This is a genomic window from Halorussus ruber, assembly GCF_004765785.1.
Lineage (GTDB): Archaea > Halobacteriota > Halobacteria > Halobacteriales > Haladaptataceae > Halorussus > Halorussus ruber.
This window is the reverse complement of sequence record NZ_SBIT01000017.1, coordinates 1-91,632: the sequence shown is the minus strand read 5'-3', so window position 1 is coordinate 91,632 and position 91,632 is coordinate 1. Positions and strand designations below refer to the sequence as shown.

Annotated in this window: 89 protein-coding genes, 3 tRNA genes and 1 pseudogene; 38 read left to right on the top strand and 55 right to left on the bottom strand. The window is 65.0% G+C overall.

What is annotated here, in order from left to right; translation table 11 throughout:
• Nucleotides 1-216 precede the first annotated feature (216 nt).
• Together EPL01_RS19755 and EPL01_RS19750 are read left to right on the top strand one after the other, a co-directional pair.
• Nucleotides 217-729, top strand: a complete 513-nt coding sequence (locus EPL01_RS19755) for a hypothetical protein (RefSeq protein WP_135827003.1) — start codon at nucleotides 217-219, stop codon at nucleotides 727-729.
• 507 nt (nucleotides 730-1,236) lie between these two features.
• Nucleotides 1,237-1,710: a hypothetical protein gene (locus EPL01_RS19750; protein ID WP_135827002.1), complete on the top strand. Its 474-nt coding sequence runs from the start codon at nucleotides 1,237-1,239 to the stop codon at nucleotides 1,708-1,710.
• A 277-nt stretch (nucleotides 1,711-1,987) separates the two neighbouring features.
• On the opposite strand, the pseudogene EPL01_RS19745 reads toward EPL01_RS19750, so the two are convergent.
• Nucleotides 1,988-2,728, bottom strand: a pseudogene (locus tag EPL01_RS19745) (sodium:calcium antiporter); the annotation flags it as partial.
• Nucleotides 2,729-2,844: 116 nt separating this feature from the next.
• Between EPL01_RS19745 and EPL01_RS19740 the strand changes: the two are divergent.
• Together EPL01_RS19740 and EPL01_RS19735 are read left to right on the top strand one after the other, a co-directional pair.
• Nucleotides 2,845-3,552: a class I SAM-dependent methyltransferase gene (locus tag EPL01_RS19740; protein WP_135827001.1), complete on the top strand. Its 708-nt coding sequence runs from the start codon at nucleotides 2,845-2,847 to the stop codon at nucleotides 3,550-3,552.
• Between the two features lie 51 nt (nucleotides 3,553-3,603).
• Nucleotides 3,604-4,374 carry an MBL fold metallo-hydrolase gene (locus EPL01_RS19735; protein WP_135827000.1) on the top strand — a complete coding sequence of 257 codons (771 nt, stop codon included), beginning with the start codon at nucleotides 3,604-3,606 and terminating at the stop codon, nucleotides 4,372-4,374.
• 10 nt (nucleotides 4,375-4,384) lie between these two features.
• Here the strand turns inward: EPL01_RS19735 and EPL01_RS19730 are convergent, their stop codons facing one another.
• A complete protein-coding gene (locus EPL01_RS19730; RefSeq protein WP_135826999.1) occupies nucleotides 4,385-5,611 on the bottom strand; it encodes a cation:proton antiporter in 1,227 nt (408 codons plus the stop codon).
• A gap of 117 nt (nucleotides 5,612-5,728) precedes the next feature.
• On the opposite strand from EPL01_RS19730, the gene EPL01_RS19725 reads away from it, so the two are divergent.
• The 4 genes from EPL01_RS19725 (at nucleotide 5,729) to EPL01_RS19710 (ending at nucleotide 7,586) form a co-directional block, all read left to right on the top strand.
• Nucleotides 5,729-6,103: a DUF8070 family membrane protein gene (locus tag EPL01_RS19725; protein ID WP_135826998.1), complete on the top strand. Its 375-nt coding sequence runs from the start codon at nucleotides 5,729-5,731 to the stop codon at nucleotides 6,101-6,103.
• Between the two features lie 45 nt (nucleotides 6,104-6,148).
• Nucleotides 6,149-6,637: an alpha/beta fold hydrolase gene (locus EPL01_RS19720; protein ID WP_135826997.1), complete on the top strand. Its 489-nt coding sequence runs from the start codon at nucleotides 6,149-6,151 to the stop codon at nucleotides 6,635-6,637.
• Entirely contained in the window at nucleotides 6,634-6,969 is a 336-nt protein-coding gene (locus EPL01_RS19715; protein WP_168215963.1) for an alpha/beta fold hydrolase, read from the top strand. The genes EPL01_RS19720 and EPL01_RS19715 overlap by 4 nt, the downstream gene beginning before the upstream one ends.
• A 152-nt stretch (nucleotides 6,970-7,121) precedes the next feature.
• A complete protein-coding gene (locus tag EPL01_RS19710; RefSeq protein ID WP_135826995.1) occupies nucleotides 7,122-7,586 on the top strand; it encodes a hypothetical protein in 465 nt (154 codons plus the stop codon).
• Here EPL01_RS19710 and EPL01_RS19705 read toward each other — a convergent pair whose 3' ends face one another.
• Nucleotides 7,587-7,796 (bottom strand): TOBE domain-containing protein, encoded by a 210-nt coding sequence (locus tag EPL01_RS19705; protein WP_135826994.1) that lies wholly within the window; start codon nucleotides 7,794-7,796, stop codon nucleotides 7,587-7,589.
• 289 nt (nucleotides 7,797-8,085) lie between these two features.
• Between EPL01_RS19705 and EPL01_RS19700 the strand changes: the two genes are divergently transcribed.
• The gene (locus tag EPL01_RS19700; protein WP_135826993.1) at nucleotides 8,086-8,973 is read left to right on the top strand and encodes a zinc ribbon domain-containing protein; all 888 of its coding nucleotides are present in this window, start codon (nucleotides 8,086-8,088) and stop codon (nucleotides 8,971-8,973) included.
• On the opposite strand, the gene EPL01_RS19695 is transcribed toward EPL01_RS19700, so the two are convergent.
• The gene (locus EPL01_RS19695) at nucleotides 8,974-10,065 is read right to left on the bottom strand and encodes a DNA topoisomerase IV subunit A (protein ID WP_135826992.1); all 1,092 of its coding nucleotides are present in this window, start codon (nucleotides 10,063-10,065) and stop codon (nucleotides 8,974-8,976) included.
• Nucleotides 10,062-12,455, bottom strand: a complete 2,394-nt coding sequence (locus EPL01_RS19690) for a DNA topoisomerase VI subunit B (RefSeq protein WP_135826991.1) — start codon at nucleotides 12,453-12,455, stop codon at nucleotides 10,062-10,064. Before EPL01_RS19690 ends, EPL01_RS19695 begins: the two co-directional genes overlap by 4 nt.
• 73 nt (nucleotides 12,456-12,528) lie before the next feature.
• Here EPL01_RS19690 and EPL01_RS19685 point away from each other — a divergent pair, with 73 nt between their 5' ends.
• The 4 genes from EPL01_RS19685 (at nucleotide 12,529) to EPL01_RS19670 (ending at nucleotide 16,313) form a co-directional block, all read left to right on the top strand.
• Complete coding sequence (locus tag EPL01_RS19685; protein ID WP_368279637.1) at nucleotides 12,529-13,974, top strand: MFS transporter; 1,446 nt, start codon at nucleotides 12,529-12,531, stop codon at nucleotides 13,972-13,974.
• Nucleotides 13,974-14,849 (top strand): DUF8173 domain-containing protein, encoded by an 876-nt coding sequence (locus EPL01_RS19680; RefSeq protein WP_135826989.1) that lies wholly within the window; start codon nucleotides 13,974-13,976, stop codon nucleotides 14,847-14,849. Before EPL01_RS19685 ends, EPL01_RS19680 begins: the two co-directional genes overlap by 1 nt.
• Nucleotides 14,850-15,347: 498 nt before the next feature.
• Nucleotides 15,348-15,566 carry a hypothetical protein gene (locus EPL01_RS19675; protein ID WP_135826988.1) on the top strand — a complete coding sequence of 73 codons (219 nt, stop codon included), beginning with the start codon at nucleotides 15,348-15,350 and terminating at the stop codon, nucleotides 15,564-15,566.
• Between the two features lie 6 nt (nucleotides 15,567-15,572).
• Nucleotides 15,573-16,313: a YqjF family protein gene (locus EPL01_RS19670; RefSeq protein WP_210424199.1), complete on the top strand. Its 741-nt coding sequence runs from the start codon at nucleotides 15,573-15,575 to the stop codon at nucleotides 16,311-16,313.
• A gap of 27 nt (nucleotides 16,314-16,340) precedes the next feature.
• On the opposite strand, the gene EPL01_RS19665 is transcribed toward EPL01_RS19670, so the two are convergent.
• Complete coding sequence (locus tag EPL01_RS19665; protein ID WP_135826987.1) at nucleotides 16,341-17,039, bottom strand: type 1 glutamine amidotransferase domain-containing protein; 699 nt, start codon at nucleotides 17,037-17,039, stop codon at nucleotides 16,341-16,343.
• A gap of 123 nt (nucleotides 17,040-17,162) precedes the next feature.
• Between EPL01_RS19665 and EPL01_RS19660 the strand changes: the two genes are divergently transcribed.
• The 4 genes from EPL01_RS19660 to EPL01_RS19645 all read left to right on the top strand — a co-directional run bounded on the left by EPL01_RS19660 (nucleotide 17,163) and on the right by EPL01_RS19645 (nucleotide 20,014).
• Nucleotides 17,163-17,762 (top strand): phosphoesterase, encoded by a 600-nt coding sequence (locus EPL01_RS19660; protein ID WP_135826986.1) that lies wholly within the window; start codon nucleotides 17,163-17,165, stop codon nucleotides 17,760-17,762.
• 90 nt (nucleotides 17,763-17,852) lie between these two features.
• On the top strand, nucleotides 17,853-18,755 hold the full coding sequence (locus EPL01_RS19655) for an ABC transporter ATP-binding protein (protein WP_135826985.1): 903 nt from the start codon (nucleotides 17,853-17,855) through the stop codon (nucleotides 18,753-18,755).
• A gap of 19 nt (nucleotides 18,756-18,774) precedes the next feature.
• Complete coding sequence (locus EPL01_RS19650) at nucleotides 18,775-19,527, top strand: ABC transporter permease (protein ID WP_135826984.1); 753 nt, start codon at nucleotides 18,775-18,777, stop codon at nucleotides 19,525-19,527.
• Between the two features lie 40 nt (nucleotides 19,528-19,567).
• Entirely contained in the window at nucleotides 19,568-20,014 is a 447-nt protein-coding gene (locus EPL01_RS19645) for a pyridoxamine 5'-phosphate oxidase family protein (RefSeq protein ID WP_135826983.1), read from the top strand.
• Between the two features lie 9 nt (nucleotides 20,015-20,023).
• On the opposite strand, the gene EPL01_RS19640 is transcribed toward EPL01_RS19645, so the two are convergent.
• The 3 genes from EPL01_RS19640 to EPL01_RS19630 all read right to left on the bottom strand — a co-directional run bounded on the left by EPL01_RS19640 (nucleotide 20,024) and on the right by EPL01_RS19630 (nucleotide 22,611).
• Entirely contained in the window at nucleotides 20,024-20,818 is a 795-nt protein-coding gene (locus tag EPL01_RS19640; protein ID WP_135826982.1) for an ABC transporter permease, read from the bottom strand.
• Entirely contained in the window at nucleotides 20,818-21,951 is a 1,134-nt protein-coding gene (locus EPL01_RS19635) for an ABC transporter substrate-binding protein (RefSeq protein ID WP_135826981.1), read from the bottom strand. Before EPL01_RS19635 ends, EPL01_RS19640 begins: the two co-directional genes overlap by 1 nt.
• 330 nt (nucleotides 21,952-22,281) lie before the next feature.
• Nucleotides 22,282-22,611: a hypothetical protein gene (locus tag EPL01_RS19630; RefSeq protein ID WP_135826980.1), complete on the bottom strand. Its 330-nt coding sequence runs from the start codon at nucleotides 22,609-22,611 to the stop codon at nucleotides 22,282-22,284.
• Between EPL01_RS19630 and EPL01_RS19625 the strand changes: the two genes are divergently transcribed.
• The 3 genes from EPL01_RS19625 to gyrA all read left to right on the top strand — a co-directional run bounded on the left by EPL01_RS19625 (nucleotide 22,600) and on the right by gyrA (nucleotide 27,561).
• Nucleotides 22,600-22,893 carry a hypothetical protein gene (locus tag EPL01_RS19625; RefSeq protein ID WP_135826979.1) on the top strand — a complete coding sequence of 98 codons (294 nt, stop codon included), beginning with the start codon at nucleotides 22,600-22,602 and terminating at the stop codon, nucleotides 22,891-22,893. The two genes, EPL01_RS19630 and EPL01_RS19625, sit on opposite strands and share 12 nt — an antisense overlap.
• A gap of 145 nt (nucleotides 22,894-23,038) precedes the next feature.
• Nucleotides 23,039-24,955, top strand: a complete 1,917-nt coding sequence (gene gyrB / locus EPL01_RS19620; RefSeq protein ID WP_135826978.1) for a DNA topoisomerase (ATP-hydrolyzing) subunit B — start codon at nucleotides 23,039-23,041, stop codon at nucleotides 24,953-24,955.
• Nucleotides 24,956-24,990: 35 nt separating this feature from the next.
• Nucleotides 24,991-27,561: a DNA gyrase subunit A gene (gene gyrA, locus EPL01_RS19615; RefSeq protein ID WP_135826977.1), complete on the top strand. Its 2,571-nt coding sequence runs from the start codon at nucleotides 24,991-24,993 to the stop codon at nucleotides 27,559-27,561.
• On the opposite strand, the gene EPL01_RS19610 is transcribed toward gyrA, so the two are convergent.
• The 3 genes from EPL01_RS19610 to EPL01_RS19600 form a co-directional block, all read right to left on the bottom strand.
• Nucleotides 27,562-28,221, bottom strand: coding sequence for an HAD family hydrolase (locus EPL01_RS19610; protein WP_135826976.1), 660 nt, complete (start codon nucleotides 28,219-28,221; stop codon nucleotides 27,562-27,564).
• 286 nt (nucleotides 28,222-28,507) lie between these two features.
• Nucleotides 28,508-29,428, bottom strand: a complete 921-nt coding sequence (rocF, locus tag EPL01_RS19605) for an arginase (RefSeq protein WP_135826975.1) — start codon at nucleotides 29,426-29,428, stop codon at nucleotides 28,508-28,510.
• 324 nt (nucleotides 29,429-29,752) lie between these two features.
• On the bottom strand, nucleotides 29,753-30,673 hold the full coding sequence (locus EPL01_RS19600; protein WP_135826974.1) for an NAD-dependent epimerase/dehydratase family protein: 921 nt from the start codon (nucleotides 30,671-30,673) through the stop codon (nucleotides 29,753-29,755).
• Between the two features lie 186 nt (nucleotides 30,674-30,859).
• Between EPL01_RS19600 and EPL01_RS19595 the strand changes: the two genes are divergently transcribed.
• From EPL01_RS19595 to EPL01_RS19585, 3 genes are all read left to right on the top strand, one after another.
• Nucleotides 30,860-31,393 (top strand): Rrf2 family transcriptional regulator, encoded by a 534-nt coding sequence (locus tag EPL01_RS19595; protein WP_135826973.1) that lies wholly within the window; start codon nucleotides 30,860-30,862, stop codon nucleotides 31,391-31,393.
• 126 nt (nucleotides 31,394-31,519) lie between these two features.
• Nucleotides 31,520-32,689 (top strand): NAD(P)/FAD-dependent oxidoreductase, encoded by a 1,170-nt coding sequence (locus EPL01_RS19590; protein WP_135826972.1) that lies wholly within the window; start codon nucleotides 31,520-31,522, stop codon nucleotides 32,687-32,689.
• Nucleotides 32,690-32,739: 50 nt separating this feature from the next.
• The gene (locus tag EPL01_RS19585; RefSeq protein WP_135826971.1) at nucleotides 32,740-33,252 is read left to right on the top strand and encodes a hypothetical protein; all 513 of its coding nucleotides are present in this window, start codon (nucleotides 32,740-32,742) and stop codon (nucleotides 33,250-33,252) included.
• Nucleotides 33,253-33,268: 16 nt separating this feature from the next.
• On the opposite strand, the gene EPL01_RS19580 is transcribed toward EPL01_RS19585, so the two are convergent.
• On the bottom strand, nucleotides 33,269-33,697 hold the full coding sequence (locus tag EPL01_RS19580) for an FAD synthase family protein (protein ID WP_135826970.1): 429 nt from the start codon (nucleotides 33,695-33,697) through the stop codon (nucleotides 33,269-33,271).
• Nucleotides 33,694-34,218, bottom strand: coding sequence for a Mov34/MPN/PAD-1 family protein (locus EPL01_RS19575; RefSeq protein WP_135826969.1), 525 nt, complete (start codon nucleotides 34,216-34,218; stop codon nucleotides 33,694-33,696). Before EPL01_RS19575 ends, EPL01_RS19580 begins: the two co-directional genes overlap by 4 nt.
• A 126-nt stretch (nucleotides 34,219-34,344) precedes the next feature.
• Between EPL01_RS19575 and EPL01_RS19570 the strand changes: the two genes are divergently transcribed.
• The 3 genes from EPL01_RS19570 (at nucleotide 34,345) to EPL01_RS19560 (ending at nucleotide 37,957) form a co-directional block, all read left to right on the top strand.
• Nucleotides 34,345-34,785 (top strand): hypothetical protein, encoded by a 441-nt coding sequence (locus tag EPL01_RS19570; protein WP_135826968.1) that lies wholly within the window; start codon nucleotides 34,345-34,347, stop codon nucleotides 34,783-34,785.
• A 217-nt stretch (nucleotides 34,786-35,002) separates the two neighbouring features.
• Nucleotides 35,003-35,848, top strand: coding sequence for a hypothetical protein (locus EPL01_RS19565; protein ID WP_135826967.1), 846 nt, complete (start codon nucleotides 35,003-35,005; stop codon nucleotides 35,846-35,848).
• Between the two features lie 210 nt (nucleotides 35,849-36,058).
• A complete protein-coding gene (locus tag EPL01_RS19560) occupies nucleotides 36,059-37,957 on the top strand; it encodes a Hef-associated nuclease (RefSeq protein ID WP_135826966.1) in 1,899 nt (632 codons plus the stop codon).
• A 1-nt stretch (nucleotide 37,958) separates the two neighbouring features.
• Here EPL01_RS19560 and EPL01_RS19555 read toward each other — a convergent pair whose 3' ends face one another.
• Complete coding sequence (locus EPL01_RS19555) at nucleotides 37,959-39,680, bottom strand: phospholipase D-like domain-containing protein (RefSeq protein ID WP_246045773.1); 1,722 nt, start codon at nucleotides 39,678-39,680, stop codon at nucleotides 37,959-37,961.
• A 79-nt stretch (nucleotides 39,681-39,759) separates the two neighbouring features.
• Here EPL01_RS19555 and EPL01_RS19550 point away from each other — a divergent pair, with 79 nt between their 5' ends.
• Nucleotides 39,760-40,002, top strand: a complete 243-nt coding sequence (locus EPL01_RS19550) for a hypothetical protein (protein ID WP_135826965.1) — start codon at nucleotides 39,760-39,762, stop codon at nucleotides 40,000-40,002.
• Here EPL01_RS19550 and EPL01_RS21880 read toward each other — a convergent pair.
• The 3 genes from EPL01_RS21880 to EPL01_RS19540 form a co-directional block, all read right to left on the bottom strand.
• A complete protein-coding gene (locus EPL01_RS21880) occupies nucleotides 39,991-40,143 on the bottom strand; it encodes a DUF7837 family putative zinc-binding protein (RefSeq protein ID WP_168215962.1) in 153 nt (50 codons plus the stop codon). The genes EPL01_RS19550 and EPL01_RS21880 overlap by 12 nt on opposite strands.
• Before the next feature lie 96 nt (nucleotides 40,144-40,239).
• Nucleotides 40,240-41,550: a HEAT repeat domain-containing protein gene (locus EPL01_RS19545; protein WP_135826964.1), complete on the bottom strand. Its 1,311-nt coding sequence runs from the start codon at nucleotides 41,548-41,550 to the stop codon at nucleotides 40,240-40,242.
• Between the two features lie 57 nt (nucleotides 41,551-41,607).
• Entirely contained in the window at nucleotides 41,608-42,366 is a 759-nt protein-coding gene (locus EPL01_RS19540; protein WP_135826963.1) for a protein sorting system archaetidylserine synthase, read from the bottom strand.
• A gap of 102 nt (nucleotides 42,367-42,468) precedes the next feature.
• Here EPL01_RS19540 and EPL01_RS19535 point away from each other — a divergent pair, with 102 nt between their 5' ends.
• The gene (locus EPL01_RS19535) at nucleotides 42,469-42,903 is read left to right on the top strand and encodes a plastocyanin/azurin family copper-binding protein (protein WP_135826962.1); all 435 of its coding nucleotides are present in this window, start codon (nucleotides 42,469-42,471) and stop codon (nucleotides 42,901-42,903) included.
• A gap of 57 nt (nucleotides 42,904-42,960) precedes the next feature.
• On the opposite strand, the gene EPL01_RS19530 is transcribed toward EPL01_RS19535, so the two are convergent.
• From EPL01_RS19530 to EPL01_RS19515, 4 genes are read right to left on the bottom strand one after another with little or no spacing between them, the layout of a single operon-like run.
• Nucleotides 42,961-43,596 (bottom strand): 30S ribosomal protein S3ae, encoded by a 636-nt coding sequence (locus EPL01_RS19530; RefSeq protein ID WP_135826961.1) that lies wholly within the window; start codon nucleotides 43,594-43,596, stop codon nucleotides 42,961-42,963.
• On the bottom strand, nucleotides 43,593-43,847 hold the full coding sequence (locus EPL01_RS19525) for a KEOPS complex subunit Pcc1 (RefSeq protein ID WP_135826960.1): 255 nt from the start codon (nucleotides 43,845-43,847) through the stop codon (nucleotides 43,593-43,595). The genes EPL01_RS19530 and EPL01_RS19525 overlap by 4 nt, the downstream gene beginning before the upstream one ends.
• Entirely contained in the window at nucleotides 43,844-45,040 is a 1,197-nt protein-coding gene (locus EPL01_RS19520; protein ID WP_135826959.1) for an exonuclease RecJ, read from the bottom strand. The genes EPL01_RS19525 and EPL01_RS19520 overlap by 4 nt, the downstream gene beginning before the upstream one ends.
• Nucleotides 45,041-45,505, bottom strand: a complete 465-nt coding sequence (locus EPL01_RS19515) for a 30S ribosomal protein S15 (protein ID WP_135826958.1) — start codon at nucleotides 45,503-45,505, stop codon at nucleotides 45,041-45,043.
• A 946-nt stretch (nucleotides 45,506-46,451) separates the two neighbouring features.
• On the opposite strand from EPL01_RS19515, the gene EPL01_RS19510 reads away from it, so the two are divergent.
• Nucleotides 46,452-46,523: transfer RNA gene (locus EPL01_RS19510), tRNA-Ala, on the top strand.
• Nucleotides 46,524-46,759: 236 nt separating this feature from the next.
• On the opposite strand, the gene EPL01_RS19505 is transcribed toward EPL01_RS19510, so the two are convergent.
• Nucleotides 46,760-47,524 carry a helix-turn-helix transcriptional regulator gene (locus EPL01_RS19505; RefSeq protein WP_135826957.1) on the bottom strand — a complete coding sequence of 255 codons (765 nt, stop codon included), beginning with the start codon at nucleotides 47,522-47,524 and terminating at the stop codon, nucleotides 46,760-46,762.
• 270 nt (nucleotides 47,525-47,794) lie between these two features.
• Here EPL01_RS19505 and EPL01_RS19500 point away from each other — a divergent pair, with 270 nt between their 5' ends.
• Genes EPL01_RS19500 through EPL01_RS19490 form a run of 3 tightly spaced genes read left to right on the top strand, consistent with a single transcriptional unit; the run spans nucleotide 47,795 to nucleotide 51,292 of the window.
• On the top strand, nucleotides 47,795-48,769 hold the full coding sequence (locus tag EPL01_RS19500) for a hypothetical protein (RefSeq protein ID WP_135826956.1): 975 nt from the start codon (nucleotides 47,795-47,797) through the stop codon (nucleotides 48,767-48,769).
• A gap of 13 nt (nucleotides 48,770-48,782) precedes the next feature.
• Nucleotides 48,783-50,042: a twin-arginine translocation signal domain-containing protein gene (locus EPL01_RS19495; RefSeq protein ID WP_135826955.1), complete on the top strand. Its 1,260-nt coding sequence runs from the start codon at nucleotides 48,783-48,785 to the stop codon at nucleotides 50,040-50,042.
• 59 nt (nucleotides 50,043-50,101) lie between these two features.
• On the top strand, nucleotides 50,102-51,292 hold the full coding sequence (locus EPL01_RS19490) for a PQQ-binding-like beta-propeller repeat protein (RefSeq protein ID WP_135826954.1): 1,191 nt from the start codon (nucleotides 50,102-50,104) through the stop codon (nucleotides 51,290-51,292).
• A 571-nt stretch (nucleotides 51,293-51,863) separates the two neighbouring features.
• On the opposite strand, the gene eif1A is transcribed toward EPL01_RS19490, so the two are convergent.
• The 5 genes from eif1A to EPL01_RS22535 all read right to left on the bottom strand — a co-directional run bounded on the left by eif1A (nucleotide 51,864) and on the right by EPL01_RS22535 (nucleotide 53,498).
• Nucleotides 51,864-52,151 (bottom strand): translation initiation factor eIF-1A, encoded by a 288-nt coding sequence (eif1A, locus tag EPL01_RS19485; protein ID WP_135826953.1) that lies wholly within the window; start codon nucleotides 52,149-52,151, stop codon nucleotides 51,864-51,866.
• An 86-nt stretch (nucleotides 52,152-52,237) separates the two neighbouring features.
• Nucleotides 52,238-52,441, bottom strand: a complete 204-nt coding sequence (locus EPL01_RS19480) for a hypothetical protein (RefSeq protein WP_246045771.1) — start codon at nucleotides 52,439-52,441, stop codon at nucleotides 52,238-52,240.
• Between the two features lie 141 nt (nucleotides 52,442-52,582).
• Nucleotides 52,583-52,792 carry a hypothetical protein gene (locus EPL01_RS19475; protein ID WP_135826952.1) on the bottom strand — a complete coding sequence of 70 codons (210 nt, stop codon included), beginning with the start codon at nucleotides 52,790-52,792 and terminating at the stop codon, nucleotides 52,583-52,585.
• Between the two features lie 85 nt (nucleotides 52,793-52,877).
• On the bottom strand, nucleotides 52,878-53,207 hold the full coding sequence (locus EPL01_RS19470) for a HalOD1 output domain-containing protein (RefSeq protein ID WP_246045769.1): 330 nt from the start codon (nucleotides 53,205-53,207) through the stop codon (nucleotides 52,878-52,880).
• 159 nt (nucleotides 53,208-53,366) lie between these two features.
• On the bottom strand, nucleotides 53,367-53,498 hold the full coding sequence (locus EPL01_RS22535) for a hypothetical protein (RefSeq protein ID WP_281275392.1): 132 nt from the start codon (nucleotides 53,496-53,498) through the stop codon (nucleotides 53,367-53,369).
• 151 nt (nucleotides 53,499-53,649) lie between these two features.
• On the opposite strand from EPL01_RS22535, the gene EPL01_RS19465 reads away from it, so the two are divergent.
• Nucleotides 53,650-55,152 carry a DUF7289 family protein gene (locus EPL01_RS19465; protein ID WP_168215961.1) on the top strand — a complete coding sequence of 501 codons (1,503 nt, stop codon included), beginning with the start codon at nucleotides 53,650-53,652 and terminating at the stop codon, nucleotides 55,150-55,152.
• Nucleotide 55,153: 1 nt separating this feature from the next.
• On the opposite strand, the gene EPL01_RS19460 is transcribed toward EPL01_RS19465, so the two are convergent.
• The 7 genes from EPL01_RS19460 to EPL01_RS22660 all read right to left on the bottom strand — a co-directional run bounded on the left by EPL01_RS19460 (nucleotide 55,154) and on the right by EPL01_RS22660 (nucleotide 65,400).
• The gene (locus tag EPL01_RS19460; RefSeq protein WP_135826949.1) at nucleotides 55,154-56,017 is read right to left on the bottom strand and encodes a DUF7289 family protein; all 864 of its coding nucleotides are present in this window, start codon (nucleotides 56,015-56,017) and stop codon (nucleotides 55,154-55,156) included.
• Entirely contained in the window at nucleotides 56,010-56,510 is a 501-nt protein-coding gene (locus EPL01_RS19455; RefSeq protein WP_135826948.1) for a DUF7266 family protein, read from the bottom strand. The genes EPL01_RS19460 and EPL01_RS19455 overlap by 8 nt, the downstream gene beginning before the upstream one ends.
• Nucleotides 56,507-57,892 carry a DUF7261 family protein gene (locus tag EPL01_RS19450; RefSeq protein WP_135826947.1) on the bottom strand — a complete coding sequence of 462 codons (1,386 nt, stop codon included), beginning with the start codon at nucleotides 57,890-57,892 and terminating at the stop codon, nucleotides 56,507-56,509. Before EPL01_RS19450 ends, EPL01_RS19455 begins: the two co-directional genes overlap by 4 nt.
• A 62-nt stretch (nucleotides 57,893-57,954) precedes the next feature.
• Nucleotides 57,955-58,563: a DUF7288 family protein gene (locus EPL01_RS19445; protein ID WP_135826946.1), complete on the bottom strand. Its 609-nt coding sequence runs from the start codon at nucleotides 58,561-58,563 to the stop codon at nucleotides 57,955-57,957.
• Nucleotides 58,564-58,565: 2 nt separating this feature from the next.
• A complete protein-coding gene (locus EPL01_RS19440; RefSeq protein WP_135826945.1) occupies nucleotides 58,566-59,126 on the bottom strand; it encodes a DUF7287 family protein in 561 nt (186 codons plus the stop codon).
• A 2-nt stretch (nucleotides 59,127-59,128) separates the two neighbouring features.
• A complete protein-coding gene (locus EPL01_RS19435) occupies nucleotides 59,129-61,153 on the bottom strand; it encodes a type II secretion system F family protein (RefSeq protein ID WP_135826944.1) in 2,025 nt (674 codons plus the stop codon).
• Nucleotides 61,150-65,400: a type II/IV secretion system ATPase subunit gene (locus tag EPL01_RS22660; RefSeq protein WP_368279636.1), complete on the bottom strand. Its 4,251-nt coding sequence runs from the start codon at nucleotides 65,398-65,400 to the stop codon at nucleotides 61,150-61,152. Before EPL01_RS22660 ends, EPL01_RS19435 begins: the two co-directional genes overlap by 4 nt.
• A gap of 335 nt (nucleotides 65,401-65,735) precedes the next feature.
• On the opposite strand from EPL01_RS22660, the gene EPL01_RS19425 reads away from it, so the two are divergent.
• Genes EPL01_RS19425 through EPL01_RS19410 form a run of 4 tightly spaced genes read left to right on the top strand, consistent with a single transcriptional unit; the run spans nucleotide 65,736 to nucleotide 67,220 of the window.
• On the top strand, nucleotides 65,736-66,170 hold the full coding sequence (locus tag EPL01_RS19425; RefSeq protein WP_135826943.1) for a hypothetical protein: 435 nt from the start codon (nucleotides 65,736-65,738) through the stop codon (nucleotides 66,168-66,170).
• Nucleotides 66,171-66,211: 41 nt separating this feature from the next.
• On the top strand, nucleotides 66,212-66,463 hold the full coding sequence (locus EPL01_RS19420; RefSeq protein WP_135826942.1) for a hypothetical protein: 252 nt from the start codon (nucleotides 66,212-66,214) through the stop codon (nucleotides 66,461-66,463).
• 2 nt (nucleotides 66,464-66,465) lie between these two features.
• Nucleotides 66,466-66,999: a hypothetical protein gene (locus EPL01_RS19415; RefSeq protein ID WP_135826941.1), complete on the top strand. Its 534-nt coding sequence runs from the start codon at nucleotides 66,466-66,468 to the stop codon at nucleotides 66,997-66,999.
• An 8-nt stretch (nucleotides 67,000-67,007) separates the two neighbouring features.
• Nucleotides 67,008-67,220 carry a hypothetical protein gene (locus EPL01_RS19410; RefSeq protein ID WP_135826940.1) on the top strand — a complete coding sequence of 71 codons (213 nt, stop codon included), beginning with the start codon at nucleotides 67,008-67,010 and terminating at the stop codon, nucleotides 67,218-67,220.
• Nucleotides 67,221-67,352: 132 nt separating this feature from the next.
• Here EPL01_RS19410 and EPL01_RS19405 read toward each other — a convergent pair whose 3' ends face one another.
• From EPL01_RS19405 to EPL01_RS19355, 11 genes are all read right to left on the bottom strand, one after another.
• Entirely contained in the window at nucleotides 67,353-67,613 is a 261-nt protein-coding gene (locus tag EPL01_RS19405; protein WP_135826939.1) for a hypothetical protein, read from the bottom strand.
• Nucleotides 67,614-67,687: 74 nt separating this feature from the next.
• On the bottom strand, nucleotides 67,688-68,134 hold the full coding sequence (locus EPL01_RS19400; RefSeq protein WP_135826938.1) for a hypothetical protein: 447 nt from the start codon (nucleotides 68,132-68,134) through the stop codon (nucleotides 67,688-67,690).
• On the bottom strand, nucleotides 68,127-68,606 hold the full coding sequence (locus EPL01_RS19395) for a hypothetical protein (protein WP_135826937.1): 480 nt from the start codon (nucleotides 68,604-68,606) through the stop codon (nucleotides 68,127-68,129). Before EPL01_RS19395 ends, EPL01_RS19400 begins: the two co-directional genes overlap by 8 nt.
• A gap of 141 nt (nucleotides 68,607-68,747) precedes the next feature.
• On the bottom strand, nucleotides 68,748-70,112 hold the full coding sequence (locus tag EPL01_RS19390; protein WP_135826936.1) for an ABC transporter ATP-binding protein: 1,365 nt from the start codon (nucleotides 70,110-70,112) through the stop codon (nucleotides 68,748-68,750).
• Complete coding sequence (locus tag EPL01_RS19385) at nucleotides 70,088-71,233, bottom strand: ABC transporter ATP-binding protein (protein ID WP_135826935.1); 1,146 nt, start codon at nucleotides 71,231-71,233, stop codon at nucleotides 70,088-70,090. Before EPL01_RS19385 ends, EPL01_RS19390 begins: the two co-directional genes overlap by 25 nt.
• Nucleotide 71,234: 1 nt before the next feature.
• On the bottom strand, nucleotides 71,235-72,194 hold the full coding sequence (locus EPL01_RS19380; RefSeq protein WP_135826934.1) for an ABC transporter permease: 960 nt from the start codon (nucleotides 72,192-72,194) through the stop codon (nucleotides 71,235-71,237).
• Nucleotides 72,194-73,183 carry an ABC transporter permease gene (locus EPL01_RS19375; protein ID WP_246045767.1) on the bottom strand — a complete coding sequence of 330 codons (990 nt, stop codon included), beginning with the start codon at nucleotides 73,181-73,183 and terminating at the stop codon, nucleotides 72,194-72,196. The genes EPL01_RS19380 and EPL01_RS19375 overlap by 1 nt, the downstream gene beginning before the upstream one ends.
• 190 nt (nucleotides 73,184-73,373) lie before the next feature.
• Complete coding sequence (locus EPL01_RS19370) at nucleotides 73,374-75,437, bottom strand: ABC transporter substrate-binding protein (RefSeq protein ID WP_246045765.1); 2,064 nt, start codon at nucleotides 75,435-75,437, stop codon at nucleotides 73,374-73,376.
• Nucleotides 75,438-75,583: 146 nt separating this feature from the next.
• Nucleotides 75,584-75,862 carry a hypothetical protein gene (locus EPL01_RS19365; protein WP_135826932.1) on the bottom strand — a complete coding sequence of 93 codons (279 nt, stop codon included), beginning with the start codon at nucleotides 75,860-75,862 and terminating at the stop codon, nucleotides 75,584-75,586.
• 53 nt (nucleotides 75,863-75,915) lie between these two features.
• Nucleotides 75,916-76,611, bottom strand: a complete 696-nt coding sequence (locus EPL01_RS19360) for a type 1 glutamine amidotransferase domain-containing protein (RefSeq protein WP_135826931.1) — start codon at nucleotides 76,609-76,611, stop codon at nucleotides 75,916-75,918.
• A 612-nt stretch (nucleotides 76,612-77,223) separates the two neighbouring features.
• Nucleotides 77,224-77,298 (bottom strand) — tRNA-Met (locus EPL01_RS19355).
• Nucleotides 77,299-77,491: 193 nt separating this feature from the next.
• Between EPL01_RS19355 and EPL01_RS19350 the strand changes: the two genes are divergently transcribed.
• The gene (locus EPL01_RS19350) at nucleotides 77,492-79,891 is read left to right on the top strand and encodes a DUF2298 domain-containing protein (RefSeq protein WP_135826930.1); all 2,400 of its coding nucleotides are present in this window, start codon (nucleotides 77,492-77,494) and stop codon (nucleotides 79,889-79,891) included.
• Between the two features lie 552 nt (nucleotides 79,892-80,443).
• Here the strand turns inward: EPL01_RS19350 and EPL01_RS19345 are convergent.
• From EPL01_RS19345 to EPL01_RS19310, 9 genes are all read right to left on the bottom strand, one after another.
• The gene (locus EPL01_RS19345) at nucleotides 80,444-80,599 is read right to left on the bottom strand and encodes a DUF7576 family protein (protein ID WP_210424198.1); all 156 of its coding nucleotides are present in this window, start codon (nucleotides 80,597-80,599) and stop codon (nucleotides 80,444-80,446) included.
• Nucleotides 80,600-80,702: 103 nt separating this feature from the next.
• On the bottom strand, nucleotides 80,703-81,029 hold the full coding sequence (locus EPL01_RS19340) for a DdfA family disk-determining factor (protein WP_168215960.1): 327 nt from the start codon (nucleotides 81,027-81,029) through the stop codon (nucleotides 80,703-80,705).
• 119 nt (nucleotides 81,030-81,148) lie between these two features.
• Entirely contained in the window at nucleotides 81,149-84,511 is a 3,363-nt protein-coding gene (locus EPL01_RS19335; RefSeq protein ID WP_135826928.1) for a PAS domain S-box protein, read from the bottom strand.
• A 196-nt stretch (nucleotides 84,512-84,707) separates the two neighbouring features.
• Nucleotides 84,708-85,256 (bottom strand): iron transporter, encoded by a 549-nt coding sequence (locus EPL01_RS19330; protein WP_135826927.1) that lies wholly within the window; start codon nucleotides 85,254-85,256, stop codon nucleotides 84,708-84,710.
• A gap of 92 nt (nucleotides 85,257-85,348) precedes the next feature.
• Nucleotides 85,349-85,519 (bottom strand): hypothetical protein, encoded by a 171-nt coding sequence (locus tag EPL01_RS21875; protein WP_168215959.1) that lies wholly within the window; start codon nucleotides 85,517-85,519, stop codon nucleotides 85,349-85,351.
• Between the two features lie 302 nt (nucleotides 85,520-85,821).
• Nucleotides 85,822-85,892, bottom strand: a tRNA-Gly gene (locus EPL01_RS19325).
• Between the two features lie 108 nt (nucleotides 85,893-86,000).
• Nucleotides 86,001-86,753, bottom strand: a complete 753-nt coding sequence (locus EPL01_RS19320) for a class I SAM-dependent methyltransferase (RefSeq protein ID WP_135826926.1) — start codon at nucleotides 86,751-86,753, stop codon at nucleotides 86,001-86,003.
• 399 nt (nucleotides 86,754-87,152) lie between these two features.
• Nucleotides 87,153-89,339: a type II secretion system F family protein gene (locus EPL01_RS22260; protein WP_135826925.1), complete on the bottom strand. Its 2,187-nt coding sequence runs from the start codon at nucleotides 89,337-89,339 to the stop codon at nucleotides 87,153-87,155.
• 16 nt (nucleotides 89,340-89,355) lie between these two features.
• Nucleotides 89,356-91,050 (bottom strand): type II/IV secretion system ATPase subunit, encoded by a 1,695-nt coding sequence (locus EPL01_RS19310; RefSeq protein ID WP_135826924.1) that lies wholly within the window; start codon nucleotides 91,048-91,050, stop codon nucleotides 89,356-89,358.
• Nucleotides 91,051-91,632: the final 582 nt, after the last annotated feature.

Here is a 91,632-nt window from a genome sequence, read left to right as displayed (position 1 = left end):
CGTCCGCTCCCGCTGCCAACATTCAAGAGTCGCGGTGTCTAACGTCCTTTTGAGCAGGTTTGCGGCTTGCATGGACACAACCGCTACAACCTGCTCACTTCTTAAACCGCGCTAACTAGACAGTGCCCTCAAAACACACCTCCAAACGAGAGACAGTCGCGTCGTAGAATCCCAGTCAGCGATACACTTTCCACCCTCGGAGTTGACAGAACCACCGTGGAAACCTTCCGCACCAAGCGCGGGCGGTGCGTGCTGACCGACGAGGAGATCCGCATCGAGGAGGGACTGGTCAGCCACGCCCGGCGCTACTGGGAGGGCAACCGACTCCTGCTGGTCGTCTACCTCGGGGTCTACGCCGCGCTCCTCGCGGCGAGCGCCTCGATTCTGGCCGACGGCGATAGCTGGGACGCGCTCGCGGTCGCGGTCGGCGCGGTCGCGGTCGTGCTGGTTGTCGGGCGCGTTCTCAACCGCCGCCGGGACGTGACCGGCGACGACCGCATCGCGCTCCTCGACGTCGAGCGCGTCGAGGCCGTCGAGGGCGACGACTGGCTGACTCGCCCCCGGCTTGTCGTCCACTACTGGCGCGGCGGCGGGGTGAAACACCGCCACGTGATGATGCCCTCCGGCTTGCTCTCCTACGGCGGTTCGGAGTTCGAGCGCGCGAAAGACCTGCTGCGCGAACGCGGGATTTCGGTGGAGACGATTCGGCCTGATGAATCGTCTGTTTGAACAACCTAATTATATACCTTAACTATATTTTATGGTTTTAGAAACATCTAGATATTGTTTAGAAGTAGAACCGCAACGGCAGCAGTTGGAGAGAACATCTCTGAAGCCCCCGCCCGGTCGCGGTCGCTGAGTGACATATCGGCGCTCTCAGCACCGGAAGACAAACCACGTCTTCCGAGCCATCATCGTCCGAAAATCGGAGATTTTCGTGATCACGAAAGGCTTCGCCTTTCGAACGACCTCACTTCGTTCGGTGAGACACCGCCCGCGCCGATAGAGGCCACTCAGCCGACCACGGGTCTTCGACCCGCCGGGAGACAATCCGCGTCTCCCGAGGTCACGCTCGGTTCCCTCGCGTGACCGCGACCGGGCGGCCCCTTCATCCCACCCGCGGCGGTTGTTCGGTCGAGCGTTTGCTGATAGATTGGTCGAGCGCGTCCTCGTGGTCTGTTCCGCCGAGCGTTCGCCACCGAAGATATTTCCGGCGAGCGCGAGACTATTTCTGACATGACAGAACCGGCGACGGTCGCCGAGCCGTCGGGGAACCCCGCAAAATCCTCGTCCTCGCGCCTGCGGTACCTCGTCCTCCTGCCCGCGCTCCAGTCGCTCGCGGTCCCGCTGGCGATGCTCTCGGGGCGATTTCTCGGACCCGGCCACCCCGTGACGGCCGCGCTGGCGCTCGGCCTGCTCTACGGCGCACTGCTCACCGGCCCGCTGTCGCTGGTCGGCCTGTGGCTCGACGGCCGCCAGCGGAGTCAGCGCCGAGGAGCGCACGAGACCGACTCCGGCGGGCCTCGCTGGCGGCGCTACGCCCTCGCGGCGGTCGGACTGGCGGCGGTGCTGGCCTACCACGGCACCTACGACGGCGCGCTGTTCGGCCTGCTGGAACCGGCGGTGGCGCTCGCGGTGGCGATGGTGCCGGTCGGACTGGCGTATCACTACCGTCGGTGGGCCGCTCGCTCGGCCCGGCAACTCGCGTAGCGCGGAGTCGGCCGCGCCGACTCCGCGTCCGCTCGGCGTCAGAGCGCGTAGTTCGCCACCCAGTAGCCCGCGTAGACCGCGAGAAGCACCCCGCCCTCGATTCGGCCGACTTTGCCCCGGCAGAGGAACGCCAGCACGAGCGCCAGCGACCCGAGGAGAAAGGGCCAGTGGACCGCGCCGACCGCCCCCGAGAGTTCCAGCGGGTGGACCAGCGCGATGCCCCCGCGTTGGCGGTGACGAAGAACAGCACGCTTCCGACGACGTTGCCGATACCGACCTCCGGGCGGCCGTCGCGGACCGGTTCGACCGTGAGCAGAATCTCCTCCAGACTGGCGATGAAGCTCATCGCAGTCGCGCCGAACGCCAACCCGACGAACCCGAAGGCGTCGAGAATCTCGCGGACGCCCGACACCGCCAGTTCCGACCCCGCGGTCATGCCGACGACGGCCAGCAGGACGATGCCGAGTTCGACCCACTCGCGGTCGTCCTCGTCGTAATTTTCGGGGGCGTCCCCCGCTCCCTCGTCCTCGATTTCGTCGGCCTCCTCGGTCTCCAGAAACCGGGTCGGTTGCTTGGACTCCAAGCGGTAGACCGCCCACAGGAGCGGGGCGAACGCGACCAGCAAAATTGCTCCGTCGAGCCGCGACAGCCTGCCGTCGGCCCCCAGAAGCGCCAGCAGCGCGGGCGAAATCGCGGTCAGCGCCAGATACTCGCGGGGCGTCGACTCCTCGAAGGGAACCACCACGCCAGCGAGGCCGACCGCCGCGCCGAGGACGAACAGCGCCTCGCCGAAGACGGTCCCGAGCGCCACGTCCGGCAGGTCTCCCGCCGCGGCCGCGATGCCGAGGACCGCGTTTTCGAGGTCGATGCCCGCCAGCAACACCGTGAGCAGGAAGGTCGAGACGCCGAGGTCCACCGCGGCCTCCGCGACGTGTTCGACGAACTCCTCGACGCTCCAGACGACCACCCCGATGCCGACGAGGAAGGCGAGAATCGGAACGACCGGCGAGGAGACCATGTGGCCCGGAACTGGGTCGGCGAGGCGGATAAAGTCGCGGGGCGAAAGCGTGGGCCAGTCATCGCCGCCGTCCCGAGGCCGGTGGGGTTTTACGGCCGGAGTTCGTCTCGCCATTAGTGAATTCTGACGAAGTCCGACAGCGATGGGCAGAGCGTTCGGGGGAGTACTCGCCGACCTACTACGCCCACCGCGGCCCGGACGAGACCAGCGACGACATTCTCGACCTCCTCGACGCCTACGTCGGGGCCGACGCGGCCGTCCTCGAACTGGGGTGCAGTTCGGGCCGCCACCTCGCGCACCTCCACGACCACGGCTACCGCGACCTCCACGGCGTCGAAATCAACGACGAGGCCTTCGACGTGATGGCCGACGCCTACCCCGACCTCGCCGACGCTGGCACCTTCTACCACGACGCCATCGAGAGCGCCGTCGAGGAGTTCGAGGACGACCGCTTCGACGCAGTCTTCTCGGTCGAGACGCTCCAGCACATCCACCCCGACGACGAGGAGGTCTTCGGCGAACTGGCCCGGGTTACCGGGGACCTGCTGGTGACAGTCGAGAACGAGGACCGGGATGGAGACGGTAACGACAACGGGGACAGGGACAGCGAGTCCCTCGACACCGACGACGCGGACGAGTCCGAGAGCGCCGAAGCGGAAAGCATCGAGGCCGCGGCCCGCCGAGGGGTCAACTACGTCCGCGAGGAGTTCCCGCTGTACTACCGCAACTGGAACCGCATCTTCACCGAACTCGGCTTCGAGGAGGTCGAGCGCCGACCGACCAAGCGCGACACGCTCCGGGCGTTTCGCCGCCGAGACGACTGACGACCGGCCAGCGGTCGAACCGTTTAAGTCATCCGGTTCCAACCCCCGGACATGACGATTCGACACGACGGACTCCGCGCGACGTGGCTGGGCTACGCCGGTCTGCGCCTCGAAGCGTCGGAGGGCACCGTGGTCTACATCGACCCCGGACGGTACGGCACGCTCACCGGCGAGTGGCGGCCCGACACCCCCGACGTGGGCCACCCCGAGGCGCGCGACTACCGCCCGGAGGACGGCGATTTGGTTCTGGTCACGCACGACCACCACTACGACTCCGACGCCATCCGGCGCGTGGCGGGCGGCGACGCGACGGTCGCGGTCTACGAGGCGGTCTACCCGCCGAAAATCGACCGCGACGTGGAGGACCTCGACGACCTTCCATACGAGACGCTCCGGCTCGGCGACGCCGAGGACGAGCTGTTCGGCGAGGCCATCGTGCGCTCGGTGGCGGGGTACAACCAGCCTGACGGCCCGCGAACCGACGCCAGCGGCGACCCCTACCACCCCGAGGGGTTCGGCGTCGGCTACCACGTCACGCTCCCCGGCAAGGGCGGTCAGGACGTGTCGGTGTTCTACCCCGGCGACTCGGACGCCCTGCCGGGCCACGCCGAACTCGACGTGTCGCTGTTCTGCCCGCCGATCGGCGGGGCGTTCACCATGGACCGCCGCGAGGCCGCCGACCTCGCCGAGGAGATGGACCCCGACCTCGTCCTGCCGGTCCACTACAACACCTTCGAAGCCATCGAGACCGACTCGGGGGCGTTCGCCGCCGACGTGGCCGAGCGCGGCGTCCCGGTCGTGCTGGACGAGCGCGGCGAGTAGTCTGGGCCAGTCACGTCACTCCCGTTCTTTCGAGGACGAAAGGCATCAACAGCCCCTGCACCACCGTTCCGAGGACTGCGATGCCGAACACCATCACCCGGAGGTCGCTCCGGAAGGGGACGTCTGCGGGCAGGCTCAGGACGAGCGCGACCGGGACGACGGTGTGGAGGCCGCCCCAGACCATCACGTGCTGGTAGGAAGTCGGCACGCCCTCCGAGACGGTCGCGTTCAGCGCGCCGACGACGCCGTAGACCACGACCCCGCGGACGAGGACCACCAGCACCGCCGCGAGGACGACGATGTCGAGCGACCCGACGAGCGCGTCGGGTCTGACCTGCGCGCCGACGAGGACGTAGACCAGCGTCGAGACGAGAAAGCCCGTGGCGTCCCAGACCGACCTGACGAACTCGGCGTGTTCCGACTGGGCGGTGAACGCCTCGCCCGCCATCCCCATCGAGAGCCCGGTGCCGACCGTGGCGAGGATGCCGCTGACGCCCAGCACGTGGTCGGCCAGCAGGAAGCTCCCGTAGGCCAGAATCACGGTCAGCAGGACCGTCGCCATCTCGTCGTGGACGTACTCGGTCGCCCGGTGACCCAGATACCCCGCGACGACGCCGACCGCGAGACCCCCGATTCCGATGACGACGAAATCGGCCCCGAGTTCGACCAGCGTCCCGGGACTCAGGAGTTGGGCCGCGCGGTCGTCGGGCTTGGGAGCGGCGCGCAGTAACTCGAAGAGGACGCCGAACACCACGACCGCCACCCCGTCGTTGAGCAGACTCTCGCTGTCCACGATGACCGAGAGGCGGTCGGGCGCGCCCAACTCCTCGAACAGCGAGACGACCGCCGCCGGGTCGGTCGGCACGACCATGACCGCGAACAGGAAGGCCACGACCGGCGGGAAGCCGAACGCCGGAATCCCGGCCGCGCCGAGCAGGCCGACCGCCAGCGGGACCCCGAGGACGACGAGAGCGACGGGTACGACGAGGTTCTGACGGAGCTGTTGGTGGTCCAACTCGACGGCCCCGCGAAAGAGGAGCGTCGGCAGGAGGACCGCCACGATAACGTCGTGGGAGAGGACCAGCGCCGGTTGGACGCCCGCCAGCGAGACGCCGAACCCGACGAGGACGAGGAGGACCGAGTAGGAGACGTCGGTCACGCCGGAAACCAGCAGTCGGACGACGAACGCGAGGGCGAAGACGCCCAGCAAGGTGGCGAGTTGCGCCGTGAGGCTCACAGTCGAGACACGTCGCTCTGGCGGAAATAGCTGATTGGCGTTCGTCGCCCGCTGTCGAAACTCCTCGGGACCAGAACCCACCGCGGTTTTATGTTCCTGCTGACTGATTTGTCTGGCATGGACTGGAACGCCCTCGTTGTCCCCGTCGTCCGGTACACTCTCCTCGCCGCGCTCGTGACCGTCGGCGCGGCGTATCTGGCCTTCAGTTCGGGTCCCACGCTCCTGCTGCTCGCGGGAGCGGGGGTCATCTTGGTGGTCCTCGGCGCGGCGGAGGCCGGTCCCGCGCCCGCCTCGGGGGTCGAAGGTGCCGAGTCCGGTGACGTGGGAAGCCTCGATTCCGGCGGCATGGGGGCCGTCGAGGAGGGGATGCAACTGGTCCCCGGAGTCGGTCCCGACCCGGGGGCACACTACTCGCTCCGCGCCAAACTGCTGTTCTACGGCCTCGGACTGCTGGTCTGGGCGATTGCCGGGTTAGCGGTTCTCCTCCGGTAACGCGACCACCCGAACCATTTTTCGCCCGACTGTCGTGACACCCGTATGGGACGCGAACAAGGCCTCCTCCGCGGTCCCGCTGGCCGCTACCCCTACGTCAAATTCGGCTCCGGTCCCCGCACGCTCGTCATCTTCGCGGGGCTGAGCGACGCCTTCCAACCCGAGCGCCCGGCGCGCTACCTCGCGCTCCTGCTGGAACGCTACTACTATCGGCTGTTCACCGACGAGTTCACGATTTACGTCGTGAGTCGCCGCCGGAACCTGCCCGCGGGGACGACCACCCGCGAGATGGCCGCCGAGTACGCCGACCTGCTGTCGGAGTACGACATCGGTCCCGCAGACGTGCTTGGGGTCTCGCTCGGCGGACTTATCGCCCAGCACCTCGCGGCCGACCGCCCGGACCTCGTCCGGCGACTGGTCCTCGGCGTCTCGGGAGTCCGAGTCGGCGAGGAGGCCCGGCGCACCCTCCGGCGGTGGGCCGAGTGGGCCGACCGCGGGTGGTGGTTCGACGCCTATCTCGACTCGATTCCGTGACCGACACCGGCTACCGGCGGTGGCTCTACCCGCCGCTGATTCGGACGGTCGGGAGGCTGTTGCTCTCGGAGCCAGCGGCGGTCTCGGACGTGGCGGTGTCCTGCCGGGTGTGCCTCTCCCACGACGCGACCGACCGGCGGTCGGAAATCGAGGTCCCGACGCTCGTCGTCGGCGGGACCGAGGACTACTTCTTCCCCGAGGGAATCCTGCGGACGACCGCCGACGGAATCGCCGACGCGCGCCTCGAACTCATCGAAGGGACGGGCCACGGCGCGTTCGAGGAGCGAAAGCGCGCGTTCGACAAGACGGTGAAAGCGTTTCTGACGGACTGAACGAGGAGCAGCAGGGAAATAAAATTATTGCCTAAAGAAATATAGGTATTCTCTTAGTAATCAATTCTATTTCTTTTCCTAACAGAAATTTCTTGCCAGTCCACCAGACTAGATACCAGAGTTATATGTTTCCCCACCCTCACCTTCGGAGTATGGACTCATCGCCGGACGACTGGCCCTACGCCGACGAACCGACCGTCTGCGCGGCCTGCGGGAGCGACGACGACCGCCACGTCACGGTCGAGTCGCTCGGCCTCGTCTGGGGCGGCGCGATGGTCGGGGGCGTCCCGCCGACCGAGGTCGGCGACTACTCCGGCGCGCTCGAATTTCGGGTCTGTCACGACTGCTGGACCGAGGAGGGCATCGACGCCCTCGACGAGGCCCGGACGCTCGTCGACCGGGACGCCAGAGCCGAGACGGGCCGCCCGTTCGCGCTGGACGACGAGAAAGTCGCGGCGGCCGCGAAACTCCGCGCCGAGCGAGTCGCCGTCGCCACGCTCCGACCGCTCGACTTCCGGAGCGACCCGGAGCGCGAACACGTCCGCTCGCAGGACGAGGCGGTCGAAGCGATGCTGGACAACTGGTTCGAGGAGCGAACGGTGAAAGCGGACTCGTAGCTACTCGCCGTCTATCATCACTTCGGTCGCCTTGATGACCGCGTTGACCTCCTCGCCCTCCGCCAGTCCCAGTCGCTCCGCGGAGTTGCTGGTGATGACCGCCGTGATTTCCTGCCCGCCGTCGGTCTCCACGACGACCTCGGCCATCAGGCCCTGCTTGTCGAGCGATTGCACCGTCCCCGCGAGTCGGTTGCGTGCGCTGAGTGTCATCGCGCGGGGTACGACGTTCTCTCGCAAATCTCTATCGCCGGTCAAATTCGATAGTACAGAGATAACCCCAGGACCAACTGTGAGGGCCTCGAAAGCCCTCGCGCGGTTCGCGCTCGCCCTTTCAGTCCGCCAGGACGGTGGGTGCCCCACCGAGTGAGTGTGTGGTCGCCAGCACTACTCCACGTCTAATTAGCGTGCTGGCCCTCGCGCCCGCCGCCAATTCCGTTCCCCGCTTGACCCTCGGAAATCCAACCAAATCTACTTGTTATCCCGCCGAAAACTTGTGAACGTGAGTTCTCGAACCGCTCCGAACTTCTGTTCGCAGTGCGGGGAGTCGCTGTCGCCCGGCGACGCCTTCTGCTCGGCGTGCGGGGCCGCCGTCGGGGACGGCGCGACGAGTGCCCGAAGCAGGGCGGCCAGTCGTCCCGGAGGGACCGCTACCAGCAGTCGTGCCGAGACGGCCACTTCCTCCGGGCGAACCGGTTTCCGCCGCCGCGTCGAGGACCTCGCGGTCGAGGGGTGGGACGTGAAACGCGACTACGGGAACCGAGTCGTGATGGTGAACCGCGGAATCGGCTCCATCGGGATACACGTCCTCCTGTTCGTGACCACTAGCGGGGTCGGCAACCTGCTCTACGCCTGGTACAGTTACTCGCTCGGTGCCGACCGCGTCGAACTCCGCGACGACGGCACGGAGCGCTACTCGGACGACCGCAACGCTGCCACCGGCGGGTGGGACCTCAAGTCCGCGGTCGGGGTCGCCGCCGGTCTCTTGCTGGCGGCCACCTTCGCGCTCGTCGGCCTGCTACTGCTGTGGGTCACGTCGTCGCTCGTCACGACCGGCCTCTCGCTCGCCTTCTTACTGGCGGCTCTCGTCTCGGTCCCGCTGGGCACCCAGTTCGCCCCCGGATTCGAGTCGCCGACCACCTTCGGTCGGCGTCGCACGACCGACTCGACCGTCGCAAACGCGCCGAACAAGCCCTGCACGGCCTGCTCGCGCCCGGTCGGCACCGGCGTCCGGCGGACCTTCGCCGAGCGACGATACGTCGCCGGAATCCCGGTCCGGACGTTCGAGGAGGGCGAGAACTGCTACTGTCGGTCCTGCGCGAATGGCGACCCCTTCGAGGAGCCGCTCGAAGGCCGAGAGAACCGCGAGAAGAGCGCCGAGTTCGCCTGATTACAGCACGCCCATCTCGGTCAATCGCTCTGGCAGATAGGTTTCCGTCACGAAATCCAGTCCGTGAGACGCCAGCGACTGCTGTTCGGACTTTTTCTCGATGTCCAATTGAATCTCGATTTGCTCCTCCCAGTAGTCGGTCTGGAAGCGCGGGTCCTCCAACTCGCTTTCGAGGGCGTTGATGTCGGAGTCGCTCAGGGGGTCGGTCGGCAGGTCGTACTCCACGATGTCCTCGGGCTGGATGCCGATGAACTGGGCCTCGGGCGTGGCCAGATACTCGCTGAGGTGGGCCGACTTGATGGACCCGTAGGCCACCGAACTGAAGATACGGTACGACCACGGGTCACCGTCGGCGAACACCGTGACCGGCAGGTCGAGTTCGTCGTGGAGGCGCTTGGTGATGCGCCGGGTCGCCCGCGCCGGTTGCCCCTTGAGGTGGACGATGATGGTGTTGTACTCCTCGTCGAACCCGTTCTCGACCAGTCGGTCGCGCATGCCACCGGTCTCCACGCAGAGGACGAAGTCGGCGTCGTTGTCGAGGAACTCGATGGTGTCGGGGTTGTTCGGAATCTGATAACCGCCCTCGCCGACGTCCTCCTGACAGTGAATCTCGCGCTCGCCCCGGCGGGTCTGTTCGCGGAGGTGGAGCGGCCCCATGATGGTCGCACCGGACTCCTCGGGGCGCATGTGGAAGTCCTCGCGGGTGACCTCCGAGACGATTTCTAAATCCTCGACCAACTGGTTCGACTCGTCCTGCGAGGAGAACTGCGCCTCGTCGACGTCCCAGCTCTCGCTGAGGTAGTAGAGTTCACGTAGCGTGGACGAGCGGTCCTCCTCCAACTGCTCGGAGAGGAAGTCGATAGTGTATATCGCCTTAAGCAGTTTACGAGCGCCCCGGACGCTGTTGGCGCTCCGGGTACTCTCTCGGTCGCCGTAGACCCAGACCTCCTCGTCCTCGTCGAAGACGATGTTGCTCTTGGTCCGGGTCGGGACCGACATCTCGGGGATTTCGCCCCGGTCGAACTGGTCGTAGAACTCCGCGGCGAGGTCGATGAGTTTCTCTTGGGCTTTGGCTTCGTTGTCTGCGCTCATTGGTTGACGGTGAGTTTGGGGTCCTCGATTCCTTCGACGCTAACGTCGAACGATGCGTCGCCTTCGACTTCGTACTCCAGCGCGACTTCGTCGCCGCTCTCGACGGTCGGCGACCACTTGACGAACCACTCGCCGTCCATGTCCACGGCGGTCGCGCCGTCCGAGAGATTCCGCGGCTCTGCGCTCACGATGTCGGTAATCTCCAAGTCTTCGTTTGTACCGGAGTTGTTCTCCACGACGAGTCGCACCGTCCCGTCCTCGACTTCCCGCTCCACGAGGACGTTGTTCATGATGCGGGCCAGCGCGTCCTCGTACCGGGGTTTCTCCTGTCCGGTCACGTCGGCCAACTTCTCGGCCATCTCCGGCAGGATGGAGGCGATGACGTTCTGTTTCTTCTTGCGCTTCTCTAAGGACTTGCGCTTGTTGAGGTAGGACTTCAACTCGCGGGCGGCCTCCCGAATCGCCAACTCGATTTCGTCCTCGATTTCGGGGACGTTGGCCACCGCGTCCTTCGATTCGCTGGTGAACGGGACGTTGGTCGAGGCCACGTGGACCATGATGACCGCGGGGCCGTTCGGGATGCCCGAACCCCCGGGTTGGCTGAGGTTGTAGTTGCGCCAGCCGATGGATTTCACCACGTCGGTCGTCGCGCAGGCCCCGCGCTGGTAGACCAGCGGGACCCGGTTGGCGAACCGAAGCACGTCGGCTTGGCCGTCGGCCTCTAACTCGCCGCCGTAGGCGATACCGGCCTCCACGATGAAGGGGTCGCCGCCGTGAACGTCGGCGTCGCGTGTCGAGGCGGCGTAGAAGTCGGCGTCGAACTCCTTCTTGAGTCCGGCCTCCACGAGGTCGTCGGTGATGGGCGACAGGCAGTTGGTGGGCGGGGAGATGATGTCGGTCTGCTTCATCGCCTCCAGCAGGTCGCTGGCCATGTCGCGGTCGTCCACGAACTCCCGCACCTTCGGCACCGCGTCGGGGACCGTCGTCATCGTGTTCCAGACCTCCATCACGACGTTCTCGCGGGCCGTGTCGCCGATTGTGGCGTCGTCGTACTCCTCGGTCTGGTCGGCCGCGCGGTCCACGTACTCTCGGAGTTCGTCGTGGGTCGCTCGGTCGCGTTCCCGGCCCTTCTCGAATCGCTTGGCGAGGCGCTCGGCCAGTCCCCGGACGGTCTTGTCGTCCTTCCGGGTGCTGGTCGCCTTGTCCACGAGTTGGTAGAGGTCGCCCACCCTGTCGTCGGTGAGTTGTTCCCACGCGGCCTCGACCGCGTTCTCTTGGACCGTGTCGCCGAACGTCTCGCCGTGGTCGTCGCCGACCGATTTGGCAGTCTCGGCGACCAATTCGACCAGTTCGTGGTGGGCGAGTCGATTCCGGCCGACGATTGCCTCGGCCACCTCGTCGCCGAACGCGGCGGTCGCATCTTTGCTCTTGTTCGAGACCGCCTCGGCGACTGCGCGGGCGAGGTCGGACTTCTCGTGCTTCTGGGGCGGTTTCCACGCGGCCTCCCGGCCGAAGTGGCGGTCGCGGAAGTTATCGAGGATGGAGTCGGCGGTCTTGCGACCGACACGGGTGAACTCCTCCTGTACGAACCCCGAGACGCTGTGCGAATCGGTCGCCGCCAGCATCTTCAGGACCGTGCCGAGTTCGACTCCGTGGGGGTGCGGGCGAATCTCCTCGGTCTCTGCCGGGAGTTCGTCGGTCGCCCGCTCGTACTGTCGGGGTTCGTCCATGCTCGGCTCCTTGAACGTCAGGCGAGCGTGGGGGTTGACGACAGCGGTGTGCTGCATGTACTTGAGCAACTGGGAGCGAGCCCGCATGTTGGCCTCCATCTCCAACTCGATTCGGGTGCCGTGGGTCCGGTCCCACGAGGTCGTCCCCGAGTTCTTGATTTCGGGCTCGTTCTCGTCGGTGTCGATGATTAGCTCGAAGTACTCGGCTTCCGCGCTGCCTTTCGTCCGACTGGTGATTTTGGCGGGCTTGCCGGAGGTGAGCTGAGAGTAGAGGACCGCAGCCGAAATTCCGATCCCCTGCTGGCCGCGGGACTGTTCGCGGGCGTGGAAGCGGGAACCGTAGAGGAGCTTCCCGAACACCTTGGGGACCTGCTCTTTCGTGATGCCGGGTCCGTTGTCCTCGACGATGAGGGTGTAGTAGTCGCCCTCGTCGTCGATTTCGACGTAGATGTCGGGGAGGATGCCAGCCTCCTCGGTCGCGTCGAGCGCGTTGTCCACCGCCTCCTTCACAGCCGTCACCAATCCTCGGGCTCCGCTGTCGAACCCGAGCATGTGCTTGTTCTTCTCGAAGAACTCGGCGATGGAGATCTGTCGCTGGCTCTCGGCCAACTCCTCGGCAATCCCCTCGTCCTCGCCGAGCGTCGACTGGATGGATGGCATTCTGTAGTAGCCCGTAACCGCGTGGATGTTAAAGACCTCTCGGTGGCAAAGCGAAAGTAAAAACCGTGAATAAATTGTATTTCAATATATCGAATCGGCGAGCGGTTCGCGGACGAAGAGGGAGGCGAACGCGGGGTTTGAAGGCCGAAACCACCGATTGAGGGGACGAATGCGACTTTTCACGTATCTTCGCAGGCGGGAGTGGACGCCGGTACTCGGCTGCGGCCTGTTCGTCGGGTTCATGGCGGCCGGATACTACTACAACGTCACGTTCGTCCAGTTGGGCCTGCTGGACTTGGGGACGCGACTGGTCGGCATGACCGAGCTGCAGGTTTCGACGTGGATGGCCGCGCTCGCCCTGCTGACGTTCTTCGTCGCGGTGGCGTCGGGTGTCACGATGGACCGGCGCGGGTGGAGTTCGGAGCTTCTGGTCAAGTTCCGACTGCTGTTCGGCGTGGTCGCGCTCCAGTTCCTGCTCACGCTGGTCGCGCCGACGATTCGGACCGTTCCGGCGTTCGGCGCGTGGATTCTGGCGGCCTCGGTCGCGCTCGGGGTCGGGATTCCGGCGTCGTTCAGCCTCGCCGTCGACCTCGTGCCGGTCGAGGACCGCGGGTACGTCGCGGCGGCGATTACCGCGGTGGCGTACTTCGCGGCGAACGTCTACCCTCTCGACTGGCGAATCGAGGCGTTCAGCGCCGTGATGGTCGCGGCGATGGCCCCCGGCGCGGTCGCGCTCGGCGCGCTGGCGTCCGGTCGAGTCGGGGTGGCGAACCGCCTCGTGGCGCGGCTTGCCCGCCAGCACGAGGAGTTCGGCGTCGGGCGGTTCTGTCGGACCGAAACCGGGGAGAGGACGGGGGAAGTCCGGCCGGTCCGGACCCGGAGCTTCGCGTTCTGGGGACCGGTGGTGCTGATGTTCGGCGTCTTCTTCGTGGACAGTCTTGGCTTCCTGCGAATCATCGAGACCCCGTCGTTCGTGCTGGGCGCGTGGCAGTCCCCCGATTTTTCCGACCACCTCGCGCTGGGCGTGGTCCACGTCGTCTCCGCGCTGGTTGCGGGTGTCCTCTACACCAACTTCGACCGGAACTGGCTGTTCCTGTGGGTGTTCGGCCTGTTCTCGCTGACTCACCTGTTCTACACGACCGACGTGCGGACCGCGGCGTGGTTCCCCGCGCTGGCTGGCGGGCAGGTCTCGCCCATCAACTCGGCGGTCTACGCGGTGGCGGTGAGCTTCTACACGACGCTGAACTTCGCGCTCTGGCCCGACCTCTCGACGCCCGAGACGGTCGGGACCCACACCGCGGTCGGCGTGGGGCTGGCGGGCTGGCTGGCGACCTTCCTCAGCACGGCGCTCGCGCTCTACTTCGAGACGGCCGAGGTCACGCTCCTGTCGCACCTCAACGTGGTGAACGCGCTGGCGCTGTTGCTGTTCACGGGGCTGGTGGTGGCGATTTACCTCCGGCGGTTGGTCGCGGCGGCCCGCGGTGACGACGTGAGTTCGAGTCCGGGGGTGCGTCGCTGATGGCCGCCCCGTCCGAGGTCCTGCCCCTGCTGGTGGTCGTGATTCTGCTGATGACCGCCAGCGGCCAGAGCGCGGACCGGATGGAGGTCCACTTCGACGGCGACCGGGCAGTCGCGCAGGTCGAGGAGGTGCTGGTGGTCGGCGGCGGCACGGCGACGATTCCCGAAGGCGCGGCCCCGAACGGGACGATTTACGTCGTCGGCGGCGATTTCCGGGTCCGAGGCTCGCTCGACGGCGACGTGACCCAACTCGCGGGCAACGTCTCGGTGGCCGACGCCGGAGCCATCGCCGGGGAGTACCGAACCATCGCGGGCAACTCCTCGATTGCCGAGGACGCGGCAATCGGGTCGCGCTCGCGGGTCGAGTTCACCCAGCGCGACCGCTCGCCCGCCGCGGACTTCGGATTTCTCGCCCTGCAAGCCCTCTCGCTCGCGCTGGTCGGCGCGTTCCTGACCCGGCGTCGCCCCGCGCTCCTGCGCAACGTCGGCGACTCCATCGCCCACCACTCGGTCGTCAGCGCCGTCGTCGGCGCGTTCACCGGCGCGACGGCCCTCGCGCTGTTCGTCTTCATGGCGTTCACGCTGATTCTCATCCCGGTCAGCGTCTTCGGCATCGCGGTCGGCCTCCTCTCGGCGGCCTACGCCTCGCTGGCCTACGGGTATCTGGTCGGCGCTCGCCTGCCCATCGACCGGCCGGACCTCTCCTCGGGGGTCGGCGTCGCCAGCTTCGTCGTGGCGCTGGATTTGCTCGGGCGCGTGCCGCTCCTCGGCCCCATCGCTCAGTTCACGCTGGTCGTGACGGGCCTCGGCGCGGTGCTGATTACCTACTACGGGTTCCGCGAGTTCGAGCCTGCCCTGTCGAAGTTAGAGGGGTAAGAATTGTTTAGTTGGTTTTGACAAATGTTTAGTTTTCTTTAGAATAGAAGCACAATTCTTGGCACGTGCTGGCGCGCTCTCTCGTGAGCGCGCCTATCCGCGCGAGGGACGAGGGAGCGTAGCGACCGAGGAGGCTGGGGAGGCGTGAGGCCCGCGCTCGGTGTCGCTTTCCACCGGCAGACGCCCGACCGAGCAACCGCCACGGGAGGACGAAGGGGCCGCCCGGTCGCGTTTACGTGGTTGTCTCCGGCGGCTCTATTCTGCGCCGGGCGGTGCTGAGAGGCGCAGAATATCCGCCGGAGTCGTTCGAAAATCAAAGATTTTCGTGATCACGAGAGCTTCGCTCTCGGACGACGACCGCGACCGGGCGGGGGCTTCAAGAAGCGTTCACAGTTCCGGCTACTGTCGAGTTTATGACTCTCCGTTCGAGACCAAATGAACTAGACCAACTCACGAACGAGAACTACACTTTTGATGCGTCCCGACCAAGAACAAGCCATGAGCAGAACCCTGAGCGCCCTCCTGAGTTGGCTCAGTTCCTTCGCCGTCGCGTACCTCGTCGGGCGAGTCGCCGGAGACCACCGGACCGGAATCACGGCAGGTCTCGCCTCCGCGACCGTCGCGGGCGCGGTCAGTTGGCTGGCGTACGGCGTCGCCGAGGCCGCCGAGGAGCGCCGAGCCAGCGAAACAGCCTCCGACCCCGCCACCGACCTCTAACCGCCGATGCTCACGCTCCACATGGGGTGGCGACACCTGCTGTTCGCCAACTGGCCCGTCGCTCCCGAAATCATCGAACCGCGGATTCCCGACGCGCTCGACGTGGACACCTACGACGGGCAGGCGTGGCTCTCGGTCGTCCCCTACGTCAACGTCGACGTGCGCCCGGTGCAGGCCCCGGCCGGTACCGGCATTCGCCTGCCGGAACTCAACCTCCGGACCTACGTTCGGCCCGACGAATCCCGGTACCGCGACCGCAAGCCCGGCGTCTACTTCTTCAGCCTCGACGCCGACGGCCTGCCGGGAATCGGACTGGCGAGCGTCCTCGGCGCGCGCCTGCTCCACGCCCTGCCGTACTACTACGCCGACATCGACTGCACCGCGACCGGCGATGCCCCGAACGGGACCACCATCAGGTTCGACAGCAGACGCCGCCACCCCGGCGCGCGCCCCGTCCGATTCCGGGCGACCTACGGCCCGACCGGCGAGGCCTTCCGACCCGAACCGAACTCGCTCGCGGCGTTCCTGACCGAGCGCTACCGGTTCTACACCGAGGGGTCCGACGCCGGGATTCGCTACGCCGACATCCGCCACGAGCCGTGGTCGCTCTACGACGCGACCGCCGACATCACGGAGAACACCCTCTTTCGCGCCGACGGGTTCGCCGACCCCGAGAGCGACCCCATTTGCTACTACAGTCCGGGCCTCGATATTCAGGCCTCGCCGAACCAGAAACTCGAAAAATAACTCGCAGTCAGCGTCGCGTCAGTCGCCTCAGGCCGTGATTTCGACGCCGAGTTCCTCCAGCAGGGTCGTCGCGCCCTCGTGGGAGGACTCGGGGCCTCGCGCTGTCACGAGGTCACCGTCCACCGTGACGCTCACGTCCGAATCGATTTCGGCGTCCCAGTTGCCGCCCGCGGCCTCGACTTCGTCTTCGACCCAGTAGGGCATCTTCCGGCCGTCGGGAAGCACGTCGTTGTCGTCCACGATGTCCTCGTCCCACTCGTTGGGGAACCCGGTCACGTCCCGGCCGTTGGCGATGGGGTCGCCGTCCTCGCCTTTGGCGAATGCCAGCAACGCGACGGCGTGGCAGACGACCATCGCCTTGCCCTCGTCGCCGGAGACGGCCTCGCTGACCAGTTGGCGGGCGTGCTTGTCCTGATTCACGTCCCACTCGGTGCCGTGGCCGCCGGGGAACACCACGGCGTCGTAGTCGGCGGCGGAAACGCTCGCAATCGGTTCGGGATTGTTCAGGCGCTCGTCGTTCTCGTCGGCGTCTTTCACGCGCTCGGCGGTCTCCTCGTCCACGAACGGGGCGTCCGGGTCGGTCGAGGTCGGGTCGATGACCGGCGGCGACCCGCTCGGCGTGGCGACCGTAATCTCGACTCCGGCGTCGTCGAGCGTCTGCAACGGCTCGACGCATTCTTCTCCCCAGTACCCTTCTTCGCTGACGACGAATAGTGCGGAAGGCATGCATCCCCTCTTGGGAAGTCCCACCTAAACCCGCTTCGCCAGTCCGCTTTTCCCTCCTCGCTTTGCCGCCCGACGCTTGACCGCCCACCAGTTAGTTGTCGAACCACGACCTACAACGAACCGATGAGCCTCCTCCGCGAGGTCATGGGCGTCTACCAGTACGCCTTCCATCCGGGCGCGGTCCTCGCCGCGAGTCTGTTCGTCCTCGTCTACTCCGGGTGGTCGCGCGACCACACCGGGGTCCGGAGCCTCGGCGTCCGAATCGCCGCGCTCGTCGGCGTCGAACTCGTCGCCGCCCTCCCGGTCGCGCTCTACCTCCTCGTTCGTCGGCCGCCCGTCGCTCGACTCACCGCCGGAACCGACTGGCGAATCAACGTCGTCACGGCGGCGTCGCTCGCGGTCGGCGGGACGCTCCTGTGGTTCTACTGGTCGGCGAAACCGTGGCGCTCGGAGGTCGCCACCGCTGGCCTCGCACTCGCCGCCACCGCGATTCCCTACGGCCTCCTCGCGCCCTTCTGGAACGTCTCGGGCCACGTCACGTTCACGCTCGTCCCGACGCTCCTGCTCGCGCTCGCCGACCGGCGGTTCTGGCCCGTCCTTCTGATTCCGGCCGTGATGGTGGTCAATCGCCCGGTTCTCGGGGCGCACACGTGGTTCCAGTCGCTTGCCGGACTGGGTCTCGGGACCGCCGGGGTGCTGGCCGCGCGCCGCTGGCGAGGGTAGGGGTGCAACCGTCCGAGGCAGTCACGGGCGTAGACCGCCGCCACGGGCGTAAACCACCTATGGTTCCGGGCCGTCAGTACTCACAACTCGATGGTGGGGGACGAGACCGGCGCGAGAGCGACCGAGGAGTCGGACCGAGAGCGTCCCGAGGACTGCGAACATTCCGAGCGCCCGGGCCACTCCGAACGGCCGGGCCACTCTGAGCGCCCGGGCCGCTCCGGACGACCAGAACACGGCGAGACCGCAATCCGACTCGACGGCGTGACGGTCGATTTCGAGGCGGTCCGGGCGCTGGCGGACGTGGACCTTCGGGTGGGAGAGGGAGAGTTCGTGACGGTCATCGGCCCCTCGGGGTGCGGCAAGACCACGATGCTCCGGGCGGTCGGCGGGCTACAGGCCCCCAGCGAGGGCACGGTCAGGGTCGGCGGCGACCCGCCGGACCGCGCGAGGGCCGACGGCGAGTTCGGCTTCGTCTTCCAGCGCCACGCGCTCCTGCCGTGGAAGTCGGCGCTCGAAAACGTCGTCTTCCTCCGGAAGATGGCCGGGAAGCCCGCCGACCGCGAGCAGGCCCGCGACCTGCTGGAGACGGTCGGACTCGCGGGGTTCGAGGAGGCCCGCCCCGCGGAACTCTCGGGCGGGATGCGCCAGCGGGTCGCCATCGCCCGGGCGCTCCACCTCGGGGCGTCGGTCCTGCTGATGGACGAACCCTTCGGCGAACTCGACGAACTCACTCGCGAGGAGATGGGCGTCGAGGTCCGGCGCGTCTGGCGCGACCAGCGAAAGACCGTCCTCTTCGTCACCCACAGCGTGCCGGAGGCGGTGTTCCTCGCCGACCGGTGCGTCGTGATGAGCGACGACCCCGGGGAAATCGAGGCCGTCTTCGACGTGGAACTGCCCCGACCCCGCGACGAGTCGGTGTACGGCACCGCGGCGTTTCAGGAGCAAGTCGCGGCGGTCCGGACCGCGCTCCACGAGGGGTACGAACTTCGATGACGGGGTCTCCGCGAGAGCCATGAGCTACGCCGACCGCATCCCGGCCGCCGGGGTTTCGCTTCCGATTGGGGCGCTCGCGGCGGGTCTGGCGGCGTGGTGGGCGCTGGTCGCGCTCCTCGGGATTCCGGCCTACCTGCTTCCGACCCCCGTCGCGGTGGCCCGGCGACTCGCGGACCGGCCGAATCTCTACCTCAGGAACGGGACGATTACGCTCCGGACGATTCTGGCGGGCGGAGCCGCGGGCGTCCTCGGCGGGTTCGGGGCGGCCGCGGTCGCGGTCCACTCGACCGTCCTCCGGCGGGCGCTCTCGCCGTACCTCGTCACGGCGCGCGTCCTGCCGAAAATCGCGGTCGCGCCGCTCCTGCTGGTCTGGCTCGGGACCGGCGCGGGGACCGCGCTGGCCTTCGTCGCGCTCGTCGCGTTCTTCCCGACGTTCGTCAACGCCGCGGCGGGGTTGGACGAGACTCCCGACGAGTACCTCGACTTGCTCCGGTCGGTCGAGGCCGGGCCGGTCCGGACCTTCCTGTTCGTCCGGATTCCGGCCGCGCTCCCCTCGGTGTTCGCCGGTCTGAAGCAGTCGGCGGCCCTCGCGGTGGTCGGCACCGTGGTCGCCGAGTGGATTCTGACCGACGCGGGACTGGGGTATCTGGTCCTCCTCGGCGCGGAGAACGTCCAGACCGACGTGGTGCTGGCCGCGGTCGCGGTGCTGTTCGCGGAGGGGATGGCGATTTACGGCGCGGTCGTGGCGGTGGAGAATCGGGTTTCGTGGTGACCCCCAAGCGGTTATCCGTCGTCCCGTGGTAACCCCGAGCATGCAAGGGCTTCGGTGGGTCCAACTGAGCGAACAGGAGCGAAACGACTTCCTCGGCGACGGCGGCACGGGAACCCTCTCGTTCTCGACCGAAATCGAGGAGCCGCCCTTCTCCCTGCCCGTCTCCTACGGCTACGACGGCGACGGCCACTTCTACTTCCAACTCTCGCTGCCGGACGAGAGCGGGAAAGCGGACCTCCTCGACAACGAGGTCACGTTCGTCACGCACGCCCAGACCGACCGGGGGTGGCGGAGCGTGGTCGCCACCGGGAGGCTCGAAGACGTGACCGACATGGACTACGACTCGGCCGCGGTGCAGGGGATGTGGGCGGTAGACATCCCGCAGGTGGACGTGTTCGACCGACCGCGCGAGGAGATCGAGTTCCGGCAGTTCCGCCTCGACCCCGAGAAACTGACCGGACGGAAGGAAGTCGAATCTGATTCCTGAGTTCGGTTTTCACCAGTTCGCCCGACGCTCGACCAGCGCGGGCACCAGATAGAACCCGACGCCCAACAGCGCCAGCACGCCGAGCGCGGCGACCATCCGGGCGGTCTGAAGCCGCGTCGAGGCCCGGAACACCCGGTAGCCGATACCGGCCTTCAGCGTCAGGAACTCGGCGACTACAGCGCCGACGACGCTCGCGGCGGCGGCGACTTTCTGGCCCGCGAAGGCCTGCGGCGCGGCGGCCGGGAGTCGCACCCGGAGGTACTGGGAGCGCTCGGAGGCCCCGACCGACCGCGCCAGCGCCACGAACTCCTCGGGGGTCGCGGCCAGTCCCTGATACGTCGCTATCGTCACGGGAAACACCGCCAGCGTGCCAGCGAGCAAGGCACGAGCAGACACTCCGTCGCCGAGCCACCGAAAGAGGAGCGGCGCGATGGCAATGACGGGGACGACCCGGAGCGCGACCACGTAGGGCCGGACCACCGCCCGGGTCGTCTCGGAGGCCGACATCGCCACCGCGAGCGCCGTGCCGACGAGCGCGCCGCCGACGAGTCCGAGTCCGGCCGTCAGCGCCGTCACCCCGGCGGCCTCGACCAGCGCGGGCCAGTTCGCCGCGAACGCCGCGGCCACGTCGGCCGGACTCGGGAGGACCACGCTCGGCACGTCCGAGGACCGGACCGCCGCCCACCACCCGACGAGTGCCAGCGCGGCCACGGCCAGCGGCGGAGTCGCCCTTGCGACGAGAGTGGTTGCGGACGTGTCGAAATCGGACACGGACCCCGACGCGACCGACCCCGAATCGTTCATCAGTTGTTACCACCGGCAGTCGTCGTCCCCCGCTCGGTGCCCGCGGCGGTGGTTCCCGACGAACCGCCAGCGGTCGTCGTTCCAGCGCTTCCGCCCGGCGGGGTGACCTGCTCGGCGTACTTCCCGACGTACTGGTAGTCCACGTCGAGGAAGTCGTTGGTCCAGACCGACGCGGGATTGACCTCGCCGCCGAGGAGACCAGCGTCGCGCAGGGCCTGATACATCGTCTCCCACGGCTCGGCGTTGCTCCAGCCCCAGCCCTGCTGGCGGACCGACTCCGAGAGGACGTAGTTTCGGGCCATCTCGACCCACTTGGCGCGCTGGGTTTCGGCGGTCTCTTCGAGCGCCGGATTGGCCGCCACGAGCGCGTCGGTGGCCTGCTTCGGGTTGTCGGTCGCCCACGCCGCGCCCCGGGCGGTGGCGTTGAGGAACCCTCGGACTACCTCGGGGTTCTGGTCGGCGAAATCCGAATTGGCACCGACGACGTGGCCGTAGGAGGGGATGGTCTCGGCCACCGGAATCGAGTAGACCTCCTCGGCGGACTGGCGCGCGACCACCGCGTCGGCGAACACCCCGCCCGCGGCGTCGATTTTGCCCCCGAGGAGTTGCTGGACCGTGTCGAAGCCGGTGTCCACGAGGTTCACGTCCGAGAGGACGCCCTTCTCCTCCAGCAGGAGTTTGGTGAGGATTTTCACCATGCCGGGGCCGGTGCCGACCGTCTTGCCCGCGAGTTGGTCGATGCTCGCCAGTTCGCCGCCGAAGGCCTCCGGCGTCGTGAACACCACGACCGGACTCCGCTGCATCACGACCCCGACCGACCGGGGCGAGAGGCCCCGAGAGTTGACGTTGAGCATCTGGTCGGCGCTCGTGACGGCGAACTCGTCGTTGCCGAGGCCGACCTGCTTGGCGGCGAAGTCCGACCCCTGCCCGCTCTTGATTTCGGCGAGGTTCACGCCCTGCTCCTCGTAGTAGCCCCGCGCTTTCGCGGCGTAGTAGGGCACGTGAAGCCCGTTCGGCTTCCAGTTGAGTAAGAGGCTGACGCCGCCGGATTGCGCAGTAGCGGTCACGCCGAGTTGACTCCCGAGTGCTGTCGCTCCCGTCGCTCGAAGGAACTGTCGTCGTGTCTCCCCCATCGTTGTCCCGTCGGAGACACGACTGTCAGCTTCATAACGGTTCGGGCGGCCTCTTTATTGTTTCTTTTGAATCTTTTTAGTCATGTTAAACATGCTTTTTTCTTTCCTTAAGTGACGCACTCACCATCGGCGCGTGCGAACGCGACGGCGGGCCGTCGCGCCGCGCGCGAGGGACGAGTAGTGCAGGGAGCGAAGCGACCGAGCAACGCAGGAGGTTGGGGAGGACGAGGTGCGGTCGCGGTGCGGGGCGGTGACTCCTCGGCTCGAGCCTGAAGCTATCTCTACTGAATCACATCGTTCGGTCGCTTCCTCTCGACGTGAATACGAGTATTACGAGTTGAAACAGCAGAATCCCGCTCGGCTTTCCGAGGCGCTTCGCGCCTCGCTCTCCTCGGCGACTCGCTGGGCCCCGTCAGCCATCAGGTCGAACCCGGCCGCCATGGCGCGGGCGTCCCACGTCGCGTCGGCCAGAATCTCGTCGGTTAGAATCGCGGCCTGTCGCCAGAGGTGGTCGTCTAAGTCCTCCAACCAGAGGAGGACGCCGCCCGCGGCCCCCTTCGTCGTCGGCGGGACGTGTTCGCCGAACTCCATCTGCTCGCGCGGGAGTTCGTCGGTGCTGACCCAGTGTCGGTCGTCGATGCGCTCGCGGTGGGTGACCACCGTCGCCAGCAACTCGACCGACTCCCGTTCCGAGAAGTCGAGGGCCGACAGCGACCCGGCCAACTCCTCGCCGACTCCTACGTCGGCCTCGAATCCAGAATCTGGATCGAGAATCCCGAGCGCGGCAAGTTCAAGTCGGTCCTCTCCGACCACGTCCGAGGAGTCAAAGAGCGCTTCGACGCCGAGGGAATCGACATGCCCTACCCCTACCGCCAACTCACGGGCGACATCTCCATCGAGGAGGCGGGCGAACTCGACCAAGTGGACGCGACCGGCGATTAGCGACGACCGGCTCCGCGACTACCGACTACTGACCCGCGAGGGAAGGTCACGATTCCGGGGATTTCCTCGTGATTCTGACACCGGTTTCGCGCGCGCGTGTGCGAGGGATTTATCAAGGCGGAACCGCTATTCTGAATCAGGTTTTATGAGTCAGGAAAGTGAATACGGGGCCGGGCAAATCCAGGTTCTCGAAGGCTTACAGGCCGTCCGAAAACGCCCGGCGATGTATATCGGTTCTACCGACGCGCGAGGGTTACACCATCTCGTGTTCGAAGTCGTTGACAATTCTATCGACGAGGCGCTCGCCGGTTACTGTGACTCGATTGAGGTGAGTATCCACGACGACGGGTCGGTCTCCATCGCCGACGACGGGCGGGGCATCCCCGTGGACACTCACGACGAGTACGACAAGCCCGCGGTCGAGGTCATTCTGACTGTCCTCCACGCTGGCGGCAAGTTCGACAACAAGTCCTATCAGGTCTCCGGCGGCCTCCACGGCGTCGGCGTCTCGGTCGTCAACGCCCTCTCCGAACACCTCGAAGTCGAGGTCAAGCGCGACGGCGCGCTCTGGCATCAGGAATTCGAGGGCGGCGAACCGATTAGCGGGTTGGAACGCGTCCGCGACCTCGACCCCGACGAGGAGACCGGGACCGAAATCCGGTTCTGGCCCGACGGCGACATCTTCGAGACCACCGAGTTCACCTACTCGACGCTGGAGAGTCGCCTGCGCGAACTCGCCTTCCTCAACTCCGGCGTCGGTATCTCGCTGGACGATTTGCGCGAGGACGGTGACTCGGACACGTTCAAGTACGACGGCGGGATTCGAGAGTTCGTCGAGTACCTCAACGAGACCAAGACGCCCCTCCATCAGGAGGTCATCTACTTCGAGGACGAGGACCAGAACATCCAAGTCGAGGTGGCGATGCAGGCCACCGACGAGTTGCAGGGGTCCATCCACGCCTTCGCCAACAACATCAACACCCGCGAGGGCGGGACCCACCTCACCGGGTTCAAGACCGCCCTGACCCGGTTCGTCAACGATTACGCCAACGAGAACAACCTGCTCGGCGATTTGGACCAGAACCTCAAGGGCGAGGACGTCCGCGAGGGGCTGACCGCGGTCATCTCGGTCAAGCACCCCGACCCCCAGTTCGAGGGCCAGACCAAGACCAAACTCGGCAACAGCGAGGTCCGGGGCATCGTGGAGTCGGCGGTCCACGACGGACTGGCGACCTACTTCGAGGAGAACCCGACCACCGCCGAGGCCATCGTCTCGAAGGCCGTCGAGGCCGCCAAGGCCCGGAAGGCCGCCAAGAAGGCGGAAGAGCTTACGCGCCGGAAGAACGCGCTGGAATCGACCGCGCTCCCCGGCAAACTGGCTGACTGTCAGTCCCGAGACCCAAGCGAGTCGGAACTGTTCGTGGTCGAGGGCGACTCCGCGGGCGGGTCGGCCAAGCAGGGCCGAAACCGCGAGAATCAGGCCATCCTCCCCATCAAGGGGAAGATTCTGAACGTCGAGAAGCACCGCCTCGACCGCATCCTGGAGAACGACGAGATTCGGTCGCTCATCACCGCCATCGGCACGGGCATCGGCGAGGAGTTCGACATCGAGGACGCGCGCTACCAGAAGATCATCGTCATGACCGACGCCGACGTGGACGGCGCGCACATCCGGACGCTGCTGTTGACGCTCCTCTACCGGCACATGAAGCCCCTCATCGAAGCGGGCTACGTCTACGCCGCCCAACCGCCCCTCTACCGAGTTCGGTACCGCGGCGATACCTACGACGCCATGACCGAGGAGGAGCGCGAGCGAATCATCGAGGAGAAGTGCGACGGCAACCCGACGCAGGTCCAGCGGTTCAAGGGGCTTGGCGAGATGAACCCCGACCAGCTCTGGGAGACCACGATGGACCCCGACAACCGGATTCTCAAGCGCATCACCGTCGAGGACGCCGCCGCCGCGGACAAGATGTTCTCGGTCCTGATGGGCGACGCCGTCGAACCCCGCAAGGAGTTCATCAAGGAACACGCGACCGAAGCCGAGTGGGTTGACATCTAACCGTCGGCATTCGAGAAACATCACCGACACAACATATGAGTTCAGACGTACCAGAACCGACTGACGTGGACGCTGCACGTATCGAAACCGCTCGCATCGAAGACGAGATGGAGCAGAGCTACATCGACTACGCGATGTCCGTCATCGCGGGTCGGGCCCTCCCCGACGTTCGGGACGGGCTGAAACCGGTCCACCGGCGCATCCTCTACGCGATGCACGAGGAGGGCGTCACCAGCGGCTCGGGCCACCGCAAGTCCTCGTCCATCGTGGGCGAGACGATGGGTAACTTCCACCCCCACGGCGACAGCGCCATCTACGACTCGCTGGTCCGGATGGCACAGGACTTCTCGATGCGCTACCCCCTCGTGGACGGACAGGGGAACTTCGGGTCCGTGGACGGCGACCCCGCCGCCGCGATGCGGTACACCGAGGCCCGGATGGCCCCCATCGCCGAGGAGTTGCTGGCCGACATCGACATGGACACCGTGGACTTCTCGGCCAACTACGACGACCGACTCACCGAACCCGACGTGCTTCCGTCGGCCTTCCCCAACCTCCTCGTGAATGGGTCGTCGGGCATCGCGGTCGGGATGTCCACGAACATCCCGCCGCACAACCTCGGGGAGGTCATCGACGCGACGGTCGAACTCATCGAGAACCCCGACGCGACAGTCGAGGACCTGATGGAACACGTCAAGGGGCCGGACTTCCCGACCGGCGCGAACATCGTCGGGAAGAACGCGGTCCACGCGGCGTACAAGACCGGCCGGGGTCGAATTCGCGTTCGCGCCGAGTACGAAATCGAGGAGCGCGAGAAGGGAAGCGACCGCATCGTCATCACGGAACTGCCCTTCCAGACCAACAAGGCCCGGATGGTCGAGAAAATCGCGGACGCAGTCAACGACGGCTCTATCGAGGGCATCCGCGACCTGCGCGACGAGTCCGACCGCGACGGGATTCGCATCGTCGTGGAGTTGAAGCAGAACGCGATGGCCGAAGTCGTCAAGAATCAGCTTTTGGAGAGCTTCTTGGAGAAGACCTTCGGCGTCATCAACCTCGCGCTGGTGGACGGCCAACCGCGTGTCCTCTCGCTGAAGGAGACGCTGAAGCACTACCTCGACCACCGCAAGGAGGTCGTCCGACGCCGGAGCGAGTACGAACTCGCCGAGAAGGAGGACCGCGCTCACATCCTCGAAGGGCGGCTGACGGCGCTCGAACACGCCGACGACGTGGTGGACATCATCCGAGAGGCCGAGGACCGAGACGAGGCCAAGGCCGACTTGCAGGCGGCCTACGACTTCTCGGGCGACCAAGTGGACCACATCGTCCGGATGCAGTTGGGGAGTCTGACCTCGATGGAGGCCGCCGAAATCGAAGACGAGTACGAGGAGGTCCAGGCCCGCATCGAGCGCCTCGATGAGATTCTCGGCTCCGAGTCCGAACTGCTTTCGGTCATCGAGGAGGAACTCCTCGAAATCAAAGACGAGTACGCCGACGAGCGCAAGACCTCCTTCATCGAGGACGACACCGAGGTCACCCGCGAGGACCTCATCCCCGAGGAGGACGTGGTCGTGGTCGTCACCGAACAGGACTACGTCAAGCGCATGCCGGTCGCGCAGTTCGACGCCCAGAACCGCGGCGGGAAGGGCATCATCGGCGGCGACATCAAGGAGGGCGACAGGGTCTCGAAGGTGTTCCGGGCGAACACCCACGACTACCTGCTCTGTTTCACCAATCAGGGACAGGTCTATCGCCTGAAGGCCTACGAGATTCCCGAGATGTCCCGAACCGCGCGGGGCAAGTCGGCGGTCAACCTGCTGGAGTTGGACGACGGCGAGGAGATTACCGCGGTGGTCAACACCGACGACTTCGAGGACGACGAGTCGCTGAGCATGGTCACGCGCGACGGCTACGTCAAGCGGACCGCGGCCTCGGAGTTCGACAACATCCTCTCGACCGGTATCATCGCCGCGAAGCTGGAGGACGGCGACGAGCTCGTGGACGTGAAGGTCACCGACGGCTCGGCGGACCTGCTGGTCGCCACCCGCGAGGGGATGGCGATTCGGTTCGACGAGGACGAGGCCCGCGAGATGGGCCGGAACGCCCGCGGGGTCCGGGGCATCCGACTCGAAGGCGACGACGAAGTGGCCGGGATGGTCGCGGTCGAGGAGGGCACCGACCGAGACCTGCTGACCGTGACCGAGTGCGGGTACGGCAAGCGCACCGCCCTCGCGGAGTACCGCAAGCAGTCGCGTAACGGCAAGGGACTCGTGGACATCAAGACCGGCGACCGCAACGGGCAGGTCACGTCGGTCAAGTCGGTCGGTCCCGACGACCACCTCGTCATCATGAGCGAGGACGGCCAAATCATGCGGATTCGGGCCGAAGACATCTCGCAGGTCGGCCGGAACACGATGGGCGTGAAAGTGATGGAAGTCGAGGGCGGCGACAGCGTCGCCAGCGTGGACGTGCTGCCCGCCGAGACGCCCGACGGGAGCGCACAGGCGGTAGACAGCGTCGAAGACGTGGAGAACGCTGAAGACGGAGAGAGCGGCGGCGACGCGGAAAGCGCCGAAGACGCGGAGAACGTCGAGAGCGCCGAATAACTACCGCACGATTTCCGCGATTCCGCGGAGATTTTCGACTTCGTACTCCGGTTCGACGGATAGCTCGGCGTCCGCGCAGTGGTCGCGCCGGACGAACGCCGAGTCGAGGCCCGCGCGCTTTGCGGCCACCACGTCGCTCTCGCTGTCGCCGACGAACAGCGCCGTCTCGGCCCCGAGGTCGGCCAGCGCGCGTTCGAGGAAGTGCGGGTTCGGCTTCTTCTTCGCCAGGCTCTCGACGCCCATCTGGCGGCCGTAGTGCGTCTCGAACAGGTCCGCGAAGTCGCAGAACTCCAGCAGGAACTCGATGGTCGCGTGCTGGTTGGAACTCACGATGCCGAAGTCGTGGGCCAACTCCTCGATTGCCGCCACGTCGTCGTAGCGCGCTCGGTCGCCGCCGCGGAACTCCTCGCGCTGGGCCGCCGAGGCGTGGCGGTCCCGCGCCGACCAGAACTCGTCGGGGTCGAGGCCGTAGGGGTCGCAGATGGCTTGTAGGCTCTCGGGGGTTACTCCTCGGAGGACGTCTGCGATGTGGTTCTCCTCTGGGTCCTCGACGCCCACCGCGCTGAAGGCCGACTCGGCCGCTCGGCGCAGGGTCTCGTCCGAGGGCGGCTCGACCAGCACGCCGTCGTTGTCGAACAGAATCGCGTCGTAGTCGGTCATTGGCGTCAGGGCGCAGGCGGCGGACTTGATAGTGTCGGTCTTGCGTGCGTTTCCGCGAGGAGCGGCTTTCGCGGCGTTCGCCGTCGCTCGCGCCAAAAAGACAACTAACCATTTATTTAGCAATTAAAAATAATTCTTAACGCATTGTTTTCACGCCCGTAAGCTCGATGTCGTTCTTCCCCGAATCCGGCGCTCGTACCCCCGGAGTGCCGGGTCGAAGACGCCGAGGACGCGGACGAGCGACTGGCCGGAAAATCCACCGGAAGTCGGAGTGTCCGCCGACCGCCTACAAAATTCTTTTTCCGAGCCCGCTCGCGGCCAGTTCGGTCGCCAGTTCCGCGGTCTCGTTGTGTTCGTCCAAAATTGCGTTGACTTCCACGACCTCGAACGTCCGCAGAACGTCCTCGGCCTCGTCGCGCTCGGCGACTTTCTCTAAGGCGGTGTGGGCCTCCCGATAGTTGACCCCGCCGCGGACCGGCGTCCCGACGCCGGGCGCGACTTTGGGGTCGAGCCAGTCCATGTCGAGGCTGACGTGGATGCCGTCGGTGCCGTCGGTCGCCACGTCGAGGGCGTCCTCGACGACCGGCGTGACCCCGCGCTCGTCGATGTCCGACATGGTGTAGGCGGTCACGTCGCTCTCCCGGATGGCCTCGCGCTCGTCGTCGTCCAGACTCCGGAGGCCGACGATGGCGACGTTCTCCTCGCGGAGGTTCGCGGCGGTCGCCCACTCGGTGTCCTCGAAGTCGCCGATGCCGAGGACCGCCGCCAGCGGCATCCCGTGGACGTTGCCGGAGGGCGAGGTCGCGGGCGTGTTGAAGTCGCCGTGGGCGTCGAACCAGACCACGCCGAGGTCGGCGTCGCGGGCCGCGCCCGTCACGGTCCCGATTGCGATGGAGTGGTCGCCGCCGAGGACGAGGGGGAACTCGCCCGCGTCGAGGGCCTCGGCCACCTCGTCGGCGAGGTTCGTGCAGACCTCCGAGGTCTCGCGCAGGAACTTGGCCTTTCCTTCGCGCGGGGCCTCGGCCTCGGGGTCGCGCTCCTCGGCGCGGGGGACGGGAAGGTCGCCCGCGTCGAGTACGTCGTAGCCGAGGGCGTCGAGTTCGTCGGCCAGTCCGGCGTATCGGATGGTAGACGACCCCATGTCCACGCCGCGCCGGTCCGCGCCGAGGTCCATCGGGACGCCGATGATTCGCACCTGTTCGCTCATGTGCGGGATTTCGGCGGGCCGGGGTAAAGAAGACGTGATTTTCGGTCAGTGCGAATATTGTGGACTGGGAGGAGTTATCGAGTCGATAGCCAAATAGGCGGGAATCGTGGTCTCGAAAGCCCTCGCTCGGTTCGCGGTCGCTCACCGACATATTCCTCGGCGCGCTGGAGGCGCGCCTGCGGATAGGGGTCGCTGAGACGACCATGCAAGCGCGAACCGCGCTCGCCCTTTCAGTCCACCGAGGGTGGTGGTTTGCGTCGCCGAGCGACGCGGGTGGTCGGTCGAAATGTCGAAATCAGGGGGTCGGAGAGGTCGAGTGTCTGCTTACTCGTAGTACGAGCAGACTCGCTTCAGTCCCTCGTCGAAGCTAATCTCGGGTTCCCAGCCGGTGGCCTCCGTCATCTTCGAGGAGTCGGCCATCGTGTCGTGGACGTAGACCTTCTCCGGGATGGGGTTCTCGACGTACTCGGGTTCGATGTCGGTGCCGAGTTCGTCGTTGAGGCGCTCGACCAGCGTGTTCAGGCTGTAGGACTCGCCCGTGCCGAGGTTGTAGATGCCGGTGAGTTCGTGGTCGGCGGCCAGTTCCAACCCGCGGGCGATGTCCGAGACGTGGGTGAAGTCGCGGGTCTGAGTGCCGTCGCCGTAGATGACCGGGGCCTCGCCGTTGGCGAGTTCGTCGGCGAACTGGGCGATGAGGTTGGCGTACTCGTCTTTGTGTTCCTCCGCGCCGCCGAAGCCCTCGTAGACGCTGAAGAATCGCATCCCCGCCATGTTCATGTCGTAGTGGTACGCGAAGTACTCGCCGTAGCGCTCGCGGGCGAGTTTCGAAGCCTCGTAGCCAGTTCGGGCTTTCACGTCCATCTCCTCGGGCGAGGGTTCGGTCCGGTCGCCGTAAATCGAGGAGGTCGAGGCGTAGACCACGGTGTCACACCCGTCTTCGCGGACCTGCTCGACCGTGTTGACGAAGCCTTCGACGTTGACCCGCGCGCCCTTGGCGGGGTCCTCCTCGTGCATGGGGTACGACGAGAGCGCCGCGAGGTGGAAGAGTACGTCCACCTCCTCGGTCGGCAGGTCGTCCTCGACGACGCTCACGTCGTGGAACTCGACCGAGTCGTCCAGATTTTCGGGCGTGCCGAGATAGAGGTCGTCGACTGCGACTACGTCGTTGTCCTCGGCGAGGCGATTCGCCAGATTCGACCCGATGAAGCCTGCACCGCCGGTTACGAGAACTCGCTTGCCGTCCATAGTTCGACTCACCTCGGCCACCGTCAAATCGGTGTCGTTCTATCGGTCGGATGGGAGGTCGTCGCTGGTGGGCCTTCCCGACGAGAATGTGGGGGATTAACTGTCGGGAGGCCGAACGACCGGCTCAGACCTGCGCAATCTCGCGGTTCGTGCCATTTAAGGCCATCTACTACCAAAGATTCGGCAATGTCCACTATCGAGTTGACCGCCAGCCAGAAGAAGATTCTCCGCGCACTCGTAGACCTCCACCGGGAGACCGAGGACGCGGTCAAAGGCGAGGACATCGCCGAGGAAGTTGACCGCAACCCCGGAACGATTCGCAATCAGATGCAGAGTCTGAAGGCCCTCCAACTGGTCGAAGGCGTGCCCGGTCCGAAGGGTGGGTACAAGCCGACCGCCAACGCCTTCGACGCCCTCGGCGTCCAGGACATGGACCAAGAGGCCGAGGTCCCGCTCTTCCACGAGGGCGAAGTCGTCGAGGACGCAAACGTCGAGGAGATCGACCTCGCCAGCGTCCACCACCCCGAACTCTGCCGCGCGGAGATTCACGTCCGCGGGTCGGTCCGGGAGTTCCACGAGGGAGATTCGGTCCGCGTCGGTCCCACCCCGATGTCGAAACTCGTCGTCGAGGGGTCCGTCGACGGGAAGGACGACACCAACAACATTCTCATCCTGAAAATCGAATCGATGGAAGCCCCCGCCGAGGAGCCCGAACACTAACTTCTCGTTCTTCTCGCTACTCGCGTCGATGGGTCTTCGTTTAGACCGCCCTTCGTGCTAGATACTCTCAACCATTGCTTTCGGGCTTTCAAAGCCTTTGTATCCCCGGACTCCGGAGGTTTCGATATGACTGAGAAGGTCGTCGTGCTCGGCGCGGGTTACGCCGGTGCAGGCGCGGTCCAAACACTCGAAGACGAACTAGAACACGTTGACGCCGAACTGACGTGGATTTCCGAGAACAACTATCACCTCGTCCTTCACGAGTCCCACCGGGTCATCAGCGACCCGGGCGTGGAGGACGACATCACGATTCCGGTCGGCGAAATCGCCAGTCCGAGTACCAAGTTCATTCAGGCCCGCGTCGAGGGCGTGGACACCGACGAGCAGTCGGTCGAACTCGACGACGGCGACACCGTGGACTACGACTACCTGCTGGTCGCGCTCGGAAGCCAGACCGCCTACTACGGCATCCCCGGCATGGAGGAGAACGCCCTGACGCTCAAGGGGCTTGACGACGCTCACGAGATTCACGAGCAGGTCAAGGAGGCCGCCTCGCAGGCCTCGCGCAACGACCCCGCGAAGGTCGTCATCGGCGGCGCTGGCCTGTCGGGCATCCAGAGCGCGGGCGAGGTCGCGGAGTTCCGCGACGAGCGCCGCGCGCCCATCGACATCTACCTCGTGGAGGCCCTCGAAGAGATCATGCCCGGGCAGGATTCGGAGCTTCAGGGCACGGTCCGACGCCACCTCGAGGAGGCCGACGTCGAAATCATGACCAACGACCCCATCACGGAGGCCGACGAGGACACCATCTACTTCGACGAGGGCGACCCCCTCGGCTACGACGTGTTCGTCTGGACCGGCGGGATTACGGGCCAGGACGCGCTCGACGACTGCAATCTCGACAACGAACACAACCGCGTCACCTGCGAGTCCGACTTCCAGACCAGCGACGAGAACGTCTTCGCCGTCGGCGACTCGGCCGTCATCGACCAGGGCGACAACCCCGCCCCGCCGACCGCACAGGCCGCGTGGCAGGCCGCCGAGGTCGTCGGCGAGAACATCGCCCGCGCCATCAACGACCAGCCGCTCAAGACGTGGACCCACGAGGACAAGGGGACGGTCATCTCCATCGGCGAGACCGCCGTCGCTCACGACGTGAAGGCTGGCGGCATGTCCTTCCCGGTCCGGACGTTCAACTCCTACCCCGCCCAGTTCCTCAAGAAGGCCATCGCCGCGCGCTGGATTGCGGACATGAGTTCGATTCCCAAGGCGCTGAAGGCCTGGGACTCGCTGTAGCCTAACTGGTTTCTTCAGGTTTTTGTGGTTTTAGCGTTCTTCAGTTCAACATGGTAGCGTCAAGTGTCTGCTTCGTGGCGTTCGGCCTTTTACTGGATATTTTCGGTGCTACCTTAATCGCCGTACCTGACGTTCCCTGGCTTTCAGAACTACTCGGTGCTGGTTCGCTCAAACGTGCGCGAGAACAGATGGAAGCAGAAGGAGTTACAGAAGATGATGTTGGGTTCTCAGATTTAGAGACTATCCTCAATGGAATCCCACCCGTTTCAGACATTGGGACACAAAACGGAGGGGAAAATTATGCTGAAATAATTGTCAACTCTAAGACCGGATATCCCGGTCAAGTTAATTTTACATGGGGAGAGGAATATGTCGAGGCTCGGTATGCACAGGACGCTGACTATGATGATATGGATTACTATCCTGTGGGTGAGGTTTATCGGATAATACGGTCACGCGTCCGAAAACAAGCAACCCGTATCCGTTTGTCCGGACTGTTTCTACTTGCTTCGGGGTTCAGTCTTCAACTACTCGGAACGCTAACCCAGTCTGCTACGGCCTAACGAGATTGTCGCTCTTCTACCCGCGCTCTTCCAGAATCCGGTCGATAATCCGCCCCGTCGAGAGGAGTTCCTCCTCGTATTGGGGTTCGCGGGGTCCGGCGCGCCGGACCTCGCACTCGACGCCGCGCCGGGCGAGTTCCTCCTCGATTGCGCTCTCGTCGTGGTGCTGGTCGTGGCCCAAGGCAATCACGTCCGGTTCCATCTCCTCGATTGGCGCGAAGATGTCGTCCGGGTGGCCGACCCGGGCGTCGTCCACCGGGTCGAGCGCGGCCACCATGTCTCGGCGCTGGCGGTTGGGCAGAATCGGCGGTTCCTTGTGCGTGACGTTCTCCCGGCGGGCGACGATGACCGTGAGCCGGTCGCCGAACGCCTTGGCGTCGCGGAGGTAGTGGACGTGTCCGGGGTGGAGGATGTCGAAGGTTCCCTGTGCGATGACGTGCGTCATTCTGTCTCCTCGTGGTAGTCTGCGTCGTCGTCGAAGTCGTAGCCCAGTTCGGCGTCGATGTCGGCCTGCGTGAAGTCGAAGAACGATTCGCCCTCGGGGAGCGAGACGTCGAGGACGTCCAACTCCCGCGGTTTGCCCTCCCGGTCGAAGGCCTTCCAGTCTTCGTCGTCGTAGGGGTAGCCGATGATGATGTGGACCTTCCCCTTGCCGAAGGTGGCGAGGTCGGCGTCGCTGGGCTTCAGGACGCCGTTGGGGTGGGAGTGGACCGACCCGACCGAGTTGAAGTCGTTGGGGACTTGGCTGGTCTTGACCGTCGCGCTCACGCTGTTTGACTCGGTGCCGGGGATGACCAGCACGTCGGTGATGACGGTCCCGTCGCGTTCGAGTCCCAGCACCCTGGCGTCCTCGCCGCGCAGAAAGCCCATGTACTCGTGAGGGTGAGCGTCCTCGGAGGCCGCGAGGGCGAACTGGAGGGCCTCGTCGGCGATGCCGAGGATTTCGCTCGACCGGAAGAGCCGCATAGCCAAACCTCCGGGCGGGTGCGTTCTAAAGGTTGCGTTGCGCGTGGAGTCCGATACGCGACGCCCGGCCCACTCGTTTCAGCGAGCCACAATGTTTTTGCACCCCGGATAAGTAATAATGTTGATATGGTGAAAAGAAGGTCGGTCCTCGCGGGGGTATCGTGCTGTCTGGCAGGTGGCGGATACGTCGCTCTGACGCGCTCCGGGTCGAACGAAGGCACGATGGAGACGGGCGGCCGAGGTAATGGATGCCGGAGCGGTGTGGAACAGCGCCCAGCGAACGGGACGTTCGAGTTCGTCAACATCCTCCAGTTCGAGGAGGTAGAACTCCACATCGAGGTGAAAAGCGGGAACGTCGAACGCATCGAAATTAGCTCGGACGGTGAGACGGTTCACGCAGTTTCGAGCGTGACGGAAGGGAGACAAAAGATAACCTTCGCAGTGGACGACGCGACGACGTTCGACATCACCGTCTTGGACGAAGACGGGTCGGTCATCGATTCGGCACGATTCTATTCGAGATGCTCCTCGCAGACGACCGGTAGTAGCGGGGCGACGACTTCGTAACAGTCGCTAGTGGGCGTGCAGTCGATACCTCAGCCTCCTGTGGTCCTCGTTTTGTCGCGGTTGCGCCGACGATAGCCGAAGCGGCGACGGAGCCCCAGTATATTTCTCTATTAAAACATACAATATTTTACTATTTCTACCTTACAAAGAACTTAATGCAGTTGGAATTTTTATATTATCTGTGGATAGAAAAGATACCATATCGAGTCGAAGAAACGTGATAAAGTCGATAGCCGGTTCCGCGACCATTCTCGGCGTTGCCGGGTCTGCACAGGCCGCGTCGTCCGAGAAGGCGAGCGAGAAGAAGGTCGGGGCGAAGTCGAAGACGACCCGACTGTCGGACGAGAACGCGCTCAGTCGTCGTGAAGTCGAAGACGAAATCCAGCGTCTCGCCCAGAAGTACGGCGAGGAGAGCGCCAAGAGTATCGTCGCCGGGCCTGTCGATACCCAGAGCGGCGCGTTCGGCGACGACGTGATGACGACGTCCGGTAGCGGACCGAGCAACACCCAGAACCTCAACTACCTGAAAAGCTGGAATCAGGACTACAAGGTCCGCGGTGGAACGCCGGAACGACTCCTGCTGACGACCGACCACTTCCTCTCGGTCTACAAGTCGAACGAGAAGGACTCCCAAGGGCGCTACCACTACTTCTACTGGCACTGGTCGCAGACCGAGACCAACAGCGACTACTGGCACGACGAGACCCACCTCAAGTTCATGCGGAACAAGCTGAACATCCGCAGTACCGACGAAGAGGTCACGGACATTTCGCCCTCCTCTACGAGCGACCTCAACGGTCGCCAGAAGAGCGTCGGCGTAACCGTCGGGTACGGCGGTGCGGAGTTCGGCATCTCCGGAGAGGTCTACGTCAAGGACGCCACGTTCGGTCCGGAGACCGGCGGCGTCGATAAGGGTCCGGCAGGCGAGTTCTCGGCGACGCTGGACGCGAACGGTACGCAGGGCCGACAGTCGCTGAACGCGACGACGGTAACTCGGCAGGCGAGAGACCGGAGCGGATTCTACGACTGCAAGTGGACGACCTACTGCGAAGGTCGTCAGTAGACGTTCGCCGACCGAACGCCAGCGGTAGACGGCAGGGACAGTTCGTCTGACATAGCAGTTCGACGGCGGCACACTCGGCGAGGAGTGTGCTGATACGTGTTTTTTCCGAGCGCGGTTGGAAGCCCGATAACTGAGACGGGGCCTCCCGGCGGCGCTTGCGAATCCAGTTGCAAACTCTTAAACTCGACCGAACCGAAACCACGGACAAGAATGACATCTACTGCTGACTCGGGCGAGGAGACTGTCGTCTACGACCTCGACCCGGACTGCACCCTCGAAGACGTAGCAGAGGGTAACTACTACCACGCGACCGTCAACGGCGTGGTGGACTACGGCGTGTTCGTGGACCTCTCCGATTCGGTCTCCGGACTCGCCCACGAGTCGAACTACGAGGGAAGCTACGAGGTCGGCGACGACCTCGTCGTGGAACTGACCGAGATTCGGGAGAACGGCGACCTGAGCTTCGACCCCGTCGAACTCGAGGAGTACGAGACCGTCGAGGTCGGCCACGACTACGACATCGCCGACGCGGGCGAACTCGGCGACGAAATCGGCGAGACCGTCCACCTCGAAGGCGAGGTCGTCCAAATCAAGCAGACCGGCGGCCCGACCATCTTCCACGTCAGCGACGAGACGGGCGTCATCCCCTGCGCCGCCTTCGAGGAGGCCGGTGTTCGCGCCTACCCCGAGGTGGAAATCGACGACGTGATTCGCGTGACCGGGACCGTCGAAGAGCGCGACAACGCCCTGCAGGTCGAGGTCGATACCCTCGACGTGCTGACCGACGGCGACGCCGACGACGTGCGCGAGCGCCTCGAAGCGGCCTTCGAGGAGCGCGCCGAACCCCACGACACCGAACCGCTCGTGGAGTGGCCCGCGCTGACCCAGATGTTCCCCGACTTGAAGGAGGTCGCGGCTCAGCTTCGCCGGACCGTCCTCGAAAGTCGGCCCATCCGGGTCCGCCACCACGCCGACGGCGACGGGATGTGCGCCTCGATTCCGGTCCAGTACGCCTTAGAGCAGTTCATCGAGGACACCCACCAGGACCCCGAGGCCAAGCGTCACCTGTTCAAGCGCCTGCCCTCGAAGGCTCCCTTCTACGAGATGGAGGACGTGACTCGGGACCTGAACTTCGCGCTGGAGGACCAGGCCCGCCACGGCCAGAAGCTCCCGCTCCTGCTGATGCTCGACAACGGGAGTACCGCCGAGGACGTGCCCGCCTACCAGAATCTGGCTCACTACGACATCCCCATCGTGGTCGTGGACCACCACCACCCCGACCCCGACGCGGTCGAACCCTACGTGGACGCTCACGTCAACCCCTACCTCTACGACGAGGACTACCGCATCACGACCGGGATGATGTGCGTCGAGTTGGCCCGGATGATTTGGCCGCCGATTACCGAGGAACTCCGCCACGTGCCCGCGGTCGCCGGTCTCTGCGACCGGTCGAAGGCAGACGCCATGACCGACTACGTGGAACTCGCAGAAGACGAGGGCTACGAGGAGTCCACCCTGCGGGCGATTGGCGAGGCGCTGGACTACGAGGCCCACTGGCTGAAGTACGACGCCGGGCGCAACCTCATCAACGACGTGCTGAACGTCGGCAGCGACGACGAACAGCGCCACCGCGAACTAGTCTCGTTCCTTGCGGACACCGCCGAGTCGGAGGTCGAGGACCAACTCGACGCCGCGATGCCCCACGTCGAACACGAGCGGCTCGACAGCGAGGCCAACCTCTACCGCATCGACGTGGAGAACCACGCCCACCGGTTCACCTACCCCGCGCCGGGCAAGACGACCGGCGAAATCCACGACCGCAAAGTGCAGGAAACCGGCGAACCGGTCATCACCATCGGCTACGGCCCGGACTTCGCGGTCCTGCGCTCCGACGGCGTCCGCCTCGACATCCCCGAGATGGTCTCGGAACTCAACGAGGAGATCGTCGGCGGCGGCGTCTCCGGCGGCGGCCACCTCGTGGTCGGGTCCATCAAGTTCGTCCCCGGCATGCGCGAGGAGGTCCTCGACGCGCTTGTCGAGAAGATGGCCGACGCCGAAATCGACGAGGAGCTGCAGAGTACGACGGTCGGTCACGAGCAGGACGACTGACTCAACGACGTTTCTCGAAAATCACCTCGCGTTTTGCGACGGCGAGTGCGACGACTGCCCCGACAGCGACCGCGCCGAGCAGTCCGACCGGCACGCGCCCGGCCCCCTCAGCGCCGTCCGCGCTGGCTTTCCAGTCTGCATCGAACGCCCCGGCGTAGAACCCGCCGACCTCCTCGCCGCGCAGGAGTACCGAGACTTCCCGATTCTCCCGCGCGGAATGATTGTTCCAGTTGAGACTGCCGACGACCGCGGCCTCGCCGTCCACGACGACGCCCTTGGCGTGAATTTTCTCGTAGCGTCCTTGGGGGTCGGCCATCCGTGCTTCGAGGGGCAGGTTCTCCCGTTCGGCCATCCCGTTCAGCCACTCCACCAGCGCGCGATTGTCCTCCTCGACGTACCACGCGCTGGAGAGCAAAATCTCGACTTCGACTCCTCGGCGCGCGGCCCGCAGAGTCGCGCGCAGGAGCGAGTGCCTTCGGTCGCCGACCGCGACCTGCTGGACGCGAATCGACTCGTCGGCCGAATCGAGCAGGTCGAGCAGCGCAATCTCCGCGTTGTCCGGAGCAATAATTACACTACTTTTAGCAATCTTTGTATTTTCCAGAGCAATCTCGGACGGAAACGACTCGCTCGCTGGCTGGCCGTCCGCGGCGGTGAAGCTCTGCCCCCTGCTGAACTCCGACCACGGCGTCGCGCCGCGCCACCCCGCGTCGGCGCGGAAGACCGCCGCGAGCTGGTCTGCGGTCTCCTCGCTCCGGACGACCGCGCCCCACCCGCGACTCGCGTTGCCGCCGGTGCCCGACGGTTTCCAGTTCTCGGTCATCACGAGCGCCCGGTCGTCGGCGACGGCGTACTTCGCGTGGTGGAAGTCGTAGCGCGCCCGCGGACCGCCCAACACCCGGACCTCGACGCCGCGGGCGACCAGCGAATCGAGAATCTTGGCCGACCGGCGCGTCAGGCCCCCGACCGGCGCGCCGTCCACCAGCACGCGGACGGAGACGCCGCGCCGGGTCGCCGACGCGAGCGCGTCGGCGACTCTCGGGGAGGCGAAGGTGTAGCCCGCGAGCAGGATGCGCCGGTCGGCCCGCCGGAGCGTTTCGAGGGGGACCGCGGGCGAGTCCGGGAGGACGAAGGCTCGGACCTCGGTCGGACCGGCGTGACGGACCGCGAAGTCGGTCGCGCCGAGCGGAGTCCACCGCCACGCGGCCCCGATTGCTTCCCCATCGCCGGTCCCCCCGGCGCGATGCCAGCGTTCGCCCTCGGGGGCGTCTTCGTAGGTCGCGGTCGAGATAGTGCGGTTTCCCCGGACTAACTCGACGCGCTCGCCGCCGTTCGCCAGCGCGAGGTCGTCCGCGAGTCCGAGGACCCGCGCGTCGGTCTGGTTCCGGGCGACTTCGGGGTCGGGCGAGAGCGCGACTCGGCCCGAGACGGTCGCGTTCGGGAGCGAGGCGACCGACTCGCCGTCGGCGAGCGACCAGTTCGAGGCGTCGGCCTCCTCGGGGAACTCCACGACGACGAACTCCCCCGAATCGCCGTCGGTCACGGGGTTCGGGTAGAGGGCGACGATTTCGGGACTCGCATCTTTGGGTGCGTTCCCGGCGGCCGCGGCCGCTGGCGGTGCGACCACCGGCGCGACGACCGCGAGGAGGACGACCGCGGCGAGGAGTGACGAGCGGACGGCGGCGGTGGCGTCGGAGGCAATGGCGGCGGACGAGTTAGACACGGGCAGGGTTGGTCCCGCTTTCCGATTTAAATCTTCGGGGACCGGTGGCTTTTTGCTGACTACGTTCGGCCGTGTGGATATGGTGGAACTGGCGCTGGCACTCGAACTGGCGGGGTACGCACTCGGCGCGCTCGGCGCGGCGTTGGTCTTCTTCGAGTTCTTTCAACTCCCGAGCTACGTCGAGTACAGCGAGGAGTACAACGACTACAGCGTGGACATCTCGCCGATGGAAGTGACCGAACACACGTGGATCGGTCGCATCGGCGCGTTCATGCTCATCGTCGCGTTCGCGCTCGAATTTCTGGCGGCGCTACTCGCCTGAGGGGTGGACCACGTCCCGACAGTCGGGACACTCGGCGAACTGTGCGGGCCGACCCTTCGACTCGTACTCGATGAGGACGTACTCGCGGGTGATGGCTCCGCCGCAGTTCGGACAGCTACCGAGCGTCGATGCGGACGACATGCGACTACTCGGGAGAAAGGATACGAGGGTCTTTGTTATCCGTCGTGTAAAACGCAGTAACGGGGCGTTACCGGGCCGCGAAGGGACGTTACGGACCTACGCGGTCGGTTCGGCCTGACTCTCGACGGCCTTCTCGGCCTCGGCCTGCACGAGGTAGACGCTGTCGTCGTCGTATGCTCGAACCGCTTCGAGCGCGCGCTCGGTGCCGATTTGGTTGAGCGCCCACGCCGCGCTGGCGCGGACCTCGTCGGTCTCGTCGTTTTCGAGCGTGTCGGCGAGCGGTTCGATGGCGCGCGTGTCGCCGATGAGGCCGAGCGACCGGGCGGCCAGACTCCGAACCGACGAGGCGTCGGCTTCGAGCTGGTCCGCGACGTCTTGGGTGGCCTCCTCGCTTCCGATTTTGCCGACCGCCTTCAGCGCGGGCTTGGCCAATCCGGGGTCCGAATCCACGTAGTCCAGCACCGCGTCCAGACCCTCCTCCTCGCCGATGTTGCCGATGGTGCGGATGGCGGCCTCGTCGCGGCGCTGGGCCTTCTCCTGCATCTTCTCGAGCGCGTCGGGGTGGCCCATGCGTTCGAGCGACTCCATGCAGTGTTCCTCCATGAAGTTCGACTGGAAGTTCTCCAGCGCGAGGATGACCATGTCGACCCGACCGCGCTGTTCCCACGTCTTGACGGCGTGCCACTCCGGCGGGTAGTCTTTGGTGTTGTCGATGTGTTCGTAGAAGCCCTGCGCCTGCAACTTCTCGCGGGTTTCGAGGTCGTCCCACTCCTCGGCGTCCTCGACGCCCGCTTCGAGGTCGGCGGCGGCCTCCTCCAGTTCGGCGATGGTCCCGGCGTCCTCGTCGGGGTCGAGACCGGCCTCGCCGATTTCGACCGCGGCGTCCTCGATAGCGCCCGCGAGGTCGTCCACGTCGGTCGAGATGGGGGCCGTGATGTCCACGTCGAGAATCTCCTCGACGTCGGCGACGAAGGCCTCGACGACCTCGGCCAGTTCCTCGCGGCCGTCGTCGGTCCACTCGGTCTCCTCGACGGTGGTGCCGGTCTCGGAGACGTCCTCGACGACGTCCTCGGCGTAGGGACCGCGCTGGGCTTCGAGTTCGCTCCGGAGGTCCGCGAGGCGGTCTTCGAGTGCCTCTCGGGGGTTCTCCGCGTCCTCGTCGTCCTCGTCTGGCTCGGGGAGGTCGGCGTTCTCGATGTGGCCCTCGATGTCGTCTAGCTTGGCCTCGACCTCGTCGAGGTCGGCCTCGGTCTCGGCCGCTTCGAGTTCTGCCTCGGCCTCGTCGAGTTCCGCCTCGATGTCTTCCTCCGAGAGGACCGTCTCGAGTTCCTCGGTCTCGGCCTCCTCGACCTCTTCGGCCGGTTCCTCGGCGTCGGTCTCCTCGCCCTCGGCTTCCTCGTCGCTCATTCGTCCCACCCCGCAAGGCTTACCGGACTCATATGGTGGAAACTCCGTGCGTACACTTCAAGAGCGTTTCCCTTCCATCTCGGGGGACTCCACGTCCTCGGGGGCCGCCACGCCGGGACCGTCGAGGTCACAGTCGGCGTCCCGCCAGTAGAACCGCGGGCCGAGCAGGAGATACGCCAGCGCGGCCCCGAGCAGAAGTTTCGGGAAGGCCCGCCCGAACGCGGTCGGCGCGAGGATGGCGAGCGCCTGCACGCCGCCCATCGCCACCGCGTCCCGGGCGTAGAGGTCCGGATAGGTCACGCGCGTCACCATCAGGTACGCGAATATCCCGGCGGTCGCCAGCAGGACCGCGGCCTCCTCGACGCCCGCGAGGACCGTCGCCGCCAGCACCGTCGCCGCGAGCGTGCTGGGTACGCCCTCGGTGTGGCCGTTCCCCACGTCGTAGGCGGTGTAGAGGCCCAACCGGACGACCGCCATCGCCACGAAAATCGCGGGCACGCAGAAGGCCGCAATCGCCATCAGGGAGGGACTCTCCAGCCCCCAACGCCCCCGCGCCACGACGAACACCAGCACGGCGGGCGCGACCCCGAACGAGGCCACGTCGGCCAGCGAGTCCAGATACTCGCCCGCGGGGGTGCTTCCGAGTTTCTTGGCGATGACGCCGTCGAGACCGTCTGCGACCGCGGCAAGCAGAATGAGACGCGCGGCCAGTTCCGGCTCGATGGTGGCGGCGACCGCCGCGAGAAAGCCGAGCGCGGCGTTGGCGACCGTCACCGCGTCGGCGACGCCGAGCCGACCGACGAACCGGGGTTGCATACTTGCGGGGTGGGCGACGGCCGTTGATACGTTTTTTCGTTTCCGAGTCGGCGGCTACGACCTTCCGCATGACATAAATCGCTCGCGTCCCGAGAGTCGGACATGGACCGCCGAACATTCCTCGCCGGGAGCGCGACCGTCGCCGCAGTCGGCCTCTCGGGCTGTACCTCCTTTTCGGGTGAAAACGCCAGCGCCGGGCAGGGCGAGTACGACATCGGCATGGGGTCGGCGTTCTTCCGACCGGCCGAATTCGAGGTCTCCGTGGGTGAGACCGTCGTCTGGGCGAACACGGGCAACCGCAGACACACCGTCACGGCCTACGAGGGCCAGATTCCCGACGGGGCCGAGTACTTCGCCTCGGGCGGGTTCGAATCGGAGGAGGCCGCCCGCGACGGCTGGATGGGCAACTTCGAGGGCCGCATCGAGGCGGGCCGGACCTACGAACACACCTTCGAGGTGCCGGGCGAGTACCACTACTTCTGCATCCCCCACGAGCCGAGCGGGATGGTCGGGAAAGTCGTCGTGACCGAAGAATAGTAGCGACTCGTCGCTTCGAAGAAAACGAAAAGTCGAATCGAACTCCGAAGTCCGCGCTTAGACTTCGACTTCCTCTTCGTCCACGTCCACGGAGGTCTCCTCCTCGGCGGCGACCTCTTCGGGACGGGCTTCCATCGTCGCCTTCTGAATCTCGACGCGGCGCAGCGGGTAGATGGTCTTGGCCTCGCCGTAGATGGCCGACGAGAGACGACCTTCGACCACGCTGTCGATGAGGTCCTCGAAGGTGCGGTCCTCGGCGGCCTCCTCGACGATGTCGATCATCGTGCGGCGGATGGCCTGCTCCTGGCTCGCGTCGGCGCTCTTGGTCGTGAACGCGACGGGCTGAATCTGGACGCGGTAGTCGTCGGTCGTCAGGACCGTGATGTAGGCCTCGATTTTGGAGGCACCGCGTCGCACGAGGCTCCGCAGGTAGTCGCGGGTGAGTTCGTGCTTGATGAACTCGGTGTAGGCCGAGTCGCTGCCCACGTCGTTGATCTTGAACGTGAGCTTGGTGTTGTTCTCGCTGGCGTCGCCTTTCAGCTCGCCGAGCGTGGTCTCGACGTTGCGGCCGAGAACTTTGTCCGGTTCGTCTGCGGGGGTGCCACCGAGCTCCTGTCGGTCGAACTGCTGGGGAGCGTGGATGGTGTACCACCGCTTTTCCTGTTTCTGCTTGGATACTGAGCGTTCACTCATGTGTTATCTGTCTGCTTTGTGTTGTCTGCATGTCGTTTAGCTGCCTGTACGACTCGTTGGGCCACGGAGAGGTTCACGACGTAGTCGTCCACCGTGGTCCGGAGGCCGCCGGTCGTCTCGCGCTCGATAGCGGTCACAACTGCGCCGTCCTCGACTCGCGTGTCGATTTGGGGCGTGTTGTCCGGGCGGACCGAGGCCGCCAGAATTTCGGCCTCCTCGACGTCCGTCCGAATCGTCGCCGACCGGCTCATGCTCTGGCCTCCCTGAAGGCGGATAGGAACTCCTTGGTGTCCGTCTCGGGGTCGAACTCGGCGTAACCGCGGGTGGCCGTCCCACCGCCCGTGCCGCCGACTGCGCTCGCCGCCTCCGCTATCGCCGCGCCGACGCCACACGCTTCCGTCGCGGCCGCCGCGGCCTGCTCCTCGCTCACGACGAGCGCGACAGGCTCGGGCGACCGGAAGTCCCGCAGGAGACGGGCGACCGTCTCGACTGGGGCTTCGTCGGTCCGGAGCGCGAACAGGCCGTCGTACCGGCCCGTGGTCCCGTTCCGAAGGACGGCGTGGGCGCGCTCGGCGTGACTTCGCCACGCGTCGAGTGCGTCGCCTCGGGCGTCGTGACCGAGCGCGACTGCGACGCCGGTTCCGGGTCGCTCTCGGGCGAGCGCCTCCAGCACGTCGGCGTAGCCTTCGATTGTGGCGAAGGGGCCGTCTGGTATAGTGTGCGGTCGGAGCGCACGCTCGACTGCCTCGGCGGCGCGGTCGGTCGCGCCCTCGGCTCCCGTGACCGCCAGCGCGAACTCGGAGGCGACGCGGCGGTGGGCCTCGTCGTCGAGTTCGGCGGGGAGACCGAGTTCGGCCAGCGTGGCCTGCACGGCCCCGGCGTCGCCGGAGTAGTCGGCGTGCGCCAACGTCGAGTGGGCCAATCCGTCGGCGAGGTCCTCGGTCGGAATCCCGACGCCGGGTCGGCGCTCGACGCCACCGTCGCGGGCCGCTTCGAGGAGGTGCGCGCTCTCGCCACCGCCTGCGGGGTAGCCCGCGGCGACGACTCCCGCGAGTGCGAGCGTCGGGTCTGGCGACGCGCCGAGATTCCGTGCCACGTCGAAGGCGAGGACGCTCGCGGGCGTCTCCTCGGCGCTGAGGTGGGCGTCCGCGGCGGGGCCGAGACCCACGCCAACGGTCGTGTCGGACGTGTTCGCGTCCGACTCGCTCGCGTCGTCGGGGCCGCTCTCGGGACCGGCCAGCGTCGCGCCGAACCGACCGACGCGCACCTGATAGGGGACGCCGCGCTCGGCGAGAGCGCGGGCGAGCAGCCCTGCGGCGGCGAGACAGTCGCCGTCGGCCCGCGCGAGGAGTCGCACGAAGTCGGCCTCGCGCAAGCTGGCGGCGACGTCGCTGGCCGCGGGGTTGCTCTCGTCCGCGCCGTCCGTTCGACCCGAGGTGGACATCTATTCGAGGAGTTCCTTGGCGGTCTCGTAGGAGTAGGTGAAGTCCGCGTCGAGTTCGTCGCCGCGGTAGTAGTCAACGAGGCGACGGACCTTCGACTGGGTGTTCTGGAGCGCGCGCTTGTTCTGAGCGTCCTGGGGGTTCTCGTCCATGTGCTCGCGCAGTCGGACGGCCCGCTCCATCAGGTTGTAGAGGTCCTCGGGGATGTCGGACTCGGCGTCGTTCTCCTCGAGAATCTCGGTGACCTTCTTGCCGGTCGCCAGCTTCACGTTCGGGACGGGCGTGCCCTTCACGCCTTCGTCACGAAGCTTCAGGCCGATTTGGCTCGGGCTGTGGCCCTGCTCTGCCAGTTCGACGACGCGCTCCTCGATGGCGTCTTCGTCTACGTCGCTCCACTCCGGGGGTTCGTCTGCCACCGGCTTGTCCGAGTCGGACGAGCCACGGCGGCGGGTGTGCATTCGTGCCATTGTTATCGGATTGGAACTGCACAGGCCGCTATCGCCGATTGTGAGGTAGGCGTGCTGATGCGTCGATTGACGCGGCGCACGTCCGCAATCCCGAGCCGGGCAAAAGGCGAGGTCGAACGACCTCGGTCGCGAGCGGGCAACGCCCGCGAGCACCCGGCGAGTCAGATTTGCGGCTGTGCTGTTCCCGTACTCCAATGGATGCACGTCGGAGGGTAAAGGTTTACTATATTCTATTGGGTTTGAGCCTCTTGCCAACCGATTCGGCGCGCGCTGGCGCGGCGTTTTATCGCCGCGCCCTTCCGTGCGAGGTCTGCGGGAGCAAAGCGACCGCAGGCTCGGCAGAGCTTGTCTCTGCCGGTGGATGAGCATCGCAGGCCGAAGGCCGAGAAGCGCAATCGGTTGGGGAGGACGTGGCCCGCGGTTGCGGTGCGGGGCGGTGCGGTAGACGCCTAGACTCAAGCCTGAAGCTAGCTCTTCTCTATCTTCTCTCTCCCGAACCAGCCAGATTTTCTCCCTCTCAAGTCTGAAGCTAGCTTCTTTCTGCCTTCGGCTTCTGTCCGAACGTGTTCTAATAAGCCACGAAAACAGCGACCGAGGTTTCGAAAGCCCTCGCGCGGTTCGCGGTCGCTCAGCGACATATCTTCGATTCGCCTCGCTTCGCTCGGCTCATCTTCAGATAGGGGTCGCTGAGACGACCACGGTAAACGCGAACCGCGCTCGCCCTTTCAGTCCACCAGGATGTGGCCTGTCTCACCGAGCGAAGTAGGGGGTGTAAAGCAATGCTTGTAGATGTTAAATATATCTATACAATTCCAAAAACCAACAAAACACGGCTCAAGACTACCACCCACCGTCGAGCCGTCGCGTGATGCGTCATCGGTTCCCGGTGGTAATCGGAATCCGAGAGGTTTATCAATCACCCCGGCCAACGAAGAAATGCGTTCGAGGGCTCGTAGATCAGCGGTAGATCATCCCCCTGGCACGGGGAAGGCCTCGGGTTCAAATCCCGACGAGTCCACTTCCTCCTTTCGTTCACTTCACTCGGTTCTCAATTCGTCGGTCGTCGTGGCCAAACTTCGCTCGTCCTGTTGCGATGAGTCCGTTCGTATAGTCTTCCCTGTGGCCGGTCGGATACGGTTCGTTGGTTCCCGACCGACGGCTGGGCCGGATTTTACTCCTCCCACGACAGGAGCATAGCGACAGGTGTTACTGTCGGGGTGAGTCGCATTCGACGAGAGTTCGGGATTGACCACGTCAGTGTTGGACCAGTCTTGGTCGGGCAGCATCGCGGTACTCCTCGATCAGCGATTCGACCGCTGTGACGACGGCGTCGGCGTTAGTTATGTGGACAGAGGTAGGGTGATACTCCTCAGAGAATGTGGTTAGTGCTACCGTATCGCTGGTTCGATACAGTCCGATCTCCGGGAAAGAATCGCTGATTTTGACGTCTACGTTGTCGTGGTTTAGATAGTCGTCGTACTCTTCAGACAGAACTGTGAGTACCTGCTCGCTCGTGACGTGTTCCACTTCGAGGCGTTGGCGTCCGAGCCGACCACAAATACCATCGAGAACGTCGCGCTGGATGGTCGGCGTGACAATCGTAATCGGCGACTGGTTGCTGATGTGTTTCGTGAGGGCTCGAGACGCTGCCTGCGGGTCGTAAGTAGTGCTGTGGTACGTCTCCCCCGTGGAAAATTGTTTAGGTTCGAACGTCATCGGAAGCTGCCGGAGGAACTGCCGGTGTTCGAAAGCCAACTCTGTCCGCTCAGCGAGCGCCTCAAAGTTCTCAGATAGCCATTTGCCGAACTCGGTGGGGCGATAGTGGCCATTTCGCTCGGTGACGAGGTCCTGCTCTTCGAGCTGATCTAGTCCCCGATAAACAGTTGTTTTGGAACTCTCGGTGAGGCTCGCAAGCTCTTGGCGGTCCTGAACGCCGCTGGCGACTTGTTTGAGGAGGTCCTGACGTTTATTCACGGTAGCGAGAACGTCGGAGGCGTCGGTTTCAGCCAGCATCCTCATAGATAGTATTAGAGATATATCATATTTTAATTTTCTGGAATCTGTAATCCTAAAAACGCCCGGTCCGTCCAGAACCCCGTTCTCGTACGGGAATCCGAATACGTTCAGGAGCCATGAACAATTCTCGAACCTGATTAATTTAACATAGCTACAAATACATTTTCAAAGCCACACTCTCCGAGTGCAATGTCGGAGGAGAACCGACACACGCGTCGGACGGTACTTCGAACAGCCGGTGTCGCAGTTGCGGGATTAGGAGGCGTTCCCGCGGTGACTGCGACCGGAAGTGAAGGGCCGTCGCGCGTCCAGACGGCCTTCGGAAGTGTAGCGTCCCCTGTCGGGGAAGAGCTACAGGACCGCCTTTGGGAGAGAGCAGTCGAAGCCTACCGCCGAGAGAACGGTGAGTACCCGAAGCGAGCCGCGAGGTTCCACAGTGCTGACGACAAGCCCCTCGTCGGGTTCGCCGTCGGCTTCGACGACCGTGGCGTTCCCCATTACTTCTCGGCCAAGACGCCCGACCCCTCGAAGGTGGACCAGCGCGTCGCGGACCTCAAGCGACGCGTTGAGGAGTTCCGAACACAGATCGGGAGTACCGGCGTCTTCTCGGAGACCCAGTCGGTGACGACCCAGAGCAAGTCTTGGGAGTTCGAGGTCGGCTTCTATGGAAGTGCTGGTACTGATACCGATGCCGGGACGATTCACCACGACATTGAGGTCCACCGACTCACGAACGACGGGACGAGCGACGGCGAGACGTTCGCACCCATCCAGATTATGGAAACCGTGCCGGATGTCTATAGTAACCTCTCGGGCGATACGTTCCACGACTGGAGTCCCGCTCAGAGTTCACCGGGCGTCGAGTCGAGTTCCCTCACCGACTACGCGCCGGTCAACCCCATTAGTGGCGACGGAACGAAATCCGCTCGCCTGTCGGCTCGGGACACGCCACTGTCGTGGTCGTGGACCCACAACGGCGACGTGACGACCGACTCGGCGACGGACGCGAACGACGCGGATCAGCTCCACGGAGACTTCAAGCAGGACTACGGAAGTGGGACCGGCGACAATACCGAAGAGCTGGGCTGTGGTACTGCCGTCGAAACGAACCAGCCCAGCTCCGGCTACTACGACATCGTGGAACTGACCGCCGAAGAGACGTTCTTCTACACGAACGGCGGGAGCGTCTACGACGAGGTGACAGTCACGGACAAGGAGACGATGAGCATCGACTACGAATACCTCTGACCGAACAGAGACCATGTCAAATGACAACCTCTCAACACCGACGCGACGTAGCGTCCTAAAAGCGACAGGAGCTGCCGCGGCCGCGACCACCGTCGGACCGCAGGCAGTCTCGGCACGGCCCGATAGCTCCGACCCATCGCTCCCGGAGGGGACCCGCGTGTTCCTCGGCGGGAACGTCAGCTTCGATCTTCCCGCGGGGCTGGAGCGTTCCGGCCTCGGGAATGCGGATCTCATCGTGGTCGCGCCCGACACGACGGTCGCCCGCGGGAACCTGGTCGCCGCCTTGAAGCAGGGTAAGCCGGTGGCCTTCGCTGGCACCCCCGCATTCGACGGTCTGCTCTCTACCGTCTTCGACGTCCCCCAGACCGCGGTCGAGCAGGCTATTCGTAACGGGCGACCACACGAGGGAACGGACCTGCCGTACTCCTTCGGATTCGAGTACTCGTACGCCAACGAGGAGACAGTCGCGCTCGCGTTTCCGGCGTCCGGCTCACTCAACATCTTCAGACTTCGCACCGGGGAAGCGACCAGCTCAACCGTGTTCGACTTCCTTGGGCAGAAGCTTCAGGCTGGCGGCGACGATGTGACGACGACCGGCGACACGACACTCCAGCCAACGGGGACCATCTGTCCCCCGGCGACCGGTAACGATACGAACTGGAACTGCCTCGGACTCGATGACCTCAGCGTCAGCGACCCCTGCCCGTACGGTGGCTGGGACCGGCGTCAGTGGGGTGCTCGACTTCAGGAAGACGACACTGGCAACGACTGGTTCGGCTGGGAGACCGAACTCCAAATCATCCCCAGCGCGAACGAGGACAACAACTGTAGTTCGAACCAGTGGCGCAACGACTTCATGAGTCGGTCGATGACGTTCAACGACGGCGAGATCGACGACTACGGCCCGCCGAGCGACGAAGGGGATTACACGACGACCAAGTCCGTCGGATTCTCGCTCTCGGCAGGTTTCGACAGCGTCGAAGGAACCGGGTCGATCTCGTTCAGCGAGTCCAAAACCACCTCGGGCGTCAAGGTCGGGACGTTCGTGGGCAACGCCGACGAACAGGTCGACTACGACTTCGACATCAAGCGCGGCGGGAACGTCTCCGACGAGACGCTCACGAGCTACATGGGCCAGCGGACGAAGGTCGCCAACAATACGACTTCAACGGACTACGCCTACGACGACACCTGGCGCTGGTACGACAACACCCTCTTTGGCACGAACACCCACACGGAAGAGGACTACGGCACGGCGTACTGGTCCGCCTGAACAGCCGATTGAGCCGCCCAATTTTTTTGGTACGGTTACAAACGTATAGGTATATTAGGATGTCCGCGCTCCACGTCACTCGACGAAGTGTCCTAACAAGTCTCGTCGGACTCACCACGACTGCCGGGTGCTTCGAGTCGAGAGAGTCAGCACCGGAACCGACGTACGGTAGCGCCGATTCCCCGTGGCCGATGCTCGGTCACGACCGGCGGAACACAAGTTCGACCGGTCTCACTGTTCCAGACGACTCCCTTACGGCCCGGCGGGTCCTCCGGATTGGGAAACCTGACCGCACCGACGCTCCGATCTACGCGAGCAATCGCATCCTCCTCGCGCGGTCGGAGACCAGAAGCCTAACGAGTGGCGCGTTCGCGCTGGAACCGGGAACTGGCGAGCAACTGTGGCACAACCCGGACGTCGTTGACTACACGACGCCATCAGTCTACGGCGAGACGGCCATCTTCTCAGGCGGCGCGAACACCTTCGCCGTGGACATCGAAACAGGGAGAGTGTACTGGCGTCGAAACGTCGGCGGAAGCGGGTTCTACCAGACTCACCTCAAACGGGACGACCGCATCGTCGTCAGATCCGGTCGGCGAGTCGTGGCGCTGGACGCCTATACTGGCGAGACCCGCTGGCAGTCGAAGGAACTCGGCGTCCCATACGGTCTCGCGGCCGACGACGACCGGATCTACGTCACTACCGGTGGTACGGACGTTCCGGCGCTTCGTGCGCTCGAGTGGACGACTGGCGAAACGGCGTGGGAGGTCGAAGGAATCGCACCTGTTCTTTATCCAGTGGTCTCGGAGGGCCAGGTCCTCTACACGGACGTTGAGACCGGAACGCTCTGGGCCTTCGACGCGGCTAGCGGAGAGCGACTATGGCACTATGAGACTGTAGACGCCGACGCACCCCCAGCGGTATCGCCAGACGGTGAGACGATATTTCTCTCCGGAATCGACGAGCCGCAACTCCACGTCGTGTCCGCCGCCAACGGTACCAGAGAATGGAGCGTACAGGCCCAGAGCGCCTACCAACCGCTCGTGACCGGTGAGAGCGTCTTCCTCGCTGGCTACGACATCGTCGAGCGCCTCTCGCTCTCGCGCCGGGAGGTCACCGACTCGATCCAGTTCCGCGGGAAGGTCACGTCACCACTCGCGCTCGGGCCCTACGGACCCATTCTTATCGCGCAAAGCGCCAGTAGTACCTACTTCGCGTACGTGACGACGCCCGAAGACGACAGCGAGTGACGAGCAAACTGCCGATTTACGACTTCGGCTCGCTGTCGTCAGGTGGAAACCTCACCGACTGCCCATGTCGTCGCGTCAGTCAAAACGAACTGCGGGTCGTCGTGACCTATAAGGCCAATTCCAGTCCTCCTACGAGCTTGTTTCGGTCTACGCCCTAGTCGAGTTACGCCTATTTTTCTCGCTACCGCCACTAACCTTCACGCCGGGAGAAATCCGTCGTCGTTCGAGTACGCTATCCCGACTAGCCACCGCGGATGTCGCCAGCGACGTTTGTCCGCCAAGCGTCGAAGCTAGTCTCGCAGCCGAGGTGTCATCGATGTGGTTGATGAACTCCACGCTGTTCTGGAGCGTCGCGCCGCAGAACGGTCCGTCGTTCGGGTCCGCCCACATTGTTGCTGTCGTGGTCGGGACTCTGACGAACTTCCTGATAAGCGCTTCCGGGATACTTCTAACAGACCAGCTTGATATTAGATGCCGATTATATCGTTGTTCTCTCAGTTCACTACAAGGTGTCGTGCGACTCGTCGGTCGGAACCTGACGTGCCGAAGAAGTGACTCGAGAAGTACGGTATCAGACGTTGATGTGGCCTTCGCGTCGCAGTTGGTCCTGTGCGGACCCGTCGTAGCGCCATTCGATGTCGGCCTTCTCGTCCTGCCAGTCCCACGGTTCGCACAGCACGATGTCGTCGCGTCGAATCCAGATTCGCTTGCGCATTCGGCCGGGAATCCGGCCCATTCGCTCGACACCGTCGTTGCACCGGAGGCGCACGCGGTTCTTGCCGAGCATCTCGGTTACGATGGCAAACTGCTCTGAATCGTCGGGCATGCGGAGGTTCCGTCGCCCAGAATCTTCACTCACAACCGATATAGGTGGCGTGTCCTTTTAAATGGTTTCATCGTGCGTGGCAACGACTCTCTCGAAGTCGAGTGCGATAGCACCTCTAGTCAGAAGTCGGCCCGCGAAATCCACTCGCGCGCGACGGCGACGAACCACGCCATCCAGACGGCGAACGCCAGCAGCCACGCGCCATACCGGACCAGCGGGTTCGAGACGAGGAGGTACGCGCCGCCGAGTAACGCCCCGACCGCGACCAGCGCGGCGAGGTTCCGAGGCCTCGGTCCGAGGAACTCGCGCATCCGCCGAGTCATCTATCCGGCGGTCCTACGTGGGCGAGACACATCACGATTGGCGGTCAGTCGTCACGGAGCAGTCAGCCCTCACGAAGCGGTCAGCCCTCACGAAGCGGTCAGCCCTCACGAAGCGGTCAGCCCTCACGAAGCGGCCAACCCTCACGATTGGCGCTCGGTCCGCGAGCGGACCATCAGCATCACGACGCCGATAGCCAGTAACATGACGATGCTGGCGGAACCGATGACGACGAGTTGCACGTCGTCACCGCCGCCCGCCGACGCGGCGACGACTTGGAGCGCCCCGGCCCCGAGGAGGAGGACCACGAGCGCGGCGAGTCGCCAGTCGAACCTGCGTGACGCGGTTGTCATATGCTACCACACCAGTCGGAGCGACGTAACTGTGTCGCCGAACGACGAGTAAGAGCCAGCGATAACTGAGGCGTGACGACTGCCCTTATCCCCGCACGACGACTCGTCCGCCGGAGTGAATCGTGACTTCGTACACGTCGTAGGGGAAAGAGACGGACACGTCGTCTCGGAGGTCGCCGTACCGCCGAGTGTGGAAGAGCAGTTGGAGCGCGTCGCAGTCCACCACCGAACTCAGCGGCGTCATCTGTCCGGGGTCGCGTTCGAGAACCTCCGAGAGCGCGAGTGCGAGGCCCGTGCAGACCTCGCCGTCGAGCATGTGGTGGCTGATATCGAAAACGTAGGTAGAGGTCGAATCGCCGTTGTTAGCGGTGGATTCAATCTCGACGGGGTCGATGTTCTTTCTCGACATACTCATTCGGTTGCTATGCGTTATCAGGGTGGATCGTACATAGGTTTTCCGATGACGAAAAGCGCCGGAAGAAGCATCGAATGACCGACCTATCGCGGTCCAGAGAAACGGCGTCGGTTCCAGCTTCGAGAGATACCGCCTCCGCGCCTTGTTCCCGTCCGGAACCTACTTCCCACCCAAGAGGTACATCCCGATACCGACGAACATCACGAGTCCCCCGAGGATGAACGTCCCGGGAATCGGAAGCACGAACAGTCCCGCACCCAGCGCCATCACGAGAGTCGAGAGTTGTGGCACATCGGAACGAGGGGGAGCCACCGGGGTAGGGTTTGTGGCGGGACTCGCCGCGAACTTTCGAAGTCGCCAGTCGAATCCGGCGTCGGCCTACAGATTCGAGCAGTCGTTGCCCATCAGATTTATACTATCGGACTCGAAAGCAAGCGGAAACATGTGGCCTTGTTCTGAATCGTCGGAGAGAGGCCAGTCAGAGACGCTGGGCGTCGTCTTGCTGCTGGCCATCACCATCGCCGGGACGGGACTCATCCTCGGGTTCGGTGACGTTGCGCTCGAGGACACTCGCTCGTCGACCGAACTCAAGCAGGCGGAACTCGCCATGACGGTGTTCGACTCCCGGGCGGCGAAGGTCGCGCTCGGCGACTCCGACGTCCAGACTGTCGACTTCGGCGGAACCTCGGGCACGCTCCGTCCGGAACCCGGAGACGGGCACATCACCATCGAACACGTCAACTACGACGGGAGCGGGACGGACGAAATCATATACGAGAACGACCTCGGGTCGCTGGTCTACGAGAACGACGACACCAAACTCGTCTATCAGGGCGGCGGCGTCTGGCGGCAGGACGAGAACGGCGGCGTCTCGATGGTCTCGCCCCCGGAGTTTCACTACCGCGGTTCGACGCTGACCTTGCCCCTCGTGCGAGTCACCGGTTCGGGCGGATCTGCGGGCGGGTCGAAGGCTCGGGTGAAGTCGGGCGCGGAGATGAAACACGTCTTCCCCGACGCCTCCGAACACTACGAGGACGACACCTCGAAACCCGCGTACACGAACCCCTCCGAACACGGTCGGATCAAAATCTACGTCGAGAGCGAGTACCACGAGGGATGGGCCGAGTACTTCCGCGAGCGAACCAACGCCAAGGTCAACGATTACGACGCCAACGAGACCGTCGTCATCCGACTCATCAGTACGGGTAACACCGGATTCTTCGATATGCCGGGCGAAGACGGGTCGGTGGACGTTCGGGGCATCGCGGGCCACGGGATGACCGACTTCGAGGTCACAGTCCGGCCAGACGACGCCGACAGCGCCAACTTTGCGAACCTCAAGTGGTCGATGTACGTCGACAAGGGAACAACCCAGTTCGAGATTCACATCCGACAGAACGGCGGGAGCGGCTGTAACGCGGTCGCCTCGGTGACGATTTACTACTCGTCGGACGGCGGCATCCACGAGCAGGGCTGGTACGACGCCGACGCTTTCGAGGCCGAGTGCGGCGACTACAACGGCGACGGCGACGACGAGGTCCGAATGGTCATCGACTTCGTGGACGACGACGACAACGACGGGAGCGTCCACGACGTCGAGTCCGACGACCCGAAACTGGAGTACGTGGACCTCAAGAACAGCGAAGTGATGAACTTCAAGCCGAAGGGCACGGTGCGCGACCCGGTGACGCTGGACGGTCACAACCCGCCAGCGACGTGGGAGTCCGAGAGCTACGAACCCGACGACGGCGACCGGGAGACGATAGACCGCATCGTCAACCACTACGCCTCGGAGATGGGCGGGTTCGCCCTGACCATCGACGACAAGAGCAGTAACACCGTCAACGAAGGGGCCTCCTACGGCCGAATCGAGTACGGCGGCGGCGGGATGTACATCACCTACCTCCACGTCACCGAGAACGAAATCGAGGTCGAGACGAGCTGAATCAGCTGAACGACACGTCTACTCGCGCCACGGTCACGTAGAGGCGCTCGACGCTGAGGGTGCAAGTGACCGTCCCGTCCGAGGGCACCTCACAGGCGTCGGCGTTCCACGCGTCGGGGATTCGTTCTTCGAGGGCTTGCTCCCAGAGCGGCGCGCGCGTCTCGGAGGTCTCGATGGTGTAGGTTATCTCGTACTCGTCTTGCCCGTCGCCGTCGGGGTCGGGGTCGGCCTCGTCGGTCCCGTCTCCGTCGGGGTCGGCCGTGGCGTCGGAGGGAGTGGCGAGCGCGCCGAGGACCTCCGAGCCGGTCAGTTCCGTGCGAATCCGGACCGTCGTGGAGCCGCCGACGCCCGGACTCCCGGCCTTGCGGGTCTGGACGAACGGAATCACGGCGGTCTTGGTGTCTCCGTCTTTCCGGAACACCGACCCCGGTCGTTCGAGGAGGACGCCGCCGGTCCCCCGTCGCTCGCGGAGGACGGCCCCGTTCTCGTAGACCAACTGGACCCGCGAGCCGGTCGGCGAGTAGACGACGGGGTCGATGTTCGTGCTGAATCGGGGCGTCGAGGGAGCGTTGGTGACCTCGACTGTCACCGCGGTCTCGTCGTCGTAGCCCAGCGAGGCCTCCGAGAGCTTGATTTCGGTCGCGCGACTGGGTGCGCCCCGGTGCTGGAGGTCGCCGACGTTGTCGGCCAAGATGTCGAAGACGCGCTCGGCGTTCGAGATGCGCTCCTGCTGTCGGGCGTCCTGAAGCCCGGAGAACCCGAAGGTGTAGACGATTGCCACCGTGGACGTGATGAGCGCGAATATCAGCACGAACCCGATGACGTCGCTGACGCCCCGGTCGGACGCCGCGATTCGCTTACGCATTCTTCACCTCCAACTCGTAAGTCGAGTCGCCGTCCGGGTTCGCGTACCGAATCAGAATCTGCTCGCCGTTCACCGACGACTCGACCACCGGCGTCTCCAGCGTGAGTTCGACCCTGACGCTGATGTCGGTCCCGGTCGCCGACAGGCGGAGGTACGGCTGGTCCGAGCCGGGATTGCGTAGCTCGATGCTGTAGGTCCGGCCCGCGACCTCTCGGGGGAGTTGGCGCTCGATTTCGAGCGTGTCGTCGCCGTCGCCGCCCATCGTCGCGGCGAGTTCGTCGGCCGCCACGAGGTCCGCGGCGAGTTGCTGGCCGATAACTCGGAGTTCCGAGCGAGTCGTCTGCTCGCGCTGGTCGGCCACCATGTCGCCGCCAGCCACGAGGAGACCGGTGATGACCAGCGTCGCCACCGAGAGGTTCAGGATGTAGCCGAGCGTGGTCGAGACGCCGCGGTCGTCCCGGCGGAACCGGTCCGGAAGGCGATTCCGGCTCACGGCGGACACCCCGTTCCGCCGTCGCCGTCAGCGGCGTGTGTCTCGGCGTCGGTGCGCGAGTGGCCCGCGTCGTCGGTCACCGTGACGACGACGGTGTAGGTTCCGCCCCCGCCGTTCGAGTCCGAGAGCGTGACAGACCCCGAATCGCTCGCGCCGCCGACGCTGACCGAGGGCGGGGCGTCAACCGGGGACCCGCCCTGGCGCAACTCGACGGTCACGCTGTCGAGGTCGGCGTTCGGGTCGGCAACTTCCCAGTTCACGGCGAAGGAGGCGTCGCCGTCGGGGTCGCTGTTGTCCGTCACGCTCAGGCCGGTGACGCGCGGATGCTTCGGTGCAGGTCCTGGTTCGCCGTTCGCGGCCCGAACCTCGGTCTCGTAGGTGACCGACTCGCTGGCGAACCGGAAGTCCACGGTGGTCGAGTAGACCGCCGCCGCGGCGTAGGGGTCGTTGCTTGGACTGTCGGCGTAGGTCGGGCCGTCGCAGTGGCGGCCGTAGTTCTCCGCATCGACGCGGTTCTTGAGCGCGTCGCTGGTCGCGTGTCCGGCCCGGTCCACGACGAGTTCGTAGGTGCCGACCGCGTCGTCGCCGTTGACGTAGTAGATGTCGAGCGGACTTTGGGCCTCCTCGAAGAACGAGAGCGCCTCGCAGGACTCGCCGCCGAGCGAGGCCCCGGTGAGGTCCACCGTCGCGGGACCGGGGGTCTGACAGGACCCGATGGCCTCCTCGTCGGCCTCGGCGGGGTCCTCGTCCCAGACCAGCACGCCGACGCTCCCGCCGTCCTCGTAGAGCGCGACCTGCCACTCCTCGGACCCGCCTCGCTCGCGGACCTCCACGAAGAAGGTGCCCGCGTCCTCGGGGTCGAAGGGCGCGCTCGCGCTGGTCAGGTCCGAGGCCGAAATCTGGCCGAGGAGGAAGTTCCGGACCTCGACCGAATCCGCGACCAGCCAATTCGGGTCGCCGTAGCCGAGGGGATTGGCACCCGAAGTCTGAGGACGGAACTCTCCGGCGCTCTCGTCGGCGATTCTGGTACCCTCGGTGTTGTCGACGCGCGCGACCCGGAGCGTCCGTCCCGAGACGACCTGCTGGCGGACCACCAACGGTCGCCACTCGGCCAGCGCGGCCGGGAGGTGAGTGTCGGCCAGCTCGGTGTAGTCCGCTCCGGCGTGGTTCCTGTTCACGTGGTCAGTCACGCCGCCGACGCCGTCGCGGACGCTCTCGCGGGCGTCCACCGCCGCGCTGGTCCCGGCCTCGCTGCTCCGACTCGCCAGATTCTCGGTGTAGATGGCGGAGTTGAGGACGACCGCCAGCACGACCAGCGAGACCGCGAGCGTGAGCGCGCCGACGAGGACGAGTTGGCCGCGGTCACGCTTCGTTTGAGACATATTTTTCATCGTTTTAGAATCTTCTTTATTCGTTTCCCGCCGAACGCACTCGACTAACTCGTCTACTGACGCCATACCGTCACCTCCACCACGACGACGTTGTAGACGCTACTGCTCGACCCCGCGTCGGGGACGTAGAAGGCGTTGGGGTCGTCCCCGATTTCGGTGCCCGTCGGGTCGGCCACGTCGTCGCCGTCCGGGTCGGCGTAGAGAACGTCGCTGTCGTACAGCGTGAGCGTCGTCGTCGCCGTCGCCGCGTTGTCGCTGGGTTCGCCCCGGTAGACCAACTGCTGGCTCCGCCGGGTGCCGCCCGTGTCGGTGTAGACGACGTGGACGTTGAGCGCGATACCGCGGTCGGCGAACGTCCGCCCCATCGCGGCGAGGAACCGATTGGGCGGGTCCTGCGTGTTCGTGTAGTGCTGGCCGTTGTCCGCGCCGTGGAACTTCTTGTTCGCCGAGTCCCAGAAGAGGAGCGCCCGCTTGAGCGCGCCCGACTCGGCGGTGGTCTGGAGCGCGCCCTCGGCGGTCGCTCGCTGTTGGTTCTCGATGTGCTGGCTCGACGTACTGCCCGACAGCGGCGTCACGGCCGTCACCTGATACGCGAAGACGAGCGCGCTGACGAGCAGGAGTCCGGCGACGACGCCTTCGAGGGTGTGTGCCTGTGCCCGCATCGCTACCACATCCTCACGAGGAGCGTCGCCTCGCGGTGCTGTATCGAGACCACTCGACGGGTGACCACGACCGACCCGGACTCGTCGGGCGGCGTCTCGCCCGCCTCGAACGTGGTGGCGCACGACTGGTCGCCCTCCTCGTCGATGACGATGTTGCCGTCACCGTCGGCGTCCCCGTCGGAACAGAGCAGGTCGGGGTCGCCGTCGCCGTCGGCGTCCTCGCCGACGAGTTGGACGTTGACGTCGGCGTCGTCAGCGAGTCCGAGCCGTTCCTGTAGCGTCGTCCCCTCGAATCGGCAGTCGGGCGGCGACGACTCGGTGGGCGACCCGGCGAGCGCGAAGAACTGCGAGGTGCAGGAATCGTCGAGCATAAACGGCTCTGGGCCGCGGACCAGTAGACTGCGGCTGAGTTGGTTGGCGACCCGGTCGGCCGCGACGATTTCGTCGCCGCCGCCCGCCTCGAAGGGTTGGAACATCCCGGGGAGGAAGCTGACGACGAACGCGACCGTGAGCAGGAAGACGCTCATCCCGATGGCGAAGTCGAGTGTCGTTTGTGCGCGCATGGTTAGATGAAGATGAACACGATCAGCGCGACGGTCGGCAGGACGACCGCGAACTTCACGCCCGACAGCAGCGACGCGTCGCGGATGTAGCCCGCGATGAACCCCGACAGGATGGCCTGCAGGGTCACGGCGTGGAAGAACAGCATCGCCAGCAGGTTGGTGTCGATGCCGCCAGCGAACTGGGACGCCCCGGCCCCGCCGCCGGACGACGACGCCTGACTCGATAGCCCGGCCATCACGTCGAGGAACTTCACCTTCAGAATCGCCATCACCGCCAACAGCGTGAGGTAGGTCATGATGATGATGACGACCTGCATCCGGGAGCGCGACCGGCGCTCGCGGGCGATGTCGTCCTGATTCTCGCTGGCTTGGGCCGCGGTCGAGAGGACCGCCGTAATCTGGCTGGAGGCCTCTTGGGCCTTCGAGACCAGCTTGACGGTCCGAGCCAACCGCGGGATGTGATACCGGTTGTTGAACTCGATGAGCGCGGCTTTGAGACTCATCCCGTACTCGACCTTGGCGTGAATCACGTCGAACTCGTCGGCCAGCTTTCCGGAGGAGGTGTCTGCGACCGTCCGGATGGACTCCAGCAGGGTCAGGCCGGTGTCGTTGGCCGACGAGAGCTTCCGGAGGTTGTCCGAGAGCTTGTCGATGACCGCCTTCCGAGACCGGACGTTCCAGAGGTGGAAAATCGACAGCGGCAGGAAGTTGACGTACACCGGGACGTAGACGTAGATGAACGTCCCCCAGATGGGTTGGGCGACCATCCCGTCGAACGTCCGGGGTGCCGCGCCGGACCAGACCGCGTTGCCGACCAGCACCAGCGAGGCCGGAACGGTCAGCCCGAGGATGAAAAGCGGGCGTTCGCGGAAGAAGACGTGCGGTTGCTTGAGCAGTTCGATGGTCTCGTAGGTCCCCTCCCGGCTCTTGATGCGGTCGAAGACCGAGAACTCGCCGACGTACTTCTCGATGAGGCCGAGGTGGAGCAGGCCCGCGCCGGTCGTGGCTTCGAGGCGGTCGCCCCCGTCAGACGGATTCAGGTAGCCGTCGCCGGGGTCGTCCTGCTTGACCGTCGAGACCAGCACGAGGAAGCCCACCCCGGTCAGGGGAATCAGCCCGTAGACCGTCGCGTAGAGCATCGACTGCTTGGCCTGCCCGAGCATCGACATGATGACGAGGATGATGATGAGCAGGAGCGGAAACAGAGACAGGGTCATGTACATCTCGCCGAACAGCTCCAGCGTCTCCAAGGTCATCTCCTGTTCCTGCTTGGCGGTGCGCATGTGCTTGTCCTTCTTGTCGTCCAGGAAGTCGCTCATGTCGCCCCCGGAGTTGACGATGGAGAGCATGTCCGTCAGAAACTGACCCAACTCGTCGCTGGGCGTCTCCAGCGACCGCTTGCGAATCGCGGTCCGGTAGTCGGTGTCGAAGTACTCGGTCTCTTGGACGATGGACTGGAACTCGCGGGCGACCTCGCCGTAGGTGTCGTCGGCCTTCGCCATCGCTTCGAGAATCTCCAACTGGTTCAGGCCCCCGATGGAGAGGGCGTACATGAACGAGATGGCGTCGGGCAGGAGCATGTTGATTTCCCGCTCCCTCTCGCTGGCCCGCATGTAGGGGATGGCGACGATGACGCCGAAGCCGACGGCGAACCCGATTGCGCCGAAGACGAAGCCGCTGGCCACCACCAGCGCCGGGACCTTCAGTAACTCGATGATGCGAAGCACCGTGTCGTTGGGCACCGGGACGCCGATGAGGACGCCGACCTCCACGATGCCCGTCACGAACAGGGCGTAGCCCACGAACAGGCCGACCAACCAGAGGAGGACGCCCGCCAGCACGCCGATTGCCAGCCCCCGCGAGAGGTACAGTTCCACGGTGTCGGGCATCCGGGCCTCGGCGAGTTTGGTTTCCACGTCGTCCACGAAGTCGCCGTCCTCGTCGAAGAGATAGTCGAACAGGGGATAGAACACGTCGGCCAGCGAGTCGGCCGACCGCTCGGGGTTTCCGGCGTTCCCGTGGCTCATGTTGCGTCCTCCTCGCTGTCGGCGTCTCCGAACCGGTCGTCCTCGCGGCCGTCGTCTCCGCGCTCGTCGCCGCCATCGTCCGCGTCGAAGGCGGCCTCGAAGTCACCGAACGAGTCGCCCCCGTCGTCGCTCTCGGGGTCGGTCTCGACGCTCCCCGGTTCGACGCCCTCGGGGTCGACACCCTCGGACTCGTCCTCCGGCACGAGGTCCTCGGCGAGGTTACCTAGCTCGTCGTCTCCGTCGGTCTCCTCGGCACTCTCGTTGTAGCTCTCGGGGAAGCTACCCAGTTCCCCGGCGTCGTTGGGGTTGCGGACGCTGTCCTCCGGACCGACCGACTCGGTGTCTTGGACCCGTCCGCGCTCGGTGCCACTCTCGTCGGCGGTGTCGCCGCGGCCCTCGCCTTCGAGGTCCGCGCCGCCACCACTTTCGCCGTCGAGGTCTTCGCCGCCGAGACCCTCGCCGCCGACGCTCTCGGAGTCGAGGATGTCGCCGCCGAAGGGCGCGTCGGGTTGGTCGCCCGCGCCGGGGTCGGCCTCGATTTCGGCGGGCGCGTCGGTGGGTTCGGCGGACTCGGCCAGCGCGACCGCCAGTCCCTCCACGTCGGCGTCCGCGCCGCGGTAGTCGTCCAGCAATCGGTCCTCGGCCTCCGCGAGGATGCCCTTGGCGAGTTCGTAGGTCTCCTCGCCGGGGTCGGGTCGGGGCACCATCTCCTCTTTCTTGGGGTCGACGTTGATTTGGACGCTCTCCATCTCTCGGAGGTCCTGCAGGCTTTCTTCCAGTTTCTCGTTGGCCACCAGCGTCAGGATGGTGTCGGGGTCGTTGATGAACGCCTGCACGGTGGCGGCGACCTGCGCGTACTTGTTGAGACCGTTCTTGATGAGGTACGCGAGGATGACCCGGCGCTTCAAGATTTCCCGCTCCAGTTGGTCGCGGTCCCACCCGCGGTCGAACATGATTTCGTCCATCGTGTTCGACCCCGAGAGGCGCATGAACTCGTCGTCCTCCGCGCGCCACTGGAAGATGTCTTGGACGTTGATTTCGTCGTTCTCGGCGTTGTACTCGTTGATTTCCGTCAAGGACTTGTTCCGGCGGACCTTGCTCCCCTGCACTCGGGTCTGGGTCTGGATGGAGACCAAGTCGAGCGCGGTGAACAGGGTCTTGGAGACGTTGATGGGTTCGGTCGTGAATCGCTTGAGGACCTCGCCGACCGTGTCGGCGTGGAAGGTGGTGTAGGTGGTGTGGCCCGTGGACATGACCTGGAAGAGGGTGCGACCCTCCTCGCCCCGAATCTCGCCCATCACGATGTAGTCGGGGCGCTGGCGGAGGGCGGCCTCCAGCAGGTCGAACTCGTCCACGTCGCCCTTGTCGTCGTCGGAGAAGGAGGGCCGCGTGACCGAGGCAATCCAGTTGCGCTGGGGCAACTCGACCTCGCGGGTGTCCTCGATGGAGACGATTTTGGAGTTACTCGGGATGAACAGCGACACCGCGTTCAGGCTGGTCGTCTTCCCGGACGCGGTACCGCCGGCGAAGATGAGCGACTTGTGGTTCTCGATGGCGAGCCACATGAACGCCATCTCCTCCAGCGAGAAGGTGTTCCAGTTCACGAGGTCGATGGGCGTGAACGGCACGTCCTTGAACTGCCGGATGGTGTAGTTGGTCCCGTGGTCGGAGACCTCCCGGCCGAGGGTGAGCTGGGCGCGAGAGCCGTCCGGCAGGGTGGCGTCGACCTGCGGTTGGCGCTTCGAGATGCCCTTGCCCGACCGCTGGGCCATCTTGACCACGAAGTCGTCCAACTCGGACTCGCCGTGGTAGACGTTGCTGATGACCTGCTCGTAGTCGGTGTGGTAGACGAAGACGGGCGAGTTGTAGCCGTCGCAGGAGATGTCCTCGACGTTGATGTCGTGTTTGATGCCGTCGATGCGCTCGTAACCCGTGAAGTCCCGTTTCAGGTAGTAGAGGAGTTTCTCGGTCTGATACTCCGAGAGGTCCTCGTTGTCCTCCTCGATGAGGACCGGTTCGGGCCGGACCATGATGCCGTCGAGGCCGCCCGACTCGTCGGGTTCCAGTTCCTCGATTTTGGCCTCGAAGGCGGCCCGGACCTGCTCGCGCAGGCTCCCCTCGGCCTCGAAGTCGAGGTCGAGGTACTCGTCGAGTCGGATGCGGGGTCCGCGGTCGGCCTCCTCGTCGGTCGTCGCCGGGAGGTCGTCAGCTTCTCCCGTCTCGCTCTCGTCGGTCGTCGCGGGCAGGTCGGCTGACTCGTCGCCCGCGGCATCTGGCCCTTCGGGCGAGTCGGGACTTTCCGGCGAGGCCGGTTCCGCCTCGGCTTCGCTGTCGTCTTCGACCGCACCTCCGTCCGCGGCGACTTTATCGTTTTCGGGGTCGGCCTCGGGCGACGGTTCGGCGTCGATTTCGGCCTCCTCGTCGGCCTCAGCGTCGTCTTCCTCGTCCTCTTCAGCGTCGTCCTCGATTGCCTCGACTTCGGCACCCGCTTCGTCGCCCTCCCCGCCTCGCTGGCTTTCGAGGGCCTCGCGGATGGGTTCGAACGCCTCGTTGGTCTCCTCGCGGAGGCGCTCGACGTAGGCCGAGACCGCGTCTCTGGTCTCGTCGTAGCGTTCGAGGAGGTCTCTCATCTGGTCGGCGCGCTCGCCGTCGTTCTCGGCGTAGAGGTCGTAGCGCGCGAGCAGTTCGAGGGTCTCGCGCTCGATGACCTCCTCGCGTTCCTCCTCTTCGGCCTCCACGACCACCTCGTCGCTGGAGTACTTGATTGCCGACCGGAGCTTCTTGGTCAGGAAGTCTCGCAGGTCCTCCTCGATGGGCGTGCAGTAGGGTTCCACCAGATAGTACTTGGTCTCGTTTTCCTTCTCGGAGTGGAAGATGACGACGAACGAGAAGGGCTTGTTGACCCAGTAGCGGTCTACTTCGCGGAAGTGCTGTTTCTTGGGGAGCGCGACCTCCTTTTCGAGGTCGTAGCGGTTTGCGACCGTGGTGTGGCCCTCGACCGTCGAGAAGAAGGCGTCCTCGTCCAAGTCCTCGGGCACGTCGAGGGTGCGCTCGTCCTCGATTTGCAGGAGCTTTCGGGCGTCGTGTGCGCCCTCCGCGAGGAGTTCCTCGATGTTCTCCTCGGGGAAGCCCAGCCACTCCTCCTCGTCGAAGCGGTCGATTTCGCCCTCGTCGTCGCGGGGACGCTCCGGGGCGGTAACGTCGGTGTCGGTGTAGTAGTACTCGTACTTGAAGTGTTCCCAGTAGTACTCGCCCTTGGTGACGGGCGTGGTCTCGGGGTTCAGCCACTCCTCGAAGCTCCCGCTCAGGTCCGTGACGGCGGTGCTGGCCTCGAAGACGCTGGCCGGGAAGTCGTCGTGGCCGACCCACTCGCTCCGGTCGAAGGGGACGACCTCGCCCGACTCGTCGCGGGGCAAAATCTTCTCGTCGTCGTCCTCCTCGTAGTAGTACTCGTAGCGGAAGTGCTCCCAGAGGTACTCCCCGAGCGCGACGGGGGTTTGCTGTGGGTCGAGGAAGTCCTCGAAGTAGGCGCTCAGGCCCTCGGCGGTCTCGGCACCCTCCTCGACCACGTCGGCGGTCTCGGCGGGGTCGTGGCCGAGGTACTCCTCGGCCTCGAAGGGGAGGGCCTTCCCCCGCCAGTTGGTCGGCGGGCTTCCGTTCTCGTAGAAGAACTCCGCTTTGAAGTCCTCCCAGTCGTACTCGCCGACGCTGACGCCCGCGCTGGCCAACTGCTCGTCGGAGATGCCGAGCGAGTCCGGTCCCGCGTCGGAGTCGCCCTCCTCGGTACCGGGTTCGTCGTCGGTGCCGGACTCGTCGTCAGTTCCGGACTCGTCTGTGTCGGACCCGTCGTCGGACTCCTCGGTGTCGGATTCATCATCGTCCTCCTCGGTGTCGTCGGACTCGTCGCTAGTCTCATCAGCGTCGTCGGTCTCGTCGGAATCAGACTCTCTCTCGGAGTCGGACTCGTCGGACTCCTCGGAGTCAGCCTCGGATTCCTCTTCTGCGTCGGTCGCGGAGTCGTCGGCATTTCCAATACCCTCGGAGTCGTCGCCGTCTTCCGGTTCGGCTTCCTCCGATTCGCCGTCTCCCGGTCGGTCCGCGGTTGTTTCGTCTTCGACCTCGGACTCGTCGGCGCGCGCAGGTCCGCTCTCGCTCCCGTCGTCCGATTGTTCGCCGTCCGGACGACCGTCGTCCCGCCGTGGTTCTTCGTCGGGGATGACGTCCCCGGCGTCCCGTTCGTCGCTCATTGACTATTCCCCTCGCCTAATGACGCAAAAAACCTTGTAACAGAGAAAAGATACGTCGTCATAGTTTACTTTACATCCTCAATGGAGACATAATGAAAATTTTGGCCGAGAGGATAACAATCTGATACGTATCCGCCGGGCGAGTTCGGTGACAGAGCGGTGAATCCGATTTTTCGGCGGCTCCTCGGCTCGATTACATCGATTCGTGATACGACGGCGGAGTACGGTGTCGTTTCCACCCGGAAATCGCGGGGGTATTTCCGGCGCGCGCCGGACCCCTCGGGAATCGGACTCGAACCGGAAGGCGTAATTGCCGGGACTCACAACCCCCGTGCGTGATTTCAGTACGGTTCTTGGCGATGTTGAGTACGGTCCTGCTCGTGGTCGGGGCGCTCCTCGTGGGCGAGGCCCTCCACGGCGGCGTCGTGCAAGGCACCTACGGGCTGACCTCGCCGTACGTCGTCATCCGAGTGATACTCGGGAGCATCTTCATCGCGCTCGGCTACCGGTTCAAGACGCCCGCCGAGGAGTACGTCTCGACGCCCTCCGACCAACCGACCCGGTCCGAGCAGGTGGGCGACTCCTCGCCAGACCCCGACCAGACCGGCGAGTTCGATTCCGAGATGTCGCCGCTCGGCGGTGACGGCCTCGAACACGTCGACGGCGACGCGCGGGACGATTCGCGGGGCGGTGAGACGCGGGGCGGTGAGACGCGGGGCGAGGAGCCGGACGACGCGCGTGGCGAGGGCGAAACGGATTCGCGCGAGTGAAAGTGCGGAACTTTTAACCTTGGCGAATAATACCACAAACCATGGCGATACGCGAACAAGTGCCGAAACCCCTCCGCGGTCCCGCGGGTTTCACATCGTTGGCAGTCATGCTGCTCGGCATCGTCGTCGGCTACATCCTCATCACCACCGGCGTCACCCTGTTCTTCGACCTGCACCCCATCGAACAGGGAGCCATCAGCAATACTGAGGCGTTGAGTGTCACCGCCGTCGGTATCGTCTCGCTGGTCGTGGGCTATCTCGGCTGGAAGGGCTTCACCTACTTCGCCTACTAATCATGCCCGTAGACGTTCGCTCCCACCCCGATGCGCCCGATTTGGAGAAGCTACAGAACCTCGTCCTCGAACCGATTACCCAAGAGGAGATACGGCGCAGGCGGGACGACGGCGAGGTGTTGGTCGAGGACGTGGTCAACGAGCGCGAGGACCTCGACGTGCGCGCCCCGATGAGCGACGCCCCGGGCGAACCGGTCGAGGGCGACGTGGGGACCGCGCTCTACCGCCTCGTCCAGTTGTTCGGCACGCCGACCTTCCCCGAGTACATGGCGGGCGAGGACATCAGCGACCGATACGAGACGACGTACAAGTATCTCTTCCGGGTCACGCTCGAAGACGACGTGGGTGACCTCCCGGACGAGTGGCTGATGACCATCTGCGACTGGGAACTCGAAGTCGGCGTCGCCGTCTGCGAGTGGCGCGAGGAGGACGGAGAGTTCACGGCGGACACGGACGTGGCGCTGACCACGATGGCGCTGGCCCAGAACGTCACGAGCGAACCCGTCGAGTGCGACTTCAAGGACATCTGGTACTGAACGCCGCCATGGACGACCTGAAGGAGTCGATGTACGTCTGGTTGACCGACGAGCGCAACCGGACGATACTCCTGTTCATGCTGGCGGCCGGACTCGGTCTGAGCAGTCTGCTGTTTTTCATCGCTGGCAGTTCGGGGTCGCCGACTCGGACCGAGTTCGTCCTCCTCGTGGCCTCGATGGTCGTCGTGTTCTACATGTCGCTCCGGACGAACACGTATTGACCGCTCCGGATAGAAAATCAAAATTGTTTCTTCGAGCAATGAAATAGAGTTTTAGAGACAACTAAGTATTCCTCTGGGTCCGACAGGGTCTGTCCGGTCGAGAGACGAGTTACCGGTCAGTCGGGACGTGTGTCACCGGCCGGTAAGCACGTGCATGAGCCCGAACGCGACCGCAATCGACCCGACGAGGAGACCCGCGAACGCCGGGAGGATGCCGCCGTAACCGTAGAGGCCGACCCAGTGACCGGCGTAGGCCGCGACGAGGAAGGCGGGCACCGACAGCACCAAGAACAGCGACGAGAGATAGCTGGCGAGGGTGGGGTCCTCGTTGTGGTTGGCGAACGTGCCCCGCTCGCGCACCGGCTTGTCGGGGTTCGGGGTGTCCTTCGGCACGGGACGACGTAGCGCGGGGCGACTCATAAACGGCCCGGTTAGCGACGCTCCGAGAGACCGACGAGCGCGACTCGCTACGGTTCGAGGTAGCCCCCGACCAGCACCGCGCCGAAGTACGACCCGTAGAACGTCATCACGTACGCCAGAATCCCGCTCGTGACCGCTCGGCCGACCATCTGGCGCAGGATGAGGTCACGCGCGCCGGGCGGGTACGAGAGAATCCACAGCGGCGCAATCCACGCGCCGACGTGGACCGCGAACCCGACGACGACCGCGACCAGCGAGAGGCTGATGCTCTCGGCGAGGTCCTCGGCGAGGAGGTGGGTGTAGGCCCCGCCGAGACCGACGAGGACGAGCGCCCACGTCGCGGAGACGCCCCACGGCAGGAACTGCTCTTTGATGTACATGAACGACCCCATCCCGGCAACCCCGCCGGTCAGCGTCGCCAGCGCGAGCAGGCGGAGTCGGTGGCGGACTGCTCGACCGACGAGCGGAGTACTCGTGCGCGTGCGTTCAGCCATCGTCGTCCTCCGTCACGTCGATTTCGACCTGCTTGTCCTGAATCGTGCCTTCGAGGACGCCGCTCACGTGGAGTCGGCCCGACTCGACGGCGTCGGCGACCGCCTCGCGCTCGCCGTCCTCGATGGAGATGCGAGCGGTGACGACGCCGCTCTCGCCCGACGGAATCGTGGTCTCCTCGACATCCATTCCGAACCCGGTGACCTGCTCGCCGTCGATTTTGCCGTAGAGGTCGCCGTAGCGCGCGGTGAACGCGCTCCGGGTCGGGTTGTGGACTCGAATATCGACGACGACGTGGTCGCCGTCGTCGGAGACGGCGTAGTCGGTCGGGGTCCCGTCGATGCTCACCGCGTTCATCACGGCGACGTGCGCCGAGAACGACGGCACGAACAGCGCCACCGCGACGAGCGCGACGACCAGAAACGACCCCAGCGTAACCGGCTTTCTGGGGGAGAATCGCGTGCGGTCGGTCATGTAATCGTTCGTCCAGTTGTCGGCGCGACAAAAGAAGGTACTGATACGAGACGTGCTCGCACACGATGAGAGCTGAGAGGAGAGCAAAGGAGGAAACGCCGAGAGGGGGAGAAGCGACAAAAAGCGAGAGCCGCAGGGCCGTCAGTCGTCGGCGCTGGGTGCCTTGCGAGTCTTCCGTGCTTCGCCCTCGTAGAGGTGGCAGGCGGTAATCTGGTCGCCCGCCGTGCGGAGTTCGGGGTGGTCCTGCGCGCAGACGGTCGAGAACTCGCCGTCGAGTACCTCGCGCGCGCCGTCCACGTCGTCGTTGACGACTCGCTCGGCGGCCTCACGCAGGGTCGATTCGGCCCCGCTCGGGAGGTCGAGTTGCCGGAGGTCCACGTCCGCACCGGTCGCAACGTCGGGACGGTATTCCTCCGGAATTTCGAGCGTCAGACCGTGTTCGAGCAACTCCTCGACCGACCGGTCGCCCGCGGTCCCGGGACTCGCCTGGACGTCTTCCGGGCCGAGTTGCCCGGTGAGGACCTTGCGCTTGAACTGGAAGGCCCGGCGGAAGGCCGGTTGGCTCCCGGTCCAGTCCTCCGGCGGGATAATCTTCGAACACCGGGGGTGGAACCGACAGCCGGAGGGCGGGTTCCGCGGGTTGGGAACCTCTCCGGTGACGTTCGCGCGGTGGCGCTCGGCGTCGGGCGCGACCTCCGGCACCGCGTCGAACAGCGCCTCCGTGTAGGGGTGTTTGGGGTCCATGACCACGTCGTCGGTCGGCCCCTGCTCGATGATGTCGCCCAGATACATGATGGCGGTCCGGTCGCACATGTACCGGATGAGCGAGAGGTCGTGACTGATGAACACGTAGGTCAGGCCGTACTCGTCCTGTAGCTCCTTCATCAGGTTCAGCACGCCCGCCCGGATGGACACGTCGAGCATCGAGACGGGTTCGTCACAGACGATGAAGTCGGGGTTGACCACCAGCGCCCGCGCGATGGCGACGCGCTGGAGCTCCCCGCCGGAGAGTTCCTTCGGGAACTCGTTGAGGTAGGCTTCCGCGGGCGACAGGCCGACCTCGTTGAGGACCTCGATGACCCGGTCGCGGCGCTCGCTGTACCCGCCGTACATGTCGTTGATTCGGAGCGGTTCCACGACCGACTGGAACACCGTCATCCGCGGGTTCAGGCTCTCGAAGGGGTCCTGGAAGATCATCTGGACCCGCTTTCGGAACTCCTGCTCCTCGCTTCCGGACATGTCGGTGATGTCCTGGCCGTCGAAGTGAATCGAGCCTTTCGTCGGCTCGTGAAGCTGCACCAGCAGTTTGCCGAGCGTGGTCTTGCCACAGCCCGACTCGCCCGCGATGCCCATGATGTCTCCCTCGTTGATGGTGAACGACACGTCGTTGACGGCTTTCACCGGGGTCGGCTCTCGACCCATCAGGCGGTCCATGACCCCCTGAGACATGTCGAACCACTTCGAGAGGTTCTCGACTTCGACTAGTGGGTCTGCGTTTCGGTCCATGTTTCCTCCTTACCAGCTTCTTCGCGCATCATTTCGAGTTCGTTCACGCGGTAACACGCCGAGCGATGCTCGTGGCGGTCGGTGGCCTCGGTCCGGGTACCGGACTCGGCGGCTTGCACGTCGTACATCGGCGGATGCTCGGTGTGACACTCGTCGACCACGAACGGACAGCGGTCGGCGAACCGACAGCCAGCGTTCGGGTCCAGCAGGGTCGGCGGCGACCCCGGAATCGAGACCAACTGCTCCTGTTCCTGTTTGACCGTCGGGAAGGAGTTCTTCAGCCCGAGGGTGTAGGGGTTGGCGGCGTCCTCGAGGACCTCCTCCTTCGGGCCGCTCTCCATCATCTTGCCGCCGTACATCACGCCGAGTTTGTCGCAAATCTCGGCCATGACGCTGATGTCGTGGCTGACCACGAGGATGGAGACGTTGAACTCCTCCTGTAGCTCCTCGATCTCTTCGAGGATGCGGTCCTGGATAATCACGTCGAGCGCGGTCGTCGGCTCGTCGGCGATGAGCATGTCGGGATTGCACGCCATCGCCATTGCGATGACCGCGCGCTGTTTCATCCCGCCCGAGTACTCGTGGGCGTAGTCGTCCGCCCGCTCGGGTTCGATGCCGACTCGTTCGAGGAGGTCACGCGCCCGTGCGTCGGCCTCCTGCTTCGTCGTGTTCGGTTCGTGTCGGAGGATGGCCTCGATAATCTGGTCGCCGACCTTGTAGACGGGGTTCAAGGCGTTCATCGCGCTCTGGGGAATCAGCGCGATGTTGCGCCAGCGGATGTCGCGGATGTCCTCGTCGTCGAGTTCCGTGAGGTCGGTCATCCCGTCTTCGCGGACGGGATACTGGTCGTCCTCGATGACTTCGCGTCGGGGAGTCCCGTTCTCGTCTTGCCATCGGGGAAGCGTCCCGTTGAACCAGACTTCGCCGCTCTCGACGTAGCCGTTGGCGTCGAGCAGGTGGATGAGCGACTTGCCGAGCGTGGTCTTGCCACAGCCGGATTCGCCCACCAGTCCGAACGTTTCGCCGTGTTCGACGCTGAAGCTCACGCCGTCGACGGCGTGAACCTTCGAGTCGCCAGCGTCGTACCGCACCGAGAGGTCGTTTACTTCGAGTAGTGACATGTTAGTTGTCCTCCTGCGGGTTGGTCACGTCCTCCATCGAGAAGCCGATGAAGTAGAACGCGGCCGCCAGCAGCATGATACAGACGCCCGGCGGGATGAGCCACCACCACGCGTCGAAGACGTACCCGTTCGACTTGATGTTCTGGAGCATCAGGCCCCACGAGTTGGCGGTGAAGTCCGCCAGACCGAGGTACGCCAGCGACGCCTGCGCGATGATGGCCGCCGCCGCGTCCTGCGCGAGGAAGACGAACGCCAGCGGCAGGACGTTGGGCATGATGTGCCGGAACACGATTCGGGTGTCGCTCGCGCCCGCGACCTTCGCGGACTCGACGTACGAGCGCTCCTTCAGCGAGAGGGTCTCCCCGCGGATGACGATGCAGTTGTTGAGCCACGAGGTGACGGCGATGCCGAGGATGATGTTCGTGGTCGTGATGCCCCGAATCGCCACGAGGACGATGAGGAAGGGCAGGAAGGGCAGACCGTACATCACGTCGACGACGCGCTGGATGGTCTCGTCGATCCACGTGTTTCCGTAGAAACCGCTGATGAGTCCCAGCGGGACGCCGACGAGACTCGACAGCAGACCGGCCGCGAAGCCGATGTAGAGCGCGTCGTCGGCGGCGTGGACGATGAGCGTCAGGATGCCCTGTCCGAGGTAGTTCGTCCCGAGGGGTGCCCAGAACGGGTCGCCGAACGCGGGCGGGTGCGGCAGCGAATCCGCCTGCTCGGCGGTCAGCCGTCCGGGTTCGGTCCCGAGGTACGCGCGCCACTCCATCGAGTGGGGCGCGAAGAAGTCGGGGAACAGCGCCCAGAGGATGAACACGACCATGATGATGATGCCGAGGACGCCCATCTTCTCCTCGGTGAATCGGTCCCAACCGCGGCGGAACCGTTCGATTCGTGGCCGCCAGCGTTCTTTGAACGAGTCGAACTGTGAGCTACTTTCAGTTTCCGTAGACATTACGATTCACCCCCGAACTTGATCCGCGGGTCGAGATACGTGTACGCGATGTCGGTGAGGAGTCGCATGACGATGATGAGGACGGCGAGCATGAAGAACGCCGCTTGGGAGACGGGGTAGTCCCGACTCAGCACCGAGGTAACGATGACCTGTCCCAAGCCCGGCCAACTGAAGACGTTCTCGATGATGACACTCCCGTCGAGCAGGAAGGCCAGTCCGACGATGGCCTGCGTCGCCACCGGGATGAGCGCGTTGCGCGCGGCGTGCTTTATCATCACGGTCCGCTCGCTCAGTCCCTTCGCCTGCGCGAGGAACACGTAGTCTTCGCTGGTGACGTTGTTCATCGCCGGGCGCATGACCAGCATGGCGCCGACCCACGAGACGAACGCGATACTAAACAGCGGCAGGGCGATGTGACGGAGTACGTCGGTGATGATGTTCACCGTGGTCCACTCGAACCCCGCGAACTTGGTAAACATGTAGGTACTCGGCAGCCACTCGAGTTCGTAGTTGAACAGCCAGATGAACAACCACGAAATCCAGAAGGCGGGCATCGAGTACACGGCCAGACTGGACGTGAAGATGCTCTTGTCCTTCCGGGTTCCGCGCCACCAGCCGAGGTACATGCCCACGAGCGGCCCGACGATGAACTGGACGATGAACGCCCCGCCGAACAGCACGAGAGTCCGCGGGAGTCGGCGGATGATGATGTCCCACACGGGCTCTTTGTACGTCGGGGACCGGCCGAACTGGCCGGTCTGGTAGTTGATCATGAAGTCGATGTACTGTCTCCAAATCGGTTCGTTGAGGCCCCATGTCTCTCTCAGCCTTCTGATGTCCTCTTGGCCGAGCTCCGGGGTGATCATCGAGCCGATGAACGAACCCGGCATGCTCCGGATGAGGACGAACAGCAGCGACATGATGACAAGCAGGGTCAGGTAAGACACGACCAACCGCTTGCCCAAGTATCGTGCGCTAATTCGTGTCATAGTTTTGCTTCGGTTGCGGTGTGATTAGTTGCTGCCATTGCGACTCTGGCAAATACGTGCTGTTCATGGTGGAGGTTCGTTATGAATGTGATGATTTACCACGCCACGAATCCCCCACACGATGCGCCTACTCGGAAGTACTCGCGTTCGACGTACGAAAACGACGCGCGAGAGGGAAGGAGTTAGGTCGCTATTCCTTCAGGTGGATGTTGTTGAGTGCGGTGCCGAAGCTCGCGTACGGCGGGTCCACGAGGCCCTCGATGAAGCCGTCGAACTTCGCGGTGTTGACCGGCCAGCGCATCTTGTCGTAGTCCATGACGTAGTACGGCATGTCGAGGTAGATGCGCTCTAGGGCCTTCGCGCTGAGTTTGTTACGCTTCTTGGGGTCGAGCTCGGTTCGAGCGTTCGACAGAAGCTCGTCGGCACTGCCGCCGGCCAGACCGTAGCCGACGCCGTTGTACAGCGTCGTCGAGGTGTTCTTCTTGTCGGCGCCGTGGTCCTTCTCCGAGAGGTCGTCGGCGTTGTCCGAGTGGAAGAAGGCGTAGGCCGAGGAGCCGAACGGACCGGTGCCGCCCCAACCCATCGGGTAGATGTCGAAGTCCTCCTGCTGGTAGACCTTCGCCACCATCGTGTTGAACGACACCGTCTGAGTTTTGACCGGGATGCCGAGGCGCTTGAGGTTTTCCGTCCACCGCTTGATTGCCTTGGCCTCCTTCGGCGTCTTCTTCGGCGGGTCGATGAAGACGGTGATCGCGTCGCCGTCCATCACCTCAGGGATGGTCTTGCCGTCCACGCGGATTTCCTTGTCGGCCTTGTCGAAGTCCTTGAGTGCCGAGGACTTGACCTCGCCGAAGGTGTACTCGTGCTTGGGTTCGGTCTGGCTGGCCTTGATGCCCGAGAGACTGCCGGGGTACTCCTTGCCGGCGTAGGTGCCCTCGGAGCCGTCGATAATCTGGCCCTCGGTGAGGAACTTGCGGACGGCCTCCACGTCCGGAACCGCGGCCTCCTTCGCGCGGAAGTCGAAGGCGTTGGTGGCCGGGTGGGACGACATCTCGTCCTCGCCGGCGAACTGGTAGTCCGGACGCGGCGCGGGATACCCCGGCGTCTGGGCGAAGTCGCCCTTGATGGCGTTGTTCTCGAGGAGTCGCTGAATCCAGAAGTACTCGTCGAACATGAAGCCCATCGCCTGCTTGAACGCGACGTCGTCGAGGGGCTTCCGGCGACCGTTGAAGCCGAGATACGAGAACCCGCTGTCGATACCGTTGACGAGGCCCATCCCCTGCTTCTCCTTGACCTCCGGCATCTTCGAGGCCTTCATGCTACCGTAGTGGGTGTCGATTTCACCCTGTAGGAAGGCTTGGGTCATCGCGGTTTGGCTACCGTAGATTTTGAAGTTGACCTTGTCGAGGAAGGGACCGCCAGCGAGGAGCTGGTCGTGTTCCTTCCGCCAGTCGAGTTGGCTGAGGGTGTCGTAGTAATGCTCGTTGTCGAGGACGAGTTGCATCGAGGTGTCCGGATTGAACTTCGTGAGTCGGCCCGGACCGAGACCGACCGGACCGTTGTCCGGGTTCTCCTCCATCGGGTCGTACTTCTTGTAGTCCTTGCCCTCCCACTTGTGCTTGGGCAGGAGCGGGAGACCGCCGAGGGTGTCGTTCTCCCAGTACCCGATGGGCTTGTTGAGTTTCAGCTCGAAGTCCCAGTCGCTCTTCGAGGACTCTTTGATCTCCTCCATCGGCTCGATGATGCTGGCGAACTGGCCGGGGACCTGGTCCATGCAGTACTGGAAGGTGAACAGCACGTCCTCCTTGGTGAAGTCCTCGCCGTCGTTCCACTTCAGGCCGTCCCGCATGTCGAAGTAGATGCTCGGCTCGTCGGAGTCCTTCTCGATGGTCCAGTCGGTGAAGACCCACGGTTTGACCTCGTTCGAGACGGGGTCGAGCGCGACACCGAACTCGTAGACGCGGTACAGCGGGACGCCGCCGTAGACCGAACTGGACACGAGGACGTTCGAGGAGTCGGGTTTCGAGGACATCCCGTACCGCAACGTCCCACCCTTGGGAATGTCGCTAGCATCGCCCGTGACCGTGTCCGACCCGTCGGTCGTCTCGGTCGTCTCGGTCGTCTCGGTCGTATCCTGGTCGCCGCCACCGCTACAGCCAGCAAGAGAGAGGGCAACGGCACCAGCACCACTCGCTTTCAGGAACTTTCGTCGGCTATCGTTCGTACCATCCGATCGGTTGCGCCGGTGTGGCATACCATTGTGGTATGCAATCATGCATTTAAATCTACTGGTTGTGTGATGCTCTCAGGGTAACGTTGCGATAAATACTCGCCAGTAAGACCGTTTCAGGTGCGCTCTGTGCTGCGATTAGCTCAGTAAGGGACGGTTGAGAGGACGTATTATTCGCCTAAGCCGTGACCGTTGAGACCCATGTGACCGAAATATATCGTCGCCGCCGCGGCCATCGAGGCCATCGTTATCCAGAGTTCCGGCGCGAGCGCGCTCGGGTTCGACTGCGCCCAGAAGATGCTCATAATCGACCACAGCGAGGCGACCGCGAACGCGAGCGTCATTATCCACGTGCCGAGGAGGCGCTCCTCGGTCCGGGCGGCGACAAGCGCGACGGTCATCAGTAGCCCGGCGATGATTGCGAGAACTCCGCGAGTGTCTAACGCCATCGTCTCTCACCTATCGGTGAGAAGACGCGACGTATAAAAGTGTGCTTTCGGGATTAAGCGGGCGGCGTGACGCCGAGCGCCTCGACGAGCGCCATCACGCCCGCGTGAGACGAATCTGGACCGCGAGCGGTAATCAGGTCGCCGTGCGTCCTGACGCTGGTGTCGGCGTCCAACTCGGCGTCCCAGTTCGCCCCTGCGGCTTTCACCTCGTCTTCGACCCAGTAGGGGAGTTTGCGGCCGTCGGGCATCAGGTCGTTGTCGTCCACGATGTTCTGCTCCCACTCGTTGGGGAACCCGGTCACGTCGCGGCCTTCTACGAGAAAGTCGCCGTCGCTGTCGCGGGTGAACGCGAGCAGACCGACCGCGTGGCAGATGGCCAGCGCCTTCTGGTCGCCGTCGCTCTCGACCATCTCGCGGAGCAACGTGCGGGCGTGTCTGTCCTGATTCACGTCCCACTCGGTGCCGTGACCGCCGGGGAACACCACCGCGTCGTACATGGCGGAACTGGCCGCCGCGAGCGGTTTCGGGTTCTGTAACCGCTGGTCGTTCGCGTGGACCTCCGTGACGCGCTCGGCGGTCTCCTCGCCCACGTTCTCGGGGTCGATGGACCGGTCGTCCACGACGGGTTTGTTCCCGCTCGGCGTCGCCACGTCCACGCTCGCATCCGTGTCTGAAAGCGTTTCCAGCGGGTCTACGCACTCTTCTCCCCAGTACCCTTCTTCGCTAACCACGAACAAGACTGATGTCATCGTGTGTCACACCTCGCGGTGTCCACTACCTCGCGGAACTCAATAAATCCGGGTTCCGACTCGGGCGCGCGCTGGCCCGCGGCAAAAACTGCGAGCGGTCCGAACGGAATTAGTTGTAAATTTTCATCCGGAATCGCCCGTGTGAGCGATTAGACAGTTCGGCGTCATCCGCCTCGGCTATCTCACGTAGTATTTTAAATTAATCCGTATTGACTCGCCAGAAATGAAAGCTATCTAACCCCTAATTGGAATCTGACAGCGATTACCTCAAATCCGGGTCGCTACTCTCTCGACTCGTCGGTTCGAGCTTGGAAGACGTAGCGGGAGGTGGATTTGAACCACAGTCAGTCCGCTATACTCCCTTCCCTGATTCAAATCCACTCCGAAGCAGATTCGCGGAACTCGGTCGTGACTCGGCGATAAAACGCCTCGTCGGACGTGAGTTCCGCAAAAGTATAGCGGGAGGTGGATTTGAACCGGAGCAAGACGGTCCTGCTCGCTCTCTCCAGTCGCGTCGCAGGCGTGCGACTTGCAGGGTTCAAATCCATCGTACTTTCGAGGAAACGGTTCACTCGTCGCTACGCTCCTCGTTCACGTTGTTTCCTCGAAAAGTAGCGGGAGGTGGATTTGAACCACCGGTCTGCGGGTTATGAGCCCGCCGGAATCTCCTGGCTATCCCATCCCGCTACTATCTCGTAATGCCGTCGAACGAATAAGGGTTATGATTCCGTCGCCGTATGGGAATTTCTCTCGGTATTGTCTGATTACCGAACCACCGAACCGGCGTGTCCGACAGGAGGCGCGGTCGTACCCGCCGAAAACGGCCTGTAGTTGCGCTGAACCCCAAGAGGTTTATCGCTCGGTCGCACGCTACAAATCGATGGAGTACGCGCTCGTCCTGCTGTGGTTCGTCGTGTTTCAGGCGCTCGCGTTCGCCGCGCTGCCGCTCGCTGCCCGGCTATTCCCCCGGTTTCCGGACCGGGGCGCGGCCTTCGCCCTCCCGGTCGCGCTGGTAGTCGTGACGCTGGTCGGCTACTGGGTGGGCCACCTCGGGTTCGGACGGTGGACCGCCTTCCTCGGCGTCGGGGTTCTCGCGGGCCTGTCACTGGTAGTCGCGTGGAGCGACCGGTCGCTCCGGCCGGACGGGGCGGGGTCCCTCGGGTCGGCAGTCCGGCCACGCGCGTACGCGGAGACAATAATCATATTCGCAATCGCGTTCGGACTCCTCGTCGCCATCCGGTCGGTGGACCCCTCTGTCCACCCCGGCGGGGGCGAGAAGTTCCTCGACTTCGGCATCCTGAAGTCGCTACTGCGGGCTGACGCCCTGCCGCCACAGGACATGTGGTGGGCGGGCGAACACATCCTCTACTACTACGGCGGTCACCTCGCGTCGGCGTTGCTGGCACAGCTCACGGGGACCGAGGCCCAGTTCGCGTACAACCTCGCGCTCTCGGGGTTCTACGCCGCGCTGGTGACCGGAGCCTACGGTCTCGCTGGCGCGGTGGCCGACGCTCGCGGGGGCTCCCGCAGGGCCGCAGGGGTGTTCGGGGCCTTCTTCGTCGGCTTCGCGGCCAACCTCGTGACCGCGGTCACGGGCCTCGTCTGGCTCCTGCCCGACGAGATGGCCCAAGGCGTGGCGAACTGGGTGGCGAAGCCGATTTCGGACTCGACCTCGGGCGAACTCGTCACGAAGGGACTGGATTCGTTCGGCTACTGGGGGCCGAGCCGAGTGATTCCGGGCACCATCAACGAGTTCCCGCTATTCTCGTTCCTCAACGGCGACCTCCACGCCCACATGGTCAGCACGCCGTTCATGCTGTTGGTCGCCGCGCTCGGGTTCTCCTACTACCGGACACGGCCGGGCGCGATTCGGCGGCGTCAGGCGCTCGCGTTCGGCGTCCTGCCGCCGATGGTCGGTTTCCTCGGGTCGGTCAACGTCTGGAGTTTCCCGACCGGTCTGGGCGTGGTCTGGCTGGCGATTCTGTTCGCGCCCGCCGGACCCCTGTCGCTGTTCCCCGGCGTCTCGGGGTCGGAGACGGTCGAACCCGTCGCCGACGGCGGCGAGGAGGCCACCCCCGAACGGACCTCCTCGTCGGTCGAGTCGCTGGTCGGCTCGGAGGTCAGGCGAATCGCGGGGGCGTTCGCCGCGACGGGCGCGGTCGCCGCGCTGGCAATCGCGTGGGTCGCGCCGTTCGTCTTCGGCATTTTGCTCGAGTCGGCGGGCAACCGGAGCATCGCCTTCTTCCCCGACCCGTCGAGCGCGGTCGGCCTGCTGTTGGTCCACGGCACCTTCCTCGCGGTGTTCGGAGCGTACCTCTGGCCCCGAGCGCGCGAGGCCTTCGAGGTCGATTTGGGTCGGTTCGCCGTCCTCGCGGGTGTGCTGGTCGCGCTCGCGTGGATGGCGAGCTATCCCGTGCTGGCGCTGGTCGTCCCCCTGCTGGCGGTCGGGTGGGCGCTCCTCCGGACCGAGGGCGCGCAGTACCGCCTCGACGCCGACTCGGCGGCGTCGAGCGTCGGCTACGAGACGGTCCTGCTGGTCGCGGGGGCCGGACTCGTCACGCTGGTCGAGTTCGTCTACGTGCGCGACAGCGCCGCTGGCGGGCGATTCAACACCGTCTTCAAGGTCTACATGCAGGTGTGGATTCTCTGGGCGACCGCCGCGGGGGCTGCGCTGGGCGTGCTGGTCTCCCGGACCGGTCCCGCCGACTGGCGACTCCCGGTGGTGAACATCGACCGCGCGGGCGCGATGAGCGGACTCGCGGCCCTGCTTGTCGTCTCGACCTCGCTCTACGGCGGGATGGCGCTCGGCGGTCACTTCACCAGCGAGTTCAACCGCATCGACGACCCCACCCTCGACGGCAAGGCGTTCGTCGAGGACGACCACCCCTCCGAGGCCGCCGCTATCGCGTGGCTGGACGACCGGGAGGGCCAACCCCACATCGCCGCCGCGCCGGGGCAGAAGGTCTACACGTGGACCAGTCCCTCCTCGTCGCTGACGGGCCTCCCGGCGGTCATCGGCTGGGTCTACCACGAGGGCATCTATCGGGGCCACGACACGGCCGAGGCCCGCGCGAGCGAAGCCGACCGCATCTTCACCGGGTCGTGGGGCGACCGGGCCGAGCTGCTGGACCGCTACGACGTGGAGTACATCTACGTCGGCCCGCGCGCCCGCGACCGCTACGGCGAGGAGGAACTCCAGTTCGGCCAGTATCCGGGCATCGAGGAGGCCTTCCGCGAGGATGGCGTCGTCATCTACCGGGTCGAGGAGTCGGAACTCTGAGTCGGATTCGGCGGGTGCGTTCGGGGATTTCGACCGTCTTTTCGAGTGCTATTTCGTCCTTCAGCAGTCCGGCGCGCGCTGGCGCGCTCTCTCGTGAGCGCGCTATCGGCGTGCGAGGGATGAGTAGCGCAGGCCGCAGGCCGAGCAACGCAATCGGTTGGGGAGGGTGTGGCCCGCGGTCGCGGTGCGGTTGCGGTGCTGTGCGGGAGACTCCTCGGCTTCGGCAATAGCTAGCCTCGCTCGACTCTCCTCGTTTCGTAGCAGGACTACTCGAAGAACAGGACCATCAGGAGTAGCAGGACCACCAGAACAACAGGACCATCAGGAGTAGCAGGACCACCAGAACAACAGGACCATCAGAAGACCAGCAGGCGACCAGCGTAGCAAAAATCGAGGAGTGGCAAAAGCAACAGGTTGTGAACGACCCCGAACGAATCTCGACCACCGAACCCACCTATCGAGTAAAGGCGTACAAAAGCTGCTTAGAGAAATAAAAACAAGGGGGAAAGAAACAATCTCCTGCCCCCCACCCGCCACGAACCAACTCCGTCGTCAGTCGTCGCCGTTGCCGTCGAGCCACGCCGACCGGCAGTCCTCGCAACAGAAGTCGTAGATTTCCGCGGTCCCCTCCTCGTCGCGGCGCGTGGCGACCGGGTGCCACTCCTCGGGGTCGATGCGCTCGTCACAGTGGGTACACTGGGGATTCACGGCATCACTGCTCCGGCCGTCGTTCGAGTGTCCCGATGGTTCGTGACGGTGGGAGTTCGGGCGTTGGTGCATATGCATGGGAGCGAATCACACGTTGACCGGGTTACGGCGTTTCGTCGGTGCCGACGGGGCGGGCCTCCGCGTCTGCGTCGTCGGCGACGCCGACCGTCAGGTCGCGCTGGGTTACCTCTATCTCGCCGTCGCCGTGGACGACCACGTCGCACCCCGCGAAGGTGAACTCCACGTAGCCCTGGTTGCGCCCGCTCCCGCGGGTCGCGGAAAACAGTCGGTCGAGCGCGTCCGGGTCGATAACGTGGTAGAGCGGCCCCACCTCCGTCGGCTCCTTTCCCGTCTCCTCGGCGACCGCAGAAATTACGCGCTGACTCGTCGACTGCTCCTCGAACGTTTTCCCCGTCGTAGTCGTACTCATTCTCTATTCCATTCTATAGTGGGACGTAGGGATAGGAATTCACGATAGATGTATAGCCGGACCGCCGACCGGCGATTTATACATCTAAATCCGACGAGTGAGCGCGCGAGAATCGGAAATCAATCGTCCTCGAACAGCAGGCCGAACAGCGCGCGCTCTGCCGCCCGGAGGTGACGGCTCACGGTCGGTTGGGACACGCCGAGGACCTCCGCGATTTCCTCGGCGGTGCTCTCGCGGGGCCACTCGAAGAAGCCGCTGAGGTAGGCCGTCCGGAGGACCTCCCGCTGGCGGTCGGTGAGCCGATTTGTGAGTTCGGACTCGAACTCTTGGCGGGTCATCACGGGTTCGTCGCGCTCTCGGCGCGCGACCAGTTCCACGTCGTCGTAGTAGTCCTCGAAGCGGTCCACGAACGCCCGCACGTCGGCGCTCTGGGGGACCCGAATCACGAATCGAGTCTCCTCCTTGGTGGCGGTAATCGACTGGGGCATCGCGCCGCGGTCCACCAGCGACCCGAGGAAGGAATCGTGGGCGAGCGTCGACTCGTAGAGGTACTCGTCGTCGCGCTCGGTGACGAGCCGCACGTCTTCTATCCACGAGATGCTCTCGGCGAACTCGATGGTCTCGTCGGGCGGCGACTCACGAATGGTGAAGAAGGCGTGGAGTCGGCCGTCCTCGCGCTCGACCGCGTTCTCGAACTCGAACTTCGCGCCGGTCTGGGTCACGAACGCCAACAGGGGACTGTCGGCCCCGCGGACCCGGAAATCGAGTTCTATCGACCGCTCGCTCACCAGCGCCTGCTTCTGTTCGAGCGCGTTCAGCGCGTAGCCGATGGTCTCGCCGAGTTCCGACAGCACCGCCTGTTCCATCTCGTTGAAGATGTCGGTCTCGCTGGCGTACAGAATCAACACGCCCCTGAGCGCCCCGCCGTAGACGACCGGCACCGCGACGCACGACCGATAGCCGCGCTTGAGCGCCTTCTCGCGCCACGGGTCGAACGGCGGATCCCCGAGCAGGTCGTTCTGGACCTGCAACTGCTGGGTCCGGACCGCGCGTCCGGCCGGACCCTCGCCGCGCGCCGCGTCCTCGTCGGCGGTCACCATCACCTCGTCGAGGTACCCCTCTTCGACGCCAGCCCTCGCTTGCGGTCGGACCTCGCCGGACGCTCGGTCGTGCTTGCCGAACCACGCGAACCGGTAGGGGCCGGTCTCGGTCAGTCGGTCGCAGACCGCCTGCATCACGTCCTCTTGGGAGGAGGCCTGTGTCAGCGCCTTCGTAATCTCCCGAATCACCCGGTTGATGCGGTTGACCCGCTCCAGTTCCCGATTTTTCTCCTTCAGGTCGTTGCGCTGCTCCCGAAGCGTCTCCTCGCGCTCGGCCCGGTCGAGCGCCGACCGGACGTTCGAACAGAGCATGTCCGACAGCGACACGTCGGTCCGGTCGAACCAGTCGGTCTCGGGCGCACCAGCGAGGAAGACGCCGAACTTGCCGAGCGGAATCGAGAGCGCGCTCCCCATCTCGGCGTCGGCGTCGAGGGCCGCGAGGTCCGCGAACGTCTTCGACTCGCCCTCCACGAACGTCTGCCACGCCACGTCGTCGGCACCCTGCCCGAGGAGCGCGTCGTCGATGTCGTCGCCCGACCACTGCCGGACGGTCGGGACGAGCGCGCCCGCCTCGTCGTCGTAGAGCGCGACCGCGGCGTTCGGGAAGCCGAGCGTCTCGACGGCGGCGTCGACCCCCAACTCGCAGATTTCCGCCGAGGTCTCGGCCTCCGACAGCGACTCGAACAGCTCGTTGAGCGAGGTGAGTTTCTCCTCGCGGCGCTTGCGGTCGGAGACGTCGCGGACCACGCCGACTCGACCCACCCCGTCGTCCAGCGGGAGGGGGGCGACCCGGACTTCGACCGGGACCGAGTCGCCGCCGCGGGTGGGCATGGTCGCCTCCAGCGTCACGACCTCCTCGCCGTTTTCGAGCGCCTCCGGCACCCAGTCTAACTCGTCGTAGAGTTCCGCGCCGAGGATGTCGGCGGCGTGCTCGCCGACCAACTGTTCGCGGTCGTAGCCCGTCAACTCGGCGTAGGCGTCGTTGACCGCGACGAACCGCGAGTCGTCGTCGAGGGCGTACACCCCGTCGTCCACCGCGTTGAGCATGGCCTCGTAGCGTTCGAGGCGGCGGTCGCGCTCGCTGCGCTGAATCACGGTCGTCAGGATGCGCGCGATGCTCTGGACGAACTGCACGTCGTGGTCCGCGTAGCTCCGGCGCTCGGTGTCGTGGACGCCGAGGACGCCCCACGGGTCGTCCGGCGACCCGATGACGACGCTGACGCCGCTTTTCGCGCCGATGGACCGGAGGAGTTCGTCGTCGGCGAACCGGTCTTCGGTCTCGAAGTCCTCGACCACGACCGGCTCCTCGGTCAGGAGGGTGTAGCCCGCCTGCGAGTCGCGGTCGGTGCCGATGGTCGCCGAGTCCCAAATCTCGTCGTCCCACCCGACTCCCGTCCGGGCCAGCAGGTCGCCCTCGTCGGGGCGATACTCCAGCGCCCCGGCGTACTCGTGGTCTAACGCCTCGGCGACGAGCTCGGTCGCTTCATCCATCAGGTCGGGGACGCTCCTGTTTTCGAGCGCGTGCTGAGAGAACAGAGAGAGCGCCTCCTGCTGGCGAACCCGGTGGTGGAGTTCCGACTCGCGGCGCTTGCGGTCGGAGATGTCCCGGACGATGCCGGTGAACCGCACTTCGTCGCCCGAGGCGAACTCGCTGAACGAGACGCCCAGCGGGATTTCGGTCCCGTCGCGGCGCTGGCCGGGGAGTTCGAGGTAGTTCCAATCGACGTGGCGCTCGCCTTCGCCGAGGTAGCGCCGAATCCCCTCGCGGTGGCGCTCGGCGAACGCCTCGGGCATGAGTTTCGTCAGGGACTCGCCGACGAGCTCCTCGGGCGAGTAGCCGAAGATGTCGTTTACCGCCGAGTTGGCGAACTGGACGGTGCTGTCGGTGTCGATGACGAGGATGGCGTCGGATAGCTCCTCGGCGAGCGCCCGGAAGTGTTCGCCCGCCACGACGCCTTCGGCGGTTTCGGACGCGACCGCGTCCTCGACTCGCTCGGCCAGCGCGCGAATCTGGTCGGTCTCGGCCCGGCGCAGTCGATCGGCCGTCGCTTGGTCGGCCGTCGCTTGGCCGTCCGTCGCTTGGTCGCCCGCCGAGTGGCCGTCCGCCGCCTCTGCGGTCGGGACGCCCGGAACGACGTCGACGCGGACGCCGGACTGTTCGCGCCGGAAGAGGCTCTCGGCGTCGCCGCTCGCGCGGTCCGCGACGGCCGAATCGAGGACGACGTAGTCGATGTCCTCGCTGTCGAGTGTCGCCAGCGCCTGCCCGACGCTCGTGACGAACGAGAGTTCGACTGCCGGGCGGTCCTCCTCGAACAGCGATTCGAGTCGCTCGCCGGTCACGTCGCTGTCCGCGACGTAGAGGACGCGAACCGAGTCAGCCATCGTTGCGTAGGTCCTGAATCACGTTCACGTTCATCGCTCGTGTGGCGGTATTCGGAGGTGGAGCGGTCGTCGCAACCGAACCACGGTGTCACTTTTTGACCGAGCAGTAGGTACGTCTATAAATAGGGCGCTAGAGCGGAAAAAGGGTACGGCCCGAGTCGGATAGCCGATATGTCGGTCGGATATGTCGTCCGAGTTAGTCCTGCCCGGTCTCGACGTCCACGTCCTCGAACGTGACCGCGACTGACTCGCCGTACCGGTCGCCGTTCTGCTCGTCGTGACGCTCGAACGTCGGCGGCTCGACCCGAACGTCGATGGTGTAAGTGCCGTCGGCGGGGACTTCGAGGTTCTTCCCGTAGTGGTAGAGACCGGGGTGCCAGAGGAGGGGGAGCCGCGTCGGGCCGACCTGTTTGCCGTCCTCGCGGGTCAGCGTGGCGATGACGGTGCATTCGGGCACGAACCGGCCGTCCGCGGCGTCGCAAACCGCGACTTCGAGGTGGCAGTTCTCGTCGTCGGGTTCGACCCACTCGAACCGGCCTTCGCCTTGCAGGAGATACATCCCCTCGGCCTCTTCTTGGGCGAAGCCGACCACGTAATCGCCGACTTCCCGCTTACCGCCGGTGTGGGCGACCTCGTTCGCCATGTAGTCGAGGGCCTCTCGGTAGGCGTCGCCCGCCTGCCGGGCGAGGTCGAGTTGTTTCTGGTCCACTTCGTCGCTCGTCTGTTTCTCGGGATTGTCGGACATGGTGGACAGGGGAAGCACGGTAGTGCGGGGAGTAAGGGTTGTGGCGGGCGAGGAGTCGTCTCCCGCCACGGTTCGGGGTCGTCCCACCGCCTTCAGTCACTCTGGTTCTCGACGACCTCTCGCCACGACGACTCCTCGAAGAACGACTGGAGCGCCATGAGGACGCCGACGTAGGAACCGAACGCGACGACGAGGAAGGACACGAGGAATCCCAGAATCAACTCGCCGAACGGGTTACCGCCGAACATCTGGAGGAGGACCATATCCGACGTAGATAGCGCTCGGAATTAAGCGATTCGCTCGCGGCAGTAGAGCAGACGAGCCGCTCGCCGAGTAGTTCGCCGAAAAAGTGCGCCGGCCGGGAGCGAGCGGACCGATGGTCCGCGAGCGCCGAAAGACGCGAAGCGTCTTTCGGAACTTGAACCAGAGCCAGACGTTCTTGCTCACCTCGCTTCGCTCGGTTCCGCGAGCATGCGACTGGCAGGGCGCAAGTCCCTCGAAGTCGATTTTACGGCTCACGAGTGGCGAGCAGACGAGCTGCTCGCCGGGTAGTTCGCCGAAAAAGTGCGCCGGCCGGGACTTGAACCCGGGTCGATGGCTTGGAAGGCCATAGTCATACCACTAGACCACCGGCGCATTGCGCTCACTTCGTTCGCTTATGCGCCGAGGCTCGCAAATCCTACGGATTTGCTCACCACCGGCGCGCAGCTACATTTCCTCCTTTGCCGTCCGGCATTAAGGGCCTTACTGTTTCGTCCCGCGAACGGTCCCGTAGCAGTTCCCGCTCGAAATCTCGAACTCGACCAGTTCGAGGTCGCTCTCGGCCACGTCGGCCTCGAACTCCGCGGGCGAGTAGATGTGGTAGAACCGCTCGACGCGCTCGCCGCCGGGGAGCGTCCAATCGACCTCCGTATCGAATCCCTCCTCGCCGTCGCGGGCTTCGCCCGCTCGATTTTCCGAGGCGCTCCGCGCCTCGCTGTCGAATCGGTCGTGGGCGGTACTCCACGCGCTGACCAGCGCTCGGCCCTCGGTCGTGAGGAGGCGGGCGAGTTCGTTCAGGCTCTCGACGCGGGCCTCGCGGGTCGGCAGGTGGTGGAGCGTGGCGACGTAGACCGCGAGGTCCACCGTCGCGTCCCAAAGCGGGAGGCGGGCGGCGTCGGCCTGCACGAGGTCTAGGTCGAAGCCTCGCTCGGCGGCCCGCTCGCGGGCGGTGTCGAGGAGACCCCGACTCACGTCCGCCGCGACCACCCGGTCGGCGTGGTCTGCCAGCAGTTCGGCGTGGCGACCGTTGCCACAGCCGAGGTCGAGCGCGACCGGGACGGTTTCGGCGTTGGAGTGGTCCGCAACGAACTCCTCGACCTCGGGCCACGCGTACTCGCGGGTCTTGGCGAAGTGGTCGGCGATGTAGTCGTAGGTCGCCTGAACGTCGCTTCGCTCTGGGGGTGTGGCTTCGTCGCTCGCGTCGTCGTTTTTCTCGGCTTCGTCCGCCCCGTCCATGCGTCTGGGTGGGGTACGGGGCGTGAAAACGACTCCGATGGTAGATGCGTCGGCCTTCTGGATCGGCGTGGGAGTTCGTGATTCGTTGGAAAGTTGATTTCCCGGCCAGCACGGAATAGAGCTGTTTGGTGTAGGGAGCTAGCTATCGCCGAAGCCGAGGAGTCTACCGCACCGCCCCGCCACCGCGACCGCGGACCTCACACCTCCCCAACCGCCTGCGTTGCTCGTCGCTACGCTCCTGCGCTACTCGGCCCTCGCACGCCGATGGCGCGACACGAGGTCGCGCCAGCGCGCGCCGACCGCCGTGTCGGAAATCAAAATACGCCTTAAAGAATTAAATATCTTCTCTAAACAACTCTTCTAACTTTCTAAAGCAATTTATACAATTCTAAGGCCCGACTATGGCAGGAACAGAAACACGCCGTAGGCGATGGTCAGCAGCACCGTCGCGTGCTTCGCGCCGTTCTTGACGCTCCCCTCGCCCATCTGCCCCGCCAGCAAGCCCGAGAACAGCGCCTGCACGAGCGAGGCGTGGAAGAAGAGCAGGGTGTAGCCCTCGACGTTGACGCTCGAAATGCCCGAAATCGGGCCGCCGCCGACAGGACTCCCCGAGGGGGCGCTCGCGCCGGTCGGCAGGTTCGGGATGAGGATGCTGTTGAGCGCGCCGACGATGACGAGGAAGACGAAAAAGGAGAGGTAGATGATGAGGAGGTAGGTCAGCATCTCTTGGCGGCGCTTCTGCTTGAGTCGCCGGGTGTCCTGAGCGTCGTCGGCAGCGATGCGGAGGACCCGCGCGATGTCGCCGCTGGCGGCCATTGCGTTGGCGATGAGCGTGACCGTCCGGGTGATTGTCGGCGTGTCGAGGCGGTCCTCGAACCGGTAGAGCGCGGTCTCGGCGTCCACACCCCACTGGATGTCGGCCCAGAGCTTCTCGACCTCGGTATCGAGCGCCCCGAGGTCGCTGTCGGTGACTCTGCCCAGACTCTCGACCACCGACATCCCGGCCTCGTTCACGCTGGCGAGGCGGTCCAGAAAGTCCGGCACCCCGGCCTCGATTGCGGCGATGCGCCTGCGGTGGAGTTCCTGGACGACCGCGAAGGTGCCGACGACGACCAGCGCGGCCTGCACTACGAAGTCGTCCACGACCCGGAGCGAGAGCGTCCCGGCGGCGAGGTGGGGCCACGACCGGAACAGAATCGAAAGGAGACCGAGCGGCACTGTGGCGTACAGCACCACGACGGGGTTCTCGCGGAGCGTCCGCATCGGGTCGGCGATCGCCTCGCGGAGCCACCGGACGTTCTCGAAGGCGTCCAGCCGCTCGAAGTTGACCGCGCCTGCGCTCGCGCTCTCGCCCGACCCCGCGCTCGCGGTTCCGCGGGCGTGAGCGCCCGCGGAACCGCCCCCGTCCGGGCGAGCCGCGTCCGACCGAACCGGAATCTCGTCCGGGCGCTGGACGCCGGTGCGCTCGGCCGCGGGGTCGTCGGTTCGCCGGACGCCAGCCAGCGCTATCGCCGAGAGGTCCACCTCGCGGTCCTCGCGGGCCGCCCGGAGCGACTCGGTGATGCTGTCGAGGTAGACCACGAACCCGACGTTCGCCAGCGGGATGGCGAGGTAGGTCATCGCCCGGAGGAGCGGCAGGGTGTCGCCCAGCGCCATCAGGCCCATGATGACCAGAATGGTGATGAAAAGCAGGGGTGCGACCACGAACACCGAGACGTACCCCTCCGCGAGGGTGGCGAGCAGTTCGAGGAAGGCCTCCTGCTGGGCCTCGGCGTCCTCCTGGTAGCGCTCGTACTGGTTTTCGAGATACGCCGAGATGCTCTGGCCGCTCTGGAGGACGCTGGCGAGGTTGTCGGCGAACTCGCCGAACTTCTCGCTGGGGGTCCGGTCGGCGAGTCGCTCGATGGCCGACAGCATGTCGAGGCCCGCGTAGTCCATCGCCTTGACGACGACCGCAATCTCCTCGGCGGCCTCGCCGTAGACCTCCCGATTGCGGGCGAGGGTCCGCATGATTTCGGGGAAGGCCATTCCCGACCGCGAGAGGGCGTAGATGAACGCGACGGTCCGGGCGATGCTCTCGTCTATCTTGCGCTCTCTGGCGTTGGCCCGGTACGACAGGTTCTCCCACCGAATCCAGTAGGTCAGACCGCCCGAGGCCACGCCGAGGGTCGCGCTACTGGTCAACAGGAGCGCGAACAACTGGCCCGCCGAGAGGTCCGGAAACACCAGCAGGCTTGCCAGAAAGTGGAGTTGCGAGGGCAGGGTGGCTTGCATCGCCGCTGGCGAAATCCGGAGAATCGCCAGCACGCCCGCGACGAGGTAGACCCCGAGGACGCTCCCGGCGACCGCGGCCAGCCCGGCGTACAGCAGGGTCTTGGCCGCGAACATCCGGTAGGTCTCCTCGGCGTGGACCGCCTGCAAGAGTTCTCGGCGCTGGCGGCGTCGCCTGCCGTGGTCTTCTATCCACCCGCCGAACGCGGTCAGCGCGGTTCGGGTGACGAGTAGGTTGGCCTGCTTGGAGACGGGAGCCGCCGCGACAGGTGCGAGGAGGGCGACCACCAGCACGAGCGGCAAAAAACTGAGCATTACAACCACCCCGTCATCAGTCGAACCCGGTCGAGACCTCGCTGTCGAGGTCCAGGGTGTCCAGCACGCGGTCCGGGTGCGAGTAGTACTCGTTTATCATCGCGGTGAACCGCCGATAGTCGGAGACGCCGCGCTCGCGGAGGTACTGGAGGACGCGCTTTCGGTTCCGGAGTTCTTCGAGAAGTTCGGCCCGGGACCACCCGCGCTCGTCCTGAATCTCGTCCAAGACGTTGCTGTCGTTGCGCCGGAAAGTGTCCTCGTTGGCCTGCCACGAGAAGGTGGTCGAGTAGTCCAAGTCGCCGGTCCGCTGGTCGATGCCCTCGATTTCGGCGAGGACGCGGTTCCGGCGGACGCGCTCGTCGCCGACGTAGGTCAGCGTCTGGACCGAGAGGATGTCGAGGCTCTGAATCATCGCCCGCGGGACGTTGATGGGTTCGTTTTCGAGGCGGTTGATGACGGTCTGGACCGAGTCGGCGTGCATCGTCGAGTAGGTGGTGTGGCCGGTGTTCATCGCCTGAAAGAGGGTCATGGCCTCCTCGCCGCGGACCTCGCCGACCACGATGTACTCCGGGCGGTGGCGCAGGGCCGACCGGAGCAGGTCGTACATCGTGATGTCGGCACCCTCGCCGCGGCGCTCTCGCGTGACCGACGAGAGCCAGTTGTCGTGGTAGAGCGCCAACTCGCGGGTGTCCTCGATTGTCAGCACCTTCGAGCGCGGCGGGATGAACATCGAGATGGCGTTCATCGAGGTGGTCTTCCCCGAGGCGGTGCCCCCGGCGAAGATGAGCGACTTGTTCGACTCGATGGCGAGCCAGAGGTACGCCATCTGGTCGAGCGAGAAGGTGCCGTAGTCCACGAGGTCGATGGGGGTGAACGGTTCGTCGGCGTACTTCCGGATGGTGAACGCGGAGCCTCGGGGGGTGACCTCCTCGCCGAGTGCAAGTTCCGCGCGAGAGCCGTCGGGCAGGGTCGTCTCGACCACGGGGTCGCCGATGCTGACGTGGCGGCCCGACTGCTGGGCGAGGCGGACGACGAGGTTGTCGAGTTCCTCCCGTGCGTAGACGACGTTGGTCTCGATGTCGGTGTACTCGTCGTGGTAGACGAAGAGTGGCAGGTCGTAGCCGTCACAGGAGATGTCCTCGATGTGAGGGTCGGCCATTAGCGGGTCCAACTTGCCGAACCCGCGGAACGAGCGGAAGAGGTAGTAAAAGAGCCGATAGAAACTCGCCTCGTCCACCTCGACGCCGTACATCGAGAGGAGTTCCCGCAGTTCCTCTTTCAGCACGGTCTCGGGGTCTTTGTCGGGATTTTTGGCGTCTCGACTCCCGCCGTCGTCCTCGTCGTCGCCCGCCTCGCGGGCCTCCCGGCGGTGGATGAGCGAGTCGCGCATGTCCGAGAAGAGCCGTTCGAGGAGTTCGGTTTCGAGGTCGTCCAGTTCGGGTTCCACGACGTGATACCGGTACTCGTTCTCCACGTCGTCGTAGTTGATGGCGACGAACGCGAAGGGGGCGTTGACCCAGTAGCGGTCTATCTCCTCGTAGCCGTCGAGGCCGGAGAACGACACCAGCGCGCCGTGTTCGGCCGGGTCGTACTCCTCGGCGTCGATGGCCGACCCGCGGAGGACCTCGGCGGTCCGCCGGAGCGTCCGCTGGAACTCGCGGATGCGAATCCGCACGTCGTCGGTCCACTCGGAGAGGGGAGACTGGGACATGGTGAGTCGAGCGCGAGCGGTCGGGACGCGTGGCCGCTCGCTGACGGTTTACGCGCCACATCACGTCGGGGGTACTTAAATTACCGGTCAGCGAGTGCGTGGAACTGGGTCGAGTGGCGATAGCGTTCTTGACTCAACGACTGCTCCGGTGCGACTTCTGGTTGACTGTTCCGGCGCGCGCTGGCGCGGTTTTCTGTCCGGCGCGCGCTGGTGGGGCCTCTCGTGGCCCCGCCAATCCGTGCGAGGGCCGAGGACCGCAACGAAGTGAGGACCGCAGGCGGGTGGGGAGGACGAGGTGCGGTGCGGTTGCGGTGCTGTGCGGGAGACCCCTAGGCTTCGGCAATAGCTAGCTTCTCCTCACAGACACCCTCCGTTTCGACCGGACTGAACACAGTACGGATTCTAGCAATCGTTATAGCTCCGCCACGTTGTAACCAACTAACAATATGTTAAGAGGCACTGTCTAGTTAGCGCGGTTTAAGAAGTGAGCAGGTTGTAGCGGTTGTGTCCATGCAAGCCGCAAACCTGCTCAAAAGGACGTTAGACACCGCGACTCTTGAATGTTGGCAGCGGGAGCGGACG

Excerpts from the sequence above, each read along its gene's own strand:
- EPL01_RS19750 (WP_135827002.1), top strand. The coding sequence starts at position 1,237 with ATGACAGAACCGGCGACGGTCGCCGAGCCGTCGGGGAACCCCGCAAAA.
- EPL01_RS19735 (WP_135827000.1), top strand. The coding sequence starts at position 3,604 with ATGACGATTCGACACGACGGACTCCGCGCGACGTGGCTGGGCTACGCC.
- EPL01_RS19725 (WP_135826998.1), top strand. The coding sequence starts at position 5,729 with ATGGACTGGAACGCCCTCGTTGTCCCCGTCGTCCGGTACACTCTCCTC.
- EPL01_RS19720 (WP_135826997.1), top strand. The coding sequence starts at position 6,149 with ATGGGACGCGAACAAGGCCTCCTCCGCGGTCCCGCTGGCCGCTACCCC.
- EPL01_RS19710 (WP_135826995.1), top strand. The coding sequence starts at position 7,122 with ATGGACTCATCGCCGGACGACTGGCCCTACGCCGACGAACCGACCGTC.
- EPL01_RS19705 (WP_135826994.1), bottom strand. The coding sequence starts at position 7,796 with ATGACACTCAGCGCACGCAACCGACTCGCGGGGACGGTGCAATCGCTC.
- EPL01_RS19695 (WP_135826992.1), bottom strand. The coding sequence starts at position 10,065 with ATGAGCGCAGACAACGAAGCCAAAGCCCAAGAGAAACTCATCGACCTC.
- EPL01_RS19690 (WP_135826991.1), bottom strand. The coding sequence starts at position 12,455 with ATGCCATCCATCCAGTCGACGCTCGGCGAGGACGAGGGGATTGCCGAG.
- EPL01_RS19680 (WP_135826989.1), top strand. The coding sequence starts at position 13,974 with ATGGCCGCCCCGTCCGAGGTCCTGCCCCTGCTGGTGGTCGTGATTCTG.
- EPL01_RS19675 (WP_135826988.1), top strand. The coding sequence starts at position 15,348 with ATGAGCAGAACCCTGAGCGCCCTCCTGAGTTGGCTCAGTTCCTTCGCC.
- EPL01_RS19670 (WP_210424199.1), top strand. The coding sequence starts at position 15,573 with ATGCTCACGCTCCACATGGGGTGGCGACACCTGCTGTTCGCCAACTGG.
- EPL01_RS19665 (WP_135826987.1), bottom strand. The coding sequence starts at position 17,039 with ATGCCTTCCGCACTATTCGTCGTCAGCGAAGAAGGGTACTGGGGAGAA.
- EPL01_RS19660 (WP_135826986.1), top strand. The coding sequence starts at position 17,163 with ATGAGCCTCCTCCGCGAGGTCATGGGCGTCTACCAGTACGCCTTCCAT.
- EPL01_RS19655 (WP_135826985.1), top strand. The coding sequence starts at position 17,853 with ATGGTGGGGGACGAGACCGGCGCGAGAGCGACCGAGGAGTCGGACCGA.
- EPL01_RS19650 (WP_135826984.1), top strand. The coding sequence starts at position 18,775 with ATGAGCTACGCCGACCGCATCCCGGCCGCCGGGGTTTCGCTTCCGATT.
- EPL01_RS19645 (WP_135826983.1), top strand. The coding sequence starts at position 19,568 with ATGCAAGGGCTTCGGTGGGTCCAACTGAGCGAACAGGAGCGAAACGAC.
- EPL01_RS19640 (WP_135826982.1), bottom strand. The coding sequence starts at position 20,818 with ATGAACGATTCGGGGTCGGTCGCGTCGGGGTCCGTGTCCGATTTCGAC.
- EPL01_RS19635 (WP_135826981.1), bottom strand. The coding sequence starts at position 21,951 with ATGGGGGAGACACGACGACAGTTCCTTCGAGCGACGGGAGCGACAGCA.
- gyrB (WP_135826978.1), top strand. The coding sequence starts at position 23,039 with ATGAGTCAGGAAAGTGAATACGGGGCCGGGCAAATCCAGGTTCTCGAA.
- gyrA (WP_135826977.1), top strand. The coding sequence starts at position 24,991 with ATGAGTTCAGACGTACCAGAACCGACTGACGTGGACGCTGCACGTATC.
- EPL01_RS19610 (WP_135826976.1), bottom strand. The coding sequence starts at position 28,221 with ATGACCGACTACGACGCGATTCTGTTCGACAACGACGGCGTGCTGGTC.
- rocF (WP_135826975.1), bottom strand. The coding sequence starts at position 29,428 with ATGAGCGAACAGGTGCGAATCATCGGCGTCCCGATGGACCTCGGCGCG.
- EPL01_RS19600 (WP_135826974.1), bottom strand. The coding sequence starts at position 30,673 with ATGGACGGCAAGCGAGTTCTCGTAACCGGCGGTGCAGGCTTCATCGGG.
- EPL01_RS19595 (WP_135826973.1), top strand. The coding sequence starts at position 30,860 with ATGTCCACTATCGAGTTGACCGCCAGCCAGAAGAAGATTCTCCGCGCA.
- EPL01_RS19590 (WP_135826972.1), top strand. The coding sequence starts at position 31,520 with ATGACTGAGAAGGTCGTCGTGCTCGGCGCGGGTTACGCCGGTGCAGGC.
- EPL01_RS19585 (WP_135826971.1), top strand. The coding sequence starts at position 32,740 with ATGGTAGCGTCAAGTGTCTGCTTCGTGGCGTTCGGCCTTTTACTGGAT.
- EPL01_RS19580 (WP_135826970.1), bottom strand. The coding sequence starts at position 33,697 with ATGACGCACGTCATCGCACAGGGAACCTTCGACATCCTCCACCCCGGA.
- EPL01_RS19575 (WP_135826969.1), bottom strand. The coding sequence starts at position 34,218 with ATGCGGCTCTTCCGGTCGAGCGAAATCCTCGGCATCGCCGACGAGGCC.
- EPL01_RS19570 (WP_135826968.1), top strand. The coding sequence starts at position 34,345 with ATGGTGAAAAGAAGGTCGGTCCTCGCGGGGGTATCGTGCTGTCTGGCA.
- EPL01_RS19560 (WP_135826966.1), top strand. The coding sequence starts at position 36,059 with ATGACATCTACTGCTGACTCGGGCGAGGAGACTGTCGTCTACGACCTC.
- EPL01_RS19550 (WP_135826965.1), top strand. The coding sequence starts at position 39,760 with ATGGTGGAACTGGCGCTGGCACTCGAACTGGCGGGGTACGCACTCGGC.
- EPL01_RS21880 (WP_168215962.1), bottom strand. The coding sequence starts at position 40,143 with ATGTCGTCCGCATCGACGCTCGGTAGCTGTCCGAACTGCGGCGGAGCC.
- EPL01_RS19545 (WP_135826964.1), bottom strand. The coding sequence starts at position 41,550 with ATGAGCGACGAGGAAGCCGAGGGCGAGGAGACCGACGCCGAGGAACCG.
- EPL01_RS19540 (WP_135826963.1), bottom strand. The coding sequence starts at position 42,366 with ATGCAACCCCGGTTCGTCGGTCGGCTCGGCGTCGCCGACGCGGTGACG.
- EPL01_RS19535 (WP_135826962.1), top strand. The coding sequence starts at position 42,469 with ATGGACCGCCGAACATTCCTCGCCGGGAGCGCGACCGTCGCCGCAGTC.
- EPL01_RS19530 (WP_135826961.1), bottom strand. The coding sequence starts at position 43,596 with ATGAGTGAACGCTCAGTATCCAAGCAGAAACAGGAAAAGCGGTGGTAC.
- EPL01_RS19525 (WP_135826960.1), bottom strand. The coding sequence starts at position 43,847 with ATGAGCCGGTCGGCGACGATTCGGACGGACGTCGAGGAGGCCGAAATT.
- EPL01_RS19520 (WP_135826959.1), bottom strand. The coding sequence starts at position 45,040 with ATGTCCACCTCGGGTCGAACGGACGGCGCGGACGAGAGCAACCCCGCG.
- EPL01_RS19515 (WP_135826958.1), bottom strand. The coding sequence starts at position 45,505 with ATGGCACGAATGCACACCCGCCGCCGTGGCTCGTCCGACTCGGACAAG.
- EPL01_RS19505 (WP_135826957.1), bottom strand. The coding sequence starts at position 47,524 with ATGAGGATGCTGGCTGAAACCGACGCCTCCGACGTTCTCGCTACCGTG.
- EPL01_RS19495 (WP_135826955.1), top strand. The coding sequence starts at position 48,783 with ATGTCAAATGACAACCTCTCAACACCGACGCGACGTAGCGTCCTAAAA.
- EPL01_RS19490 (WP_135826954.1), top strand. The coding sequence starts at position 50,102 with ATGTCCGCGCTCCACGTCACTCGACGAAGTGTCCTAACAAGTCTCGTC.
- EPL01_RS19480 (WP_246045771.1), bottom strand. The coding sequence starts at position 52,441 with ATGACTCGGCGGATGCGCGAGTTCCTCGGACCGAGGCCTCGGAACCTC.
- EPL01_RS19475 (WP_135826952.1), bottom strand. The coding sequence starts at position 52,792 with ATGACAACCGCGTCACGCAGGTTCGACTGGCGACTCGCCGCGCTCGTG.
- EPL01_RS19470 (WP_246045769.1), bottom strand. The coding sequence starts at position 53,207 with ATGAGTATGTCGAGAAAGAACATCGACCCCGTCGAGATTGAATCCACC.
- EPL01_RS19465 (WP_168215961.1), top strand. The coding sequence starts at position 53,650 with ATGTGGCCTTGTTCTGAATCGTCGGAGAGAGGCCAGTCAGAGACGCTG.
- EPL01_RS19460 (WP_135826949.1), bottom strand. The coding sequence starts at position 56,017 with ATGCGTAAGCGAATCGCGGCGTCCGACCGGGGCGTCAGCGACGTCATC.
- EPL01_RS19450 (WP_135826947.1), bottom strand. The coding sequence starts at position 57,892 with ATGTCTCAAACGAAGCGTGACCGCGGCCAACTCGTCCTCGTCGGCGCG.
- EPL01_RS19445 (WP_135826946.1), bottom strand. The coding sequence starts at position 58,563 with ATGCGGGCACAGGCACACACCCTCGAAGGCGTCGTCGCCGGACTCCTG.
- EPL01_RS19440 (WP_135826945.1), bottom strand. The coding sequence starts at position 59,126 with ATGCGCGCACAAACGACACTCGACTTCGCCATCGGGATGAGCGTCTTC.
- EPL01_RS19435 (WP_135826944.1), bottom strand. The coding sequence starts at position 61,153 with ATGAGCCACGGGAACGCCGGAAACCCCGAGCGGTCGGCCGACTCGCTG.
- EPL01_RS22660 (WP_368279636.1), bottom strand. The coding sequence starts at position 65,400 with ATGAGCGACGAACGGGACGCCGGGGACGTCATCCCCGACGAAGAACCA.
- EPL01_RS19420 (WP_135826942.1), top strand. The coding sequence starts at position 66,212 with ATGGCGATACGCGAACAAGTGCCGAAACCCCTCCGCGGTCCCGCGGGT.
- EPL01_RS19415 (WP_135826941.1), top strand. The coding sequence starts at position 66,466 with ATGCCCGTAGACGTTCGCTCCCACCCCGATGCGCCCGATTTGGAGAAG.
- EPL01_RS19410 (WP_135826940.1), top strand. The coding sequence starts at position 67,008 with ATGGACGACCTGAAGGAGTCGATGTACGTCTGGTTGACCGACGAGCGC.
- EPL01_RS19400 (WP_135826938.1), bottom strand. The coding sequence starts at position 68,134 with ATGGCTGAACGCACGCGCACGAGTACTCCGCTCGTCGGTCGAGCAGTC.
- EPL01_RS19395 (WP_135826937.1), bottom strand. The coding sequence starts at position 68,606 with ATGACCGACCGCACGCGATTCTCCCCCAGAAAGCCGGTTACGCTGGGG.
- EPL01_RS19390 (WP_135826936.1), bottom strand. The coding sequence starts at position 70,112 with ATGGACCGAAACGCAGACCCACTAGTCGAAGTCGAGAACCTCTCGAAG.
- EPL01_RS19385 (WP_135826935.1), bottom strand. The coding sequence starts at position 71,233 with ATGTCACTACTCGAAGTAAACGACCTCTCGGTGCGGTACGACGCTGGC.
- EPL01_RS19380 (WP_135826934.1), bottom strand. The coding sequence starts at position 72,194 with ATGTCTACGGAAACTGAAAGTAGCTCACAGTTCGACTCGTTCAAAGAA.
- EPL01_RS19375 (WP_246045767.1), bottom strand. The coding sequence starts at position 73,183 with ATGACACGAATTAGCGCACGATACTTGGGCAAGCGGTTGGTCGTGTCT.
- EPL01_RS19370 (WP_246045765.1), bottom strand. The coding sequence starts at position 75,437 with ATGCCACACCGGCGCAACCGATCGGATGGTACGAACGATAGCCGACGA.
- EPL01_RS19365 (WP_135826932.1), bottom strand. The coding sequence starts at position 75,862 with ATGGCGTTAGACACTCGCGGAGTTCTCGCAATCATCGCCGGGCTACTG.
- EPL01_RS19360 (WP_135826931.1), bottom strand. The coding sequence starts at position 76,611 with ATGACATCAGTCTTGTTCGTGGTTAGCGAAGAAGGGTACTGGGGAGAA.
- EPL01_RS19350 (WP_135826930.1), top strand. The coding sequence starts at position 77,492 with ATGGAGTACGCGCTCGTCCTGCTGTGGTTCGTCGTGTTTCAGGCGCTC.
- EPL01_RS19340 (WP_168215960.1), bottom strand. The coding sequence starts at position 81,029 with ATGAGTACGACTACGACGGGGAAAACGTTCGAGGAGCAGTCGACGAGT.
- EPL01_RS19335 (WP_135826928.1), bottom strand. The coding sequence starts at position 84,511 with ATGGCTGACTCGGTTCGCGTCCTCTACGTCGCGGACAGCGACGTGACC.
- EPL01_RS19330 (WP_135826927.1), bottom strand. The coding sequence starts at position 85,256 with ATGTCCGACAATCCCGAGAAACAGACGAGCGACGAAGTGGACCAGAAA.
- EPL01_RS21875 (WP_168215959.1), bottom strand. The coding sequence starts at position 85,519 with ATGGTCCTCCTCCAGATGTTCGGCGGTAACCCGTTCGGCGAGTTGATT.
- EPL01_RS19320 (WP_135826926.1), bottom strand. The coding sequence starts at position 86,753 with ATGGACGGGGCGGACGAAGCCGAGAAAAACGACGACGCGAGCGACGAA.
- EPL01_RS22260 (WP_135826925.1), bottom strand. The coding sequence starts at position 89,339 with ATGCTCAGTTTTTTGCCGCTCGTGCTGGTGGTCGCCCTCCTCGCACCT.
- EPL01_RS19310 (WP_135826924.1), bottom strand. The coding sequence starts at position 91,050 with ATGTCCCAGTCTCCCCTCTCCGAGTGGACCGACGACGTGCGGATTCGC.